The organism is Paenibacillus sp. sgz302190 (assembly GCF_059820445.1).
This window is the reverse complement of record NZ_JBZYAO010000035.1, coordinates 1-91,795: the sequence shown is the minus strand read 5'-3', so window position 1 is coordinate 91,795 and position 91,795 is coordinate 1. Positions and strand designations below refer to the sequence as shown.

Sequence of the window (91,795 nt, the reverse complement as noted above, 5' to 3'; positions counted from 1 at the left end):
ACTGTTCGAGAGACATTGTTTTCGGTATTATAATCGTAATCAGTATATTTTTTCTTTACTGTATTATCGCTATATAGTACATAATATTCCGGGTATCCTCCTTCGTTTTGATTATAGCTGATAGACTTTGCATTTTGTAAATTTGGCCATACTCCGGTAACATCAACTGTTCGAGAGACATTGTTTTCGGTATTATAATCGTAATCAGTATATTTTTTTACTATTAATGGTGATAGTGATGCATTGTAAAGATATACATTTCCATAGACACTATCGTATACTCCCTTTGTCACAGATGGATTCTGCGTTAAACTTTCTGGAATAGATGAGGTTCCATTGTTTGCTGGATTAACTAAACCATAACCGGTTAAAAAGTCTTTTCCAGAAGGCCCCAAATCAATTGTGTTTTTATCTAGTTTCTCACGTAGTGTAGAACTAACTAGTTTTGGATCATTTTCTTTCAACAACGCCGCTTCCCCCGTCACAAAAGCCGCAGCCATCGACGTACCGCTAAGCGATGTGTATCCATTATTCAGATACGTACTCGTGATTCCGACTCCTGGCGCAACAACTTCCAACTCGCTGCCCGTCGATGAAAACGGCGCACGCTGGTTGTTCTGATCGACGGCCCCGACCGATATTACCGAGCTGTATTTGGCCGGGTACTGAATCGTATCTCCCGATCCTTCCGCATTCCCCGCGTTGCCTGCCGATGCCACCACCAGCAATCCGCTGGAGTATGCTTTATCAACCGCATTGTGTAACGCCGGTGAATCAATGCTTGTCGCAAAGCTGAGATTGACGATATCCATTTTATTGTCAATGGCCCAATCGATACCGGCGATCACATCCGATAAATAACCCGCTCCGCGTGAATTCAGCACCTTTACGGCGTATAGCGATGCATCCGGCGCCATGCCGACGACTCCGACATCGTTGTTTTTCGCGCCGATAATACCCGCTACATGCGTACCATGCCCGAAATCGTCGTCATACGAGGTTGTATAATCAACGAATGACGCCCCGCCTGCAACTGTTAAATCCTCATGATTCAACGAAATGCCGGAATCGAGCACGGCTACCTTAACGCCTTTTCCGGTAAAACCGTTGTTCCACGCATAAGTCGCTTGAGTCGCGGTAATCCCCCAATCCGCGATTTGAGCCGTTGATTGCAGCAAAATATCCGGCTCCACCGATGCGACGGACGGGTCTTTTTTCAGGTTCTCGACCTCTGCCGCATCCAGCGTAACAGCCGCGGTCGGAACGCGTTTATGTTCTCTTTTCAGCTTGCCTTTTGATTTTTGAATGACCTTGGCATCTACTTTACTTTTGAATGTTACGACATAGCGCTTCTCCCCACCGGGTTTTTGTGGCGCAGCCTCAATGCTTCCCATCGGCACCAGAACAACGGATACAATGAGGGCAAGGCAAAACATTGAAAGTTTTTTTAGCACTTTGAACACGATCCCTTCTTCGAATGATTTCCGATCTCCAACCCAGGAACGATTCAGTTCCATGAAACTCCTTTCTATGACAAAAATACCCACAGCAACAAGAATACTACTTTCAAGCTGGATTGGCTTTATCGAAAAATGTCGATCAATAAGAACATTTGTCGCATTGGATAAAATAAAATCAAAAAAGCACAGCCGATAAGCTGTGCTTTTTTCCAGGCGGTCTGCGAAAGTCGGGGTCCCGGTTCGGCAGACCTGGCCAACGGGAAAGCCTGCGAAAGTGCAGGAATTTTCCGCGAAAATGGCTCATTTTGCCGAAAAGCCTGCAAATGTACAGGAATTTTCGGCGAAAGGGGACCTGAGCCCCTTCGCGCAGCGAAAAGCCTGCACAATTGCAGGAATTGCGCGGGGCAGGCGCATGAAGGGGCAAAAGCCTGCACTTTTGCAGGCTTTCTTCGCGCCAAGCCAAGCACGGCCCCTCTGGCGGCTATGCCTCCCCCTTTTTAAACCCCCGCCCCCTCCTTGCGGTATTGATTGGGTGGGAGGCCGACGACTTTTTTGAACGCCGTGCTGAAGTAGTGCTGGGACTCGTAGCCGACTTGTTCGGCGATGATCACGATGGGCAGGTCGGTCGATGTGAGCAGGTGGATGGCGTGCTTGATGCGCGTCTGGGTGAGCAGGCTGATGAACGAGATCCCGGTTTCCTGCTTAAAGACGCGGCTTAGGTACACTGGCGACACTTTCAGATCGTTCGCCACTCCTTCGAGGGTCAGGTCGGGATTGGCGAACTGCCTGCCGATGATCTCTTTGGCCGAGCGGACGAACGGGGACAGCCGGGTTTCCTTGTAGGCCTCGGCCCTCGCCTGCTGGTAGGCGGAAGCGAGCGAAGTCACATCGCCGGTTACGGGAAGGAAGGCCGAGACGGTGCTTATTTTCAAATATGCGGAAATGGCCCGATCGATTTGCAGTGCGACGCTCTCCGGGGCCTTTTGCCACAGCAGCACGACCGGCATCCCCATGTGATCGCGGAATTTTACCATCCCGTCGTACGGCTGCAAGATCTCCTCGACGATATTTTCAATCGCGAACAGGTACAGCTGGCGGTCCTTTTCGGACAGCAGTTCCTTGCCTCTGGAAACGCCCGGCCAGCGGATGACGCCGATCATCGCCGGAGCGGCCGCAGGCATGTTCAGGAAGGTCAGCTGCTCCACGATTTCGCCCTCGCTGAGCTCGCCTTCGATCCACTCCAGGCAAAACCGCTCGCGGAGCAGCGAAAAGTTGCGCTCAATCTGTTTGGAGGCCATCAGCAGATGTTCCTCGTTTTTGAGCGACGTTTCCAGCCGTTTCGCCGCTTTGTCCAGCACCTCGCAGAGCTGCTGCGGGTTGACGGGCTTCAAAATGTAATCGTCGACGTTAAGCCGGATCGCTTCCTGCGCGTAGGCGAATTCGTCGTGCCCGGTGATGATGATGATTTTGCACGCGGGAAGCTGCTCCTTGATATGGCCGATTAAAGTCATGCCGTTCATAATAGGCATATTCAGATCGACCAGCATAATGTCCGCCCGATGCGCCAAAGCGAGCTCCAGCGCCTCTTCCCCGTCCTCCGCCTCGGCGGCAACCTCCAGGCCCAGGCGCGGCCAGTCGACACAGTCGCGAATGCCCTCCCGGATGTTCGGTTCGTCGTCCGCGATGAGAACTTTCCATGCTCGCTGCATGCTCACATCGCCTCCCTCCTTCGAATGACGGGATGAATGATCGTCACTTTCGTTCCCTGCCCGCGCTCGCTCGTCATGTGAACGCCATAGGCTTCGCCGTATGCGAGCCGGAGCCGCTCCTGCACGTTAAGCAGCCCGTACCCCTCGCCGGAAGCCGATGAAAGCCCAATTCCCCTGGCGGCGTTCGATGGGGACTCGAATCCCCCGGTGGCGCCCGGCGAGGGTTCACCTGCCTCAGTGGCCGATCCGGACAGGGATCGGCGCAATCTGGCGAGCGTCTCCTCCGGCATGCCGGCGCCGTTGTCGGCAATTTCCATCACCACCCGCTCATCCTCCCAATAAGCGCGGATCGCAATGCTGCCGGGGCCCCGCCGCTCCTTGATGCCGTGATAGATGGCGTTCTCCACGATCGGCTGCAAAATCACTTTCAGCACATACAAGTTGTCAAGCCTCGGGTCAATATCGATGCTGTAGTTCAGCTTATCCCGGTATCTCGTCTTTTGAATCGTCAGATAGCTCTGGATGTGCGCGATCTCCTCGGCCAGCGGGATCATTTCATTGCCTTTGCTGAGGCCGATGCGGAAAAGCCGGGACAGCGATTCCACGACTTCCGTCACCTCGTGCGCACCGCTTTTGCGCGAGAGCCACTGGATCGTATCCAGCGTGTTGTACAAAAAATGCGGCTTAATATGCGCCTGCAAGCTGCGCAGCTCAGCCTCCCGCTTTTTCCGCTGTTCCTCTTCCACAATGCCGATGAGCTTCGTAATTTGCAAAAGCATCGCATTAAAGCTGCGGCCCAGCATGCCGACCTCGTCCTGGCGCCCGTCTTTGAAGCGGATCGACAAATTCCCGTCCTCCGCCCTCCGCATGAAAGACATCAGCTGCCAAATCGGCTTCGATATGGTGTACGACAAGTAGGAGGAAGCGGCGATGCCCAGCAGACAGGCGACAAAGATGAAAATGATCAGATACAGCCGGATTTCCCGCACTTCCATAACGGTTTCTTTCGTTGAAAATACGCCGACGGTCGTCCAGTTCGTAAAAGGAGATTTGCGGAAAATAAACTGCACCCGCTGCCCGTCGATCACCTTGGAAAATACACCGGACGGATTGTCCTGCGTCCATTTCAGATCGATCCGGCCGACGATCGGGTGCGGCGGCGTGTAGATGCTGTCGCCCTGATCGTCGATCACCGTCAGGTAACCCGACTTGCCGAGGTGGACGTCCTTGACCGTCTCGGCAATAACGCGCAGCTTCAGGTCGATCAGCACGACGCCCTGGACATTTTGCGTTTCCGGGTCCACGATCGCCCTGACGACTGAGACAACATCTTCGTCTTTGTAGTTGACATGCGTTGTAACGTTCCGGCCGGCCGGATGGCCGAGCAGCTTGAAAATCCCTTTTTCCTCAACGGCTTCCTTGTACCACTGCTCCTCCGTCAAACTGCGGCTTGTACGCGCATACATTTCATTGCTGATGTATTCGCCGTTCGCGTTCACCACCAAAACACCCGCGACTTCGGTATATAACGTCGTAAAGCCCTGCAAAAACTTCCGCATATCGTACATTTCCGATTCGGGCTGCTTGACACTGCTGTACAAAAACCGCTTGATTTGCGGGTTGAACGAAATGAAATAGGTCATATTTTGCAAATTGCCAGCGTAAAACTCCAGCGACTTGTTAACATTACCAATCAGTTGGGAGGTGTGGTCGTTCACCTGCTTTTCGATAATCGTATCGGTCGCCCAGTCGATCAGCACCCCCAGGCAAATGGCGGGCAGCATGCTGATCAGCAAAAAATGCATGATCAATTTATACCGGATCGGCCAGTTATTCAGCTGGAACCAGCGCACCGTTTGCAACCGCTTTACATTGGTTCGGGACTGTCCGCCGTTATTTCGCATAGTAGTTGTCCACGTTCTGCTGCGTAACGATCGAAATGCCGGTGTCGACGTAGGTCGGCACTAGCGGAACGCCCGAATGCTGCCAGTCGGCGATCGGCTGCACGATCTCGTGCTTCAGGTGGAAAAGCTGCATAAGCGACCAGTAGCCCATGTTCCACGTTCCCTGCGCCAGCGTCGCCGAGATGACGCCGTTTTTGACCATATCCAGCGTCCCCTTGTCGGTGTCGAAGCTGATGATTTTCACCTGTGGCAGCCGGTTCGCGCTGCGGACGGCAGCGCCGACGCCTACGCCGCCGTTGGCTTCCGTGGCGAATATCCCGGCCAAATCGGGATATTCGCCGAGCAGTTCCCGGGCCGCGCCGCCGGAAACCAACTGATCGCCTTTGCCGTCCTCCACGGCAACGATCTGCATGCCCGGATACTCGGTACGAATCGTATCCTGAAAACCTCGCGTCCGCTCCTGATGATTGAGCTGGCCGGGCAGCGTGATGACGGCGGCTTTGCCGCTGCCGCCTGTCAACGCCGCCATTTGATGCGCCGCCTTGACGCCCGCGTCATAATTGTCCGTGCCCAAAAAAGAGTAAGCTTTGCTCTTTGGAGCCCCCGAATCGAACAGCACGACCGGAATGCCGGCCTCCACCGCTTTATTGATCGAGACGATGAGCTCGTCGGGATTGATCGCGGATACGGCGATGCCTGCGGGCTTTTTGGCAATCACCTGCTCCAGCACCGTTCTTTCTTCATTGACGTCGTACTGCGTAGCACCACGGTACTCGACGGATACGTTCAGCACGTTCGCCGCGTCCTCAAAGCCCTTCAGACAGCTTTTCCAGTAATCGATGCCGGACTGGAAATTGACCATGACGTATTTTTCCCCGATATCGCCGTGCAGCCCGCTGTACATCGAATCCGCCGACCGCCGCGAAGCCTCGCGAAAATCGTACACATACAAAAACAGCAAAAACGTTGCAATGAGCGCAGCATAGATCATCAAGAGCTTTTTCAACGTATCCACCTCGCTTGATCCTTCTATGCCTCAATTATAGCAAGCGGTACCATCGCCCGCAGGCTAATTTTGCGCAGACGGTCAAGCGGTTTTCGACTTGTTGTAAATATCAAAGCCTACGGCAAGCAAAAGGACGAGCCCTTTGATGCCCTGCTGCCAGTCAATGCCCAGGCCGACAAGCGACATGCCGTTGTTCATGACGCCCATAACCAGGCCGCCGATGATCGCTCCGATGACGCTGCCGATCCCTCCGGTCGCCGAAGCGCCGCCGATGAAGCAGGCCGCAATGGCATCCAGCTCGAAGTTGACGCCCGCTTTTGGCGTGGCCGCATTCAGCCTTGCCGCAAAAACAAGCCCTGACAGCGCCGCCAGCACGCCCATGTTAACGAATACCCAGAACGTGACTTGCTTCGTTTTCACGCCGGACAGCTTCGCCGCCTTCTCGCTGCCTCCCAGCGCATAAATGTGCCGGCCCATCACCATGCGGTTCATCACAAACGTATATATGACGACGAGGACAAAAAGCAGAACAAGAATGTTCGGAATGCCTTCGTACGTAGCCAGCACATAAGTAAACACGTTGATGACGGCGACGATCGCAATCAGTTTCGCAGCGAACAGCCCTCCGTGCATAACTTCAAAGCTGTATTTGATTTGCGTCCGGCGAGCCTTCCATTCCTTCCACACAAAAACAAGCGACAGCACAGCGCCGATGATCAGCGTCAGCACGTGAATTGTGCTCGTGCCGGGAAGATCGGGCAGGAAGCCGGAGCTGATTTTTTGAAAAGCTTGCGGAAACGGCGCAATGGACTGCCCCTTCAGGACGATCATCGTCAAGCCGCGGAACAGCAGCATGCCTGCCAGCGTTACGATGAACGATGGAATTTTCACGTAGGCGACCCAAAAACCTTGCCAGGCCCCCACCAGCGCCCCGATCAAGAGCGAAATGACGAGTGCCAGCACGAACGGCATTTTCATCTCCACCATCATAATGGCCGAAACCGCTCCGACAAAAGCGGCGACCGAGCCTACCGAAAGGTCGATATTGCCCGTTATGATCACGAGCAGCATCCCGATGGCCAGCACCAAAATATAGCTGTTCTGCAAAATCAGATTCGTAACATTTAACGGCTTTAACAAAATGCCGTCCGTTAAAATTTGAAACAATAAGGTGATTAAAAGTAAAGCAAGTATCATCCCGTACTGCCGGATGTTGCTTTTGAACAATTTGCCCAGCGTTTGCATTACGCTTCTCCTCCCGCTCCGGTCATATATCGCATCAATTTCTCCTGTGTCGCCTCTTCCCTGGGCAGTTCGCCGGTCAAACGCCCTTCGCTCATCACATAAATGCGGTCGCACATCCCAAGAATTTCCGGCAGTTCGGAGGAAATGAGCAGAATGCCCTTGCCTTCCATCGCCAGCTGATTGATGATCGTGTAAATTTCATATTTGGCTCCGACGTCGATCCCGCGCGTAGGCTCATCGAGAATGAGCAGATCCGGACCGGCCAAAATCCATTTGCCCAGGACGACCTTCTGCTGGTTCCCGCCGCTCAGATTCACCGTCTTTTGCGTGATGCTTGGCGTCTTGATGTTCATAAGCGAACGGTATTTCTCCGCTTCCACGATTTCCCGGTTTTCGTCCACGACCAGCCTTTTGGACAGCTGCTTCAAGCTGGCGAGCGAAATGTTGCGTTTAATGTCCTCGATCAAAATTAATCCGTAATTTTTCCGGTCTTCCGTCACATAGGCGATTCCGTGCCCGATCGCTTGATTAATGGTGTTAACGGTTATTTTTTGCCCATCCTTGTAAATGTGCCCGCTGATCTTCTTGCCGTACGACTTGCCGAAAATGCTCATCGCCAGCTCCGTGCGCCCTGCGCCCATCAATCCCGCAATGCCGACAATTTCGCCGCGCCGGATATGCAGATTGATGCGGTCAAGCACCTTGCGGTCTTCCTGCGACGGATGGTACACATTCCAATCCTTCACTTCAAAAAAAGGCTCTCCGATTCTCGGCTCCCGCACGGGATAACGGTGCGTCAAATCGCGCCCCACCATGCCCTTGATGATGCGGTCCTCCGTCACCTCGCTGCTCCTTGCGTCCAGCGTCTCTATCGTTTGCCCGTCCCGCAAAATGGTGATCGAATCGGCCACCTTGGAGATTTCATTCAGCTTGTGTGAAATGAGTATCGACGCGATGCCCTGCTTCTTGAACTCCAGCAGCAGGTTCAGCAGATTGTCGCTGTCCTCTTCATTGAGCGCAGCCGTCGGCTCATCCAGGATGAGCAGCTTCACTTTTTTCGACAGCGCCTTGGCGATCTCGACCAGTTGCTGCTTGCCCACACCGATGCTCGAAATGAGCGTATTCGGCGATTCGTTCAGACCGACTTTGTCCAGCAGTTCCCGCGTTCGGACGATCGTTTCGTTCCAGTCGACAATGCCGCGCCGGCTCTGCTCATTGCCGAGAAAAATATTTTCCGCTATAGATAAATAGGGAATCAGCGCCAATTCCTGATGAATGATGACAATCCCTAGTTGTTCGCTTTGTTTGATGTCCTTGCATGCCACGAGCTTGCCGTCGAACCGAATATCCCCGCTATAGGAGCTGTGCGGATACACGCCGCTGAGTACTTTCATCAGCGTCGATTTGCCGGCGCCGTTCTCTCCCAGCAGGGCGTGAATTTCACCGTGCCTGACCTGCAAATTGACATTCTCCAGCGCCTTCACGCCGGGAAACGTCTTCGTTATGTTTTGCATCTCCAAAATCGAATCCGTCCTGCTCATGCTTTTCACCAAACTTTCTTCGTGTGACATAGTTCCGCGGGACCGTCTCGGCCCGGGCCAAAAGGGCGCGAAGATCGAGTGCGGGTGACGGGGGCCCGGTCAGAGCGTGTGCCGCCGCAAAGGGCGCGGGGGCGCAGGCTCACGCTGCGGGACGGGCGAGCCCCTTGAACGGACACGACGGCAACCTTTAGCTGGCGGCCGCCGCATCCTGTCAAGACGCTGCCCCTTATTTTTGCAGCTGCTCTTTTTTGTAGTAGCCGCTGCCGACGAGAATGGACTCGTAGTTGGACTTATCCACAGATACTGGCTCCAAAAGGTATGCAGGTACGACTTTCACGCCGTTGTTATACGTTTTGGTATCGTTGACTTCGGCTTCTTTTCCTTGAAGCACAGCATCCGCCATAGCTACCGCTTTTTTCGCGAGCTCGCGCGTATCTTTGAACACGGTTTGTGTTTGCTCGCCGGCGATGATCGATTTCACGGAAGCGAGCTCCGCGTCCTGGCCGGAAATGACCGGCATCGGTTTATCGGCACCGCCGTAGCCGACGCCTTTCAGGGAAGAAATAATGCCGATGCTGATGCCATCGTAAGGGGACAGGACAGCGTGCACTTTTTCGGACGAATAGTTTTTGCTGAGCAGGTTATCCATTCGCGATTGAGCGACGGAACCGTCCCAACGAAGCGTAGCCACCTGCTCCATCGACGTTTGCTTGCTGCGTACAACGAGCTTGCCGCTGTCCATGTATGGCTTCAGCACGGACATCGCCCCGTCGAAAAAGAAGTATGCGTTGTTATCGTCGGGCGATCCCCCGAACAACTCGATGTTGAACGGACCTTTACCGTCTTTGAGGCCGAGCTTTTGCTCAATGTAGGAAGCTTGCAACACTCCTACTTTGAAGTTGTCGAAAGTCGCGTAATAGCTGACGAATTCGCTCTTTTTGATCAGGCGGTCGTATGCGATCACCTTGATTTTGGCGGCGTTCGCTTTTTTCAGCACGTCCGTCAGCGATTCGCCGTCGATCGGCGCGATGACGAGAATGTTCACGCCTTTGGTGATCATGTTCTCGATCTGCGACACCTGGTTTTCCACGATGTCCTCCGCGTACTGCAAATCGGCTTTGTAGCCGAGCTTTTCGACTTCCTTCACCATATTCGCACCGTCGCTCACCCAGCGCTCCGACGATTTCGTCGGCATCGAAATGCCCACCTTGCCCTCCGCTTTAGCCGCGGTCTTCGTTTCGGCCGCCGCCTTCGTGGACTCGGGCGCTGCCGTCGCCTTCCCGGCATCCCCGCTGCCGCCGCTGCTGCCACTTCCATTGCCGCAGGCTGCCATCACAAGCACCACCGCTAACATGATGAATACGGATACAATCTTCTTCACTTCAACTACCCCTCTCCATTTTGGTGTAGTTCGAGTATAAAACGGAAACCCACGGCCGTCTTTTCACGGAAACTACTGTTTTTTATAAAAAATAAACATAAGTTCACGGCAGCGCAAAAAGACGCGTCAGTGAGCATGGCGTGCAGAAAGCCTGCCAAAGTACATCTTTTTGCTCGTTGGTGCGCCTGCAATGAAAAATCCCTGCAAATGTGCAGGTTTTTGCCGCTGTAACGTAGGGATCGGGCCAGCATGAAGGGAAATTCCTGCACAATCGCAGGCTTTTCGCCCAAACTAGCCGTTTCTTTAGAAAAAGCCTGCACTTTTGCAGGCTTTGCGGATTTTCAAGCTGCTTATCATTCCGCTTGTCAAGTCACACCCTCGGCTCCTCCCTCGGCTGCGCCGCCCCATAAACCACCTTCCCCCGACTCGATGCGGCGACAAAAAAAGGCTTCCCAGCCCCGTACAGGGCCAAGAAGCCTTATCTTTTATTTCGTGACGGTTACGACAACCGTCGTTCTCATATTGGAGTAAGTTACGGTAATTTTGGTTGAGCCTTTACCCGTAGCTTTAATCAGCCCGTCTTTGACATCGGCGACCATAATGTTGGATGAGGTCCATAAAGCAGGTTTGGTAACATCATCCTCGGAGCTGTCGTTGTACGTAGCCAAGGCGCTTACCTGATAGGTTTTACCTTCCTGGAGCTCGACTTTGACGACATCCGTTTTTAAATATTTCAGCACGTCGTTCTCAACGGGAACCGTGATCGTTCTGCCGCCGAAGGTAGCGGTCAGCAGCGTTTTACCGGAACCGATGGCCGACACCAATCCGTTTTTCACATCGGCAACTTTATAATTTTGCGATTTCCAGCTTGCGGAATTGGTCACATCTTTCTGCGTTCCGTCCGACAGAGTTGCCGTCAGTTTAAGCTGCACCTGCCCGCCGCGTTTCAGGGCAACGAAGCGCTGATCCGCCTCCAAATTTGAAATGACGCCGATTTCGACCGGAATGCTGACGCTTTTGCCCCCGAAGGTTGCAGTAATCGTCACTTTGCCTCTGGCAACGGGCGTTACTTTCCCTTTGGACACTTGCGCGACTGCGCTGTTGCTCGTTTTCCAATCGGCTTCGCTGCTCACATCTCGATCGGCCCCGACCAGATCCGTTGCTGTCAGTACGATCGATCTTGTTTCATTGAGATCCATCACAATGTTCATCGGATTTGCCGCAAGCGCGCTAGCCATATCCACTTGAACCGTAATTGTAACGGTCTTGCTGTCCAGTTGACCCGTGATCGTCGTTTCGCCCGAAGCGATCGCTTTGATGGTACCGGATGAAACGGTAGCTATATTAGCGTTCGAAGTTGACCAGATTGCATCCGAAGTTACGGTTTTTGTTGTTTCGTCCGTGTAGGTGGCAGTCAATTTAACCGAGGCCGTGTTGCCTTTTTTCAAAATCAGTTTCTCTTGGTCGGCCACCAGCGTTTTCAACACTCCGACAGATACTTGAACAGTTGCGGTCCGGCTGCCGTATTTGGCCGTTACCGTGGCCGAGCCTGTAGCAAGCCCCGTGATGTACCCGCCGCTAACTTCCGCGATCGTGTCGGAACTGGAGGTCCAGTCCGCTTTTGAAGTGACGTCTTCTTCTCTTCCGTCTTTGTACACAGCGGTCAAAGTAATTTGTTCGAAACCGCCCGCCTGGAGGTTGACGATTTTTTTGCTCGGCTTGATTTGATTCGGGATGTCCACTTCCACTTTCGTGGTTGTCGTCTTGCCGCTGTAAGTAGCCGTCACTTTGGCCGATCCGGCTTTGTACGCGGTGATTTTCCCTTTGTTGACATAAGCGACGGAATCGTTGTCCACCGTCCACGCAGCATCGTTCGTTACATCCTTGGTCGTTCCGTCGGCAAAAGTTGCGGTCAAAGTCAACTGCTGCGTTTTGCCCGCCTGCATGGATACCTGATCCTGGTTCACTTCCAGTCTGCGAGGAACTTCGACGTCAACGTTGGCCGTTACACTTTTGTCCCCGTATTTGGCGGTGATCACCGCTTCGCCTATGCTATTTGCGCTAAGAATACCTTTGGTCACATACACGTTGCTGTTGCTCGAAGTCCATTCCGCGATATCCGTTACGTCTTTTATCGTGCCGTCCGCATAAGTTGCGGTCAATTTAAGCTTCCCTGTCGTACCTTTCTTGAGCAGCAAGTCCTGTTTGTCCAAATCCAGCTTCAGCGTAGCATCGACATCGACCTTGATTGTCGTCGACTTCGTGCCGTAGCTGGCCGTAATCGTCGCCGTACCGGCTCCGTAGCCGGTAATCGTGCCTTTGAGGGCGTCGGCGACCGATTCTTTGTCGGAGGTCCACTCGGCGTCAGCCGATACGTCGGCGACCGTGCCGTCCGGATAAGTCGCCATCAGCTTGATTTTCTGGGTGCCGTTCAAAAGCAGCGACACGTTCGATTTTTCCGCATCGACGCGCTTTACGATCTCAACGTCAACCGGCAGGGTCAACGTCTGGTTCGCATATTTAATCGTAACCAGCGTCGAGCCCGGGCTTTGCCCTTTCACCAGACCGTTCGTCACGGTGACGATCGAACTTTCGCTAATCGAATAGTCGGCTTTGCTCGTCACATCTTCCGTTGTGCCGTCGTCGTAATACGCCGTAATCAGCAGCTGTTCGCTTTTGCCGAGCCGCAAATCCAGCGATTGCTTGTCTTTGGTGAGCGATTTTACTTTTTTGGTAACCGTAACGTTGACGATTTCCGTTTTGCCCAAATATGTCGCGGTAATGACGGCCTTTCCTTCGCTCTTGGCGGTCACTACGCCGGCGTATACGGTAGCAATGTCCGAAGAGCCGGAATTCCAGTCCGTTTTGACCGTTGCCGTTTCCGTCGTTCCACTGGTATACACCGCAGTCGCTGTGAGAGTCGCAGTATCTCCGACCTGCAGCGTCAGTTCGTTTTTGCTGAGCACCAGTTTGGAAATACTATCCGCGGCTTCTGCAGTCCATGTTAACCACGAATTGCTTGCCACCATGAAAATAAGTGCGATCAATAACCATCTGCTGAGTCTGAGCCTCATCCTACGCGTACCTCCAAGTTAACATCATAAAAATGGTATATCTTTACATGGTATATCGGCATGAGGCTTCCAAATGTGAATAGCAAAAAAAAGGCCGCCTGCAAGACGGCCCGTCTCGTTCCCATTCCGACGCTCCGACGATGTCCCGCATCGTCCCCGGCGGAGCCCGTCAGCTCCACAAACGGTCGTTTCCCCAGTAGTGGTCCCATTCCGGGGTCGGCTCCCAGAGGCCCGGGATGCGCGGGTGCAGGTGCTCGCGGATGACCTCGTCATTGAGCGATTCAATGCCGAGCCCCGGGCTGTCCGGCACGACGATGTAGCCCTGGTTCACAATCGGCTTGGGCAGCCCGTTCACAAGATCGTCCCACCAGGGCACGTCGACGGAGTGATATTCGAGCGCGAGGAAATTTTCCGTCGCCGCTACGCTGTGGACGGCGGCCATGCAGGCGATAGGGCTTTCGGCCATATGCACGGCCATCGCCACGCCGTACTCCTGCGCCATATCGCCGATCTTTTTGTTCTCAAGGATGCCGCCGGACGTAAGCAGGTCGGGATGAATGACGGAAACTCCGCCCGCTTCCAGCAGCGGCCTGAAATTCTCTTTCAAAAAAATATCCTCGCCCGTGCAAATCGGGATGCGGCTCTCGCGCGCCAGCCGCACGTACTGATCCGTATACTGCCACGGAATCATATCCTCGAGCCAGGCGAGATTGTACTTCTCGATCCGGCGGGCGAGCTTGATGCAGTCCTCCACGCCGATGTGGCCGAAATGATCGATCGCCAGCGGCACTTCGTACCCGATAACGGCTCTGACTTCGGCCACGTACTGCTCCAGCAGCTCCAGTCCTTTCTCCGTGACGTGGATGCCCGTAAACGGATGCGCGACGTTGAACGCATCGTAATTCCGGCTGCGCAGCCTGCGGTACTCGTCATCCGCCTCGCCGCCGGCTTTTCTGGCGGCGTAATAAGCCCGCGCCGCTTCCTGCATCTCCTGCAAATAGCCCAGCGGAGCGCTGAGCGTCCCTGGCTCGTGGATGATCTGGCCGATGCCGAGGTCCATTTTCAGGAACGTAAAGCCCCGCTCCATCCGCAGCTTCAGCGCTTGGCCCATTGCCGTTCCGCTGTCTTTGGCGCCTGCGTCCGTGTCGCAGTACATGCGGATGCGGTCGCGGAATTTGCCGCCCAGCATCTGGTACACGGGGATGCCGTAAGCTTTGCCGGCGATATCCCACAGCGCAATTTCCAGGCCGCTCACGCCTCCGCCCTGCCGGGCATGGCCGCCGAACTGCTTGATGCGGCGGAACAGCTTGTCGATCTGGCACGGGTTCTCGCCGAGCAGCCTGCTTTTGAGCATTTGGGCATACACTTTGTCCGCGCCGTCGCGCACCTCTCCGAAACCGACAATTCCCTGATTGGTGTACACCTTGATCAGACTGCAGTGCATGGGCGCATCTGTGATATCGGCGAAGCGAATATCGGTAATGCGCAGCTGCGAAGGCGCCGAGTGTGTATTTACATGCGCAAGAGTTTGTTCATAAGTTTCCGTATGCCGCTGCATCGCGTTCCGCTCCTTTGTTAGCGGGTCAGGCCTCCAAAGCCCTTCCCTTTCTCACTAACTACGATAACGGAAAGCGCTCCGCTTTTCAGCGCGGTAAACTTATCATTTTGTTGGATTTTTTCTGCAATTCGTCACATATGCATCCTATCCCGCATATACATAATTTGTTTGAAACTATGCGATTGAGGTGGTTTAACATGTTGGCAACACGGGGAATCGAAGAGAAGCAGGAAGTCATGGACACACTGTGCGAAATGGGTTTGGATCAAATCGCAAGATGGATCAAAGTTTTGCCCGAAGACAAGTGGGAAAACATGTTCGTTTCGACCTGGCCGACGCTGGCAAAAAAATGCGGCGTTCACAAATAGCTTTCTCTACATATCTGGAGAATGCCCCACGCTCTGCGCACCGCGCGGGGCGTTATTTGTGCCGTACGGCCGGGGCGGGGCGCACGGCAAAAACGCAAGACAAGCTACAACTCCCGCCCGGCCGCAATGGCCTGATCGAGCTTTTGCAGCATATGGCCGATACCTTTGCTGCCGAGGAGCGGATAGGTGACCGTTGTGTTCGTTCCGAACACTTCCGGAATGATTTTTGTGAACTTTTTGCCGCCCAGCATCACAATTTCACCACACTGATCTAGCCCCTTCTCCACCGCCTGGGACCGCAGCTCAGCCATAGTAATAAGATCGGGACTTTTCGTGCCGAACGCCGTGTCATAATTGGAGGGAACCCGGTCCTCCGGAAAAAGAAAGCCGTGCTTCGCCGAAAGAATGACCCACTGCGGGAAAAACAGCTTGGCGTACGCCTGGCACTTCTTGTGCAAAGCCCCGATGTACACTTGTTCCGCAGGGTAGGGGCCTGTACCGGCGCCATCCTTATCCCATATTTTTTTGGCTCCGCAAAGCATGATGCATAGCCTCCCGCCAGTCCGGCGCTCCATTCGCCCATCTCCCGTTCCGATTAAGGATTTGCCCATACGAATTTGTAGCCGAAGCCCCGTACGGTCACAATGTACCGGGGATCCGCCGGGTCCCGCTCGATTTTTTTGCGGAGCATCCGAATGTGAACCATGACCGTCCGCAAATCGCTGGCCTTGTCCCAGCCCCAAATCTGCCCGTACAAATGCTCGACGCTGAACACCTGATTGGGGCGGTTAGCCAAAAACAACAGCAGCTGCCGCTCCTTGGCGAACAGGGTGATGCGCTGCCGGTCCACGTAAATGTCGTAATTGTCCGGATCGATCCGCAGCCATTGGTCCTGCCAGGCCAGCCTCGTTCTTTGGCCGGATTCCTGCATCCCGGCGCGGAATCGCCGCAGCTGCGCCTTCACGCGGGCGACGACGACATTCGGCTCGAACGGCTTGGTGATGTAGTCGTCGGCTCCGAGCTCAAGCCCGTCCACGACATCCTGCGGATCCTGCTTGCAGCTGATGAAAATGATCGGCAGGCTGGATTGCTTGCGAATGCGCTGCGCCAACTCGGTTCCAAGCAGGTCGGGCAGCAAAATGTCCGTCAGCAGCAGATCGTACGATTTCTCATGAAACAGCCGCAAAGCCGATGCGCCGTCGCCGGCAACATCCACGGCAAGGCCGTTTTTGTGCAAATACATCGTTACGATTTCCCGAATATCGGCGTCATCCTCCACGAACAGAACCTGATCTCCCATCTCCTGTGCCTCCTCTCAACGCGTCAGCCTCCGCTTGATCCATCCACTGCACCGGAAGCGTGAAATAAAAGATGCTCCCGCCTTCCCGCGCATGTGCCAGCCCCATTTGGCCGTTATGATATAAAATAATTTCCTTGCTGATGGAAAGCCCCAGGCCGCTCCCCCGCGATCCCGCCGTCTTCCCTTCGTTCACGCGGTAAAACCGGTCGAATACAAGATCCTGCGCTTCCGCAGGAATACCCGGCCCGGTATCGATCACCCGCACTGTGACCTCCCCTTCCGGCCGGCCGGTATAATGAGCCTCGACTTCAAAAGTGATCCGCCCTCCGGCCGGCGTATACTTGCGCGCGTTGGACAGGAGATTGGCGATCACCTGCTCGATACGGATCGGATCGGCGGCGATGACAGCCGCAAGCCCCCGCTCGGCCGCTTCGCCGGATTCCCGGAACTCCCCGTGCACCGCATGATCCGGCAGCTCCGATTCATACAGATGATACAGCTTGCGCAAAAAGGGCACCGCCTCCATCTGCTGGAAATCGAAGCGGACTTGCCGCGTTTCCAGCTTCATCAATTCCGTGACGTTATGGATCAGTCGTTCCATGAGATACGTCCGCTCGTAAATGCGCCGGATATATTTCAAATAATCGTCCGTAATGACACCGTCCAGCATGGCGCTGGAGTACCCCCTGATGGTCGTAAGCGGCGTCCCCAGCTCATGCGAGATATCAGATAGCAGACGCTGCCTGAATTTGGCCATGCGGGAAAGCTCTTCGTTCGCCTCTTCGAGGTGGCGGTTCGTCAGCTGCAAATCCAATGTCCGCGCTTCCACCGTCCGCTCCAGCGATTCGTTGATCGATTGCAGCTGTACGGTCAACGATTCCGCATGACGGTACGTTCTTGAAAATTTGGACGAGATATTGAGCGATTGCGTAAACAGGAAAAGCGAAATTCCGTACGGTGTAAAATCCCCGATCGCCGTCACCTGATTGAAAAACAAAATATCAAGGCCGGCGGACAGGCCGAATGCGGCAAATCCGACCAAATTATATGCGGAGCCTTCTTTCTTTTGCATAAAAGCCCGCACGTATATGACCAATGTATAAACGAGGATGGGCACCGCCACCAACAAATGATACGGCAGCATCAGCAGCGTATAGACTCGGGCCGGTGTCAACAAAACAAGGGCGATGAACAACCCCTGCACGACATACGAGGCCGTTACCGCAAACGAACGCTTGCCTCTCTCATATTCGTTGTGGATAAATAAGACGAGCATCAGCAGCCCGCAAAATGCGGAAATATATTCGGCTTTCACGGCGGTCTCCCAGCGGATGCCCGAGAATAGGTAAAGCCCAGTCGCCTCGCCCAGCAGCACGATTCTGGCCGATACGGCAAAGCACAGCCCGGCAAAGTAGAGCGGCGACCAATCCTTTTTGCGGAACAAGTATAGGCTGACATGGTAAAGGCCCATCACGAGGAGGCCGCCCACAACGAACAGTTCCGAGGAAAACCGGGTGGTGCGCTCGCGGCCGATAGAGTCCGCATTGCCGAGACGGATCGATTCCCAAATGCCTCCCTTGCGCTGAACAAAGTTGGACACCTGGATCACCAGCTCGTTATCGCCGGGTTTCGGTTGAAAATAGACGACTTTCGGGTAATTGACGGGCACCATCGATTCCCGGGACGTTCCGACGACGCCGTTGCCCGTTTCTTCATGCCCGTTGATCCACAGCCGGTAGGCGGTTGCAACGCCGCGCACGTACAGCCCCATCGATGGTTGCTCCCCGGACTCCGGCATTTTGACGATCAGCCTGTAAGTCGCATAGCCTTGATTGGGCAAAACCTTGCCCCCGATCCGGTAAGCCCCCCATTGGGACGGAACATGGGCGTACACGGGCTGCGGGCGGTCGCCGCTTTGCAAATCTTTGGGGCTCAAAAGCCGTTCCCAATAAAACTCCCAGTCGCCTTCAAGCGCCATATTGCTCATGCGAGCGACGTCCATGCCGGACAGGTCCACCATGCCGGGCGACCGGACGGGCTCATCCTTGGCGCTTGCCGGACACGCAAACAGGAACAGTCCAAGCGCAACCGTCAGCAAAAAGAATCCTCTCATCGTTCAATCTCCACATGCCGTTTCTTTATCTTTTTAGCTTAGCATCCCTCGCGAACCCGAACAAGAAAAAACGACAAAAACCGAGCAAAATTCACAAAAAGAAACCGCGATCTGCGCAAAATCATCGCCCGACCGTTCCCTGATCCGTTTAGCCCGGCCTGCGCGGAAAGCTGCGGAAGTCGGACTGTGGAAAAACTCGCCCGCCGGTATCGGCATACCTGCTTGGCAGTGCGGTAAATACCTGCAAACGTCTGACCACCCTGAAACCCGCACGCCTGAGCCGAATCCACCACAATTTGCCTGCCTGTACGAAGAAAACCTGCAAACGTCTGACCACCCAGAACCCGCACGCCTGAGCCGAATCCACCACAATTTGCCTGCCCGCACGTAGAAAACCTGCAAAAGTCTGACCACCCTGAAACCCGCACGCCTGAGCCGAATCCATCACAATTTGCCTGCCTGCGCGAAGAAAACCTGCAAAAGTCTGACCGCCCTGAAACCCGCACGCTAGAGCCGAATCCACCACAATTTGCCTGCCTGCGCGAAGAAAACCTGCAAACGTCTGACCACCCAGAATCCCGTACGCCAGAGCCGAATCCACCATAATCTGCCTAGCTGCACGAAGAAAACCTGCAAAAATACATGAATTTACGTCCTTGATCGCTGGCCACGAAGAATTCCTGCAAATGTGCAGGTTTTTCAGCGAATACATGGGCTCAGACTCACTTTCAGCGGAAATTCCTGCACTTTTGCAGGCTTTTTGCCAAAACGAGCCCCTTTCACGGAAAATTCCTGCACTTTTGCAGTTTTTCACCCCGCCAAGCCCAGGTTCCCATGTTTCGCCCTGAACCTTACAATTTACGGATAACGCCTATCGTAACATAAATCTGAATGTCTCCGTCCCCATCGGATTCCGCATATTGAACAAAGGCGATTCGATCATGAAGCATCCAATAAGCACTGATATTCGCATCACTGCTAAAAAAGGATTCCGCAGCATCGAATATAGAATTATCCTGGCTGGTAGGCTCGGGCATAAAATCACAAAAAACTTGTCTATCGTCCCCTGCAATGTATGGAGGTTCGGTAAACTTCAGTTCATCCTTTATCAAATCAACAATATCAACAAAAAACTGAGAATTGCTCTCTTTATGTTGTTTTATCGTCATTTCGTATTGCTCCCGGCGTCTGTCTTCATCTTTAAGCAATTCTTCATCATCTTCGCCAAACCGCTCGGAATCCTCGTAATCGAGGCTGATCATTCTAACTATTTGATTCGTATTATCGACAAAAAATTCGGCTCCCCCTAATGAATCGGATCCCCAGTGATCGATGGGCGTCTCTTCATCCGGAAAATCAGTTTCCATTAATTCTTTCATTAATTGAGGCGTATTCTTTATCTTGGTGACAAACTTTTCATTAAATCTGCTGTAAAAATCACTATTTAATTTCATCAATTCTACATCTCCTCAGCTATAAAAAATATGTTCGTCTACATATCTTAAGCTTACCGAAAACTCAACCGGAGCGGAAGACTTCCCCACCCCGAAATTTGTTTCCGGCTGCGCCAACAGAACGTCGCGACGAGTCCCCCGAGCCGGCGAGTCGGGCAGCAGGACCATAAGTAAAGCGGTTTCAAAAAAAAGGATTCGCTCTGCAAATGAGCGAATTATTTAGAAGGTAGAAGTTATCGTCTATAGGAGGAACGAATGTTGAAGCCTGTTACCGTTAAAGATTTGGTCGATCGCTTTTCGCTGGAAATTCTCACCGGGCACTCGGAGCTGCACCGGACGATTGTCAGAACGCGGGCGCACCGCCCCGGTCTGGAGTTTGTCGGCTATTTCGACTTCTTTCCACAGGAGCATGTGCAGCTTCTCGGCAGAAAAGAAATCACCTACTTGCATACATTAAGCGAACAGGAACGAAATTTGCATATCGGCAATATCGTCAAGTACCATCCGCCTTGTTTTGTCGTGACGAGGAATCAGGAAGGTCTCAAATATTTAACCAAATACTGCGAGGAGGAAAAAATCCCTCTGCTGCGGACGGCGGCCCCGACATCCAAATTCCAGGAACTGGTTGACATCTATTTAAGCAAATCGCTCGCGCAGGAAATCGCGATTCACGGCGTTTGCGTCAACGTGTCGGGCATCGGCATTTTGCTGCGCGGCAAATCGGGCGTGGGCAAGAGCGAAACCGCGCATACGCTGATCCGCCGCGGGCACCGGCTTGTCGCCGACGACGTCGTCGTGCTGAAAAAAATCAGCCCGGAGACGATTCTCGGCACCCACAACGGAAAGACGAAGGAATTCCTTGCGCTGCGCAGCATCGGACTGATCAACGTATCCCGCCTTTACGGAAGAAAGGCGTTTCAGGACGAAACCCGCATCGTGCTCGATATCGAGCTGACCAAATGGCAGGACAACACCTTGAACAACGACCTGGAGTTGGAAGAAAAATTCACGGAATATATGGATATCAAAATCCCCCATATCGAAATTCAGCTCCAGCCCGGCAGAGATGTCGCCGGTCTCGTGGAAGCCGCCGCCAATAACTGGTACCTGCGTCAGCAGGGCTACAGCGCAGCGGAAGACTTCATGAAGCGGCTGCAAAACGACATGGGATAGCGGCCCTGGCAGCATGTGATTGACCTAACCGCCGTCATGCGGCAGCCCCACCGCTCGCGTGCAAAAAAACCCAAGCATCAGGCAGAGAGCCCGAGGCTTGGGTTTTTTGCTTGGGTTTTTCGTTTGGGTTTTCGTTTGGGTTTTCGTTTGGGTTTTCGCTTAGATTTCGCTTAGGTTTCGCATAGGTTTTCGCTCGGGTTTTCGTTTGGTTTTTCTCTTGGGTGTTCCCTTACGTTTTGAACCGATGCGCCATCATTTGCAATTCGGACGACATGATGCTGAGCGATTCTCCCGAAGAAGTCAGCTCCTCCATCGCCGCCAGCTGCTCTTCCGTGGAAGAGGAAATCACATGCGCCAAATTGTTCGCCTGATTCGCCATCCGCTCGATCTCCTGCAAGGAGGCGGAAATTTCCTGCGAGCTGGCCGACATTTGCTCGGCGGCGGCCGAAGCCTCCTGGACCTGGTTCACGACGCTCCGCGTGGCGTCCAGAATGCGGACGAAAGCCTCGCCCGTATGCCGGATCGCCTGAACGCCGGCCGCCACTTCCTGCTCGCCTTGATCCATCGCCGCACCCGCCTGGCTGACATCTTCGAGAATCGCCTCGATCAGCTCGGCGATCTCTGAGGCCGATGCCGTCGACCGTTCCGCCAGCTTCTTCACCTCGCCGGCAACGACGGCGAACCCTTTGCCTTCCGCTCCCGCGCGTGCCGCTTCAATCGACGCATTCAGAGCGAGCAAATTCGTCTGCGCCGAAATATCCGTAATCACCTTGACGATATCGCCTATGTACTGGGAGCGCTCCGTAAGCTTGGAGACAATCTCCGCTAAATGATTGACCGTCTGGCTGACGGCGTTCATCTGCTCGGAGGACTGGGTAATGAGCAGATTGCCTTGCTCCGCTTCCTTCAGCGTCATTTCGGACGCTTCGTAAGCCGTTGCCGACGTCATCGCGATCCGCTGAATGCCGACGGCCATTTCTTCCATCGCTGTCGAGCTTTCATTCACACTGCGTGCCTGAACCTCGTTGCTGGAAGCCATTTCCTGAACGGACGCCGAAATTTGATTGCTGGCCTTGGACGTCTCTCCGATGGATTGGCTCAGCTCATGGGACGAGTCGGCCAGCTTGTCGGAGTTGGACAAAAGGCCCGCCACCATTTGCCGGAAATGATTGTACATCCCTTCGAAAGAAGCGGCAAGCTCGCCAATCTCGTCTTTATTTTTGACTTTAAAATCGGCCTGCCTCAAATCCCCATCGGCTATCCGCTCGGCCTGACGCGCCAGACGCGTAAGCGGCCTCGAAATATGAAGCGCGAACAGCGTCATTACGACTCCGCCGACCACCCAGCAGACGATTAACGTAATGAGAATCGAGTTCAGGATGTGCGTTTCTCCCGAAGTGTAGTCCTGCATATAGGAGCCGGCCGAAATGACCCAACCCCAATCCGGACTGACTGCGGAGTAGGCGATTTTCTCCGCTTCCTTGGAAGAATTGGGCAAAGGCCAGTTGTAGATCGTATAACCTCCGCCGGACTGCGCTTTTTGAACCATATCTTTTATGTAATAAAAGCCGTCGGACGTTTGCTTGTTTAAAATATTTTGGCCTTCCAGGGAAGGATGAGCCAGCAAATCGCCCTGCGAATTCAAAACGAAAAAGTAACCGTTCGGACCGAGATTCACCGTGCTGTTAATCGTACGCTTTCCGTCTTTCTTTACTCCGACCAGCATTTCCTTGACTTTCTCCTGGGCTTCCTCTTTCGAAATCATTCCCGTTTTCGAGGCTTGTTCAAAAGACGTGGTCAGTTCCAGACCCATTTTAACCATGTTTTGCAAGTTGCTGCGGATCAATGCATCCGATTCAGTGGAAGATACTTCGTAGCTGACAAAACCCAAAACGGAAACGGGCAGCAGCAGCATAAACAGCGAAGTAAACAGCAGTTTTTTACGGATCGTCAATCGCCAAAATTCTCCCTTTTTCAACACGTCACTCCCCCTTGGAGACTAAGTCTTTAGTCCGTTGTAATACGATCAATCATACTAAAAATTTGCTTCCATTGTCCTCCTCATGTTACGCGCTTTCATGAATTTTTTGTGACATACGGAGCTGTTCAAGGAACCCGGTGAAACACGGCTCAGGTTAATAAATCAAGTTGTTCAGCCTCATTCCTCTCCGCTTGATGACTTTGATTTACTCTTTGATCGTATTGATCTCCCCACTCTTTCATCAACAAAATAATAGGCTCCAGCGTTTTCCCAAACTCCGTTAACGAATACTCCACCTTCGGGGGCACTTGGTTATAGCTCTTTCGCGTAACGATTCCTTCACGTTCAAGATCCCTCAATTGCAATGTAAGCGTATGATGAGTGACTTGGGGGTAAATCCTTCGAAGCTCATTGAATCGCTTTGTCCCGCTTAACAGGTGATAGATAATAACTCCCTTCCATTTTCCGCCGATAACATCCAAGGTTGTTTCAACCGGACATTGTTTTCTTGAAGGATTTAACATCCAGAACATCCCCTCTAGGTATTTTTTTTGATACTTAATATCAATTATTTGCGTACTTTTTGTATGTTACTAATTTTAATATAATGATGTTGTTAAGAGCAATCCATATTTAGAAGGGATGATAAATTTGAGTACAAAGTCTGAAATGATGAGGGCCGTCGGTTTATATGAGTATCTGCCAATCGAACATCCGGAAAGTCTGTTAGATGTAGAAGTACCGAAGCCTTTCCCAACAGGGCGCGATATTCTGGTCGAGGTAAAAGCTATCTCTGTCAACCCGGCTGATCCAATCGTACGTGCCTACGACAATAAAGTTGGGGAGCCTCCTTATATACTTGGATGGGATGTAGCTGGAGTTGTCGAACAGGTGGGACCGGATTGCACGTTTTTTAAGCCGGGAGATGAGGTATTTTATGCAGGAAGTCTCATTCAGCCAGGGGGCAACAGTGAATTTCATTTAGTGGATGAACGGATCGTCGGTAAAAAGCCTTCGACGCTAGATTTTGCAAATGCTGCATCGTTGCCTTTAACGGCGATTACTGCTTGGGAAAGTCTATTTGATAGGCTCGGCATTTCTTGGACTCCCGAAGCTAACAAAAACAAATCGATTTTGATTATCGGTGCCGCAGGAGGCGTTGGGTCGATAGCTCTGCAACTTGCTAATTTGGCAGGACTAACTGTTATCGGAACGGCATCCAGACCCGAATCGGTTCAATGGGTTAAGGAGTTTGGCGCAGATTTTGCAATCAATCATTACGAGGCATTTTTGCCGCAATTGCAGAAGATCGGCTTCGACCATGCAGATTATATTTTGTGCCTAAATAACACGGATCAACATTGGAACAACATGACGCAAGTTATCGCCCCTCAAGGCAAGATCTGTCTCATCGTGGAAAACGAAAACCCTGTTGCGCTGGGCTTATTGAAGAGTAAAAGCGTTACAATTGTTTGGGAGACGATGTTTACAAGGTCGACTTTTCAAACAGAGGATATCGAAGAGCAGCATCTTTTGCTGAACCGGTTAGCAGAGCTTATAGATGAAGGGAACATTCGAACTGCCGTTACTGAGCGAATGTCGCCGATAAACGCTGATAACTTAAAACTTGCCCATGCCAAAATCGAATCCGGAAAAACAATCGGCAAAATCGTACTGGAACATTTCCGGTAAGTCGGAATGGCGGCCAATCTTGGCCGCTTTTGTCCGTAAAAGGCAAAAACCATAGTTCCCTTCTACAACGAAAAAAAAGTCCCCTGAAGGGAACTTTTCATGACGGCGAATCCCGGAATTGGCCCGGCGTTACGCCCGTCAGCTTTTTAAAAATTTTAAAGAAATGGCCCGGATTCTCGTATCCGACCATGCCGGCAACTTTGCTGACGGCGATATCCTTGTCCCGGATCATAATCTCCTTGGCTTTGTTCGTCCGGTACGTGTGCAAATAGCGGATGAACGAAACGCCGGTTTCTTTTTTGAACAAAATGCTTACATAGGTCGGATGCAGGTAGACCAGATCGGCGATGCTTTCGAGCGACATGTCGCTTTTGTAATGGCCGGCGATGTAGTCCAGTATTTTCTCTATGCTTTCGGAGTATTTGGATTTGGCGTTCGCCTGGCGCAAAGCTTGGACCGCGGCGTCAAACAATGCCGACACACGGCTTTCGAACTGCCGCGCATTCATCGTGGCGGCCGTTGGCGCCGTCCGGGCGGGCAGGACGGACTCCATGGCGATGCCGTGATTTTGCATGTAGACGCTCATCTCGGATGCCAAGACGGCGTAAATGCTCCCGAGCAGCCCGGCATCGTCCTTCGCGTCGGAAGCGAGTTTGCCCGTATAAGCTTGAAGCAAGCCGCCGGAGTCGGCGGGGTCGGCAAAGTCGGCGGAACCGCTCGCGCCGGTCAGCGCATCCATCACATGATGCAGGCCGGCCGCATCGAATTGCAGCCTGTCGCCAGGCAGCCGGCCGGGTGCGCCCGAAGGCGCGTGCATGCTGTAAAACAAGCTCCTCTCCGCCTGCGCGTATAAAGGATACAAATGAGGAAAACACGATTCGGCCTGAACCATGCCGATATCAAAGCGGCCGCCCTCTTGCGATTGCTCCGACAATGTCCGGCCGAGCGCCGCCAATTCCTGCTCCTGCAGTCCGGAGTCCATGTTGCACAGAAGAATGAATTGATTTTTGTAAGCGGAAACGAACTCGTATCTGATCCCGTTGTCCGGCAGCGTTTCATGAACGGCTCCAAGGCAAACGTCAGGGTCCGCAACATCCTTAAACTGCAGCACAAGCATGAAAAAATAAGGATGCGGAAACCATTCGTCCGCCGCGAAGCCCTGGAGCGCAACCTCTTCCAGCGGAACGTTGTACAAAATCATTTCCCGTATTTTGGACAGCTCCCGGTTTCGCTGCCTGAGCTTCTCCTCGCGGATGTCCCTGAATACTTTTTCCAAAATCGTCATCAGCTCGGTCTTATTGACCGGCTTTAATAAATAGTCGATCGTCTGCAGGCGAATCGCTTTGCGCGCCAATTCGAAATCGTCGTATCCGGTCAAAATGACGAACCTTTTGCACGTTCCTTTGTTCAAAATGCTTTCGATCAGCTCAAAACCGTTCATCTCGGGCATATAAATATCGGTGATGACGAGATCGGGCTGCAGCTCATCCATTTGCTCAAGCGCTTCAAGCCCATCCATCGCAGTTCCGATTTCGCCCACAAATCCGCAGCCTTGCTTGATGATGTTCGTCAATCCTTTGACAATCAGCGGTTCATCGTCCACTATCAGAATGTTCAGCGTATTCGCTCCCTTTCATTCGCTTTACGACGCCTGGCGTTCCCGCATCTTCAGTTTGACGGTGCACGTCGTTCCTTCGCCTTCGCGGCTTTCCAAAAACAGTCCCGAACCCGCGCCGTAGTAAGCCTTGATCCGCTCATGCACATTGCAAATGCCGAATCCGCCTTCGTTCGTTTGCAAGCTTTTCGGATCGGTTTTATTGTTCAGCAAGTCTTGGATCTGCTTCAGCCGCGCTTCATTCATCCCCAGGCCATTGTCTGCAATCATGATCAGCAAATAGCCCGCTTCCTCGAACATCGTCACTTTTAAAAAGCTGCCCTTGCGGCTTTTGGACATGCCATGCATAATGCTGTTCTCGACGAGCGGCTGCAAAATGAACTTCGGACACATCACCTGATCGATATTCGCACGGATTTCAAATTCGTAGTTGAGCCTGTCGCCCATGCGGATTTTGCAAATTTTCAAATAGTTGTCCAGGTTGACCATTTCATGCTGCAGCAGGGTATGCTCATTGTCCGTGGACAAGCAGTAGCGGATCAGCCTGCCGAATGCGTAGCACATATCCGCGACTTCCATATCCTGGTTCAGCTCCGCCATCATGCGCAGCGACTCCAGCGTGTTGTAGAGAAAATGCGGCTTGATCTGCGCCTGCAGGGCCGCGTAAGCCGCCTCCTTGCGGAGAATTTCCGAGCGGTGCACGGTGTTCACCAACTCGTCGATACGGCGGATCATCGAATTGTACGAGAAGACGAGCACGCCGATTTCATCGCCGCCCGCCCGGTCATCATACGGGGAAAAGTTGTTGTCCCCCACTTTCCGCATATGCTTCGCCAATTTCAAAATCCGCCGCGTAATGGAAGTTGCCGTAAAATAATAAACCGCCGACAGCACGAACAGCAGAAAAACGATGATAACGACCGTGTAGGTCAGCTCGTTTTTGATCCGCCCGAACTCCTCCCTGGCATTGCTCAGTACCAGCACTTTCATGCCCAATTCCTCAATGACCAACGTGTTGACAACCCGGCTGTTGTCCGACACATTATAATAATTGGCGCCATTGCGCGCGATCTCTTCCGTAATCGCTTTCATTTCGCTCGCGCTTACATGGTTTTGAAAGTCGTCGCTGCAGTAGACCGCACCGTTATCTTTGCCCAGCAAGCATTGGTAATTGGAGCTGCCCGCCTTCACGCTTTCGAGGAATTGAGCGATCATGCTGTCCTTCATCGTAATTTCCAAAATTCCGAGCACATTTACATATTCGTGATCATAAATTTTTTGATAAAATTTCAGCCTTGGCACTTGAACGCCGTCCGACTTTTCGTAGACCCATTGGCCTGTGAATGCGAGCTTGGGCAAAATTTGCGATTCCTCCTGCATTTCGCTGATGTTCATAATGTCAGGTTTAAAGGAGATGAACTTGATGTCGCTTTTGTATATTTTGATCGAATCGACCGAAGGATTGCTGTTGCGGATATAAGTAAGCAGCGGCCCGATGTTGTTGACATAATTGTAAATGCGCTCCGAGTCCGAATCGTAAAATCCGCTCAAATATTGAATCATGTTCTGATCGTATTCGATCACATTGTACAGCCCTTCGATTTGCGTCATGCTGACCCGTAGGTTCGTATATGCATGCTGCAGCATTTGCTGGCGCCCGACCACGTAATCTTTCAGAACCTCCGCGTTGAACAAATGGTAAATGACCGCCCCGAATACGCAGATCGGAACGAAAACGATGCATATGTAGCCGATAATGACCTTTTTTAATATCCCGACGTTGGAAAACCCGCGAAATTTACGCTTCATATGTTCATTCCTTCAACTTGGATAATGCCAGTTGGTACTGCTTGTTGGCCCAAAACTCGTATTTTTGCACGCCGATTTCGTTCGCTTTTTTCAGCATGTCATGATACGCGTCCTGTACCCCTTGCTCCGACTTGGCCAGGTAAATTTTCAACTGTTCGCCCGCAACCATGCTGTTCAGCTTCGTCTGCAGCGTTCGCTCATCCGAGTATACCGTAGGCTTCAACATGCCCATTGCCGGGTCGTAAACCGTGTATTTCCTGAACACCGCCTTCAAAGGAGCGGCCGCGAGCTGCGGCGAACCGTTTCTGAGCCCCTCGGTTACGGCGCTGCCGGCCATTTTGCCCCACCAATATAAACCGTCCCGCGCCAAAAGATCCTCATCCCATATATTGTAGTTGAACTGCGGGTATCCGGCCGGACCCGGTTTCCAATCTCTTCCCTCCAGCCCCCACCCCGCCAGCTTCTGCCCTTCCTCGGAAAAAAGAAACTTCATGAGTCGAATCGACTCCTGCAGATGGCTGTTCTTCTGCGTGATAAATACCCCCGCCCAGCCAGGCGAATAGGCATAATACCGCACTTTGCTGCTGAGCGGGCCCGTCACCATCGTCATTTCGTAACGTTTCTTTTGTCCGGCCAAACGATCGTTGATCGTGTCGGCGAGAAGCGCATTGCCGATGATCGCGAAGGCCCTGCCGTCTTCCACCAAATTCAAAGCCTTGCCGCTGCGCTCCCCGAACGTAAAATTATCCGCGCTTAGCAGCCCTTCCCGGTAAAGCTTATTGATGTAGGTATAGTAGTCGAGCCTGCCGGGCTGTTTGATGTAGTAATTGACGCTTCCGTTCTCATCTTTATAAAATTCGTCATCGGCGCTCACCTGCCCGAACTGGGCGTTGAAATAGCCGAATGTCCGTACATCGTCCGACACCAGCGGAATCATGTCCGGCCAAGTCTGCTTGACGAGAGCGAGCACGCGCTCCAAATCGTCCAGCGTCTCCAACGGAGGCGAACCCAACGCCGCCCATAAATCTTTGCGGATCGCCAGCCCCGGCCCGTCGGGCAGCGCCGCCTCGTTCGCCTCCATGTCCTGCTGAAACGAATGGCCGCTTAGCAGCGTATAAAACCGTCCGTTAGCTTGCGTGTAAAGCGCACTTTGCCGTTTATCTATCGTAAAGTCCGGCGCATATTGCGCAATCAGACTGTTCCAGTCATAGCTCATTTTATTGTTGGACAGCCGCGACAATTCCTTATCCGTAAACACCAGCTCGGGCAAATTGTCCGAAGCGATCAGGAACGGCAGCTCCCGGTCATCCGAGGCGACGGAAATTTTCAGCTTCACGCCCGTTCTGCGGGTAATTTCCTCGGGAATCGGACCGCTCCAATCCTTGAAGGGCCACCATGGGAAATCAACGAACATGCTGATTTCGACAGGCTCGGCAGCGCGAACCGCCGCCTGCTTGGACGCGGCCAAAGCTTCCTGGCCCGCATCTTTCGGATCCGCGCTTCTGCACGCCGATGAAAATAGAGCGACCAGCAGCAAAATCATCAAACAAGCTGGCGCGTTCCTTAAACGTCGACCGTTCATCATGCTGATCACCCCGCCTCTTTTTCAAAATTATGTAAGCGCTACCCATTTAGTATAGCATAAACACGCCGCTATCCCATAAGGGAATCGGCCAAAGAAAGACGCCTGCGAAACTGGCGTCGTGCTGCGGCTAGGGAGTCTGATGTAGGAGATGCGGAATGGCGGAAATATGCTGCGTGAGCGGCTAGGGCGCCGCTAATCGCGGAAGCCTCTGGTGGTCACGATTGCCACCGGTAGGCATGGAAACCCCCAGTAGTCTCAGAAACCCCCGGTAGTCCCTCTCTCGTATAAGCGAGAGCATACACGAAAAGGCTGCGAGCCCACTAGTTTGCTGAATTTCAGCAGAACTGGGGGGCGCACGACTGCTATAAAGATGTTTTCGAGGCCGTCAAATCACTCAGCAACAACTTTCGTTCCTCCACCATCGTTGGCCTTGCAGGTCATGGCTAACTCTCCACAAGGTGAGCCTCCCAAAAAGTCGATGCAACCGCTGGTGAAGCAGCTGAACAGCCCGCAAAAACTGCAAAAGTGCAGGCTTTTTCAGAGGTAACGGCCCATGTGGAGGAAAAGCCTGCAAATGTGCAGGAATTTCCGCTCGGGACAGGTCTAAACCCCAAATTCCTGCGAAAAAACTGCAGATTTGCAGGAATTATTAAAATCCGGCTCATCCAGGAGCAAAAAGATGCACTTTTGCAGGCTTTCTGCGTGTAGCCAGCACTTCCAGACAAGTTTGCGCCTACGGGCACAAGCGCTAGCGATGTTTCACAGCGTTACGGGCGGGAAGCAGCGGAGGGTCTTGCTTCCGGGCCCGCTGCAACGGTGTTTCTCAGCGTCACGGCGGTGAGCCATGGGATTCCTTGCCTCCGCACCCACTGTAACGATGTGTCACAGCGTTACGGGCAGAGAACCGAGGGAGGCCTTGCCTCCAGGCCCGCTGGTACAATTCTCCACAGCGTCCCGGGCGGAGGCCACGAGGCCTTGCCCCCGGACTCACGGCTCCGGGCCCGGGCCAGCGCTCTGCAAAGCGCGAGGGGCTGGCCCTCGGCAGCTTATGCTGCACGTGGGCCAGCCCCTTATCTCCGCGCCATGCTTGCAGCTATGGCTCTATCGCTCCGCGCCGTGCTTGCAGTTACGGCTCGATGCCCCACTGCAGGCTGCCCGCTACGTATCCTGTCACTTTGTTCCAGTCCGCATATGCGGTGGCCGCCGAGTTCAAGGAATAGTCGTCGGTTTGCGTGTAATTGCTCCAATCGGTCTTGGAAAATCTCGCCTGGATTTCGATGCTCTGCCCGGCTGCGAGGCTTCCCGCTCCGCTTGTAAAGCCTACTTCCAAGTAGTAGTCGGCGGTAGCTTTGGCTGATGCGAGCTTAACAAAAGTTCCCGTAACGTTGGAGCCCCCGACCGTCGACCAGTCGCAGAAAAAGTTTTGCGCGATATCCCCGTTAATCGTGTAGTAGTACCTGATTTTGACGTCGGCCAGATTGACCGCCGTCGTGCCTGTGTTGACGAGCTTCAATCGCGGATTGATTGAAACGGTTGAGGCGCCCAAGGTTCCGTTAAACGTCTGAACCTTGATCGACCCCGATGCTGCGCCCGTCGTATCGACGACCGTTACCGCCAAAGATTGCGCTGCCCCCGCGCTGAACTGGAACGTTAAATTCGTCGTGCCTACAGGCTGCGCAGCCAAATACGTCTTCGAGATCGTAACCGTCGATCCGGATACGGTATAGTCGGTTCCCGCGACAAGAGCCGTCGTTCCGTTCTTGATCGCGGACAACGTGTTACCGTTTAAGGTCAGCGTCACCGGAATGTCCGCCTGGTTGGCGGTCTTTTTGTCAAACGTCGCCGTCGTCGGCGATATCGTGGAACCGGCGGTCGTCGTCGTATCGACTACCGTTACCGCCAAAGTTTGCGTAGCCCCCGCACTGAACTGGAACGTCAAGTTCGTCGTGCCTACAGGCTGCGCAGCCAAATACGTCTTCGAGATCGTAACCGTCGATCCGGATACGGTATAGTCGGTTCCCGCGACAAGAGCCGTCGTTCCGTTTTTGATCGCGGACAGCGTATTGCCGTTTAAGGTCATCGTCACCTGAATGTTCGCCTGGTTGGCGGTCTTTTTGTCAAACGTCGCCGTCGTCGGCGATATCGTGGAATTGTTATTGCTCGTGCCAATCGGATCGGCGACCAGAATTCCCCGGCCGTTCGTGCCTAAATACACGCGTCCGTACACCCTCGGATCCCCGGTAATGCACATATTGATCCGCGCATACTGGTGCTGGTCATCGTTAATCCGCACCCAGGTCGTTCCAGCATCGTCCGAGCGGAACACGCCGCGTACACCGTCGATTTTGGCTACCGCGTACAAAGCCATGTAGCTTTGCCCGGCCGCCGCTTTGCCGAAACCGATGACATCCGCTTCCTGCACATTCGTCAGCTTGGTAAAGCTGGCGCCGGAGTCGGTCGAGTGCCACATGCCGTACTTCCCTTCAGTGTTGTTGCCGCCGACAAACCAGATGTCTCCTTCGCGCCCCGGAACCGCTTTGAAGTTAATCGAGGCTTCGTTCGGCTGCATGCCCGCCACATTGTTGGTCGGCAGCACCGTCGTCGCCGTCTGCGTGAAGGTCGCTCCGCCATCCGTACTGATATAAAACTTGCCGACGGAGAAAGCATAAAACTTATTCTTGTTCACACGATCGGAAATCACGATGGATTTGGCTGGAACACCGCTGCTGGCCGTCCAGGAATTGCCGCCGTTTTTCGAAACAAACACGCCGGCATCCGATGTGCTCCACACGATGGAGCCGCCGTCCGCCGCCAAAGCTACGGTACCGCCGCCGAGCGTCGTGGCCGGCTCCGAATTCACCGTATACCAGTTCGAGCCGCCGTCCTGCGAAATGCCAAGCGCCTTAGCCGCCGTCTCTTTCACCCTGTCGATATTGCCGGCCCTCACCATGATGTTCGGGCTCAGCTCCGCATAGTCGATGCTGGTCGAGGTCGCATACGTCGGGCTCGTAAAGATCGTCGACGGCGCCGCGGTCAGGTCATTGTGGCGGAAGCCGGACACATCGCCGATCGCGCTGACCAGATTGGCCCCCGACGGCGGACTGATCAATCCAAGCACGGCCATCTCTTCGATGCCTTTGGCCATGACCGATATATTCACCGTGCCGCCGCTGTCCCACGTCGTCAAATTGTTCGTGCCGTAAATCGTCGCGCCGGTGCCGTACATCATGCGGTCGGAGTTAAACGGATCGATCTCCAGATCGCCGATCATCCAGCCGAGCTTCGGAGAAGGAATCGGCGGATTAGGCGCGAGGCCAAAAGTCAGCCAAGGCGCTGCGGTAATATCCTGGGTATAGCGCAGCGTACGGCTCGGGTAGCCGTTCCAATCCCAAATCCGGGTCCAGCTGGAGCCGCCGTTCGTGCTGCGGTAAATAATCGCATCCGGCCACCACGAATTCAGGGTCGCCACCATGAGCGTATCCGGATGCTGAGCATCCACGGCAAGGCCGCCGTAGCCGTAGTAATCGTCGCTGCTGCTGCTGGCAACCGGGCTGATATTCGTCCACGTGCTTGTCGCCGTGTCGAACTTCCATACCTCGCCCTTCGCGCCGTCGTACGGACCGACGCCGTCGCTGTAAGTAATGTACAGCTTGCCTGTGGAGGAAAGCACGCCGTGATGCGGCAAATACCCTGTCGGCTGTCCGGCAAGCGCCGTCCACGTAGCGCCTCCGTCCGTACTGCGGTAAACGCTGTTCGCTTTATCCGCCACGCCGACGTAAATCGTCTGGGTAGCATTGCCGGAAGAACCCGTTCTCGGGTCGAAGGTGATCCAGGACAATCCGACGATATCGCTGCCGTATTCCTGGCCCGGGTTCTGAATATAAGTACCGGGGTTAGTGAAGCTCGTCACTTTGGACCAGGTGACCCCGTAGTCCGTACTTTTCCAAAGACCGTTCCCGCTTCTGGCCCCAAAGAAAAGAATGCTGTTCTTGTTAGGGTCGATCACAAGCCGTTCGCCCATGGAGCGCCCGGGCATGTTGCCGCCGACCTTGAAAGGCAGCGCCGTAGACTGCCACGTATTCCCCTGATCAGTAGAACGCATAATTTGGCCGTTCGTATCCCAGGCATTCGTGTAAGTGCCCGTAGCCATATACACGCGGTTCGGATCGACCGGATCCGTCGCCAGCGCGTCCACGCCGTTCTTGTTCCAATCGTCCCAGCCTACCGAGTCGGAAATCGATACCCAACTGCTTGTGGCCGCATTCCAGCGGTAAGCCCCGCCGATGTCCGTGCGGGCATAAATCAAATCTTTTTGCTTCGCATTAAAAATAATACCCGGAACAAATCCGCCTCCGGCGCCGGTAACGACATTGCGCCATTGATACGGCTCGCTGCCCGCAGCCTCGGCCTTGGACGGCGCGCTCACAAGCGCCGCACCCAAACATGCAATCAGCGACATGACAACCAGACCTGCACTTGCATACTTTTTCACCATTAATTTCAGCCTCCTTCAAAATAGATTTACTGGATCGGGCTTACCCGCACTCGCTTGAATGCCATTCACCTCCTTTCATATCATGTACGCGCTTTCAAAAAAACTTCCCTTGATGCGGCCGACCGGCCGCCGTCATGCAGCGAAGCACCGCACGCCGGGGCTGCGCGGTACAAACATTATTCTGGCAGATGAGTCTTGTCGATCCCATCTGCCAGTCATTGCAAGCTATTTTGCCGTCTTCCTCGCCTCAAACAGTTCCTGCGCCTTCTTGATCGAGAACGCCGTCACTTCGTCGTAACCGAGGCCCTTGACCTTGCTGATCATTTCCTGCTTCAGCCTGCTGTACTCCGCCTCATCCTTGGCGAATACCATCTTCCAGGAATACTGCTGGATGACGGTGCCGATTTGCGTATTTTTTTGCTCCAGCGTTTTGTCCATGACAAGCGGCGGTTTGCCGGTAAAGCCTTGCGGCGCAACGGCGATCATATTGTTTTTAAGCAAATATTCCTTCGCCGTGAGCGCACCCATCTTGGCTCTCCAGTCGCTGTCCAGCTTGCTCGGATTCCTGCTCAGCGTAGTCGACCACAGACCGTGGTCGTAAGGCTCGTTGAACTCCGGATTGATCAATGTCGGAGCCACCGCAGCGAAGTTGATCTGATTCATGCCGTCTTTGAACGTGCCGCCGCCATATTCGGCGGGAACTTGCGTCGAGGGGTCCTGGTAAGCTTTCCAGCCGAAATCGGTGACAAAAGGCTTGCCGTCTTTGACATCCCAAGTAAGCCCTTTCGGTCCGTTAGGCACAGATGTGCCGCCGCCCGCAGACAGCATCGCGCCCTCCGGCGTGTACATCCAGTTGATGAACTCCATGATGCGCTCAGGGTATTTGGCTTTGGCCCCGATCGACATCACCCAGCTATTCCCGTACTGATTGAAGCCGTAGGAGTAAACCTTCTCGCCCTTGAAAGGCACCAGCGCGAAGCCTTTGCCTTGATCGATCCGCTCTTGCGTGTTGTAGTTGGCGGCGCCTAACCAAGGGAACCAGGAGAACAAAACGCGGCCGTCCTTGTACTTGCCTGCGACATCGTCGAATTTTTGCGACAGCGAGTCAGGATCGACCAGCCCCATCTGATTGGCGTCAAAATACAATTTAAGCGATTTCATATACCAGCTGTCTTCAGAGAGCATGTCATAGTATTTGTCTTCGTCGGCAGCGATCAAAATATTCGTATTCACGATCTCGTCATAGCCGTTCATCGCCGCAAACTGCTTGGCCAGCGTCATTTTGTAGTTGGTGTCCCAATCCGCCCACAAAGAGAAGCCGTACGTCGGCTTGCCCTTTTCGTTTTTCGGTTCAAGCTCCTGCATTTTTTTCAGCACGGGGAGATAATCCTGCGGCGAATTGATCGGAGGCGCGCCGATTTTTTGATACAAATCCCAGCGCAGATCGGGCCCCCATGTCAGTTCCTTGCCTTCGGACGGTCCGGCCTGCTTCACGGCCGCCTGGTTCCCGATGCCGTAAACGGCTTTGCCGCCGCCGAAGGAAACCTTGTTCTTCTCAATCGCCTTCGGATAGCCGGCCACGATATCTTTGCCGTATTTGTCCAGCAAACCGTCTTTAGTCCAGTCATACACCAGACCCGCTTTAATCGCATTGGGGAAGTCCCCCTTGTCATCGCCGAAAATGATCAGGTCTCCCAAATTGCCGGACGCCATCAGCGTGGCAAATTTGTTGCTTCCGCCGTCCAGGTTCGAGGCGATAATGTTAAGCTCGATATTGAATTTGTCCTTCACCACCTTGGCAAACCATCCGGTCTGCTGCCCTGCGAAATTCGCCGTCTCCGAGAAAACGTCGATCTTGTACAACTCCTTTTGAGCCGACGAACCGGACGAGGCGCCGGAGCTTGCCGAGCTGGACGGCGCTAGACTCGCCGTATCCGAACTGCAGGCAGCCATGCTGAAGACGCATACGTTCGCAAGTGTGAACAGCGCTGCCTTTTTCAATGACTTGATCTTCATTTCTTTCCTCCCTATGATCGTTAATCATCTAAATAAACTCCGGTTTTCCACGGAGGAGAACCCTGCCCCAGGTTTTATCGCCATTAACCTTTAACGGCGCCGATCAAAATACCTTTCACGAAAAACCGCTGGAAATACGGGTACACGAACAAAATCGGCAAAACCACAATCATCGTAACGGTCGTTCTGACCGATGTCGTCGTCTGCATATTTTGCAAGTTGATGCTGGACAAATCCTGGGTGCTCTTGAGCAGCGCGACCAGCGAGGCCGATTCGTTCAAGTAGCGGTACAGGATGAATTGCAGCGTATACAGCTTCGAATCGGTAACGAGAAAAGCCGTGTCGACAAACGCATTCCACTGCGCCACCGCGGAAAAAATCGTGATCGTCGCGATAATCGGCGTAATCAATGGGAACACGATGCTGCGGAACAATCGCAGATAGCCCGCCCCGTCGATCGACGCGGACTCCTCCAGCGAAGGCGGGAGCGACTCGATGAACGTTTTTACCAAAATGATGTTAAACGGTGAAATGATCGTCGGCAGCACGTATCCGAGAAAGTTGTTGGTCAAGTGCAAATTATTCATCGTAATAAACCACGGGATGAGGCCTGCGTTGAAATACATGGTGATCACGACCAAACGGTAGGAAACCCGCCTCCCCCACATTTCCTTCTTCGTAAACAGGTAGCCCAAAAATGCCGAAGCCCCTACAGTCAAAATAGTTCCAATCACCGTTCTGGCGACGGAAACAAGCGCAGCGCGTCCTAATCCCTTGATTTTCAAAACCTGAACATAATTGTCGAAATGAATCTGCTGCGGATAAAATGTAATGTAGCCCATAGCGCTCAAATCATTGCCGCTGATCGTATTGATAAACAAGTAATAAAACGGAAACACGCAAAGCAGCGTAAAAATGCCCAGCAGCGCATAATTGATCACATGGAACGGAATGTGCCCCGCCGTCTTTCTTTTGATTGCCATATGCTCATCCCTCGTCAACTAAATAATAGATTCGTCGCGGAACAGTTTGGATAACCCGTTTGCCAAGAACAGCAAAATGACGCTGATGATCGATTTCAACATACTGACAGCGGTTGCAAAAGGGAAATTGTTGCTGAACGCGATGTTGTACACGTATAAATCCAGCACTTCAATCGAATTTTTATTGATCGGATTCTGGAAAGCGAAGTACTGCTCGATGCCATTATTGATAAAATTGCCGATGGAAAGCAGCAGGAGCACAAAAAAGGTCGGCAATATGCCCGGTACCGTAATGTTCCAAATCTTCTGAAAGCGGCTGGCGCCATCCACTTCCGCGGCTTCGTAAAGCTCCTGGTCGATGCCCATGATCGCCGCCAAATACAGGATCGCCCCCCAGCCGAGACTTTTCCACAAATACCAGAGAATCATAGGAAACCAAACGTTCTCGTTGGAGGCGAGGAAATTAATGCCTTTATCCGTAATGCCGAGCTCGATCAGGAGATGATTGACCAGCCCGTTATCGACCGACAACAGCGCGAACGCCAGGGAATAGACGAGAATCCAGCTGATAAAATTGGGGATCGTCGTGAGCGTCTGAACGAGCTTCCGGTATCCGGACGACTTCACTTCCGACAGCATAATCGCAAACACAGCCGGCAAAAATGAAACCGCCATGCCGAGCGTGCTCATCGCCATCGTATTTTTCATGACGCGCATCACTTCTCCCGCCTGCGTAGGATTGGACACGATGGATTGGAACCATTTCAACCCCACAAACGGCGTCTTCGACAAAGGTATGCCGGGGAAATAATCATAGAACGCATAAATCCAGCCGGTCAAAGGCAAATAGCTAAACAGAAAAGTCAACACAAGAAAAGGTAGCGCCATGAAAAATAATTTGTACTTGTTCGGGAACCTCACGCCCAGCCCCGTCCTGTAGCTCTCTTTTTTGACGAGCGTTTTTGAGCTTACTGCCATTCCAGCTTCTCCTTCCAAATAAAGCGATTACAAAATCAAGTTTGTGCTATAATCATAATTTGTTTTCGGAGCTTGCGTAATGTCAATTTTTAAGATCATTTGTGTTCATTTTTTATGTTCTTCCGTCTTAGGTAAAAAAAGGATACTTCCGCATGCGGCGGTGCCGCTTGGAAGTACCCTGGTGTTAGACTGACGTCTGTGCCTTGACCCTGTCCGCCAAAGTGTTCAAATCGTGCCCTTTCAAAGCGCCTTCGATCAGTTCCGGAAGCCTGTCGGGGGAACAGCCGAAGCAAGGAATGCCGAATTGGGACAGCTTCTTCGCTACCGCATCGTCATAAGAAGGTACGCCTTGATCGGATAATGCAAGCAAACAAATGACCTTCACACCGGCCTGGTGCATATCTGCGAGGCGCGCCAGCATTTCGCTGCGATTGCCGCCTTCATACAGATCGGATACGAGAATGAACAGCGTTTTCTTCGGCTCAGCCACAAATTGTTCGCAATACGCGATCGATTTGTTGATATCCGTTCCTCCGCCGAGCTGAATGCCGAACAGCATGTCGACGGGGTCCTCCGCGCATTGCTCGCTCAAATCGACAACCTCGGTGTCAAAAGCGACCACCCGCGTATCCAAAGCCGGCATGCTCGCAAAGATCGAGCCTATAATAGAGGCGTAAATGACCGAGCCCGCCATCGAGCCGCTTTGGTCGATATCCAGAATGACCGTCCATTCCTTGCTTCTGCGGGCACGGTCGTAGAAATACACTTTTTCCGGCAGCAGCAGATTGCGCTCTCTGTCGTAGTGCTTCAGATTTTTGCGGATCGTCGTATTCCAGTCAAGCCCCGTAACCGAAGGCAGCGGGCTATGCTGTCTGCGGTTCAGCGCCCCTGTCACCGCCCGCCGCAAATCCTGGGACAGCCGTTTGACGATCTCGTCCACGACCGCCTTGACCAATTGCCTGGCCGTTTCCTTCGTCTTCTCGGGGATTTTCCCTTTGAGCGCCATAAGCGTAGCGACCATTTGAATGTCCGGCTTGACCTGGGACAGCAGCTCCGGCTCGAACAGCAGCTGCTTCAGCCCTTTGCGTTCAATCGCGTCGGATTGGATGATCGAGACGATGTCCGAGGGGAAAAAGGTGCGGATATCGCCCAGCCATTTCGCCAGCCTGGGCGATGACGGCCCCAATCCCGCCGCTCGCGATCCTCCGCTTCCGGCAGCGTCAGCGGCGAAAGATCCCGCCGTATCGTCGTAAATGGCGGCAAGCGCCTCATCCATCATCGCCGCCTCGTCGTCAAGCCTGCAGCCGCCGTACGACTGCAGCTTCTCTTCGGAAGCGGCGCCCAGAATCAGCCGCCACCGTTTCAATTGTTCTTCGTCTGCTTTTTTCATAGGCTACAAGTCTCCAAAATCGAAATCGTTGAGCTCATCCAGCGTCTCCTTTTCTTCCTCGCTCAGCGGACGCTGCAGCACAGCGCCCGTCTCGTCCGGGCTGACGCCCCAAATGTCGCCCATCATTTCGGCGACGGCCGCTTTCTCCCTCGGCTCAAACGCGCCGAAAGCCCGGCGGAGAAACACGAGGGAACGCTGGAAAGGCTCCTTCTCCAGCGATGCGATGTAGGTGTCGAGCTGCTGCCACAGCGAGACCCGGGACAACAGCGCATACCGGTTGCGCATCGACAGCCCCTCGAACCAGCCCGCTCCCAGATCGACCGGGATGCCGGGCGACAGCCTGCGCGAAACTTCCTCCGCACACTTTTCATCGGAAATCACGTTCCGCTCCAGCAGGATGGCAAAAGCGAACCCCGACAGCTTCGCATTGCGGTCGTCCCGTGAGGAAAGCTCCAGCAGCTTTTTCAGCCAAAGCTCATCGTCGACCGCTTCATAATGGTCTTGGGAAATGCCGTGCAGCGCCTGAATCGCTTTGACCATGCCATGGGCCGCGTCATCGTTGCATGCCGCAGCATCGACCAACAGCAGCGTTCCCCGCAAAAACAACTGCTGAAGCAGCGGAACCAGCGTCTCCGTCTCAATGCGCCGCACCGATCCGTAGCGGATCAATACGGACAGCTCGTAGGCCGCGGAAGCGATCTGCTCGAAGCTTCCGGCATCCACGGCGAGCCGCTGCAGCGCGGCTTTGGCCTGCTCCATCAGCTCCGTCAAACCGCAATCGCAGGCCAGACGGATCATGCGGGAAGCCTCCGCGATATCGCCGCAGCCTTCGAGGCGCTCCTTCAGCACGAACGCGGCCGCAAGCTCGATCGTTTCACCTTTCAACGTGGATTCCACCGCTTGAATTTCCGCTTCCGGCGTCCAATGCAGTACCCAGTGCTCGGCCCAGGACGCCGAGTCCTGGTTGACCTTCTGTTTCCGGGCAAAGCTGATGCCCAGCAGCTCCAGGCGGTGCAGCAGAACCGAGCGGTGTAAATCGAGATACGCCGCCTCCCCGGACTGCACTCTGCGGTTTTCGCGCAAATCCAGCTCCAGCGCCGCTGCTACCGCCGATTTGTACTTCTCCAGCTTGAGCCGCTTCAGTTCCCGGTTCAAATCATCCTGAACCGGCGTTTGGCTGACTCCTTCCGGCAAGCTTCCGATTGCCGTGCCGACGTCCGTCCTGGCCAGAGCCTCCGCGATGGCGGAGAACTCTCCGTAGCCAAGCGTGACGGTCGCCGCATCGCGCAAGTCTTTCCAGGTCGGCAAACTGCCGTCATGCAGAGCGGCAAGCGCCTCGGCCAGCCGCACGCCTTCGATCAGCGAAGCCGTCGACCGGAAAGTTCCGTGCTCCCGAAGGTGCGCCGCTACCTGGGAAAAGTACAAGGAGGGCAGCCTGTTCAAATCCCCCTGCCGCAAGCACTGCCAAAACAGCTCAAAATAAGCGGGGGCCTGATTCCCGGCTCCATAACCGGAGTGTGTGGACAACTTATAGTACGAGTAAGGCATCAAGGTCAGCTTGGTTGAAGCTTTGGGCAGGCTTGCCATCTCTTCATCGCTCATGCACGGGAAGCGGAAATCCATCGCCGAAGCGTGATGAGCGCCCGTAATGACGACAATGTTCTCGGGCTTGTGCCCGGACTCGATGGCATCCTTTATTTTGCGCCTCATATAAGCTTCGCGAATCTCGTTGTAGGCGGCATCGGCCGGTGCGGACCGCCATTCCTCCCGTTCGGTCAAGCCGCGCATCTGCGCCGAAAATTGGTACACCGCTTTGCGGTACGCATCCTTGTTCGCGTTATGCTCAAAATGCCGCTCCCAGAACGACTCGTAATCCGGTTCATCCTCCAGTTCGGCAAGCTGCCGGTAGAGCCCGTTCTGGTACCGGGCAAAGCTGAAATCACCGCCGCTCTCATCCGCCGCTGCATCGTCCCCTGCCGAACGCCTTTTTCTTTGCTCATAAAGCGCCAGTGAAGTCTCCGACGGCAGATCGATGAAAGCCGCGTGCGCCTTGTTTCGCACCGCCCACTGAAAAGCCTGATATTCCGGCGAATAATCGGCAAAAGGATACAGCAGCGTCCGAACGGGCAGTTGGTCCGTATAAGCCAAAATGGCCACCGGCGGCACGACGCCCCGCGCCGTCAACTGACCGATGTACCCGCTCGCATCGGCGGGCCCTTCAACGAGGACGGCCGTCGGCTTCACTTCGTCCAGAAAAGCGAGCAAATGATAAGCGCCCGCAGGTGATAAATGCCGTATCCCGAATACGTGGAACCCCTGCCCGCGGCTTAATTGTTCATCTCCGAGCACGCGTAGTACAGATTTCTCCATGTCGATCCCCGCTTTTTCATTACATTTTCCAAATATTCCTTCCAGACGAGGCGGTCCTTCTCTTCATCCTTCACAATAGCCCCTTGCAGCCCGGCGGCAATATCCTCCTCGCTGATCTGCCCGCTGCCGAAGCTGGCCGCAAGCGCCATGCTGCCGGTTAACAGCGAAATGGCTTCCGCCGTCGAAATAACCCCGCTCGGCCCTTTCACCTTCTCCTTGCCGTCCAAAGTCATCCCGCTCCGCAGCTCGCGGAAAACCGTAACCACCTTGCGCACGGCTTCCTCGTCCGGCAGTGCGGCCCGGAGCTCGTAGCTCGCGGAAATTTCACCGACGCGCTTGCGAACGATCTCCACCTCCGTATCGATATCCGAAGGCGACGGTAGAACGATGATGTTGAAACGCCGTTTGAGCGCCGCCGACATCTCGTTCACACCGCGGTCGCGCGTATTGGCCGTAGCGATAACGGAAAAGCCGCGCGCTGCCGACATTTCCCTGCCCAGCTCGGGAATCGAGATCGTCTTCTCCGACAAGATCGAGATTAACGCATCCTGCACCTCCGAGGCGCAGCGCGAAATTTCTTCGAACCGGGCAATGCCGCCGGTCTCCATAGCGCGGAAAATCGGGCTTTTGATCAGCGCCTGATCCGACGGTCCTTGAGCGAGCAGCATCGCGTAGTTCCAGGAGTAGCGGATTTGCTCCTCGCTCGTCCCCGCCGTGCCCTGAATAACCTTGGAAGATTCTCCATGGATCGCGGCCGTGAGATTTTCGGAAAGCCACGATTTCGCCGTTCCGGGCTCCCCGATGAGCAGCAGCGCCCGGTCGGTCAGCAAAGTGGCGATCGCCATCTCCACCAGTCGCCTGTTGCCGATATATTTCGGCGTAATCGCCACGCCTTTGACATTTCCGCCGGTCAAAAAAGTAAGCACCGCTTTCGGAGAAAGCTGCCAGCCGGCGGGCTTGGCATCCTGGTCGAATTTTTTCAACGCTTCAAGCTCCTCCGCGTACAGCTTTTCGGAAGGCAATCTTACGACATTTTGTTTTTGATCCATCCCCATATTCCCATTCCTTTCTCCTCTTGTTCCGATGGCCCCGCTTGTTCCGATTCCTCCGGCTTGGCGGCTGCCGCTTCCGCGATGTCCAGCAGCTGCTGTTTCATTCCTTCATAGGAAAGGCTTTCCGCGAATGCCCGCAATCTCTCCGCGTAGTTTCGGGGCAGCGAGGCAAGCAGCGCGAGCTGCGTGCGGTCCAAATAATAGAACTGCTTGGCGCCTCCGCCTTCGAGAACGCTCATCAACATTTCCGCAGCGTCCCGGTATCCGATTCGGAAAAGCGCCAGCAGCATATTCACTGTTCGCGACCGGTTGAAGTTCGGGGTCTGTTGGCATTTTTTGATCAAATAATCCGCGACTTTGTCATCTGCATCCGTGGCAAGCCTGCAAACCAGCTCTTCCTCATCCAGCTTCACGAACAACCGCACCCATCTCGGATCCCATCCCTGCATCTGACTGCCGACGGCTCCGCGTGCGGGATTGCCCCGCAATTGCTGCTCCAAGGTTGGCGTGATTTCATGAAAAGAACGAATCAGCTCCTTGGCCGCAGGCTGCCGCTTATCCTTGAGATCATGGCAAAAGCGTTCATAGACGTCCTCTGCGGGCAGGATCTTCACCGCCGCTTTGAAGCCGTAGGCGATGAACTTGCGGTTATGCGCTTCATGCAGCGTAACCGCAAAGCGGTCGGCTTCCGGCAAATCCAGCCGCAGCAGCAGCTCCGCTGCGGCCTCCTGGGCGGCTTCCGTCTCCGGTACGATAAACGCCGGGGCTGCCAGCAGCTTTTTCAATAATTCAACAACTTCCGGCACTCTCTTTCCACGCAAGCTGTGAATAGCCGCGAGCAGTTCGTCCGCTGCGCTTTGCACGTCCGTTTTCCGGACTATTCGTTCCAATGCGCTCTCCGCGCTGCCAATGACCGAAAGCGTCAGATCGTTGGCTTTGCACAGCTGCACGGGTTCGATCGCGATGTCCCGGTCCCTGGAATGGAGCGCCCGGTACAGGCGGGCGATCGCTTGCTCTGTCCCAAGCCGGGACAACGCGAACAAGGCCGCTCTGCGGATTTCCTTTTTCCTGTCATCCGCTTGCTCCAATATAAACTCTTCCTGCTCGAGATACTCGCCGAGAAGCTCGATGGCGGCGGAGCGCACTTCCGCCGAGCCTTCCTTGGCTGCCTGCAGGAGAAGCTCCAGGCTCGCTTGTTGAAGCAGATCGTGGATCATCTCAAGCCTGCGGGCGTCGCCCTTGCCTCCATCGATCCTGAACTGCCGCTGCAGCGCCGGAAGAGCTTCCTTCCCGTAGGCCGGCAGCACATTGCGCTGCAAATACTCAGGAATCTCGGCGTAACTGTCGTCCAGAGCGCTTACCGCAGCGGATACGAGGCGAAAATCTTCGAACAGCCCTTCCTCGTAAGCCTGGCGGATCTGTTCCCATCTGCCTTGCCCCTTCGTCGTCAGCGCTTCGATGACAGGCTGCAGCTTCCTGTACGGAACGCGGGTGGAAAGCCTGGCATCCGTGCCTTCGACCGGGACAAGCTCGCCCTCCGTATCCGTCTTGCCTTGCGTGTACAGGACGGAGTTCAGCAGCGTCCCCAGCTCAAGCAGTCTGGCCGCCGAACTGCCCGCCTCCGCTTCAAGCACCCCGCCGACGGCTTGCGCCAGCCTGTTGAACACGGGTGCGGATTCGCCGAGCTTTTGCAAGGAGGGAAGCATTTTTTGCAGGCGCAAATCCCCCGCCGCCATCCCGCTTCCCGCTATAAACAAGCGCCGCACCTCATGCTGCAGCTCGAATAAAATGTCTATACTCATGGATTCGTCTCCCAGCTTCAGTTCTTGTCATCAGTACAGCAATCGAATGACCTCGTTCGGAGTGATAATGCTAAGAGGCTGCGCCTCCAACCGGTTGTTCCGCATGTTATGCCCGAACATAACCAGAACCGCCTGCCGCTTGGTCCATTCGCTATTCAGCATAGGCAGCAGCGATACGGCCGGCTGGTCCAAATAGGCGATATCCGCAAGAGGGAGCCGCTTGCCCTGTTCATCTATGAGGACATACGTATCTGCGGTCCGCTGGATTTGGTCCGCATACAGCAGCATGACCGGATGCTTATCGGAAAGCGGATTTTTGATCTGGTTTTTCACCTGCTTGATCGTTTCCGGCCATGACTTCCGGGCATGGGCGCGAATCGCCGCATAATCCGCCGCTCCGGCTTCGCGAATCGTCGCTTCCTCCCAGCGCACTCTGGCATTCAGCTCCCCGGGGTATTGAAACAACTCCTGGGCGCACGCCACCTGAAAAAAGGAATCGTCCTCGCGTATGTACTTCGCTGCGCGAAAAGGCCGGTACGTCCGCGTGGTATGAATTTGGCCTGTCTCCAGATCGCACCAGAACCCCTCATCGACGTACTCGCCCCGCGCCTGATCGGTATAAGAGCGAAAAGCCAGCTGGAGCAGCTCGGCGTCCTTGCGGACACGCCCATGTTCCCGAAGTTCGGCAAGCTGCCAGGCATGGCCGATTCCTTCCTCCAACGTCGTCTCCGTATCCATGGGCGCATCAGGGTTCTCCAGCCTGTTCTGCAGATGCTCTCTACCCTTCCTGATCAGCGTCTGCAAAACCGTCAGGCGCTCCATCGCATTCGAGTACACGGATTCCCTGTCATCCTCGGACCGGAACTGAAACGCCAGGCCGCGAAGCTCCGTCTGAATGCCCGGGATGTAGTAGTTGCCGAGCTGCTTCGCCTGATCCTCGACAGTTTGCAGCGCCTTCCGGTCCACGCTGCCCAGTCCCGACTGCACCAACTGCAGCACCAGCTTCTCCGCGATGGCGATGCCTTCCAACTGGGCGGCTATTTTTTTCGCCAGCGCCGACTTATTTGTCTTGCGCTTGGGAGCCGGGCTATCCGGACTGTCCGGGCTTGCAGCCGCGCTCTTCTTTTCCTCCCGCTTCTCGGCCTTCTCCCGTTTTTCCAATATATCCGCAGGAATGGGAGCCGTTTCGAATGGTTTCCCAGCCGCATAAGCGTACATCAAACCCAAATTATGCTTGCAAGGAAACTGCCGGCTCGGACAAGTGCAGCGGAACACCGGGCTTCCTTCTTTGATCCAATCGACCGAGCAGCGATACGGCTCTTTCCCGCTGCCCTTGCACTCTCCAAAAATGAGCGTCCCGTCCTCCGACCGGCCAAGCAGCGGAAAACTGTTTTTCTTGACCAAATCTTTGCCGTTCTTAATCGCGCTGCTGTTCAGCGCCAGACTGTCCACATACGCTTCCGTTACATTCATGATCGCATACCTCTCATAACTTGGTTATACAAACAGTTTCCACACAGTTCCTGGATTTCCTTTATGAAGAATATGAATTTCACGTGACCGCTAGAATGCAGGAAGCCTACTCGTGAAAAGACTTCCAGAACGCTCCCTGCTTATCGATGTACGCATCCAGGTCCGCCAGCGGAATGCGGAAGGTGATAAAGCCCGCCGAATAAGGACCCATATCGTAAGGGTAGAAATAAATGTTCAGCAATTCATTGTCGATATAAAACTTTTGATCCTCCGCGATGCCCTTGAAATCCCGCACAGCTTCCGGGAACATGCCCATCTCGTCCGCATCGCGCTCCATCTGGACCCGCATCAGGCTGCTGATTTGGCCAAGGTAATCTTTGCCCGGCTGGAACAAATCCGGAAGCCGGTAGACGTCGCCTGTGCGAATATTGACGTGAGTATATTCCTGATAAGGCATACCGTGCGCAGCGCCGTAGTTGTAAGAATCACCGCTAGAATCTACAACAAGCAGATCCTTCTTGAACATTTGGACCGAGAAATCGCCTTCCGTATTGGTCCATATCTCATCGACGATGGTCGCATCCGCCGAAGATTTTGGTTTAAACTCATCATTGATCCGCTTTTGCACGGCGGCATCCTGCAGCCCCTCGATAACCGGATAGTAAAACAGGTCATTGCGGTGCGGTCTTACTTTGGCTTCCTTCAAAACGGCGCCGCCGCCCAGCTCTTTACGATACTCGGCCTTCCAGACGACTTGGCCGTCCTTGGTTACGTATTGCAGTCGGTTGTCCACATCGGCATAAATCAGACTTTGATTCAGCTTGATTGACCCTATTCCGCGGATGACCGGCAGCGTCTGCACCTTTTGCCCCTTTTCGTCGATGAAATAGGAATCCAGCCCATCGCTTACGCCGCTGTAACCGTCCTGAAATTCGGACACCTCGTCGAACTTGTATTCCGTCACCTGCTTGCCGTCTTGGTCGAACAAGGCGAATTTGTATAATGCCTTATCTTCGATTTCAGGATGGAGGTAGTCCTGCCGGGCGACCTTCCACAGCGTTTTGCCGATGTATTCGATGGCGCCGTATTGGGGCGGCAGCACGTATTTGCCCTTCGCATCGATAAGCCCGGTTTCCGCACCGTAGTTCACTTTGACGACGGCCCGATTTTCATGGAAAGCATCCGCATCCCCGAATGTATCGGCAATAGCCAGACTGCCGCTCTCATCGAAATAACCCCATTTGGAATGATCCGTCATTCTGACCGGGGCCATCCCGTTGGAAAACGAGAGCAAGCTTTTGGCCTGATACGCACCCAACTGCTCTCCTTTTTCGCTGATTAACAAATATTTACCGTCCAGTGTTTGCACAAGCGCCTTGCCCTCTTGAAAAGCGTTCGCATACTTGTACTGCGGCTGTATCAGGAATGCCCCGGTTTTGTCGATATATCCGAACTTCCCGTCTACCTTGACGGCCGCTTTGCCCTCGGCTATGGAGTACAGGTCGCCCTCCAATACCTTGACCTTTTGACCGCGTTCATCGAGAAGTACGATTTGTTTCGACTCGGTCTCGGCCGCAAAGCCGCCTTCAAACTCCTTGATACTTGTGTAAACCGGATTCAGCAAACAATTGCCGGACCGGTCGATCATCCCGTACCTATAGTCGTACTCTTTCCCAAGGATTCCTACCACTGCAACGCCTTGCTTCGAAAAAAATTCCGCGGTATCGAAAGCCGGCTCTATAACCGGTTTCCCCTCCTGATTCATATACCCCCATCTTCTTTTATCGTCCAAAACATAATAAGGATAAAGCTCCTCTGCCGCTTTTGGCGTCGCTATCGCCGGCACGGGCGCGGGCGTTTCGCCGGATACCGCTTTTTCCGATGACAAGCATCCGGATAACAAAATCAAACTTGCCATTGCAAAACATACGGACCACTGCTGCACGAATGTTTTCAAACAAATCCTCCTGACATTGGCTATGTTGCGGGAATCGGCGGAATCGGCGGGAGCGCCGGAACCGGGCCGCCTTGTCTGTTTTATCGGACAAGGACCCAGCAAAATACCGCCATACTCTCTGCCATTGTACCATAACATGGAACGATGGCAGAAAGTAACCAGAAAGTAACCAGCATCATTGCTCATTGCGGCATTTGATTTTATATTCAGCGTCCTCTCTTCCAAGGCATTTTTTTCGTACTTTGCAATGGCTTGTTCCATATCCCCACCTCAGCTTGTAAAGATAACATCACCAATTATAGTACCAGCTTCGATTTTATTATGTGTACGCCAATACGTATAGGCATGAAATACCTGTTATAATAAGTTGATGAGCCATTTAGTTGTCACGGGTATACAATATCAATTCAAGGAGAAACCGAGATGGAAATTTTAAAATTACATCCCAATGAACAGCCTCCAATGGAGCTGCTTTTATTAGCCGATCCTTCCCAAAAACTAGTTGGCGAATATATACAACGCGGCGAATGTTTCGTGGCCAAAATGGACGGCGGCATCGTAGGCGTATATGTCCTGCTGCCAACAAGGCCTGAGACAGTGGAAATCGTCAATATTGCGGTTGATGAGAACCATCAAGGCAAGGGCATTGGGAAACAGCTGGTGAACCATGCCATTCAACGTGCAAAGTCGCTCGGTTATAAAACGATTGAGATCGGCACCGGCAATTCGGGCGTGGGACAGCTGGCTCTTTATCAAAAATGCGGCTTTCGAATAACCGGAGTCGACAGAGATTTTTTTATCAGACATTACAATGAACAAATATTTGAAAACGGGATCCAAGTTGTAGATATGGTACGCCTGTCGCAAGATATATAAATTTCGATAATGGAGGGTCACAGGGTTGACTTTAGAGATTGGGAAGATTCAGGAAATATACCGGTACCCAGTAAAATCATTTGCAGGAGAGCGTTTGGAAGCTTGCAACATCGATTCGTACGGATTATACGGCGACCGTTTTTGCGCTTTTTACGATGAGACGCGGAAGGGATGGGAGAGCTTTATTACCGCCAGAAAAATCCCCAAAATGCTCGCCTACAAGGCAAAGCTCGTCGATGAGGAAATACGTGTTACATCTCCTGACGGGCAGTCCTTCGGCTGGAATGAAGAGCTGCTGAACGAAATACAGACCTATTCCAGAACAAAAATGTCCATGACGGCCTACAGGGCCCAGAACCCGGAGAACCCCGAGCTTATGTCGGTCGATTCGGCCAGTGTCCTGATCATTACGGACTCCACATTGCGCAAGCTGGAAACGATTTGGGGAAAGAGCCTCGATCATCGCCGGTTTAGAGCAAACTTGGTCATCTCCGCCCGCGACAATACATTGTCCGAAAGCGACTGGATCGGCAGGAGATTGTCGGTGGGCGGTGCGGAATTGCAGGTCGATCAGTTTTGCGAACGTTGTTCCATGATTACCATTGACCCGGACACGCTGGAACGCGACCCTTCTCTGCTCAAAAAAGTAAACGAAGAGATGAATTTGACGTTCGGCGTATACGCTTCGGTAACCAGGACAGGCCAAATTCGAGTCGGTGATAAGGTGTTTTTGTAAATTCAAAAGAATAGAGACAAGGCGCGCAGCGCTTTTGGGGAATCGAAAGCGCTGCGCGCTTTCCTGCTCACGGACGTTTCCCTGGAGACGGAAACCATTTCGGCCTTTTACGCCAAACGGTGACCCATTGAAATCTTTTTCCGTCAGTCCAAAAAGAACCTTGGGTTTAACACGTATCAAGTTCGTTCCGCCATCGCCTTTATCCGTCTTTATCCACCTATGGGCTAAGTAAACCTATTCTGACTTAAAGTATCCACTTGCCCCTTATACGTATCCTCCTGCACAAACAGCCTCATACTCGGATCATACCAGCGAGCCCTTAAATATTGTTGGTACGAGTTCAGTTTCGTTTTCCAGTACTATCCATATAGCTTACCACATCACCGTGTCCGTTTTATCTGTGGTACCTTTAAGAAAAATAAACGGCAGTAATTAAAATCATTACTACCGTGGGGTGTCTGTATTTAATTTTAATGCTGCTGTTCCTTTAGCTTCTCAATATCATACTTGGCGAGGAGGCATTAAGTTATATTTTAAAAAGCGGAATTTCTAATTCGCTCTGAACAAAACTCATATCAGAGTCTCTAGATACTAATATGAGATCATTAACCAGGGCTGTAGCAATAATAAGGGCATCAGGGGTTTTCAACTTTCGTCCCTTGCTCTTCTGATCCCTGCGAATAGAGCCGGCCAGTCTTGCAATGTCAGAGGTGACATCTATACATCTTCTGGTTGTAAACAACTTCTCTGCACGAAGTTGTTCCTCAGGTTTTAACCCGGCAAATACTTCACATTCTGTAATTGTAGAAAAGTAAATCTGCATTTTATCACGAGAGGCTTGCTGAGCAAAATCGATAACATTACCTTCATTCATAAGAATGGCAATCGCAACATTCGTATCCAACAAATAACCCTGGCTCATGAATTCCATTCCTCGCGTGATCTGTTCACTTCATCAAGAAGTTCCTTGCCTCGTTCAGGAGATAATGCCCCGGCTGCTTCCAAAAGATCATCAATTGAGTAATCGTCCTCTTGAGCTTCCACTGTCTGTTTCTCGAGGTCAATCAAAATACGCGAATTATTTATATTGAGTTTTTGAAGGATGGATTTAATTACACTGACTGTTTGTTGATCCATTTTTTTGGGGATCATTTTTATCCCTCCATTAACGTGTTTATTAAATTCATTATAACATATCTGCTGCTGGTTCAATAATTATGCCGCTTGTGACCCGCGATTGCTTTATTCAATCCCACCTTATTGAATAACTACCCGAAATGCTCCTGCGATTGTGAGTTGTGAATTGGCTCGCACCAAATTCTCCAAATAGCCTAAAAAATAGATGTACTCTTCCATTATAATTTTTCCTTCAAGGAAAAATACGAACAGCGACAGCGTTAACCGAATCCGGTCCCAAGGCCCGGCTTCAATATGCTCGTAGATATCGCTGCTTTGAAAATATCGCAATGCCTTCCCCTCTGCCAGTTCCACAATTTCTTGCATGGACTGCATGTTTGATATTTTCATTAAAGTGGAATTAAATTGTTCTTGATCTTCTTTGGCAGGATACATGGAAAACTGGCCTTGAAGAAAGTCATACAACTGTTCCAGCACTACGGATTCTTTTAGCATAAACTGAATTTTCTCTTCATGCTCATGGCATGTAAACAAAGACATATCCATCTTCTCACTTAGCTTCGCAGCTACATCATTTTCTGTTAAACCAAACTTCTGCAATCGTTCCTTACCTACGGTTATACGATGGCAAATGCCCAATTGAAGATATTGTCCCATACACGTTTGCCTCCCAAGCTCGACTATTTACTAAACCCGTCACCAATCGGATTGTTCCTTTAGTTAACAGGACAGGATTGTAAAACATATTTCAATTATGTAGAATTATTGTAACAAATAAAAGAATGGAATTTCTCCCCATGTATAAAGCCATTTTGGATAACAAAATACTGATTATATATCTCGTCTGCTACTTTTTGTTTGAATTGATCAGGACGATACACGCGCTGAACTCCTTGAACGCTCCTCCGTTGAAAGCGCATCTGCGCAAGTTGAGGACGAAGCAGAGTTTCTTTTCGTATTTCGCTTTTCCTAACTCCAGACAAAATGTGATCAAACGCTACCACGCTTACACATATTTGACTACCGACCAGTTGAAAGTGATTCAAATTTACCTGAAAGGGAAAGATTCGGATAAAGGCGTCATTTATCCATTTATCGATATTTTGATTAAATCCGTCTTTCCTCTGCTCGTTTTCTTTATCGGTCTTGTCCTGACTGCAACACTTAACGGCATTAATTTGCTCACCAATAATAATCCCGCTCCCGCGAACTCCACCGTATTGATGGGCATCATTTTGGCAATCGCCGCTTTTATTAATCTGATTTGGTACCGGCTCCGCAAAAAGAGCATCAAAAACAATATCCATATCATCGAGCAGGTGCTGAAAGACAGAGAAAAAGGCGGCAGCAGCCCCCTGTTTGCAAAAGGGCAAATTCTCCGCTCCTCCGCCGATTTTGAAAATGCGATGTTTTTCGCTGTCCCCGTCTCCGTCTGGCAAAACAACGAAATGACCGGTTACGGCGGCACCATCGACAGGCACATGAGCGATGCCGTGTTCATCAACGGCGAATACTTCCCAAAAAGCGGATTCGAGTTCCGCATCAGGGGTTATAAGCGCTAAGTTGCAGGCGGACTGCCCGCCCTCCCTATGCGAATTACTGCAAAAACAAAACATACACAGCCATAATTCCCGAATCGGCGAGCACATGACACACGATCGAGCCGAGCAGCGATTTATGGGACAAACGCAGTAAGCCCCAGAAAACACCCGCGGCAAAAACCGGAATAACCGTCAACAAGTTGTACGGCCAGTTAAACAAAGGAATGACAGAAAGCAAATGATACGCGCTATACCACAGCGAAGTTGCTAAAAGGCTCTTCGCTCTGCCATATTTCCCCTCCAACTTGTGAAGCAAATAACCGCGCCAGTACAGCTCCTCCAGAATCGGATTCAAAATGATGAGTACCAGGATCAACCACACCGTCTGGCTGCCCGTAAAGTTCCATTTCAGAAGCAACTCCTGCAGCCTGGCGGCATCGAACAGACGATCATGAAAGAAATATCCTCCGGTCACAATCGCCAAAAAACAAGCGGCCCCGGAACCGGCACCCAGAAGCAAATTAATGCGGTGAAAACAAATCCCCCACTGTCGAAGCGTCACTGCTAGCGCTTGTTTTCTGCTCAATAAGATCTCTATGAATGGGACGCCGAAAAGCCAGCCATAGAAAAGAGCAAATGTCAAAGGCACGCTGCTCATGGCCTGCAAGCCGATTGCGATCATAAAAGTCGGGCCTAGCAACAAGATGATTACATTCATCGTCTCCTCCACGGCAGCTTTTGTCATAACATCAATAGGCTCATTGTATCCGGTAAGATGAGACGATTGTAGTACTATTTTTCGCTAGTACCGCGAGGTTACGCAAAAACGGCCATCCTCCCGCATCGGAGAATGGCCGTCCTTTTTATTCGCCCTCGTCCTCGGGCGTTTCTTCCGGGGCTGCCTTCCGCCAAGCCGGCTCATGCTTGCTGACGTTTCTGCCCAGCATCATGCCTGTGCCGAGCGCGGTGCAGGCAAGCGGCTGCTCGGCGATATGTACGGGAACCCCGGTCTCCTCCCGGATGCGCGCATCGATTCCTTCCAGCAAGGCGCCGCCGCCGCACAAAAGGATTCCTTGCTCCAGCACATCCCCGGCTAGCTCGGGCGGGCATTGTTCCAGCGTCGTGCGGATCGCCTCGATCAGCATGAACAGGAAATCGTCCACAACTGCGTAGATTTCCTTGGAGGACAGCCGGATCGAACGGGGCAACCCGTCGAGCAGATCGCGCCCGCGTACCTCCAATGTTCGTTCCGGGGCGTAAGGGTTGGCCGTGCCGATCTCTTTTTTGATCGTCTCGGCAGTCCGCTCTCCGATCTCCATATTGTACTGCCGCTTCACATAATCCATGATGTCCTGGTCGATAGACATGCCCGCCCGCTGAACTTTGTGGCTAGTCACAATGCCGCCGAGCGACAGCACGGCCAGTTGGCAGCTGCCCCCGCCGATATCGAGCACCAGATGCCCGAGCGGCTCTTCAATCGGGATTCCGGCGCCGAGCGCGGCCGCCAGCGGTTCCTCGACGGCGATTGCTTTATTGGCTCCTTTATGGACAATTGTCTGTTCAACCGCCCGCTTCTGGACATTCGTAATGCCGCAAGGGACTGAAATGTATACTTGAGAACTCCGCAGGAAAAACGAGCGGCCCTGAATTTTTTTTATAAAACGCTGAATCATGCTGCTTGTCATGTCAATGTTGGCAATGACGCCATTTCTCAAAGGATACGTGATGTCCACATGTGCGGGAGCCCGTCCGATCATCGCCTGCGCTTCCGCGCCTACGGCCAGCAATTCGCCTGTGCTCTGGTGAAAAGCGACAACAGACGGCTCGCTGAGCACGATGCCCTTCCCCTTTTCGTAGATGACCGTATTGGACGTTCCCAAATCGATCCCGTACAACTTATCAAATCGCTTCAACAAATGAAACTTCCCCCTTCGTTTCGGATATCTATGCTGTTGTGGAGGGTAGATCAAACGGAGATACTATAATATTCTGCGCGGACCGCAAATTTGTGGGGCAATCCGCTGAAATAGCCAGCAAACAAGCGATAAACGCCGAAAAAAGAAAGCTCGGGACTGCTTTCCCAAGCTCTTATTCGGCAGGAATTATTCATAAATAAACTTCGACCAATCCGATAAAACTTTATTAAATTCTTTTTTTAGTTCCTCAAACCTCTTATCTTTTTTATCGCTGCCAAACCAGCATGATACTCGTTTAAGAGAAGTATTTTTCAAGACAGCCATATAATCCTCCGGTTGCATGTTGTTCGCAGCTATATGGGAGAATTCCTCTAATGCAGGCGCCGATTCCAAGCTGCTAACATCCTTAAGACCTTTCATACTTTCCAGACGTATCCTTCTCAGCTTTGTCAGATTCTCGAACGAAGGCAACTTTTCAACATTAGGCAAAGATTGTAAAAAGAGGTTTTGCAAACCGTTCAATGCGGAAATAAATCCAACATCGGATAACCCTCTAATCAGCCACAATTCCAGATATTTAATATTCGTTAAACCTTCTATTGCTGAAAAGTTATTAATCCCCCCGAGCTTTATATCCAACGACCACATCTTCTTTAACGGGACTAAGTAGTTCAAATCCGGTGTTGTTATCGACCTCAATGTGACATCTTCCAAATTTGTTAGGCCACTGAGAACTTCAATATTTTTACGTTGTCCTTCTATATAAATTTCCCTTAACTTTGCGAACCTTGATAACGGAGCCAAGTCTGGTTTCTTTGATTTTGTTGCTCCAAGAACCAATCGTTCCAAAGTATCTGGAACTTCATTTAGAAAGTCGAAGTTTGCAAGTTTAAATATACCTATCCCTAACTCCTTCAAATTTCTCAAACGGGCTAAATGATGCATCCCTTGTGCGTCCATTAAACAGTCTGCCGTAAATCGCTTGAGATTCGGTAATGAAGAAACAAAGCTTAAATCGCAGGTAGAACTGTAAAACCCATATGCTCGAAGACAAATGTCATCTCTAACGGAAAACAATAAATCGTTAAGTAACCGGAAAGTTGCAGGGTCAACTTCATTGGAGAATTGAACAACTTTTATAGAGCTGTCAGCTGCCAGAGATTGTACTTCTTCTTGATTTAACGACTGACGAATATCAACTCTATCTTTAGAAATTTGAGTGAACATATGGCACCTCTTGTGCTTAATTATCGCAACCCATTATACCATATACCGGTATTCGCCAAAATAAAACGGCCGCCGGCTCTCAAAGCCAAGCGGCCGTTCCCATATTTCTTTACTTGAGCTGGTTCAGGCGCTCTTCCAGACGGTCCCAAGTTTCGGTGATGCCTTGGAGCATGCCCATGTCCATGACGGTCTTGAGAGCCTCCGCCGACACGTATTCGCCACGGTTGACCAGCTTCGTCTTACCGCCCAAATCGATGAATTCCAGCGTGACCTCAGTCGACGGCATGGAGTCGTTCGAATTGCCTTCGGCATCCGAGAAATAATCCCTGTAGGCGATTTTCTCCGGCTCGGCAATCTCTTTATAAACCGCTTTGCCCCAAGATTCCATTCCGAAAAATTGACCCTGGTTCTGATCGACGCACTTCATGCAGTAGTGCCAAACGCCGCCGGGACGGAAATCGACGGTGCAGACCGGAACCTCCCAGCCTCTGGGCCCCCACCAGTGTTTCAGATGCTCCGGCTCTTTAAACATCTTGAACACGAGATCGCGCGGCGCATCGAAAACGCGCTCCAGCACCAGCACCCGCTCGTTCTCTACTCTCGAAATCATTGCGTTGTTTGACATTGTAATTCCTCCTTAGGATCATGAATGATTTTAAGATTTTCCCTTGTTCTGCGCTTCTTGCTGATTAGAATATACCACAATAGGAATATTCCTGTAAAGGAATATTATTGTTCAGATGATTCGAATCCGCCTATTACTAATAATGCGACCCTTTTGGCGACTTCCTCTTTGTTCATAATAGTGTTTCCAGTCGCCCATTGTATGGCACCTTCATGGATAGCTTGTGCATAAATGGGTACATAAATCTTCATTTCTTCATCTGTATACATGTGTTCGAGACTTTTCGACAAATACACTTTCAACTCATTTACTGCTTTTTCTTTCAATTGCGGTACGACTAAGCCTACATAGCTGCTGCGACATTGGATGTTCGGTTGATCATAAAAATCACATAATGCTAAAACGAGTTGATGGATGCTGTCTTGATCGAATTTCACTTCACCTTTCGTACGGTTTGCGATCGCAGCTGATGCGGAGTCCCCCATAATAAAGTCCAATAATTCGAATTTGTCTTCAAAATGTGCATAGAATGTAGCTCGATTAACTTGTGCGGCCTTTGTTATATCCGCTATCGTTATTTTTTCAAAATCCTTTTTTGAAACTAATTGGATAAATGCGTTAATCAAAGACTGCTTCGTTCGTGTCGTTCTTACATTCATTACTTTTGTCGCCACATTTCTCCCCCCTTAAACCCGACAATTGATCAACCTTGTTCCTATAGCAACATTCCTGCACGGTTTGTTGGTTGCTGCATTATTGGATTGGTTGTAAATTATTCATTAAAGCAACACATGTTACTTTAATATATCACAGAAAATGGAGTGAATAAAAAATGAAAACTGTTGCAATAGTTGGTGCAGGCCCCGGATTGGGTTTGTCTCTAGCCAAAAAATTCGGAAAGAACGGGTTTAAAGTAGCTGCCATTTCGCGTAACCCTGACAAACTATCCGCTATAGTGAACGAACTTAGAGAGCTAAATATTGAAGCGCAATCTTTTGCTGCGGATGTCACAGACTTGGCTGCTTTAAAACAAACCTTTCAAGCTGTTAAACGAGAGTTTGGTTCTATCGATATATTAGAATTTAGTCCTTATTCAGGGTGGGATAAATTTACAAATGTGCTGGAGACTACGCCTCAGAGTGTATTAGAACAAATGAACAGCTATTTGCTGCCTGCCGTTCTTTCGGTCAATGAGGTATTGCCTGAGATGATAAATAACGGTTCCGGTGCAATTTTATTTACAACGGGCTTATCTGCAATGTTCCCTTTACCTTTTGTAGGGAATGGCGGAATCGTGATGTCCGGTATTCGTAATTATGCCACCAACCTGCACAATGAGTTGAGAGAAAAAGGTGTATTTGTGGGACATCTCTCCATCGGGACCATGATACAACCCGGAACGGCTGGAGATCCGGACCTCATTGCCGATGTTTGGTATAACATGTATGAGAAAAAGGACCGCTTTGAAGAAGTATTCCCACTAGGCTTTGATCCAACTAACATTTCAATTTAATAAAAGCGAAAAGACAACTTATAAAGCAAACAACCTCCGAACCGCTCAAACGCGGCTGGAGGTTATTTCACATTTTACGACCGGCTCATATGCTCGTACAGGAAATCCGCAATATGCACGGCCTTCATGCGATCCGACAATTGCTCCCTTTCGATCCCCAGCTTCATCTGCAGGAGGCAGCCCGGATTGCTGGTCAGCACATAATGCGCGCTCGTCTCTTTCACATGCTCCATTTTATGGTCAAGAATGTCCATCGACATGTCCGGCTGCACCAGATTGTAAATGCCCGCAGAGCCGCAGCAGCGGTCGGCTCCCTTCAGCTCGACCACCTTCACGCCTTCGATCCGGCTCATCAAATCGCGCGGTGCGTTGCCGGCTCTCATAACGTTGCGCAGATGGCACGAGTCCTGATACGTTACGGTGACCTGAGCATCCGAAGGAAGCTGTGCGGCGGCCGCGAACTTGGGCAAGCGCCCTTTTTCGATCATCATTTGGCTGATGTCTTTCACATTCTCGGCAAAATGCTTCGCAGCCTCCGCATATTCGGCATCGTCATGCAAAAGGTGACTGTACTCCACCAGCAGCGCCCCGCAGCCCCCTGCATTAGAAATAATGTAATCGACCTTCGCTTCGCGGAACGCGTCGATGTTCCTTCTGGCCAGCCCTTTCGCCTGCTCCAGCTCGCCGCTGTGCGCGTGCAGAGCGCCGCAGCACGTCTGCGCCTCGGGAATGACGACGTTGAAGCCTGCTTCCGCCAGCAGCTTGACCGTGTTCATGTTCGTTTCCGTGAACAGCACGTCCATAATGCAGCCGCGGAACATGCCTACGGTTGCGACCGGCTTTCCTTTGGCAGGCACGTAAGTACCTAGCTGCTCGACCACGCCTTTGGACGAAGCTTCCGGCAAAATACGTTCCATTTGGCTCATCGTATCCGGGAACATCCGCATGAGTCCCGTTTTGCGGACCACGGTCTGCATGCCGGAGCGCTGGTACAAGCGGAGCGCGGAGCCCAGCAGGCGCATGCGTTTTTGGTTCGGAAACATGTGCTTGAACGTGATCGAACGGAGCTGCTTCACCCAGAAGCGGTGCTCCGTCTGCCTTTCGATCGCGTCCCGCGTCTGCTCCAGCAGCTGCCCGTATTTCACGTCTGCCGGACATACCGGCTCGCAGGCGCGGCAGCCCAGGCACAAGTCCATTTGCTTTTGAAAAGAATCCTCTGGCACCATCAGCCCGTCCACGACCGCCTTCATCAAAGCGATTCTTCCGCGCGGGGACGCGGCTTCCAGACCCGTTTCCTTGAAAGTGGGGCAAGCCGGCTGGCAAAAGCCGCAGCGGATGCAGTTGGACAGCTCGTCATAGTTCAGCGTAAGCTTCATTCGCTCGGCTAGCGGACTGCCGCTGCTCGCAGCGACTTGAGATTTTATCGAAACCGCTTCGCTCATTGTCCGATCACCAGCCTTTTGCGGGATTGCTTTGCGAAAATTTTTCCGGGATTCATAATGTTATGAGGATCGAAGGCGCGCTTGATGCCCTTCATCACTTCTATTCCGGCTGCGCCGACTTTCCACTCCAAATAAGGCGCTTTCATCATGCCGACGCCGTGCTCCCCTGTAATCGTCCCGCCCAAGCGGATCGCCGCGTCAAAAATTTCCTCAAACGCCTGCTCCACGCGATGGATTTCCTCCTGATCCCGGGCGTCCGTCGTGCAGGTCGGATGCAGGTTGCCGTCCCCCGCATGACCGAACGTGCAGATCTGCACATCGTACTTCCGGGCGATGCGGTTGATTTCGACGACCATCTCCGCGATTTTGGAGCGCGGCACCGTCGCATCCTCCAGAATCGTCGTCGGCCTTATTCTGGCCAGCGTGGACAGCGCGCTGCGCCGCGCCATCATCAGCTTCTCCGCTTCCTGCGCGCTGCCGGCAAGCTTGACCTCCTCGGCGCCCTGCTCCTCGCAAATCCGCTTGATGGCTGCGATATCCTGCTCGACCGCCGCCATATCGTTGCCGTCCTGCTCGATCAAAAGCACGGCCTCCATATCAAGCGGGAGCCCGATTTTGTTGTACGCCTCCACAACGCGGAGCGTCGGATTGTCGATAAATTCCAGCGTCGCCGGAATAATCTGATGCCCGATAATCGCCGAAACCGTTCTTGCGGCGGCGTAGATGTCTTTGTACATGGCGAGCATCGTCTTTTTGTGCTGCGGGGCGGGGAGCAGCTTCACCGTCGCCTCCGTGACGATCGCTAGCGTCCCTTCGGAGCCGACGAGCAGCTTGGTCAGGTCGTAGCCGGCCACATCCTTGTACAGCTTGCCGCCCGTACGCAAAATCTCGCCGGAAGGCAGCACCGCCTCCAGACCGATGACGTAGTCTTTCGTCGTCCCATATTTCAAACCGCGCAGCCCGCCGGCGCATTCCATAATATTGCCGCCTAACGTAGACACGACCATGCTGCTCGGATCAGGCGGATAAAACAACCCCAGCGCCTCGACGGCAAGGTGGAACTCCTTCGTATTTAAACCCGGCTGGAACGTTGCCGTAAGGTTGTCCTTATCAATTTCAATCAGCCGGTTCATGCGGTTCATGACCATGACGAGCCCGCCATCGACAGCTACCGTGCCGCCGCACAAATTGCTGCCCGCCCCACGCCCGACAATCGGAATGCGGTGCTCGTTCGCAAGCTTGAGAATCGCCGCCACTTCCTCGCGGCTGCCCGGATAAACGACGCCGTCCGGCAAGCTCTGCATCATCGGCGTAGCGTCATAAGAATGGGTAATCAACGCTTCGGAATCGTCTTTAAAATATTTGTCCCCGACAATCTCGCGAAGCCGCCTGCGAATAGAATCGTCTAACATGGACTATGCCTCCTTTAAAAATAAGCTCCAGTATGCACGAGAAATCGGAAAAACCTGACCTGCCGCGCGGGAAAGTAAATCTGAAAAGCGTGCCCTATCTCTGGAAAAGTGAGCGAAAAAATTGCTCTATTCCGGTGAGCGAACGGAAGAAGCTTGCCCGCTCTACGGGATAATGAGCCGGAAAAACTTCCCTATCCCGGCGAGTGGACCAAATAAATCCGCCCCATCCCGATAAAGTGAACAGGTCATCTGATGACTTTTCATTCATTATAGCGTATGATTGAATAGATGTATATATGTATCGGGAGGTCCGTCATGACATCGTCTTTTCCGCAAGTCAAACCGCAAAAAGGGTCGGACATCGTCCTTCAACAGCTCAAGCAGCGGATTGCATCGGGCCAATACCCTCCCGGCTTCCGTCTCCCTTCCGTGGTCGATCTGGCGGCAGGGTTCGACGTGGGCCGCTCTACGATTCGGGAAGCGCTCAGCGCTCTGAAAGCGATGGGATGGATCGATATTCGTCATGGCGGCGGCACCTTTGTCAGCAAAGTGCTTCCGTCAGACCAAGCTTTGCCGGGAGCAGATATGTTTCAAAGCATGGAGTCGTTCCAGGAAATTGTGGAAATTCGCAAATTTATCGAATCCGGATGCGCGTCTTTGGCGGCTGCCAGAAGAACAGACGAGGATCTGGCGCAGCTGGCCCGCATCCTTGCCCATATGCAGGAAGTTCTGGAAGATGAACAGAAGTCCGAGCATGCGGACGTGCAGTTTCATCTGCTCATCGCCCAGGCCAGCCACAATACACTGCTCACCCAAATGATGGACTCCCTGACCAAAAAGCTGCAGGAAACGATGGGCGGCTCCCGCAGGCTGTGGTTTTTCTCCGAGTTGGCTTCCGGCAAGCAGCTTCTGGAAGAACATACGGCCATCTATGAGGCCATACGGGAGCAAAATAAAACGCTGGCCTCCGAGCTGATGATGCAGCACCTGCTGAAAGTAGAAGCCGTCCTGGAAAAAATGAACCAGGGCCTGTAAAAAGCAGCCTCGCAAAAGGCACCGAGATATGGAGAAGCCCTGTTGATCGGGGCGCACCAAGTCGGTGAACCGACTTTTGCATCGTTTCGAGCCCGCCGGGGGCTCCGACGCGCAATCTCGAACACTTCTGCTAACTCCGCAGCAGCAAAACTTCGTCGCACCGCGCGCAGCTTCCAGCGCGCGGTGTTGCGCTGCATGACGGTGGTCGGTCGAACAGGTGCACCTCCGCAATCGTTTGTGCAGGACGCACGCTTTTCTGACAAGTCAGTTTTGTCTTTCCAAGTCACGGTTATGGATGCCGAAGTGTTAGCAGCTAACCGGACGCTTCCACTCATTTGCCGTCCAAAAGCGGTGCAACCGCTTGCAGAGTATCTTCAGCCCGAAAAAACCTGCGAAAGTGCAGGCTTTTTTGATAAAAACGACTCGTTTGGAGGAAAAACCTGCAATTGTGCAGGAATTCCCAGCTTGATAAACCTGAACCCCCAATTTGAGCCAAAAAAACTGCAAATTTGCAGGAATTGTTCGAAGCAAGCGCATCTGGGCGCAAAAAGATGCACTTTTGCAGGTTTTCTGCACATGGTGAGCGATGTCTTAGCCGGCAGGTTTGCGATTGCCTCATTTGCATGCTCCTGGGGCTCAATCGCCCGCCCCCGGGAACCTCTAACGATGTGTCTACATCGTTAGCAGCGCCCGTCGGCGCTTAATCGCCCGCTCCCGGGAACCCCTAACGATGTGTTTACATCGTTAGCAACCGCCGGCGCTCAGTCGCTTCGCCCTCCAGCGCCTCGCCCAGCGGGGGCTCTTCCGCACACGGCGCGCCCACCACACACCCGCACCCGCGCCCTTCACTACAGCGCAAGGGGCTGACCCTTCAGCAGAATAAACTGCTGAGGGTCAGCCCCTTGCCGTCAATTAGTATGTAGCGCCCTGCAGGAACTTGACTCTGTCCCCCATCGGCGGAGTTTCGTTGCCGTCGACTACGATCTCTACGACGACCGGCCCGCCGTGAGAAAGCCACTCTTGCATGTGGTGCTGCTGCAGCTGCTTGAGCGAGGTGACCTCGGCGTAGCGGAGGCCGAGCGAGCGGGCCACGTCCGCTATGCTGATCCGCGCTTGCGAAAAATCATCCAGGCACCGCTTGTACTGCATCATATGACCGTGGTATACCATGCCGAGACGGGCATTGTTCACGACCACGAACAAGATCGGCAGCTTGTACTCCTTCGCCGTCAAAACCTCGAAGCCGTGCATGAAGAAGCAGCCGTCGCCGGTCAGGCAGATGACCGGCCGGTTCGGTTCGGCGAGCTGGGCGCCAAGGGCTCCCCCGATTCCCGAGCCCATCCCTCCGAAGTTGATGTCGAGATCAAATTGCTGCCCGTCTTTGATCAGCAAATTTTGGATCGAGTAGGTCATGAACTCGCCGATGTCCAAATAAAACCGCGCATCGCCTGGAGCGATCGCGCTGATCCTCCGGATGGCGGACAACGTGTTCCACTCCCCGCCGTTCTCTTCTGCCGCCGCAGCCGCTTCGCCCAGGCCGGACCATACGTCCGGCGTCTTAGCCGGCATCCGCGCCAAAAGCTGCTCCATGACCAGATCGATTTGCCCATGAACCGGGTACTTCGTTTCGAAGCATTTGCCCAGCTCGTTTTTGTCGAAATCGATATGAATCAGCTGCTTGCCTTGAACGAGCCGCTTCTCCCAGTTGCTTGTCGCCGACTCTCCCAGGCTTGATCCGACGACCATCAGCACATCGTGATCATTGCCGTTCAAATAATCCAGCGCTTTGCTGTTGCCCGCCATGCCGTAAATGCCCAAATAAAGCGGATGATTCTCGGGAAAAGCCCCTTTTCCGTGAGGGGTTGCCGCCACCATCCAGCCTGTTTTTTCCGCGAATTGCACGATGCTCTTCGTCGCCAATTTCGCCCCGTATCCGAGCAGCAGCGCGCCGCGGCTGCCTGCGGCCGCGATGCCTTCCAGCGCAGCCTCGATGGCCGCCGGGTCCGGCGCAAGCCGCTGAACCTTCGGCAAGACGGGAAACTCCACGCTGCCGATATCGGTCATTTGAATGTCGATCGGAATGGCCAAATGCACAGGCCCCGGGATGCCGCTAATGGCCGTATGAAACGCTTCTGCGAGCATGCCCGGAAGCTCGTGCGCGTGACGGACGGTTTTGCTTAGCTTCGTAATGGAAGTGAAGATCGGCTCCGCCTGCAGCTCCTGGCCCCCGCCTTTGCCCACGACCGATAAAGGAACCGAACCGGTAATAAAAATGACGGGGAGCTTTTCCTTCCACGCGTTTGCCGCAGGCGTCACCAAATTGGTAGCCCCAGGCCCGCTGGAACCGACGCAGACCGACGGGATGCCGGTAATACGCGTATAGGCAGCCGCCATATAACCCGAGCTGGACTCATGCTTGGCTACGATCGGCTGAATCTCCGGTATGTCCATGAGAGCGTCGTAAATCGCATTAATCGAGCCGGCAGGAACGCCAAAAACGTACCGAACCCCCTGCTGCAGCAAAAATTTCAATCCAACTTCAATCGCTCTCATTTTTCTATTGTGCCCCTTTCGGCAATGTGAATTTAAAGACCGAGCCTTGACCCTCGCTGCTTTCGAACCAGATCCGCCCGCCGTGCAGTTCGATTAGCTGTTTGGAGATGGCCAGCCCCAGGCCCGTTCCGTTAATCTGATTGTTGGCTTGATAAAACTTGGTGAAAATATGCTTTTGCTTCTCATACGGGATACCGATTCCGTTATCGTGCACTTCCACGGTAAGGTAATTCTCTTCCGCATGGGTTTTGATCGTAATCTCGCCTCTGGGCGGCGTAAATTTGATGGAATTGGATAAAAGATTCAACAAAATTTGTAATATACGCTGTTGATCCACCTTCAGTACGGTATTCGTTCCGGCCGCCGCTTCCACATTCAGCGTAAGTTTCTTTTTATTGACAAGAGACTGCACAATGTCTACGGCTTCCGCTATAATTTCATCGAAGGATGCCTCGGTGTAATACAATTCGAACTTGCCGTTTTCCATTTTGGCAAAATCGAGCAGCTCGTTCACCTGGTTGAGCAAGCGTTCGATCGACTTGCCCGCGGTTTCCAGCAAATCCTCCTGGGAATCGTTCAATTCCCCGAGAATTCTTTTTCTTAAAATGTCTACCGCTCCTTTGACAGCCGTAATCGGAGTCCGCAGCTCATGCGACAGCGTAGCGATAAAATCGTTTTTCAGCTCATTCAAATATTCCAGCTCTTTGACCAGTCCTTCCAGCTTGAAGTTCGCCTGCTGCAGCTCCATGGTGCGCTCGTTGACCGAATGCCCCAGATTCTCGGTATGCATCGCATTCGCCAGCGCCGTAGACGTAACGTCGGCAATGGATTGGCAAAATTCTATCTCGCTCGTCGTATACTCCCGCTGCTTGTGGATGGACGGCATCGCGATGACGCCGAATACAACTCCCTTCGCCACGAGCGGCGTCACCATCAGGCTCCTGATATCAAAGGTTCTGCACGCATTATGGTTAGGACGCGGGTCTGCATACACGTCGGGAATGGCCAGCGCCTTTTTCTCCGTAATGACTTCATAAAACAAACGGTCGCTGTCGATGCTTAATTTGATCTCTTCGCGGTGCTTGGTTCTCCATTCGTCTTCCGTAACGTTCAAAGAAGAAAGCTGAAAAGGTTCCATCGTGCGATCCTTGTCGTTATATAAATGGATGCCGATATCGTCCGACCCGCTTGCCCTTTGCATGTAGTGAAAACAAGTTTTCAGGACGTCCTGAACGGACAGCGATTTCGACAAGCCCTTGGTGGCGTCAAGGAGAAGCTGCTGCTTTTCCATCAACAGCTGCCGCTGCTCGAACATCTGGATGTTGCGGATAGCTACGCTGGCCATGTTGACGAACGCTTCCGTCACTTCCATCTGCTCTTCCGTCAAATTCATCGGTTTGCCGAAATCGTGCACAAAGACAAGACCGAACACGTCATCGTCGACGAGAACGGGGATGCCCAGGATCGAATTGATTTGCATCAAGTGCCTTTTCACCTGATCCGGCCGTTTGTCAAAGGTTGTATCCGGGATGTAATCGCTGGCGCGCGTGCGCAGAATGTCGCGGACAAACGCATCGTCCTTCGGATCGATCAGCAGCTCGGTAATATCGACCCGCTTGCTGTTTCCTTTGTTGCCGTAAAATATGCCGTCCGGTTCTTTCAAAAAGAAACCGACCAAATCGGCCTGCGTTATTTCGCTGGCGATCGCATCGACGAGCACCTGTAAAATTTCCGGCATTTCAAACTGTGAGTTAATTACTTTCGTCATGTGAAATAATTTTTGAAAGCTTTTTAATTCCATCATTTTGCCTCACCCACTCCTTGATTTAATAAACCGTTACCCGGTGTCTCCCTCTGTTTTTCGCGCCCAATAAGGCGGAGTCCGCCTGCGCTATCATCTGATCGAAAGATCGGTGGTCGAAATTGTGGGTTACGCCGATGCTGACCGACACTTTCAGATGCTTATGCGGCGAGACGGCGATTTTGAGATCGTCAACGGCTTTTATAATGGAATCTGCCAACTCCAGACAACCCGCTTCATCCTGCAGCAGAATGAGATACTCGTCCCCGCCGTAACGGAAGGCGATGTCGCGGTTCGGATCCAGCCTGGAAAACAGGAGGTCTGCCACTTCCTTCAGCACCTGATCTCCGACCAGATGGCCGTAAGTATCGTTAATCGGCTTAAAATGATCCATATCGACCATCAATGCGGCATGGAAGCTGCGGATGCCGTCCCGGATCGTCTGCATGGTCAGATCCAGATAAGCGCGGTTATACAAACCCGTAAGCGAATCGATATAAGCCAGTTCGGAAAGCTGCTTGTTATCGTTCTTCAAGCTTCTCAGCTTCTTCTTTTGCTCAAGAGCGATGGCGATTTTCCTTTCCAGCAGATCGAGATCGAAAGGCTTCGTCAAATAGTCGAACGCCCCCAACTGCAACCCCTGCAAAATGTCCGCTTTCTGGGCGTTGGCCGACAGGAAGATGACCGGAGTGTCGAAATCGCTCTGCTCCATCCACCGCCTGTAAATTTCAAACCCGGTAATGTCCGGCATCATGACGTCGAGCAAAATCAGGTCCGGAGCGGTTTCCTCCATCATGGACAGAGCTTCCGTACCGTTCTCGGCGATGAAAATTTCATAGCGCAAAGAACTTAAAAATATGCTCAAAATATTTACGTTGTAGGGTTCGTCGTCAATTATAAGAATTCGACCGCTCATTAATTATCCCAGCTTTCCTTACTTTAGTAACAATCGGGTTGCGGGCTAGCCGCTGTGCATTTTCGTATGTTCGTCAATAATGTCCAAAAAGAGCCGGACCAAATTTTCATCGAACTGACTGCCTGAATGAATGAGCAGCTGTGCCCTGACTTCAGGGACATGCAGAGAATGACGGTACACTCTGGTCGATGTCATCGCGTCAAAAGCATCAGCCAAGCTTACAATGCGAACCCACAACGGAATCGAATCTCCGCAAAGCCGGTCGGGATAGCCTCTGCCATCCATCCGTTCATGATGCCACCTGACGACAGGCAATAAAGGCTTGACCTCGGGCAGCTCTTTCAGCATCTCGTAACCGACCACGGGATGTTGGCGGATGACATTAAACTCTTCATTCGTCAGCTGCCCCGGCTTCATCAGAATGGGATCGGGTATCGCGATTTTTCCGATATCATGCAGCAGAGCGGCTACTTTCAGCTGTTCCAGATCGGCCTTGTTCACACCGGCTTTGGCTCCAAGCAAAGCGGAATAGAAGGCGACATTGTAGCAGTGGTTTACAGTGAAGCTGTCCTTCATCCGTAAGGTGTTGAACAAATTCTCATACGTTTTCTGTTGCAGAATTTGTTTGCGGAACTGGATTTTCTCTACCAGCTGCTCCATGTGCACTTTAATGACACCGCACATTTTCAATTGATCGTCGCTGAGCCGAATACCGGAACGAAAGCCAAAAACAAGTGCGCCGTAAGAGGAGCCGTATTGGATATGGAAGCCGTAAATAGTTCGGAATTGTGTCATGGAGAGGAAGGTTTTCATCTCATTAGCGGTGTTCTCTACACTAAGACTGGTTCCCTCCGGCACCAATGAGAAGAATTGTGTTGCCATGGCAATGTGCTGCAGCTGTGTCAGCTCTGCCTGATTGATATTGACCGAATAAGAGGCAGGGGGATTTCGATGTTTTTCATCCTCGAGAAATACGCAAACATGCTCGCACCCAATGAATGTTTTAGCAAAATCGCCCAATTGTCCAATGGATTCAAAAATAGAATCGGAATTGATGACACTCTTGAAAAAAACCGATTTCTGCATAGATGCTACCTCTTATTCTCAACAAGTAAAGTCTCGTAAAAGTATTTAAAGTTTTTCGCCAGAAAAACTGGCATCGGAAGCATAAGCTTAGTACTATTTCTTCTTGCAAACAAATTTCCCTTCTTTTTTTTGGAATTTTGTCGACCTTTTTTTTGCTGATTCGCTCGATTGTTGACATATGAAAAGACCGCCTTTTTCACAGCTATCGCCATGAAAAAAACGGCCTTGGGCTCCATTACATTTTATAAGTCCAATATTCGCAGTTCTTCTTCCGTAAAGACGCGCGAGCGGGTCAGAAAAGGGAGGCCTTCCGGCCCTTCCAGTGAAGCGTTGACGCCACTCTTAGAAGAAGCCCAATGCGTCAGGGCTGTAGCTGACGAGAAGATTTTTCGTTTGCTGGTAATGCGCGAGCATCATTTTGTGATTTTCGCGGCCGATGCCCGAAGTTTTGTAGCCTCCGAAGGCGGCGTGAGCCGGATAAGCATGGTAGCAGTTCGTCCATACGCGCCCTGCTTCGATGCCGCGGCCCAGGCGGTAGGCGTTATGAATATCCCGCGTCCAGACACCGGCTCCCAAACCGTAAAGCGTGTCGTTGGCAATCGCAAGCGCTTCCTCCTGATCCTGGAACGTCGTTACGGAAACGACCGGGCCGAAAATTTCCTCCTGGAAAATTCTCATTTTGTTATGTCCCTTCAGAACTGTCGGCTGTATGTAGTAGCCCTCCGCGATATCGCTTTCCATCTTCGCCCGGTTTCCGCCGATGAGGCATTCCGCCCCTTCCTGGCGGCCGATGCTGATGTAGCTCATAATTTTTTCCATTTGCTCCGTGGACACTTGCGCCCCGATCATCGTATCCGTGTCCAGCGGATTGCCCTGCTTGATCGCGGCTACGCGCGTTAGTGCTCTTTCCATGAAAGCGTCATAGATCGATTCCTGAATGATCGCGCGGGACGGACACGTGCAAACTTCGCCCTGATTGAGCGCGAACAAGACAAACCCTTCAATCGCCTTGTTGAAGAAAGCGTCGTCTTTGGCCATAATATCTTCGCAGAAAATGTTCGGCGATTTGCCGCCCAGCTCCAGCGTGACCGGAATAATGTTCTGCGAGGCGTACTGCATAATCAAGCGTCCCGTCGTCGTTTCTCCGGTAAACGCAATCTTCGCGATCCGGTTGCTTGAAGCAAGCGGTTTGCCTGCTTCCAAGCCGAAACCGTTCACAATGTTGAGAACGCCGTGGGGCAGCAAGTCCTGAATAAGCTCAGTCAATACCAGGATGGAAGCAGGCGTCTGTTCCGCAGGCTTCAGCACGACACAGTTCCCCGCGGCCAGAGCCGGAGCCAGCTTCCACGTCGCCATCAAAATCGGGAAGTTCCACGGAATGATTTGTCCGACCACGCCGAGCGGCTCATGAAAATGATACGCCACCGTATCGTTGTCCAACTGGCTCAAGGCCCCTTCCTGCGCCCGAATGCAGCCGGCAAAATAACGAAAATGATCGATCGCCAGCGGAAGGTCCGCGGCTAGCACTTCCCGAATCGGTTTGCCGTTATCCCACGTTTCGGCAACCGCCAGCATTTCCAGATTCGCCTCTAAACGGTCGGCGATTTTGTTTAGAATTTGCGCGCGCTCGGCGGCGGAAGTGCGCCCCCAGGCGTCCTTCGCAGCATGCGCCGCGTCCAGAGCCAGCTCGATATCTTCCGCCGTCGAGCGGGGAATTTCGCAAAAGACGCGGTGATTCACCGGCGATACATTTTCAAAATACTGCTCCTTGACAGGAGCAACCCACTTGCCACCGATAAAGTTGTCGTAACGCTTCTTGAAAGCGACCTTCGATCCGGTTTGTCCCGGTTGTGCATAAATCATAGCAGAACAGCCTCCTTTTGGATAAATGGGGGTACTCTATATACATAAGCAAGTACCTCGCCATTTATTAATACAAGGCTGTCAAAAGCGGATCGAATTATTGCACGCGGCCTTTTAGCGGACGGCATGGTGGATCGCATTCAGGGGATGCAGCGTCCCCTTATAGGCGAAGGAAGCATGGCCCGTTTCTTCCGAAACGACAAGCACAAGCGCGTCGGTGCGCTCGGACAGGCCGATCGCCGCGCGGTGCCGGGTGCCCATTTTGACATCGCGATAGGAAGCCGCGGAAACCGGCAAAACGTTGGCGGCGGAAATAATGCGGTCCGCCTGGATAAGCACTGCTCCGTCGTGAAGCGGATTGCCGGGGTAAAAGATGGATTCCAGGAGCGCGTGGGTCAATGTCGCTTCCATCGGAATGCCCGAATGAATATACGCATTCAGATTGTCGTTTCTTTGGATCACGATCAAGGCGCCATGCCGGCGTTCAGACAAATGCTGAATGCTTCTCGACAAATCCCCGTAGCTATCTGTAAAAGGAGACAAATAACATTGCAAATAAAACGAAGCGGCAGCGGACTCCACTCTTTTGAACGACTCCATAATTTCATTAAGCTCGCCCAACATGCAGGAGTTCTCGGAATCTATGGACTGAAGGCTTTGCTGAATTTGGTCTGCAATGCGGTTCAAATGCAGTTTGATCTCTTCTTTCATCGGCGATACGTCACAATCTTGCTTCTGCATTCGCGGCACCTCGGCATGTTCAGAATAAACCCTGCTTGTTTTATAATCTGTACATTCAACCGCAAATGTATGAAAAAAAGGCAACAAAATCACCCTGCGAGTGACAAAAAAATACGTCTGCTTCAGCGAGCATCGTCAGCATGGCACGGAAGCCTGCGGATGACCAGGTCCAAACAAACGCCTGACCCGCTCCCCGCTGTCTAGCTGCACGCAAAAAACCTGCAAAAGTACATCTTTTTGCCCATAGATACACTGTCAGCGCAAAATTCCTGCAATTGTGCAGGCTTTTGGCCGGGCACAGGGGCTCAGCTCCATTTTCATCGAATATTCCCTGCACTTTCGCAGGCTTTTCGCCAAAATGAACCGTTTGCCCGCAAAATTCCTGCACTTTCGCAGGTTTTTTACCCGGACCGGCCTGCCAAGCCATCTTATGACCACCTGCCATGCAGCGCTGCCGACGCCCTTCGGGAGAGTTATGCGTTTGCTCAAGGCGCAAGCAGTTTCACCACGGTCAGCACCAATATCTTGGCGCCAAAAGAACAAATCGTGCACAAACATGCTTGATACCGGTAGTGAATTTGGTGCGCACATTGCCTCTTTCACGACGCCGGGTCGTCGATGACCAACTGCTTGTAAGTCTCCGGAGAAGCCAGCCGCAGCACGATCGCAGGCCTCAAAGTGATCACATTATCAAAATACGTGTATTCCTATATATTAACTCGTATATAACCCCTCGATTTACCATTGGCCTCTTGACATTGTCAATTGAACCGGTAATAGATGTATTCAATCCATTTTATTGGATAATTCTATCCAATCATCGAAGGCGACCGCGTTCAGAGCCAGTTTGCTTCATCAATCAAAATGCTAGCTCTATGCACTGAACAGTCTGCCAGCCCGAAAACCTGCGAAAGTGCAGGCTTTTTCTGTAGCAATAGTCCATTTTGGCAAAAAGCCTGCGATTGTACAGGAATTTTCTATGAAAATGGGGTTAAGCCCCTGTGTTCGGGGAAAAGCCTGCACAATTGCAGGAATACTACCATTGCCAGCTATGAACGAGCAAAAAACTGCACTTTTGCAGGTTTTCTTCACGCAGCCAGGCAGATAGTCGATCGGCTCCGGCGTGCAGGTTTCTGAACAGCCTGAAATGAGCAAGCTATGCTGGAATCCGGCTTTTTGCCATATCCGTTCGTGAGCAGCCGTTTTTGCGTCTTTGGGCGGTGTCGGCACAACAAAGAGCCGCTTGCCCCTTCAATGGGAAACGGCTCCTAATTCGTCATTTAACTTTTGAATTCATTCTATCCGCTCTGCATTCAACAAATGTTCCACGGATAAGATCCGGTCAAAAAGACCAAAAACTTCTTCCGGATCGTAAAGATTTTCCATCAGACTGACTTCCATCATCAAACGTCCCGAAAGCGTAGAAGTAGTGAGCAGCAACGACTGGTTTTTGATAGAAAAATAGATCGTATCCACCCATTCCTCCATAATTTGATGCGATATAATTCCCAGATTGGACAAGGTAATGGAAAAATTCCACAGGGGGAATCTTTCAGGCATCGTTTTCATGCTCAATTCAAGACACTGTTGTTTATATGTCCGATATGAATTGGAAAACGAAGCAAAAAAGATCGACAGCGCATAGGGAATCCCTCTTTTAAACCATTTGAACGCGGATTTCACCTGTTTGTCCAAATTCCTATCCCGGAAAAATTGCATCGGAAGGCTCGCGACGTAATTGCCGCACATGGTCTCCGGCGAATAGTTATGCAGAAACTGCAAATCCATGGGCATGGAGACAAACACGCGCTTCTTCCCGGGATCGTGCTGCAGCAGTCCATCAGTCATTCGGAAGCAAATGTATTCGGTCAATGTCATTTTTTTGCTCCGGCATTGCCGTAAAATTTCGCCAGTCTCCTCTTTGCTGAAGCAGTACGATTTTTTGACATAACCGCCGCCTTGCTCCGGCTTTTTACCGTAACTCAAATCGACGGTCTCGCCGGCGCTTCCCGCTTTCCCCAGCCTGAACATAAAACCTATAACAAAAACCGGCATCCATAAAAAGGCGGCGACTCTTCTTTTCATACGCAGCAGCCTGCCGACGGAGACGTTACCCTCTGCCGTTGTTTGTTTCGGCTTTGCCTCGGATTCGCCCGAATAATATTCAAGCCATCTCTTGATCCAGAAAACCAAGCTGAGCCCATTAGCCAGCGCATGGTTCATCGCGAATATCATTGAATATTCATTTATAGGGAAAATTCGAAACGGAAGTCTGGAATTAGTTGCGGCATACTGGCTCAGAACCTCCGCCTCTGTAAAATATTTGGCAAGCTGCTTCTTTTCAGCCTCCAGCAAATTCTCCAGCTCTTCCTGTGAAAAACGTCCCCATATAAACGTGTCCTTTTCGAGCTGTTCCACCCTTTTCGCTTGCAGCAAAGGATTGTTCATGATGAGCAAGCGGTAGCTGGAAAGCAATGTTTCGGCATCGATTCTTCTTTTAAAAGTAACCGTTGCGATCATGCTGTTGGATGAAACATAATGTTCTGTTCCAAAAAAGTAAGTACTTGCCAGTTTAATGGCATCCACTCTTTTACTTCTCCTTCCCTGCCATTTTTACATAAATCCTACATCTGCGGCATGATCCATCATCAGCTTCACCTTTTGGCCGTCCAGCCTTGACCACTCAAACCCTAGCGCTCGCAAAATACCGTCAGTCTTCTTGTTCATCGTCATGAACAACGTTTGGCTCGCCCCCTCAAAGAAAACGTTGGAATGGACAAGAATCCGGGCAACCTCCTGCTGTGTCTCCGCTTCATCGTATTTTTCGAACATATATTCTGTAAAATCATCCATCGGCATCGGCTGGACTTTTACATCCGTTTGATTCAAAAGCTTGGCAAAAGACATCATGCTCACCTGATGGCTGTTAAACAGATGATAGGTTTCATTGTTTAGATTTTTCCGGTCGAACAGCAGTACAACGGCTTTGGCCACCTCATCCGCAAAGGAGAAGTTCATCGTTTTATCTTGAATTGCGGGAACCCGGCCAAGTTTGATCAGCGCTTTTATCAAGGAATAAAATGCATTATCCGAGATATTTTCTTGGAATATCCCCGAAATGGAATCAAAAACGAGGTTCCCGACTCTGAACACATTGGAATTAAGCCCTTTTTCCCTTGCTCTTACAATTTCTTTCTCAGCTTCGAGCTTCGTCATCACGTAATAGTTATCAGAGCTTTGTCCGACATTGCAATCGTATTCCGTGAACACAATGCTGCTCCGGTCTTCTACCCAGCCGCTGCCCACGCTGGTGGTGGAAACGAAATTGTAAGTCTTTTTCTTCCCTGTGCCGGCAAATTCGATCAGTCTTGCGTTCCCTTCCACATTGACCGCATGAAATTCCGAGTAATGCCCGAAATGCTTGACGTTCGCCGCCGAATTAATGACCGCATCGATGGTTCCGGCCAATTGCTCATAGCGCTCCAGGCTTAGTCCGAAGCAATCCTTGGTCAAATCTCCGCCAAACACGCACACTCTGTCTTCCCAGCCATTCCGCCCGTCAAACTCGGTGCCAAAATGGAACTTCAGCTTCATCCGCAGTCTTTCCAGTGCCTCGTCGTCGCTTGTTCCCCGAACAGGCACATAAACCTTATATTCCGTATTTTGCAGCAGTTGAAACAAAATATGGATTCCTAAATACCCGGTTCCCCCTGCCAACAGAACATTACGGTAGCCGGCCCGTTCAGAAAGATTGATGTTCTTATATACCTGATTTTTCTTCCGGTATTCTTTAAGGCTCTCGCGCATTTTCCAGTCAACCTCAGACCCGCCCGTTCCTCTGGCAGCTGCCGCTTCCCGCATGGCATACACAAATTGTTTTAATCTGTCTTTGGAGTATTTGATGTGATCCGCCAAGGTCCGAATCGTCGGATATTGAAAAATGTCGTTAATCCCTACTTCAAAATCGAACGCCAGCCTCGATACCACCTGAATCGCCTTGATCGAATTTCCACCCAGCCTGAAGAAATGGTCATCTATTCCGATCTTCTCCATGCCCAGGATTTCCTGCCAAGCCTTCTGGATTTTCAGCTCAACTTCATTCCTCGGGTTGCTGCCCGTGTCGTCGCTTTCCTGCCATTCGGGCTCAGGCAATGCCTTTCGGTCAATCTTTCCGCTCGGAGTCAGCGGCATTTGATCCAGCTGCATGAAACTGGACGGCACCATGTAATCGGGCAGTGCTTGCACCAACTGTTCCCTCAGCTCATCCGCTCCCGGTTCTCCTTCTGCTATAAAATACGCCGCCAAATACTTCTCCCTTTGCTTGTCTTCCCTGGCGATCACCGCCGCCTCCCGGACAAGCGGATGCTTCAGCAGCTGCGTTTCGATCTCCCCCAGCTCAATGCGGAAGCCCCGGATTTTCACCTGATCGTCGATTCTGCCCAAATATTCGATATTCCCGTCCGGCAGCCAACGCGCCAGATCGCCCGTGCGGTACAGCTTCTCTCCGGCTTCGTAAGGATTCGCCACAAACTTCTCCGCCGTCAACTCCGGCCGATGCAGATAACCCCTGGCCAATCCGTCTCCCGCAATGCACATTTCCCCCGCCGCCCCGAGCGGCAGCAGCTTTTGGTTCTGATCCAGAATGTAAATCCGGGTATTGTCAATCGGCTTGCCGATCGGTACCGACGCATTGCCCATATCCTCTTCCCGGTACATCCACGCAGTTGCAATTACGCTGGATTCGCTCGGTCCATAGGCGTTCATATACGCCACGCTGTCCTTCCACCGCATGACCAGCTCTTTCGTGATTGCCGATCCGCCCGTCACCAGTTTTTTCATCGCCGGCAGACTGCCTGGTTCAATTCCCGCCAGATAAGTAGGCGGAAGCAGCGCAATTGTCATTTGGTTTTCGTCAATGAAGCGTACAAATTCATTCAGATTGTTAATCGTATCGCGCGAAATCAGATAAAGTGTGCCGCCTCCCAGCAAAATCACGAACATTTCCCAGACCGAGGCGTCAAACGAACTGCTGGCAAACTGCAGCATCCGGTCCGATTCGTTCACTCCCCATTTTTCAAGGAAGAAATGCTGGAGGTTGAGCACTCCCCGGTGTTCTACCATCACCCCTTTGGGTTTCCCCGTAGATCCCGAGGTATAAATGATGTAGGCCAGGTCCTTCGGCTTGTTAACAGGCTCCGGATTGGCACCACCGGCCGGGTCTGTACACTGAAGGCTTTCGCCATCCAAATCCATGATCGGGCCCCGGTAGTCGAGCTTGTCCCGGAAATGCTTTTGCGTCAGCAGTATAGAGGCACCGCTGTCTTCCAGCATATAGCGAATCCGTTCCTCCGGATAGTTTGGATCTATCGGCACGTACGCGCCGCCCGCTTTGAGCGTTCCCAGGATGCCAACGACCATTTCGATAGATCGTTCCACTATGATGGCGACGATATCGTCCGGCTTCACTCCCCGCCCCCTCAACACCTTGGCCAGCCGGTTCGCCTGTTCGTTCAGTTCCCGGTAGGTCAGGGTTTGCTGCCCGAAGACCAATGCCGGATGCTCCGCTCTTTGCTCCGCTCGTTCCTCAAACAGCCCATGGATCGTTTGCTCCTTCGGATATTCCGTCTCCGTCCGATTGAAACCATCAAGCAGCACGCCTCTCTCTTCCTCCGGCACGACCTCGATTTTTTCGACCCGTATCTGCGGACAACGTACGATTTCACGGATAATCATTTTGATCTGCCCGGCTACCCGCTCTATTAAGTTTCTGTCATAGGCCAAGCTATTGTAGCGGAATTTGATTTGCAAATCTTTCCCGGGCACAATAATGAAATTAAAATCAAAATTCGTCTGTTCGGAGACCTGAGCGGACAAAATCCTCAAATCCGTTCCGTGGGCGCTCTGTCCTCTGACGGCCTCCTCCATCGGGTAGTTTTCAAAGGCCAGCAGGCTTTGCACCAATCCGCCTCCATGCGCAGTCCGCGACTGAATTTCCGCCAGCGGATAATAGTGATGCCGCTCAGATAGCCATGCCTCCCGCTGCATGTTGGCAATCAGAACCGGGAAGCTATCTTCCTTTTCTGTCCGGACTCTGACAGGAATCGTATTGATAAACAGCCCTACCATTCCTTCAACACCTTGGATTTCCGCCGGTCTTCCTGAGACAACCGTTCCGAACACCACGTCTTGGGTATTGTTGTACCGCTGCAGCAGGAGCCCCCATACAGCCTGCATCACCGTACTTAACGTAGCTCCGTTTTCTCTTGCGATGCTCTCCAAACTCGCCTTCAATTCCTCATTTATCGTAAAATCGTATTCTTCCTGAAAGTATTCCGGATTATCCGCACCGCTTTTGATTTTGGGCAGCGGGGCTGACTGTTCGTACTCCGTGAGATAGTTCTCCCAATAAACCGCCGTCTCCCGGTCATCCCTTTGTTCCAGCCACCGGATATATTGACGGTAAGGATACACCGTTCCTAATTGCGGGGTACTTTCATTATGAAGCGCACTGTAAATTTTCCAAAACTCTTTAAATACAATGCCAAGACACCAACCATCCATGATGATATGATGAAAACTCCAAATCAGCCGGTAACTGTCGTCACTCGTTTTAATCAAGGAAACTCTGATGAGCGGGTCCCGGGTGAGATCAAAGCCCTTCTTCTTATCCTTATCCAAATATGATTCCAAAAAGCTTTCTTTCTCGTTCTCCGTCAAGAAAGAAATATTTCCGAAACATACATCAACCGGCCTTTTCTTTAAAACGACCTGAACCGGTTTTTCGACCTTGTCGTAAACAAAGGCGGTCCGCAAAATATCGTGTCTTTGAACTATCTGCTGACAAACGCGCTCAAATAAACTTTTATCGATCTCACCCTTCAGGCTGAGCACGGCTTGTTCATGATATGCGCGCGAGCTTGGCTCCCTGAGGAAGTGATACAACATTCCCGACTGCATGGGGGTCAGTGTATAAATATCCGCGACATTGGGCCCCGAGTCCCCCATCGCGCGGTATACCTCTTCGATCTCAGCTATCGTAATGCTCTTGGAACTTACGTCACTGGCCGTCAGTTCCGTGTATTCCCGTGATGCGCAATGTTCGATAATTTGCTCCAGATTGCGTTTAAAGCCTTCCGCCAGTCTGATTATCGTAGCCTGTTCATATTCATGCTTGTGATAGGCGTAACTCAGCCGCAGCTTTCCATCGGTCACTCTTCCGTTAATGTCCAAACGGTAAGGTCTTTGCATGCCGGGTGAAACCGTTTCATCGGTAAGAACATCCGAAAGGGTAAATATCTCGGTATCAATATCCCGGTCAAACTGCCCCAGGTAGTTGAAGCTGATCTCAGGATGCAAATCAAACCTTAATATTCCCTCATCCCGAAGAAACGTCTGGTATTTCAAAATGCCGTAGCCGATGCCTTTTTGCGGAATGCGTCGCAGGCTTTCTTTGACGGCTTTAAGTCGGGAAGCCACGTCCTTAACGCCTTCCATATCCAAAATGACCGGATATTGGGCAGTAAACCAGCCAACTGTTCTGCTGATATCCATATCCTGAACGATCTCTTCGCGTCCGTGCCCTTCCAGGTTAACCAGTACCTTGTTTTCTCCCGTCCATTCCCGAACAGCCTCTCCCAGCGCCGTCAAAAGAACATCGTTGATTTCGGTATTGTAAGCCTTATTCACTTCTTTAAGCAGCTTGACAGTCTGGATTTCGTCCAGCTCGATTTCTATATGATCGCTATCCTTATATTTTCTGTCATGAACGGTACGATCTTGGGGAATAGGCTTGATCTCATTTTGTTCCAGCTCGCGCCAGTATGTGATTTCTTGCTGAAGCTCGCCGCTTGCGGCATATGCATAAAGCTGCTCGGACCATGCCAGGAATGAGTCCGTTTTCTCGCTGAACGTGATTTCATCTTCCCTCTCTGCCTGCCGGTATCCCGTAGAAATGTCCTCGAAAAGAATCCGCCAAGAAACTCCGTCAACAGCCAGGTGGTGAATACTTACGCAAAGATAGTCGCCATCTCTCGTTTTAAACAAGCCCGCTTTCACCAGAGGTCCGTGTTCTAAATCCATGCCGGACTGAAGCTTTGCGGCTGCTTCCTTAACGGAGCTATCATATAGCATATCACTTGTAAAATCCTTGACCTCCAGCGAGTACAGCTCGCCTTCCGTGCCCCGGTTGAACAGAATTACCCGTCCCGCCTTCTCCCTCACGACAATACGCAGTGCATCATGGTGTTCCACCAAGCGGTCGAACACTTTTCTTAACCTCTTTTCGTCAAAGCCCTGTTTCCGATGCAGCAGAACCGACTGATTGAAGTGATGTTTGGCTGCGAAAGACTGCTCAAAAAACCATCTTTGAATAGGAGTGGGCATAATTTCACCTGTTACCGTTCCTTGAAAAACGGCATGTTCGACGGATTTCACATAAGCACTCAATTCTTCAATCGCGGGATGATCAAAAAGATCCTTCAATTGCAGCTTTAGCTTATAATCGTGAAGCTTGGACACAACCTGAATGGCTTTAATGGAATCGCCGCCCAGATTCAGAAAGTTATCCTTAATGCCAACTCTTTCGACGTTCAGAACTATTTGCCATATCTTAGCCAATATCTCCTCTATCTTGTCTCTCGGCGCCGCATATTCCACACCCGCATCCGCAATCGGATCAGGCTCGGGCAATGCCTTTCGGTCAATCTTCCCGCTCGGAGTCAGCGGCATCCGATCCAGCTGCATGAAGCTGGACGGCACCATGTAATCGGGCAGTGCTTGCATCAGTTGTTCCCGCAGCTCATCCGCTCCCGGTTCTCCTTCTGCTGTAAAATACGCTGTCAAATACTTCTCCCTCTGCTTGTCTTCCCTGGCGATTACTGCCGCCTCCCGGACAAGCGGATGCTTCAGCAGCTGCGTTTCGATCTCCCCCAGCTCAATGCGGAAGCCCCGGATTTTCACCTGATCGTCGATTCTTCCCAAATATTCGATATTCCCGTCCGGCAGCCAACGCGCCAGATCGCCCGTGCGGTACAGCTTTTCTCCGGCTTCGTAAGGATTCGCCACAAACTTCTCCGCCGTCAACTCCGGCCGATGCAGATAACCCCTGGCCAATCCGTCTCCCGCAATGCACATTTCCCCCGCCGCCCCGAGCGGCAGCAGCTTTTGGTTCTGATCCAGAATGTAAATCCGGGTATTGTCAATCGGCTTGCCGATCGGTACCGACGCATTGCCCATATCCTCTTCCCGGTACATCCACGCGGTTGCAATTACGCTGGATTCGCTCGGACCATAAGCATTCATATATTCCACGCTGTCCTTCCACCGCGTGACCAGTTCCTTGGTGATCGCCGATCCGCCCGTCACCAGTTTTTTCATCGCCGGTAGACTGCCTGGTTCAATTCCCGCCAGATAAGTAGGCGGAAGCAGCGCAATTGTCATTTGGTTTTCGTCAATGAAACGCACAAATTCATTCAGATTGTTAATCGTATCGCGCGAAATCAGATAAAGTGTGCCGCCTCCCAGCAAAATCACGAACATTTCCCAGACCGAGGCGTCAAACGAACTGCTGGCAAACTGCAGCATCCGGTCCGATTCGTTCACTCCCCATTTTTCAAGGAAGAAATGCTGGAGGTTGAGCACTCCCCGGTGCTCCACCATCACCCCTTTGGGTTTCCCGGTAGATCCCGAGGTATAGATGATATAGGCCAGGTCCTGCGGCTTGTTAACAGGCTCCGGATTGGCACCTCCGGCCGGGTCTGTACACTGAAAGCTTTCGCCATCCAAATCCATGATCGGGCCCCGGTAGTCGAGCTTGTCCCGGAAATGCTTTTGCGTCAGCAGTATAGAGGCACCGCTGTCTTCCAGCATATAGCGAATCCGTTCCTCCGGATAGTTCGGATCTATCGGCACGTACGCGCCGCCCGCTTTGAGCGTTCCCAGGATGCCAACGACCATTTCGATAGATCGTTCCACTATGATGGCGACGATATCGTCCGGCTTCACTCCCCGCCCCCTCAACACCTTGGCCAGCCGGTTCGCCTGTTCGTTCAGTTCCCGGTAGGTTAAGGTTTGCTGCCCGAAGACCAATGCCGGATGCTCCGCTCTTTGCTCCGCCCGCTCCTCAAACAGTCCATGGATCGTTTGCTCCTTCGGATATTCCGTCTTCGTCCGATTGAAACCGTCAAGCAGCACGCCTCTCTCTTCCTCCGGCACGACCTCGATCTGCGAAATGGGAGTTTCACTTTGTTCCATGACTTGAGTGAATAAATAATCAAAGTGGCGGATGACGTTTTCTATAGGGATGAGCTTTTCAAACACCTGTATCTGATAGTCAAAATTTACGGCTACATCCGCTTCTCCTTCTTGTCCCCATATCAGAAGTGTAAGCGCATTCCTTTCGTGATGATGCGGCATGCTTACGATCCGGCACGCTGCGCCGTTAAACGATTCTCTCGTTTCCTGTTCTTCAAAAGAAAGCGATATATCAAACAAATTTCCTTTTTCGTGGACATCCTCGTAAACCGCCCGATAAATTTCGCCGAAAGATATTTTCTGATGCCGATAGCACTGCATAAGCTCACGCTTGATGAACTTTATCAGTTCTTTGAAGCTTATATCCTGCTCGGGACTTATCCGAAGCGGCAGCACATTGGCGAAGTGTCCCACGGTCTGCTTATACTGCGCTTTGCCCCGGTTAAAAACCGGGACGCCGATCACCATTTCGTTTCGATTGCAAACCCTGCTGAAATAAAGGAACAGTATGCCTAAAAAGTAGTGGAACGACGAACAACCTTCCTCCTTACAAAATTCAACCATTTGATCGTACAATGCCTTGTTTATTGTTAAAGTTTCCCTATTGCTCCAAACAGAATCGCCGTAATCATCATCCGTGTTCAAACCTCTGCTTAGCAAAGGCTCGGGAACGGTTCGATATTTGCTCTGCCAGAACTTCCTATCCTTCAAAAAGGCTGAAGAATTCAAATAATTCTGGTTGTCAGAGATAAAATCGGTATAGGAATAGGAAGGTCTGTTCATTTCCCCAATTCCTTGAGCCAATTCATTGTAATTTTCAAACATTTGACTGATGAGGAGGGCAAACCCCCATCCATCAATGATCATATGATGAACTTTAAGTAAAATGAAATATACACCCGGTTCGCCTTGTAATAATTCAAATCGAAAATAATTGTCCTTCGGTTGAAAAATTTTCAAAAACTCTTTTTTCATCCAATCCAGGCAAAAGGAATTCGGATCTTTCTTCCCCGAAAAATCATGAAACGGAGCTTCATAGTCGATTTCCGGCAGGATTGTTAAATAGGGCTCGCCCTTTTTATCAATAAGACGAGTTCTGAGAGAATCATTCTGCCTGATTAACAACTGAATGGACTTCTTAAAGATAGCCGTATCCAGTTTTCCTTTAACCTCAATGTACCCGCCAAGGTTGTAAATAGGTTTTCCAGGGTGCATACTTTGCTCGAGCCATATATCTTTCTGATAGGAACTTAACGGATACTCCTCGATACCTATCACGCTTGTTTCCATAACGTTTCCCCCTGTTCTCCGAATGATTTTTCGCTGCAATAAAAAAAGCCTGTTCCCATAGTTAAGAAGAACAGACGACAAATTTCGCCCAGTTTCCTTCGGCAACCTGGCAATCATGGCTGTTTATCCAGCTTTAGACCCATGGCTTTGTGTCCACCACTTTCGAGGTGTTTACGATTAACGGGAAATAACATAAGTATGTTGTTTTACATCCTTACCAGAAACTTGGCTTCATCCATTTACATAAACGGCCCCCTCCCATAGTTTTATACAGCCTTCCGGTATTCGCCGAGACTTCTGCACAACTTTAGCGGCTTAATTCTGTTAGCATGATGAATCCGCGATCCGCTTAGTTCGCTGTTCTTAGATCGATATACCTATGGAATTAATTGTATTATCTAAAAAATATCGAATTTTGTCAATAAATTCTAAGTTTTTAATAAAATTCATGATAAGTATATTGGTCACAATTACTTCGATCTCAGCACTTGGTTGGAAATGCTGCTGACCATCTCAATCTCTCCGGCTGTCAAGGTAAACTGCATCGCCTTCACATTTTCCTCGGCATGAGTTACTTTTGAAGCCCCAGGTATCGCAAATACGTTCTCTCCGTGGGCATTAATCAACCAATTCAAGGCAATCTGCGTTGGCGTTGCGTTATATTGTTGAGCCAACTGTTCCAACGTTTCAATCAGCGGCTTTGATTTCTGCAAGCCCGACTCCCGGAATGCCGCTGTCCACTTTCGCGGACCCGTGATCGACTTGACCAAGGATGGATTTTTGTGAAATTTGCCGCTTAAGATCCCTTGCATTAATGGGGAGTAGGCGATGATCGCCACGCCGAGTTCTTTAGCCGTATCCAAAATTCCGTTCTGTTCAATTCTCCGGTCGAGCAGGCTATATTTCACTTGATTCGAAACTAGACGAAGGCCATGCTCGCGCAGCACGCGATCGGCCTCGCGCATTTGTTGCGCGGAAAAGTTGCTTACACCCACATATTTAATCTTCCCTTGCTCGACTAAACTAGCCATAGAATTCATCATGGCGGCAACCGAAGCAAAGGAGTAAGGAGAATGCACCTGATAAAGGTGAATCGTCCGGTGATCCAACTGGCGGATACGTTCATCAATCGTTGCCGTAATGCTGCCTGCGGTGCGAAAAGCCGGCCACCATTTCGTAGCGATATTCGCCTGTGCCGCGAGCGTTCCGCCAATCTCATTCAGCGTGCCGGCAAGTAGCTGCTCAGACTGTCCGCCACCGTACGCTTCAGCAGTATCGAACCAATTAATTCCACCTTCCAAGCTGGTCTGAACAATTTGCCTTATATCCTCTCTCCGCAGCGCCGGCCAGAATTTCCCGACGAGCCCTTTTCCGTTGCTGAACTGCCAGCATCCAAGCCCCAGCGGTGACAGCTTTAAATCCGAGTTGCCCAGCTTGCGTAATTGCAATGAAGCTGCCGTAGTTACTGTTTTCTCTTCCATGATGCTTCCACCATCTCCCGTAAAATAATGTGTAGAGTTTTTTATAAAATATATGGAAAAACCACCTTCAGAATCCTTTTTTGTTATATCGGTTAAAAACTGGCGATTGATTAACAAAATGTGCTTTATGCCATTCGATTAAACAAGTTTTTCCATCCGAGCGCAAAAAACCGCTGCCCCTTTTCGGGGACAACGGCTCCTCATTTTGCTACTTCAATTTTATGCTTTTCAGCAGCGCATCGATCGGTTCCTTCTCGTCCGTATCTCCGCGATGGTAATGTTCCACAAGCTTGTCCAGCCGCGCTACCTGATGGCCGTAATCGTACATGGCGGCCGCCACGACCGAATGCCGCAACATACCTCCCGGCCCTTCGGAAAACTGCTCGATGATCGTCGACATAAAACGTTCGCTCTCCGCCTCCATCTCCAGCCCTTCGGAGCTGTCCGCCTTCAGTTTATCATCGAACTTCAGCAGCACGTGCTCGTGGAATTTGATCAACTTCTCCAGATGGCCGTCAAAAAACGCATCGGTTTGCGGTGTGCGCGCCGCCTGAAAATAATGCTCCTCCACGGCGTCCAAAACCTCAAATCCTTTGTAAATGGCGCGCAGCATTTGCTTGTAGATGACTAATTGGCGAATGCGGCTGAAACCGGCGCGCTTAAGCTTTTTAACTTCCTCTTCCATAAGCTTGTATTTATTCGCCAGCGACTGCACAGCCCCCTGCAAACTGTCTTTTTCGTTGCGAAATACGTTCTCCTTCATTTCATCGGAGATAACCGTCCGCAGCAGCAGCGAAAGTTTGTTGAAAACGCTATGGATCTGCGCGGCAAACTGCTCCTTCGGCTTCGGCGGGAAAAAGAGGATGTTGATCAGGCAAGCGCAGCCGATTCCGATCAAGCTGAGCATAAACCGGTTGACGGCAAACTGCCACTCGGACGAAGCGTCCATCACCGCCACAACCGTAACCAAAGTGAGCCCAATCGTTTCCTCCATGCCCATCCTCAGGCAGATGATAATAACCAGAATACATACGATCCCGATTGCAATTATATTGTTGGAGAAAAACATCCCGGCCAGCAGAGCCAGAGCAGCCCCCATAATATTCGTTTGCAGTTGATCCAAAAAATAGCGCCATGATCGGTAGATCGAAGGCTGCATCGCAAAAATAGCCGCTACCGCCGCGATAACGGGAGGGGTAAAGTTCAGCCAAGCGCTGATATATAATGCCATTGTTACCGCAATTCCTGTCTTCCACACGCGTGCGCCGAAAACCACGAAGCCCTCTCCTTTTCCTCTTCATACTGTCATTATATCTAAAAACAAAAAAATAAGCATTCCCGGACAGCCGACTGACTGCGCCGATCATGCTTATTTGTTGAAAGATCGGGACGACACGATTTGAACATGCGACCCCCTGCTCCCAAAGCAGGTGCTCTACCAAGCTGAGCTACGTCCCGAAAGTACCGGTGAGAGGACTCGAACCTCCACGGTTTCCCACTCGATTTTGAGTCACTTTGGATATTATACCACGAGCGGAATTTAAGTCAAGAACAAGGAAAATAAAACCCACGAAAGACTTGCAGAATCTGGGATTTTCGCGGGTTTTTTTGAATAATTCGGAGACAACCGAAAAAGAAACCATTTTTAGCCGTTGGGAAGACTGATCAATCGGACAGGTTGTCCGCTACTTCTTACGCAGCAGTAAAAAGAGAAAATATGGCGTTCCCAGTATGGCCGTAACAATGCCTGCCGGAACCTCTATCGGAGGCATAATGATTCGCCCCACCAGGTCGGCGGTTACTACGAGAATAGCACCCAGCAAGGCTGAAACGGGCAGAACAAGCCTGAAATTTGAGCCCACCAACAGGCGGGCCAAATGAGGAATGACCAGTCCGATAAAGCCAATGGTTCCGGCTACGGCAATAGCGCTGCCTGCCATAACAACAGCAACAGCGATTAGCATGAGCCGCGTTCTCTCCACTCTCATACCCAGCCCACGTACAATTTCCTCGCTCAGCAATAGCGCATTAAGAGGACGCGAACAGAATAGAGCGGCGACAAGCCCCATAACCGTCCATGGCCAGATCATCTCCACATGCTCCCAACTGCGCGCATACAAGCTGCCTTTGAGCCAAATCAGCGCCTGCGCAGCAGACGGAGAAAATTTGACAATAAACAACGTAATCAAGGCCTGGATACCTGTGCTGACTGCTACTCCACATAGAGCCAGACGCTCCGGCATAAGTCCGTTTTTGTAAGCCAAACCGTACACCAAAAGTCCTGCGGCAATAGAGCCGCCAAAGGCAAACAGCGGCAGCATAGCAGCCGAGAATGCGGGTACAGCCAGAATCAGCACCACAGTAGCCAATCCGCCACCAGCCGTTACGCCGATCAGATCGGGAGCTGCCAGAGGATTGCGGGTAACACCTTGAAGAATAGCTCCAGCTACTGCCATGTTCACTCCGACACAAATACCGATCAACAGCCGCGGCAACCTGTAATCAAAGGTAATCCCTTCCTTGAAGCGAATCTCCTCTATAACTTGGGCAAATGGAAGATTTACAGCACCAAGATGCAAGCTAAAAAAAATCATAATAAGAAGGAGAACGGCGCTAAAGCTCATTATCCATATCCAGCGATGCTTGCCCTTCCGCATCATGACCGCCACCCTGTCTTCCGGCGCATCACATACAGGAAGAACGGCGTTCCCAACAGCGCAGTAATAATTCCCACGGGAATATCTGCCGGATACAGCACCCACTGTCCACCCAGGTCAGCAAGCAACAACAGATCAGCTCCTGCCAAAGCAGATACAGGAATAATTCTTCGATAATCAGCGCCAACAAGCTTTCTGACGATGTGAGGTACCATCAAACCTACGAAGCCGATAGGCCCTGCCAAAGCAACCGCACTTCCCACCATGACAACGCTCAGAACAAACGCCAGTCCCCTGATTTTCCTAACCTGCTGACCAAGACTGCTGGCTGTCGCTTCACCAAGTGTCAAAATATTAAACTGCCCGGCAATTAATAGCCCTATGACAGCTGCTGGGATGATAAAGAGCAAAGCGATTCGCACATCGGCCCAGGTTGCACCAGACAATTTCCCTGCCATCCAGTACAAAATTTCGGATAAGTTCTCATCGTCCAGAATCAGAAAGCCTGTCGTTAGGGAACCCATTAAAAATGCAACGGCAATTCCAGCCAAAACCAGTCGAGTTGAGGTATATTGTCCTCTCAAGGACAGTATGTACACGATACTTCCTCCAATGGCTGCACCGACAAAAGCAGATAGGAGAATCGTAACCGAAACATCCTTCTGTCCCAAAAGAACGAGCGCCAGCACAACGAAGAAGGAGGCGCTTTGGTTAATTCCCATGACTTCCGGGTCTGATAGCGGATTGCGAGTAATGCCCTGCAACAGACAGCCAGCTACAGCCAATCCCCCGCCAATAATAAGGGCAAGAACAGCTCGGGGAAGACGGACAAACCAGACCTTATAGGCAAGTATATCTGTCTCATCCATACTCGCGATCTCCTGTAAACTGCTCCATCTCAGTCCTTTCAATCCGAGAAAAACGGAGATCGCAACAGCCAGCAGCATCAGAACCCACAAGCTGGAAATCAGAAAGAATGGGAAAGGAGGAGGTTTTGTTATGCCCGTTTTCTGATCCATACGTAATCCCCCCGGAATCAGTTGCTCGGGCTCGTGATTTTCAAAGCTTGTTCAAGAATAAGCTGTGCCGCACGTGGCCCCCGTCCTTTGGACCACAGGTCGCGGCTTACCGCAGTAGCCTGGTTTGCTTTGACAGCCTTGAGGTTTTTGTACAGGGGATTGGACTGCCATTTACCAAGATCACCATAATAAAACAAGTAATCCGGATTGATTTCGCTTAACCGCTCCAGACTCAGTTTGGCAATGTCCGTTTTGCTCTCCGCAGCAGACAAATCCTTTTTCCCGTCAAAGGCGTAGTTGACTCCAATTGCGGAAAGCAAGGAACCGACGAAAGAGTCTTTCATCCAAACTGTTGAATCATCCTCAAAAGCACCAATGACAAGGACTGTAGGAGCACCCTTCAACTTTTCCTTGCCTGCTTGAATCTGCTTTTCAATCTCCTGCTTCACCGCTTTAGCTTGCTCCTTTTTATCCAACAGGGTGCCAACGCTAAGCAGGTTCTCCAACACTTCCTCATAGCTGTTATCGTCCAGCGCAATCGTCGGCGCAATTGCTCCCAACTGCCCTTTAATCATTTCGTGCCGGTCAGGATTAGCAATGATTAAATCGGGCTTGACGGATTTCAGAACCTCCAGATTGGGCTGTTTGGCTTGTCCCGTATTAGTAATTCCATCTGCCTTGACAGTAGCTTTCAGATAATCGGGAAACCCGGACTCACCGATCCCGACAGTTGCCGCCGGCACAACATCCAGGACAGAAAGCAAGTCTATGAAGGAGTAGTCAAGAGCAGCAATTTTTGTTGGCGCAGCTTTGATTGACGTTTCTCCCCAAACATGTTTCACTGTGAATTCTGAACCGTTTGCTGCCGAAGTGGCAGATGAGGGAGCGGTGCTGTTTGCGGCCCCAGTGACACCCTTTCCTCCATTGGTTGTGGAATCGGATTTTTCGGCGCAACCCGCCAGAAGTGCAGCACTCAGCATGAGGGCAGCAATGGAGCAAGTAAAAGTCTTGTTGAACATTTGCATCTGTCTATAACCTCCCGTATTGGTAAACATATTCTGGCGATTTCATTTCCTCCAAATACGAGAATGAGAATGATTATCACCAACACATAACAACACGATTATAGACAGATGAAACCAATAAATCTATGAAGAATATTGCCCGATTATTTGTACAATATTGCTTCGGCCTGTTCTATCACATATTCAGGGGACAAACAATCGCACTGTCTCCTCCAACATCATTTCATGACTTAAAGCAGAGTAATCCAGCCAAGGATAGTACGAGTCCAGTTGAAACCATCGCTGTTTCCGCACGGCTGTAAGCTCTCTCCACTCCGGGCTGTCCATCAGCTTGCGGTACAATCGGGTATCTTTTTTCCTGGGCGAGGTCATAAGCAGTATGTAGTCTCCGTCGAAGTTGGGCAGTTCCTGCGTTGAGATGGTTTTGCGCCAATGAATTTGGCTGACTGCATGAGGCGGCTCAAGCTTCAAATCATGATAGAGGACACTGCCGATATTGCGTCCAATCCCATAAACGCACAGCTTCCCGCCCACAATCCGCAGTACAGTCACAGTCCCTTCCCCAATCTGTCCGCGGATTCGCTGACCAGCCTGAGCAGCCTTATAGTCATATTGCTCTAACCAACGGCTTGCTTCCTTTTCTTTGCCCAGCGCCAAGGCGATTTTATTGAATCGTTCCCGCCATTCCAGCTTCCAATAGGGTAAAACAACCGTTGGTGCAATTGCCGACAGTTCCGGGCTGTCACTGACAATCAGGTGAGGCTGAAGGTCTATCAGTTCGTTCCACTTCCCCTTCGTATACATATGCAAAGGAACAGAATCCATCATGTGCTTGTTCAGATGCGGCCCACCAATCCTGCCTTCCGTCAGGACAGAAGCATAGGGAATCACACCTAAAGCCAGTAAATCTCCGTTGTAGGTATAACGCGTAACTACAATCTTTTGACGATATTTTTTGCTATAGGCGGCTGGAGAATAGCCCGTTTCTTTTTTGAACATACGGCTGAAATAGGATTCTTCGTTATAGCCTACACTCTGAGCGATGTTCTGCAGGGAGAGATGGGACAGGATAAGCAATTCCTTGGCCCGATTGATCCGCAGGCTGGTTATATATTCCTTCACTCCAATTCCCCTGCTCTTCTTGAACAAACGCGAATAATAGCTGGAGCTAAAGCCGGACATGTGCGCCAATGACTCCAAAGAAATCGGCTTCATGTAGTTTTCCTTCAGATAATCCAGCGTCCGCTCAATCCCCTGCTGCGGATGATCGCCCTGGGTGTCAAACTCGTTAGCCAGAATGTACAGCAGCTCATAGAACAAATGTTTCTGCTGAAAGTATTCTCGTTCACCGCCTGTACCCTCGGTAATCTGATGCATCTGCTGAACCAGTTGGGTAATCTGAGCTGGATTTGATATCAGCACAGCGCCCTCTATTGGGAAAGATCCGGAATCTTTACGGTACACCGACCAGTTGTCATTGATCTTGTGAGGGATCATGACAACAAAGGTCAACATGTAATACTCCAACATCTGGTCTTCATTCACTGCTACTTCCAGCTTCTGCCCTCTCGCAATAAAAAATACACTTCCCGGCAAAGCCTGGTGTGTATCGTCGCGAATACGCAGCAGCCCCTTCCCTTGATGAATCAGCAGCATGGTGTGAACTGCGGCGCTTTGGGACGAATGAATCTGATCCGGGCTGCATCGCCTCAAGGATATACTCTCCAGTTGAAGCAGCATTTCGTTCAAAGCCTGAAATATGGTAACGTGTGACATTCAACTCCCCCATTATACATTGAAAAAATAGCCCCTACACTCCGACTATAGCAATCCCGCTTAGTTCTTTGTACAAGCCATATCCTTATTGTATGCCATTCCTGGGCGACAGGAAACAAAGCGCTATTTAGCACTTTTTTGCAACCAAAAATTTTTTGATGAATGGGTCGCTTTTTCTTCTCTCATTGCCAACAGAGTTAATCCTGTACTTCGATCAATAGCCCAGGTGATGAACGGCGTACTCAATATCAAATAAAAAAGCCCATTAGATTATATCCCTAATGGACTACTCGATTATAAATATGATACCGGCGAGAGGACTCGAACCTCCACGGTTTCCCACTCGATTTTGAGTCGAGCGCGTCTGCCATTCCGCCACGCCGGCTTAAGTGGCGTGCCCTGAGAGATTCGAACTCCCGACCTTTTGATTCGTAGTCAAACGCTCTATCCGGCTGAGCTAAGGGCACACGTATATAATTCATTTTTTAAAAAAGGCACTACCCAGATTCGAACTGGGGATAAAGCTTTTGCAGAGCTCTGCCTTACCACTTGGCTATAGCGCCAACAAACTAAGCGGAAGACGGGATTCGAACCCGCGACCCTCGCCTTGGCAAGGCGATGCTCTACCCCTGAGCCACTTCCGCATAATGCGCGTAGAGGGACTTGAACCCCCACGGTCGCCCGCTAGATCCTAAGTCTAGTGCGTCTGCCAATTCCGCCATACGCGCATGGTGTTACTAAAATGGTGAGCCATGTAGGACTCGAACCTACGACACCCTGATTAAAAGTCAGGTGCTCTACCAACTGAGCTAATGGCTCAAGCTATAATTATGGGGTCCCCGCAAAGTAATCGGAATTCGCTTCAGAGCTTATCTTCACTTTGTGGGGTGTAGTACTGGGGATCTAGGATTCGAACCTAGGCATGACGGAGTCAAAGTCCGTTGCCTTACCGCTTGGCTAATCCCCAATATGTAATTCGATGAAATAAATGGGGCGATCGATGGGACTTGAACCCACGAATGCTGGAGCCACAGACCAGTGCGTTAACCCCTTCGCCACGACCGCCGCGTCAAAAAGTTGTTTAAAAACAATGGAGGCTGATGGATTCGAACCACCGAACTCGAAGAGAACAGATTTACAGTCTGTCGTGTTTAGCCACTTCACTAAGCCTCCGCAAAACTAAACCTTAATCGGGATTCCGAAAAGTAATGGTGCCGTCGAGAGGACTTGAACCCCCAACCTACTGATTACGATTCAGTTGCTCTACCGATTGAGCTACAACGGCATACTAGGTTGTTCATGGTGGCTCGGGACGGAATCGAACCGCCGACACGAGGATTTTCAGTCCTCTGCTCTACCGACTGAGCTACCGAGCCTTGCACTTTCATGGTT

63 protein-coding genes, 12 tRNA genes, 2 pseudogenes and 1 riboswitch are annotated in these 91,795 nt (G+C 51.7%); of the genes and pseudogenes, 10 read left to right on the top strand and 67 right to left on the bottom strand.

Annotated features, from left to right (window positions below; genetic code table 11):
- The 9 genes from AC6RNO_RS28510 to AC6RNO_RS28470 all read right to left on the bottom strand — a co-directional run.
- Nucleotides 1-1,517: S8 family serine peptidase (locus tag AC6RNO_RS28510; RefSeq protein ID WP_497107558.1), on the bottom strand; the 1,517-nt coding region annotated here is incomplete at its 3' end.
- A gap of 440 nt (nt 1,518-1,957) precedes the next feature.
- Nucleotides 1,958-3,169 carry a response regulator gene (locus AC6RNO_RS28505; RefSeq protein ID WP_497107560.1) on the bottom strand — a complete coding sequence of 404 codons (1,212 nt, stop codon included), beginning with the start codon at nt 3,167-3,169 and terminating at the stop codon, nt 1,958-1,960.
- A gap of 2 nt (nt 3,170-3,171) precedes the next feature.
- Nucleotides 3,172-5,073: a histidine kinase gene (locus AC6RNO_RS28500; protein ID WP_497107557.1), complete on the bottom strand. Its 1,902-nt coding sequence runs from the start codon at nt 5,071-5,073 to the stop codon at nt 3,172-3,174.
- Entirely contained in the window at nt 5,063-6,079 is a 1,017-nt protein-coding gene (locus tag AC6RNO_RS28495; RefSeq protein ID WP_474685787.1) for a substrate-binding domain-containing protein, read from the bottom strand. Before AC6RNO_RS28495 ends, AC6RNO_RS28500 begins: the two co-directional genes overlap by 11 nt.
- An 81-nt stretch (nt 6,080-6,160) precedes the next feature.
- Nucleotides 6,161-7,324, bottom strand: coding sequence for a multiple monosaccharide ABC transporter permease (gene mmsB, locus AC6RNO_RS28490; RefSeq protein WP_474685681.1), 1,164 nt, complete (start codon nt 7,322-7,324; stop codon nt 6,161-6,163).
- Nucleotides 7,324-8,865 (bottom strand): multiple monosaccharide ABC transporter ATP-binding protein, encoded by a 1,542-nt coding sequence (gene mmsA, locus AC6RNO_RS28485; protein ID WP_474685683.1) that lies wholly within the window; start codon nt 8,863-8,865, stop codon nt 7,324-7,326. Before mmsA ends, mmsB begins: the two co-directional genes overlap by 1 nt.
- 226 nt (nt 8,866-9,091) lie before the next feature.
- Entirely contained in the window at nt 9,092-10,246 is a 1,155-nt protein-coding gene (chvE, locus tag AC6RNO_RS28480; RefSeq protein ID WP_474685685.1) for a multiple monosaccharide ABC transporter substrate-binding protein, read from the bottom strand.
- A gap of 485 nt (nt 10,247-10,731) precedes the next feature.
- A complete protein-coding gene (locus tag AC6RNO_RS28475; RefSeq protein WP_497107556.1) occupies nt 10,732-13,320 on the bottom strand; it encodes an Ig-like domain-containing protein in 2,589 nt (862 codons plus the stop codon).
- A gap of 169 nt (nt 13,321-13,489) precedes the next feature.
- On the bottom strand, nt 13,490-14,878 hold the full coding sequence (locus tag AC6RNO_RS28470) for a mandelate racemase/muconate lactonizing enzyme family protein (protein ID WP_488436978.1): 1,389 nt from the start codon (nt 14,876-14,878) through the stop codon (nt 13,490-13,492).
- 197 nt (nt 14,879-15,075) lie between these two features.
- Here AC6RNO_RS28470 and AC6RNO_RS28465 point away from each other — a divergent pair, with 197 nt between their 5' ends.
- Nucleotides 15,076-15,246 (top strand): hypothetical protein, encoded by a 171-nt coding sequence (locus tag AC6RNO_RS28465; RefSeq protein ID WP_474685691.1) that lies wholly within the window; start codon nt 15,076-15,078, stop codon nt 15,244-15,246.
- A gap of 104 nt (nt 15,247-15,350) precedes the next feature.
- On the opposite strand, the gene AC6RNO_RS28460 is transcribed toward AC6RNO_RS28465, so the two are convergent.
- From AC6RNO_RS28460 to AC6RNO_RS28440, 5 genes are all read right to left on the bottom strand, one after another.
- Nucleotides 15,351-15,821 (bottom strand): DUF6884 domain-containing protein, encoded by a 471-nt coding sequence (locus AC6RNO_RS28460; RefSeq protein WP_474685693.1) that lies wholly within the window; start codon nt 15,819-15,821, stop codon nt 15,351-15,353.
- Nucleotides 15,822-15,841: 20 nt separating this feature from the next.
- Nucleotides 15,842-16,546 carry a response regulator gene (locus AC6RNO_RS28455; RefSeq protein WP_474685695.1) on the bottom strand — a complete coding sequence of 235 codons (705 nt, stop codon included), beginning with the start codon at nt 16,544-16,546 and terminating at the stop codon, nt 15,842-15,844.
- On the bottom strand, nt 16,515-18,659 hold the full coding sequence (locus AC6RNO_RS28450) for an ATP-binding protein (protein ID WP_497107555.1): 2,145 nt from the start codon (nt 18,657-18,659) through the stop codon (nt 16,515-16,517). The genes AC6RNO_RS28455 and AC6RNO_RS28450 overlap by 32 nt, the downstream gene beginning before the upstream one ends.
- Nucleotides 18,660-18,807: 148 nt before the next feature.
- Complete coding sequence (locus AC6RNO_RS28445; protein WP_497107554.1) at nt 18,808-19,371, bottom strand: hypothetical protein; 564 nt, start codon at nt 19,369-19,371, stop codon at nt 18,808-18,810.
- A 139-nt stretch (nt 19,372-19,510) separates the two neighbouring features.
- Nucleotides 19,511-20,113, bottom strand: a complete 603-nt coding sequence (locus tag AC6RNO_RS28440; protein WP_497107553.1) for a hypothetical protein — start codon at nt 20,111-20,113, stop codon at nt 19,511-19,513.
- A 258-nt stretch (nt 20,114-20,371) separates the two neighbouring features.
- Here AC6RNO_RS28440 and hprK point away from each other — a divergent pair, with 258 nt between their 5' ends.
- Nucleotides 20,372-21,286 (top strand): HPr(Ser) kinase/phosphatase, encoded by a 915-nt coding sequence (gene hprK, locus AC6RNO_RS28435; RefSeq protein ID WP_474685789.1) that lies wholly within the window; start codon nt 20,372-20,374, stop codon nt 21,284-21,286.
- Nucleotides 21,287-21,515: 229 nt separating this feature from the next.
- Here hprK and AC6RNO_RS28430 read toward each other — a convergent pair whose 3' ends face one another.
- A complete protein-coding gene (locus tag AC6RNO_RS28430) occupies nt 21,516-23,267 on the bottom strand; it encodes a methyl-accepting chemotaxis protein (protein ID WP_497107552.1) in 1,752 nt (583 codons plus the stop codon).
- A gap of 149 nt (nt 23,268-23,416) precedes the next feature.
- Nucleotides 23,417-23,791 carry a winged helix-turn-helix transcriptional regulator gene (locus tag AC6RNO_RS28425; protein WP_474685705.1) on the bottom strand — a complete coding sequence of 125 codons (375 nt, stop codon included), beginning with the start codon at nt 23,789-23,791 and terminating at the stop codon, nt 23,417-23,419.
- A gap of 118 nt (nt 23,792-23,909) precedes the next feature.
- Between AC6RNO_RS28425 and AC6RNO_RS28420 the strand changes: the two genes are divergently transcribed.
- Nucleotides 23,910-24,959, top strand: a complete 1,050-nt coding sequence (locus AC6RNO_RS28420; RefSeq protein ID WP_497107551.1) for a zinc-binding alcohol dehydrogenase family protein — start codon at nt 23,910-23,912, stop codon at nt 24,957-24,959.
- Nucleotides 24,960-25,056: 97 nt separating this feature from the next.
- Here AC6RNO_RS28420 and AC6RNO_RS28415 read toward each other — a convergent pair whose 3' ends face one another.
- The 13 genes from AC6RNO_RS28415 to AC6RNO_RS28355 form a co-directional block, all read right to left on the bottom strand.
- Nucleotides 25,057-26,562, bottom strand: a complete 1,506-nt coding sequence (locus AC6RNO_RS28415; RefSeq protein ID WP_497107550.1) for a response regulator — start codon at nt 26,560-26,562, stop codon at nt 25,057-25,059.
- A gap of 39 nt (nt 26,563-26,601) precedes the next feature.
- Nucleotides 26,602-28,383 (bottom strand): sensor histidine kinase, encoded by a 1,782-nt coding sequence (locus AC6RNO_RS28410; RefSeq protein WP_488436986.1) that lies wholly within the window; start codon nt 28,381-28,383, stop codon nt 26,602-26,604.
- Nucleotides 28,384-28,387: 4 nt separating this feature from the next.
- Entirely contained in the window at nt 28,388-29,968 is a 1,581-nt protein-coding gene (locus AC6RNO_RS28405) for a type 2 periplasmic-binding domain-containing protein (protein WP_497107549.1), read from the bottom strand.
- A 1,126-nt stretch (nt 29,969-31,094) separates the two neighbouring features.
- Complete coding sequence (locus AC6RNO_RS28400; protein WP_497107548.1) at nt 31,095-34,463, bottom strand: X2-like carbohydrate binding domain-containing protein; 3,369 nt, start codon at nt 34,461-34,463, stop codon at nt 31,095-31,097.
- A 225-nt stretch (nt 34,464-34,688) separates the two neighbouring features.
- The gene (locus AC6RNO_RS28395) at nt 34,689-36,479 is read right to left on the bottom strand and encodes a type 2 periplasmic-binding domain-containing protein (RefSeq protein WP_474685717.1); all 1,791 of its coding nucleotides are present in this window, start codon (nt 36,477-36,479) and stop codon (nt 34,689-34,691) included.
- Between the two features lie 83 nt (nt 36,480-36,562).
- Nucleotides 36,563-37,462 (bottom strand): ABC transporter permease subunit, encoded by a 900-nt coding sequence (locus AC6RNO_RS28390; RefSeq protein WP_497107547.1) that lies wholly within the window; start codon nt 37,460-37,462, stop codon nt 36,563-36,565.
- Between the two features lie 18 nt (nt 37,463-37,480).
- Nucleotides 37,481-38,440 (bottom strand): ABC transporter permease subunit, encoded by a 960-nt coding sequence (locus tag AC6RNO_RS28385; protein ID WP_497107546.1) that lies wholly within the window; start codon nt 38,438-38,440, stop codon nt 37,481-37,483.
- Between the two features lie 184 nt (nt 38,441-38,624).
- Nucleotides 38,625-39,830, bottom strand: a complete 1,206-nt coding sequence (locus tag AC6RNO_RS28380) for a VWA domain-containing protein (protein WP_497107545.1) — start codon at nt 39,828-39,830, stop codon at nt 38,625-38,627.
- Nucleotides 39,831-39,833: 3 nt separating this feature from the next.
- Nucleotides 39,834-42,200 carry a DUF5682 family protein gene (locus AC6RNO_RS28375; RefSeq protein WP_497107544.1) on the bottom strand — a complete coding sequence of 789 codons (2,367 nt, stop codon included), beginning with the start codon at nt 42,198-42,200 and terminating at the stop codon, nt 39,834-39,836.
- On the bottom strand, nt 42,158-43,249 hold the full coding sequence (locus AC6RNO_RS28370) for an AAA family ATPase (RefSeq protein WP_497107543.1): 1,092 nt from the start codon (nt 43,247-43,249) through the stop codon (nt 42,158-42,160). Before AC6RNO_RS28370 ends, AC6RNO_RS28375 begins: the two co-directional genes overlap by 43 nt.
- A complete protein-coding gene (locus AC6RNO_RS28365) occupies nt 43,225-45,054 on the bottom strand; it encodes a HEAT repeat domain-containing protein (RefSeq protein ID WP_497107542.1) in 1,830 nt (609 codons plus the stop codon). The genes AC6RNO_RS28370 and AC6RNO_RS28365 overlap by 25 nt, the downstream gene beginning before the upstream one ends.
- Nucleotides 45,055-45,084: 30 nt before the next feature.
- Nucleotides 45,085-46,527 carry an SWIM zinc finger family protein gene (locus AC6RNO_RS28360; protein ID WP_497107541.1) on the bottom strand — a complete coding sequence of 481 codons (1,443 nt, stop codon included), beginning with the start codon at nt 46,525-46,527 and terminating at the stop codon, nt 45,085-45,087.
- A 106-nt stretch (nt 46,528-46,633) separates the two neighbouring features.
- Nucleotides 46,634-48,484, bottom strand: a complete 1,851-nt coding sequence (locus AC6RNO_RS28355) for a WG repeat-containing protein (protein ID WP_497107540.1) — start codon at nt 48,482-48,484, stop codon at nt 46,634-46,636.
- A 423-nt stretch (nt 48,485-48,907) separates the two neighbouring features.
- On the opposite strand from AC6RNO_RS28355, the gene AC6RNO_RS28350 reads away from it, so the two are divergent.
- The 3 genes and pseudogenes from AC6RNO_RS28350 to AC6RNO_RS28340 form a co-directional block, all read left to right on the top strand.
- Nucleotides 48,908-49,360: a GNAT family N-acetyltransferase gene (locus tag AC6RNO_RS28350; protein ID WP_474685735.1), complete on the top strand. Its 453-nt coding sequence runs from the start codon at nt 48,908-48,910 to the stop codon at nt 49,358-49,360.
- Between the two features lie 25 nt (nt 49,361-49,385).
- On the top strand, nt 49,386-50,096 hold the full coding sequence (locus AC6RNO_RS28345) for an MOSC domain-containing protein (protein WP_497107539.1): 711 nt from the start codon (nt 49,386-49,388) through the stop codon (nt 50,094-50,096).
- Between the two features lie 24 nt (nt 50,097-50,120).
- A pseudogene (locus tag AC6RNO_RS28340) lies at nt 50,121-50,338 on the top strand (IS701 family transposase); the annotation flags it as partial.
- 284 nt (nt 50,339-50,622) lie between these two features.
- Here AC6RNO_RS28340 and AC6RNO_RS28335 read toward each other — a convergent pair.
- The 3 genes from AC6RNO_RS28335 to AC6RNO_RS28325 form a co-directional block, all read right to left on the bottom strand.
- On the bottom strand, nt 50,623-51,018 hold the full coding sequence (locus AC6RNO_RS28335) for a type II toxin-antitoxin system VapC family toxin (RefSeq protein ID WP_474685739.1): 396 nt from the start codon (nt 51,016-51,018) through the stop codon (nt 50,623-50,625).
- Nucleotides 51,015-51,248 carry a hypothetical protein gene (locus tag AC6RNO_RS28330; protein ID WP_474685741.1) on the bottom strand — a complete coding sequence of 78 codons (234 nt, stop codon included), beginning with the start codon at nt 51,246-51,248 and terminating at the stop codon, nt 51,015-51,017. Before AC6RNO_RS28330 ends, AC6RNO_RS28335 begins: the two co-directional genes overlap by 4 nt.
- A 105-nt stretch (nt 51,249-51,353) precedes the next feature.
- Nucleotides 51,354-51,890, bottom strand: a complete 537-nt coding sequence (locus AC6RNO_RS28325; RefSeq protein WP_474685743.1) for a hypothetical protein — start codon at nt 51,888-51,890, stop codon at nt 51,354-51,356.
- A gap of 140 nt (nt 51,891-52,030) precedes the next feature.
- Here AC6RNO_RS28325 and AC6RNO_RS28320 point away from each other — a divergent pair, with 140 nt between their 5' ends.
- A complete protein-coding gene (locus AC6RNO_RS28320) occupies nt 52,031-52,795 on the top strand; it encodes a hypothetical protein (protein WP_497107538.1) in 765 nt (254 codons plus the stop codon).
- 34 nt (nt 52,796-52,829) lie between these two features.
- On the opposite strand, the gene AC6RNO_RS28315 is transcribed toward AC6RNO_RS28320, so the two are convergent.
- The 5 genes from AC6RNO_RS28315 to AC6RNO_RS28295 form a co-directional block, all read right to left on the bottom strand.
- Nucleotides 52,830-53,492, bottom strand: coding sequence for a CPBP family glutamic-type intramembrane protease (locus AC6RNO_RS28315; protein ID WP_497107537.1), 663 nt, complete (start codon nt 53,490-53,492; stop codon nt 52,830-52,832).
- 145 nt (nt 53,493-53,637) lie between these two features.
- Entirely contained in the window at nt 53,638-54,690 is a 1,053-nt protein-coding gene (locus AC6RNO_RS28310) for a rod shape-determining protein (RefSeq protein ID WP_474685749.1), read from the bottom strand.
- 186 nt (nt 54,691-54,876) lie between these two features.
- A complete protein-coding gene (locus AC6RNO_RS28305; RefSeq protein WP_497107536.1) occupies nt 54,877-55,917 on the bottom strand; it encodes a hypothetical protein in 1,041 nt (346 codons plus the stop codon).
- A gap of 109 nt (nt 55,918-56,026) precedes the next feature.
- Complete coding sequence (locus tag AC6RNO_RS28300) at nt 56,027-56,542, bottom strand: SRPBCC domain-containing protein (protein ID WP_497107535.1); 516 nt, start codon at nt 56,540-56,542, stop codon at nt 56,027-56,029.
- A gap of 104 nt (nt 56,543-56,646) precedes the next feature.
- The gene (locus tag AC6RNO_RS28295) at nt 56,647-57,216 is read right to left on the bottom strand and encodes a TetR family transcriptional regulator (RefSeq protein ID WP_497107534.1); all 570 of its coding nucleotides are present in this window, start codon (nt 57,214-57,216) and stop codon (nt 56,647-56,649) included.
- Nucleotides 57,217-57,374: 158 nt separating this feature from the next.
- Between AC6RNO_RS28295 and AC6RNO_RS28290 the strand changes: the two genes are divergently transcribed.
- Nucleotides 57,375-58,055 (top strand): SDR family NAD(P)-dependent oxidoreductase, encoded by a 681-nt coding sequence (locus tag AC6RNO_RS28290; RefSeq protein ID WP_497107533.1) that lies wholly within the window; start codon nt 57,375-57,377, stop codon nt 58,053-58,055.
- A gap of 74 nt (nt 58,056-58,129) precedes the next feature.
- Here the strand turns inward: AC6RNO_RS28290 and AC6RNO_RS28285 are convergent, their stop codons facing one another.
- Together AC6RNO_RS28285 and AC6RNO_RS28280 are read right to left on the bottom strand one after the other, a co-directional pair.
- Nucleotides 58,130-59,497 carry a heterodisulfide reductase-related iron-sulfur binding cluster gene (locus tag AC6RNO_RS28285; RefSeq protein ID WP_497107532.1) on the bottom strand — a complete coding sequence of 456 codons (1,368 nt, stop codon included), beginning with the start codon at nt 59,495-59,497 and terminating at the stop codon, nt 58,130-58,132.
- Nucleotides 59,494-60,909: an FAD-linked oxidase C-terminal domain-containing protein gene (locus AC6RNO_RS28280; protein ID WP_497107531.1), complete on the bottom strand. Its 1,416-nt coding sequence runs from the start codon at nt 60,907-60,909 to the stop codon at nt 59,494-59,496. Before AC6RNO_RS28280 ends, AC6RNO_RS28285 begins: the two co-directional genes overlap by 4 nt.
- A gap of 315 nt (nt 60,910-61,224) precedes the next feature.
- On the opposite strand from AC6RNO_RS28280, the gene AC6RNO_RS28275 reads away from it, so the two are divergent.
- A complete protein-coding gene (locus AC6RNO_RS28275) occupies nt 61,225-61,944 on the top strand; it encodes a FadR/GntR family transcriptional regulator (protein WP_488437003.1) in 720 nt (239 codons plus the stop codon).
- Nucleotides 61,945-62,139: 195 nt separating this feature from the next.
- On the top strand, nt 62,140-62,628 hold the full coding sequence (locus tag AC6RNO_RS28270) for a hypothetical protein (protein ID WP_497107530.1): 489 nt from the start codon (nt 62,140-62,142) through the stop codon (nt 62,626-62,628).
- 228 nt (nt 62,629-62,856) lie between these two features.
- Here the strand turns inward: AC6RNO_RS28270 and AC6RNO_RS28265 are convergent, their stop codons facing one another.
- From AC6RNO_RS28265 to AC6RNO_RS28130, 28 genes and pseudogenes are all read right to left on the bottom strand, one after another.
- Nucleotides 62,857-64,497: a thiamine pyrophosphate-dependent enzyme gene (locus tag AC6RNO_RS28265; RefSeq protein WP_497107529.1), complete on the bottom strand. Its 1,641-nt coding sequence runs from the start codon at nt 64,495-64,497 to the stop codon at nt 62,857-62,859.
- A gap of 4 nt (nt 64,498-64,501) precedes the next feature.
- Nucleotides 64,502-66,301 (bottom strand): GAF domain-containing sensor histidine kinase, encoded by a 1,800-nt coding sequence (locus tag AC6RNO_RS28260; protein WP_474685769.1) that lies wholly within the window; start codon nt 66,299-66,301, stop codon nt 64,502-64,504.
- A gap of 22 nt (nt 66,302-66,323) precedes the next feature.
- A complete protein-coding gene (locus AC6RNO_RS28255) occupies nt 66,324-67,214 on the bottom strand; it encodes a GGDEF domain-containing response regulator (protein ID WP_474685771.1) in 891 nt (296 codons plus the stop codon).
- Nucleotides 67,215-67,259: 45 nt separating this feature from the next.
- Entirely contained in the window at nt 67,260-68,300 is a 1,041-nt protein-coding gene (locus AC6RNO_RS28250; protein WP_474685773.1) for an HD-GYP domain-containing protein, read from the bottom strand.
- A 242-nt stretch (nt 68,301-68,542) separates the two neighbouring features.
- Nucleotides 68,543-68,626 (bottom strand): annotated as a pseudogene (locus tag AC6RNO_RS28245) (DUF779 domain-containing protein); the annotation flags it as partial.
- Nucleotides 68,627-68,642: 16 nt separating this feature from the next.
- On the bottom strand, nt 68,643-70,163 hold the full coding sequence (gene adh / locus AC6RNO_RS28240; protein WP_497107528.1) for an aldehyde dehydrogenase: 1,521 nt from the start codon (nt 70,161-70,163) through the stop codon (nt 68,643-68,645).
- Between the two features lie 114 nt (nt 70,164-70,277).
- The gene (gene cdaS / locus AC6RNO_RS28235; protein ID WP_474685777.1) at nt 70,278-70,904 is read right to left on the bottom strand and encodes a sporulation-specific diadenylate cyclase CdaS; all 627 of its coding nucleotides are present in this window, start codon (nt 70,902-70,904) and stop codon (nt 70,278-70,280) included.
- 55 nt (nt 70,905-70,959) lie between these two features.
- A complete protein-coding gene (locus tag AC6RNO_RS28230) occupies nt 70,960-71,331 on the bottom strand; it encodes a hypothetical protein (protein WP_497107527.1) in 372 nt (123 codons plus the stop codon).
- An 866-nt stretch (nt 71,332-72,197) separates the two neighbouring features.
- Complete coding sequence (locus AC6RNO_RS28225; RefSeq protein ID WP_497107526.1) at nt 72,198-73,490, bottom strand: hypothetical protein; 1,293 nt, start codon at nt 73,488-73,490, stop codon at nt 72,198-72,200.
- Between the two features lie 27 nt (nt 73,491-73,517).
- Nucleotides 73,518-82,445: an amino acid adenylation domain-containing protein gene (locus AC6RNO_RS28220; protein ID WP_497107525.1), complete on the bottom strand. Its 8,928-nt coding sequence runs from the start codon at nt 82,443-82,445 to the stop codon at nt 73,518-73,520.
- Nucleotides 82,446-82,542: 97 nt separating this feature from the next.
- Nucleotides 82,543-82,631, bottom strand: a riboswitch (cyclic di-GMP riboswitch).
- 284 nt (nt 82,632-82,915) lie between these two features.
- A complete protein-coding gene (locus AC6RNO_RS28215) occupies nt 82,916-83,926 on the bottom strand; it encodes an aldo/keto reductase (protein ID WP_497107559.1) in 1,011 nt (336 codons plus the stop codon).
- Between the two features lie 208 nt (nt 83,927-84,134).
- Entirely contained in the window at nt 84,135-85,202 is a 1,068-nt protein-coding gene (locus tag AC6RNO_RS28210; RefSeq protein WP_474687286.1) for an FUSC family protein, read from the bottom strand.
- Nucleotides 85,203-85,310: 108 nt separating this feature from the next.
- Nucleotides 85,311-85,384: transfer RNA gene (locus AC6RNO_RS28205), tRNA-Pro, on the bottom strand.
- Between the two features lie 227 nt (nt 85,385-85,611).
- Nucleotides 85,612-86,586 (bottom strand): FecCD family ABC transporter permease, encoded by a 975-nt coding sequence (locus tag AC6RNO_RS28200; protein ID WP_488437007.1) that lies wholly within the window; start codon nt 86,584-86,586, stop codon nt 85,612-85,614.
- The gene (locus AC6RNO_RS28195) at nt 86,583-87,602 is read right to left on the bottom strand and encodes an iron chelate uptake ABC transporter family permease subunit (protein WP_497107524.1); all 1,020 of its coding nucleotides are present in this window, start codon (nt 87,600-87,602) and stop codon (nt 86,583-86,585) included. The genes AC6RNO_RS28200 and AC6RNO_RS28195 overlap by 4 nt, the downstream gene beginning before the upstream one ends.
- Before the next feature lie 17 nt (nt 87,603-87,619).
- Entirely contained in the window at nt 87,620-88,627 is a 1,008-nt protein-coding gene (locus AC6RNO_RS28190; RefSeq protein ID WP_474687283.1) for an ABC transporter substrate-binding protein, read from the bottom strand.
- Nucleotides 88,628-88,810: 183 nt separating this feature from the next.
- Nucleotides 88,811-90,367, bottom strand: coding sequence for a helix-turn-helix domain-containing protein (locus tag AC6RNO_RS28185; protein WP_497107523.1), 1,557 nt, complete (start codon nt 90,365-90,367; stop codon nt 88,811-88,813).
- 342 nt (nt 90,368-90,709) lie between these two features.
- Nucleotides 90,710-90,788: transfer RNA gene (locus AC6RNO_RS28180), tRNA-Leu, on the bottom strand.
- Between the two features lie 5 nt (nt 90,789-90,793).
- Nucleotides 90,794-90,870: transfer RNA gene (locus tag AC6RNO_RS28175), tRNA-Arg, on the bottom strand.
- A 25-nt stretch (nt 90,871-90,895) separates the two neighbouring features.
- Nucleotides 90,896-90,966, bottom strand: a tRNA-Cys gene (locus AC6RNO_RS28170).
- A 9-nt stretch (nt 90,967-90,975) separates the two neighbouring features.
- Nucleotides 90,976-91,047 (bottom strand) — tRNA-Gly (locus AC6RNO_RS28165).
- Between the two features lie 4 nt (nt 91,048-91,051).
- Nucleotides 91,052-91,131: transfer RNA gene (locus AC6RNO_RS28160), tRNA-Leu, on the bottom strand.
- 15 nt (nt 91,132-91,146) lie between these two features.
- Nucleotides 91,147-91,222 (bottom strand) — tRNA-Lys (locus AC6RNO_RS28155).
- A 76-nt stretch (nt 91,223-91,298) separates the two neighbouring features.
- A tRNA-Gln gene (locus AC6RNO_RS28150) sits at nt 91,299-91,370 on the bottom strand.
- A 22-nt stretch (nt 91,371-91,392) separates the two neighbouring features.
- Nucleotides 91,393-91,468: transfer RNA gene (locus tag AC6RNO_RS28145), tRNA-His, on the bottom strand.
- Between the two features lie 26 nt (nt 91,469-91,494).
- Nucleotides 91,495-91,576, bottom strand: a tRNA-Tyr gene (locus AC6RNO_RS28140).
- 36 nt (nt 91,577-91,612) lie between these two features.
- Nucleotides 91,613-91,688 (bottom strand) — tRNA-Thr (locus tag AC6RNO_RS28135).
- 15 nt (nt 91,689-91,703) lie between these two features.
- Nucleotides 91,704-91,779, bottom strand: a tRNA-Phe gene (locus tag AC6RNO_RS28130).
- Nucleotides 91,780-91,795 lie beyond the last annotated feature (16 nt).

Bases quoted from the DNA above. Each gene is read 5' to 3' on its own strand.
- AC6RNO_RS28505 (WP_497107560.1), bottom strand. From the start codon at position 3,169: ATGCAGCGAGCATGGAAAGTTCTCATCGCGGACGACGAACCGAACATC.
- AC6RNO_RS28500 (WP_497107557.1), bottom strand. From the start codon at position 5,073: ATGCGAAATAACGGCGGACAGTCCCGAACCAATGTAAAGCGGTTGCAA.
- mmsB (WP_474685681.1), bottom strand. From the start codon at position 7,324: ATGCAAACGCTGGGCAAATTGTTCAAAAGCAACATCCGGCAGTACGGG.
- mmsA (WP_474685683.1), bottom strand. From the start codon at position 8,865: ATGAGCAGGACGGATTCGATTTTGGAGATGCAAAACATAACGAAGACG.
- AC6RNO_RS28475 (WP_497107556.1), bottom strand. From the start codon at position 13,320: ATGAGGCTCAGACTCAGCAGATGGTTATTGATCGCACTTATTTTCATG.
- AC6RNO_RS28470 (WP_488436978.1), bottom strand. From the start codon at position 14,878: ATGCAGCGGCATACGGAAACTTATGAACAAACTCTTGCGCATGTAAAT.
- AC6RNO_RS28465 (WP_474685691.1), top strand. From the start codon at position 15,076: ATGTTGGCAACACGGGGAATCGAAGAGAAGCAGGAAGTCATGGACACA.
- AC6RNO_RS28460 (WP_474685693.1), bottom strand. From the start codon at position 15,821: ATGGAGCGCCGGACTGGCGGGAGGCTATGCATCATGCTTTGCGGAGCC.
- AC6RNO_RS28455 (WP_474685695.1), bottom strand. From the start codon at position 16,546: ATGGGAGATCAGGTTCTGTTCGTGGAGGATGACGCCGATATTCGGGAA.
- AC6RNO_RS28450 (WP_497107555.1), bottom strand. From the start codon at position 18,659: ATGAGAGGATTCTTTTTGCTGACGGTTGCGCTTGGACTGTTCCTGTTT.
- AC6RNO_RS28445 (WP_497107554.1), bottom strand. From the start codon at position 19,371: ATGTATTCGCTGAAAAACCTGCACATTTGCAGGAATTCTTCGTGGCCA.
- AC6RNO_RS28440 (WP_497107553.1), bottom strand. From the start codon at position 20,113: ATGAAATTAAATAGTGATTTTTACAGCAGATTTAATGAAAAGTTTGTC.
- AC6RNO_RS28425 (WP_474685705.1), bottom strand. From the start codon at position 23,791: ATGTTAAATCCTTCAAGAAAACAATGTCCGGTTGAAACAACCTTGGAT.
- AC6RNO_RS28420 (WP_497107551.1), top strand. From the start codon at position 23,910: ATGATAAATTTGAGTACAAAGTCTGAAATGATGAGGGCCGTCGGTTTA.
- AC6RNO_RS28410 (WP_488436986.1), bottom strand. From the start codon at position 28,383: ATGAAGCGTAAATTTCGCGGGTTTTCCAACGTCGGGATATTAAAAAAG.
- AC6RNO_RS28405 (WP_497107549.1), bottom strand. From the start codon at position 29,968: ATGATGAACGGTCGACGTTTAAGGAACGCGCCAGCTTGTTTGATGATT.
- AC6RNO_RS28400 (WP_497107548.1), bottom strand. From the start codon at position 34,463: ATGGTGAAAAAGTATGCAAGTGCAGGTCTGGTTGTCATGTCGCTGATT.
- AC6RNO_RS28395 (WP_474685717.1), bottom strand. From the start codon at position 36,479: ATGAAGATCAAGTCATTGAAAAAGGCAGCGCTGTTCACACTTGCGAAC.
- AC6RNO_RS28390 (WP_497107547.1), bottom strand. From the start codon at position 37,462: ATGGCAATCAAAAGAAAGACGGCGGGGCACATTCCGTTCCATGTGATC.
- AC6RNO_RS28385 (WP_497107546.1), bottom strand. From the start codon at position 38,440: ATGGCAGTAAGCTCAAAAACGCTCGTCAAAAAAGAGAGCTACAGGACG.
- AC6RNO_RS28380 (WP_497107545.1), bottom strand. From the start codon at position 39,830: ATGAAAAAAGCAGACGAAGAACAATTGAAACGGTGGCGGCTGATTCTG.
- AC6RNO_RS28375 (WP_497107544.1), bottom strand. From the start codon at position 42,200: ATGGAGAAATCTGTACTACGCGTGCTCGGAGATGAACAATTAAGCCGC.
- AC6RNO_RS28370 (WP_497107543.1), bottom strand. From the start codon at position 43,249: ATGGATCAAAAACAAAATGTCGTAAGATTGCCTTCCGAAAAGCTGTAC.
- AC6RNO_RS28365 (WP_497107542.1), bottom strand. From the start codon at position 45,054: ATGAGTATAGACATTTTATTCGAGCTGCAGCATGAGGTGCGGCGCTTG.
- AC6RNO_RS28360 (WP_497107541.1), bottom strand. From the start codon at position 46,527: ATGAATGTAACGGAAGCGTATGTGGACAGTCTGGCGCTGAACAGCAGC.
- AC6RNO_RS28350 (WP_474685735.1), top strand. From the start codon at position 48,908: ATGGAAATTTTAAAATTACATCCCAATGAACAGCCTCCAATGGAGCTG.
- AC6RNO_RS28335 (WP_474685739.1), bottom strand. From the start codon at position 51,018: ATGAGCCAGGGTTATTTGTTGGATACGAATGTTGCGATTGCCATTCTT.
- AC6RNO_RS28330 (WP_474685741.1), bottom strand. From the start codon at position 51,248: ATGATCCCCAAAAAAATGGATCAACAAACAGTCAGTGTAATTAAATCC.
- AC6RNO_RS28325 (WP_474685743.1), bottom strand. From the start codon at position 51,890: ATGGGACAATATCTTCAATTGGGCATTTGCCATCGTATAACCGTAGGT.
- AC6RNO_RS28320 (WP_497107538.1), top strand. From the start codon at position 52,031: ATGTATAAAGCCATTTTGGATAACAAAATACTGATTATATATCTCGTC.
- AC6RNO_RS28315 (WP_497107537.1), bottom strand. From the start codon at position 53,492: ATGAATGTAATCATCTTGTTGCTAGGCCCGACTTTTATGATCGCAATC.
- AC6RNO_RS28305 (WP_497107536.1), bottom strand. From the start codon at position 55,917: ATGTTCACTCAAATTTCTAAAGATAGAGTTGATATTCGTCAGTCGTTA.
- AC6RNO_RS28300 (WP_497107535.1), bottom strand. From the start codon at position 56,542: ATGTCAAACAACGCAATGATTTCGAGAGTAGAGAACGAGCGGGTGCTG.
- AC6RNO_RS28290 (WP_497107533.1), top strand. From the start codon at position 57,375: ATGAAAACTGTTGCAATAGTTGGTGCAGGCCCCGGATTGGGTTTGTCT.
- AC6RNO_RS28285 (WP_497107532.1), bottom strand. From the start codon at position 59,497: ATGAGCGAAGCGGTTTCGATAAAATCTCAAGTCGCTGCGAGCAGCGGC.
- AC6RNO_RS28280 (WP_497107531.1), bottom strand. From the start codon at position 60,909: ATGTTAGACGATTCTATTCGCAGGCGGCTTCGCGAGATTGTCGGGGAC.
- AC6RNO_RS28275 (WP_488437003.1), top strand. From the start codon at position 61,225: ATGACATCGTCTTTTCCGCAAGTCAAACCGCAAAAAGGGTCGGACATC.
- AC6RNO_RS28270 (WP_497107530.1), top strand. From the start codon at position 62,140: ATGACGGTGGTCGGTCGAACAGGTGCACCTCCGCAATCGTTTGTGCAG.
- AC6RNO_RS28265 (WP_497107529.1), bottom strand. From the start codon at position 64,497: ATGAGAGCGATTGAAGTTGGATTGAAATTTTTGCTGCAGCAGGGGGTT.
- AC6RNO_RS28260 (WP_474685769.1), bottom strand. From the start codon at position 66,301: ATGATGGAATTAAAAAGCTTTCAAAAATTATTTCACATGACGAAAGTA.
- AC6RNO_RS28255 (WP_474685771.1), bottom strand. From the start codon at position 67,214: ATGAGCGGTCGAATTCTTATAATTGACGACGAACCCTACAACGTAAAT.
- AC6RNO_RS28250 (WP_474685773.1), bottom strand. From the start codon at position 68,300: ATGCAGAAATCGGTTTTTTTCAAGAGTGTCATCAATTCCGATTCTATT.
- adh (WP_497107528.1), bottom strand. From the start codon at position 70,163: ATGATTTATGCACAACCGGGACAAACCGGATCGAAGGTCGCTTTCAAG.
- cdaS (WP_474685777.1), bottom strand. From the start codon at position 70,904: ATGCAGAAGCAAGATTGTGACGTATCGCCGATGAAAGAAGAGATCAAA.
- AC6RNO_RS28230 (WP_497107527.1), bottom strand. From the start codon at position 71,331: ATGGCTTGGCAGGCCGGTCCGGGTAAAAAACCTGCGAAAGTGCAGGAA.
- AC6RNO_RS28220 (WP_497107525.1), bottom strand. From the start codon at position 82,445: ATGGAAACAAGCGTGATAGGTATCGAGGAGTATCCGTTAAGTTCCTAT.
- AC6RNO_RS28215 (WP_497107559.1), bottom strand. From the start codon at position 83,926: ATGGAAGAGAAAACAGTAACTACGGCAGCTTCATTGCAATTACGCAAG.
- AC6RNO_RS28200 (WP_488437007.1), bottom strand. From the start codon at position 86,586: ATGATGCGGAAGGGCAAGCATCGCTGGATATGGATAATGAGCTTTAGC.
- AC6RNO_RS28195 (WP_497107524.1), bottom strand. From the start codon at position 87,602: ATGGATCAGAAAACGGGCATAACAAAACCTCCTCCTTTCCCATTCTTT.
- AC6RNO_RS28190 (WP_474687283.1), bottom strand. From the start codon at position 88,627: ATGCAAATGTTCAACAAGACTTTTACTTGCTCCATTGCTGCCCTCATG.
- AC6RNO_RS28185 (WP_497107523.1), bottom strand. From the start codon at position 90,367: ATGCTGCTTCAACTGGAGAGTATATCCTTGAGGCGATGCAGCCCGGAT.